Annotated in this window: 125 protein-coding genes, 2 tRNA genes, 8 pseudogenes and 1 CRISPR repeat array (1 of these 136 cut by a window edge); of the genes and pseudogenes, 81 read left to right on the plus strand and 54 right to left on the minus strand. The window is 62.5% G+C overall.

Going from position 1 to position 109,498, the window contains the following annotated elements:
- Positions 1-111 precede the first annotated feature (111 nt).
- On the plus strand, positions 112-669 hold the full coding sequence (locus tag DMP03_RS09595; RefSeq protein WP_225871856.1) for a sensor histidine kinase: 558 nt from the start codon (positions 112-114) through the stop codon (positions 667-669).
- 9 nt (positions 670-678) lie between these two features.
- On the opposite strand, the gene DMP03_RS09600 is transcribed toward DMP03_RS09595, so the two are convergent.
- Positions 679-2,364 carry a sensor histidine kinase gene (locus DMP03_RS09600; protein ID WP_152120473.1) on the minus strand — a complete coding sequence of 562 codons (1,686 nt, stop codon included), beginning with the start codon at positions 2,362-2,364 and terminating at the stop codon, positions 679-681.
- Positions 2,365-2,442: 78 nt separating this feature from the next.
- Between DMP03_RS09600 and DMP03_RS09605 the strand changes: the two genes are divergently transcribed.
- Positions 2,443-4,068: an FAD-binding domain-containing protein gene (locus DMP03_RS09605; RefSeq protein WP_152120474.1), complete on the plus strand. Its 1,626-nt coding sequence runs from the start codon at positions 2,443-2,445 to the stop codon at positions 4,066-4,068.
- A gap of 22 nt (positions 4,069-4,090) precedes the next feature.
- Here the strand turns inward: DMP03_RS09605 and DMP03_RS09610 are convergent, their stop codons facing one another.
- Complete coding sequence (locus DMP03_RS09610) at positions 4,091-6,784, minus strand: DEAD/DEAH box helicase (protein ID WP_152120475.1); 2,694 nt, start codon at positions 6,782-6,784, stop codon at positions 4,091-4,093.
- Positions 6,785-6,823: 39 nt separating this feature from the next.
- Positions 6,824-8,317, minus strand: coding sequence for a ribonuclease H-like domain-containing protein (locus tag DMP03_RS09615; RefSeq protein ID WP_152120476.1), 1,494 nt, complete (start codon positions 8,315-8,317; stop codon positions 6,824-6,826).
- A gap of 241 nt (positions 8,318-8,558) precedes the next feature.
- Between DMP03_RS09615 and DMP03_RS09620 the strand changes: the two genes are divergently transcribed.
- A complete protein-coding gene (locus DMP03_RS09620) occupies positions 8,559-9,044 on the plus strand; it encodes a hypothetical protein (protein WP_152120477.1) in 486 nt (161 codons plus the stop codon).
- Here DMP03_RS09620 and DMP03_RS14785 read toward each other — a convergent pair.
- The gene (locus DMP03_RS14785) at positions 9,018-9,146 is read right to left on the minus strand and encodes a hypothetical protein (RefSeq protein WP_263969983.1); all 129 of its coding nucleotides are present in this window, start codon (positions 9,144-9,146) and stop codon (positions 9,018-9,020) included. The two genes, DMP03_RS09620 and DMP03_RS14785, sit on opposite strands and share 27 nt — an antisense overlap.
- 103 nt (positions 9,147-9,249) lie before the next feature.
- Here DMP03_RS14785 and dinB point away from each other — a divergent pair, with 103 nt between their 5' ends.
- From dinB to DMP03_RS09635, 3 genes are read left to right on the plus strand one after another with little or no spacing between them, the layout of a single operon-like run.
- The gene (gene dinB, locus DMP03_RS09625; RefSeq protein WP_152120478.1) at positions 9,250-10,521 is read left to right on the plus strand and encodes a DNA polymerase IV; all 1,272 of its coding nucleotides are present in this window, start codon (positions 9,250-9,252) and stop codon (positions 10,519-10,521) included.
- A 37-nt stretch (positions 10,522-10,558) separates the two neighbouring features.
- On the plus strand, positions 10,559-10,828 hold the full coding sequence (locus DMP03_RS09630) for a hypothetical protein (protein ID WP_152120479.1): 270 nt from the start codon (positions 10,559-10,561) through the stop codon (positions 10,826-10,828).
- A gap of 52 nt (positions 10,829-10,880) precedes the next feature.
- Positions 10,881-12,827 carry an ATP-binding protein gene (locus DMP03_RS09635; protein WP_152120480.1) on the plus strand — a complete coding sequence of 649 codons (1,947 nt, stop codon included), beginning with the start codon at positions 10,881-10,883 and terminating at the stop codon, positions 12,825-12,827.
- Here the strand turns inward: DMP03_RS09635 and tpiA are convergent.
- The 6 genes from tpiA to DMP03_RS09665 are packed head-to-tail and all read right to left on the minus strand — an operon-like array spanning position 12,822 to position 17,651.
- A complete protein-coding gene (tpiA, locus tag DMP03_RS09640; protein ID WP_152120481.1) occupies positions 12,822-13,463 on the minus strand; it encodes a triose-phosphate isomerase in 642 nt (213 codons plus the stop codon). The genes DMP03_RS09635 and tpiA overlap by 6 nt on opposite strands.
- Positions 13,464-13,508: 45 nt before the next feature.
- The gene (locus tag DMP03_RS09645; protein ID WP_152120482.1) at positions 13,509-14,231 is read right to left on the minus strand and encodes an MBL fold metallo-hydrolase; all 723 of its coding nucleotides are present in this window, start codon (positions 14,229-14,231) and stop codon (positions 13,509-13,511) included.
- Positions 14,231-14,761, minus strand: a complete 531-nt coding sequence (locus tag DMP03_RS09650; RefSeq protein WP_152120483.1) for a multiprotein bridging factor aMBF1 — start codon at positions 14,759-14,761, stop codon at positions 14,231-14,233. The genes DMP03_RS09645 and DMP03_RS09650 overlap by 1 nt, the downstream gene beginning before the upstream one ends.
- A 55-nt stretch (positions 14,762-14,816) precedes the next feature.
- Positions 14,817-16,940: an AAA family ATPase gene (locus DMP03_RS09655; RefSeq protein ID WP_152120484.1), complete on the minus strand. Its 2,124-nt coding sequence runs from the start codon at positions 16,938-16,940 to the stop codon at positions 14,817-14,819.
- A gap of 37 nt (positions 16,941-16,977) precedes the next feature.
- Positions 16,978-17,223, minus strand: a complete 246-nt coding sequence (locus DMP03_RS09660; protein WP_152120485.1) for a DUF7508 domain-containing protein — start codon at positions 17,221-17,223, stop codon at positions 16,978-16,980.
- Positions 17,223-17,651 carry a DUF5796 family protein gene (locus DMP03_RS09665; protein WP_152120486.1) on the minus strand — a complete coding sequence of 143 codons (429 nt, stop codon included), beginning with the start codon at positions 17,649-17,651 and terminating at the stop codon, positions 17,223-17,225. The genes DMP03_RS09660 and DMP03_RS09665 overlap by 1 nt, the downstream gene beginning before the upstream one ends.
- A gap of 88 nt (positions 17,652-17,739) precedes the next feature.
- Here DMP03_RS09665 and DMP03_RS09670 point away from each other — a divergent pair, with 88 nt between their 5' ends.
- The 6 genes and pseudogenes from DMP03_RS09670 to DMP03_RS14935 form a co-directional block, all read left to right on the plus strand.
- Positions 17,740-18,585, plus strand: a complete 846-nt coding sequence (locus DMP03_RS09670) for a shikimate kinase (protein ID WP_152120487.1) — start codon at positions 17,740-17,742, stop codon at positions 18,583-18,585.
- Positions 18,543-18,863 (plus strand): chorismate mutase, encoded by a 321-nt coding sequence (locus DMP03_RS09675; RefSeq protein WP_152120488.1) that lies wholly within the window; start codon positions 18,543-18,545, stop codon positions 18,861-18,863. Before DMP03_RS09670 ends, DMP03_RS09675 begins: the two co-directional genes overlap by 43 nt.
- 178 nt (positions 18,864-19,041) lie before the next feature.
- Positions 19,042-19,362: a hypothetical protein gene (locus DMP03_RS09680; RefSeq protein ID WP_172967123.1), complete on the plus strand. Its 321-nt coding sequence runs from the start codon at positions 19,042-19,044 to the stop codon at positions 19,360-19,362.
- Entirely contained in the window at positions 19,363-19,902 is a 540-nt protein-coding gene (locus tag DMP03_RS09685; protein WP_152120489.1) for a hypothetical protein, read from the plus strand.
- 570 nt (positions 19,903-20,472) lie between these two features.
- The gene (locus DMP03_RS09690; RefSeq protein WP_152120490.1) at positions 20,473-20,871 is read left to right on the plus strand and encodes a type II toxin-antitoxin system VapC family toxin; all 399 of its coding nucleotides are present in this window, start codon (positions 20,473-20,475) and stop codon (positions 20,869-20,871) included.
- Positions 20,872-21,631: 760 nt separating this feature from the next.
- Positions 21,632-21,844: pseudogene (locus DMP03_RS14935) on the plus strand (histidine kinase); the annotation flags it as partial.
- Between the two features lie 120 nt (positions 21,845-21,964).
- Here DMP03_RS14935 and DMP03_RS09700 read toward each other — a convergent pair.
- The gene (locus DMP03_RS09700; protein ID WP_152120491.1) at positions 21,965-22,240 is read right to left on the minus strand and encodes a hypothetical protein; all 276 of its coding nucleotides are present in this window, start codon (positions 22,238-22,240) and stop codon (positions 21,965-21,967) included.
- A gap of 153 nt (positions 22,241-22,393) precedes the next feature.
- On the opposite strand from DMP03_RS09700, the gene DMP03_RS09705 reads away from it, so the two are divergent.
- The gene (locus DMP03_RS09705; RefSeq protein WP_152120492.1) at positions 22,394-23,992 is read left to right on the plus strand and encodes a BCCT family transporter; all 1,599 of its coding nucleotides are present in this window, start codon (positions 22,394-22,396) and stop codon (positions 23,990-23,992) included.
- Between the two features lie 3 nt (positions 23,993-23,995).
- On the opposite strand, the gene DMP03_RS09710 is transcribed toward DMP03_RS09705, so the two are convergent.
- From DMP03_RS09710 to pyrB, 5 genes are all read right to left on the minus strand, one after another.
- Positions 23,996-24,445, minus strand: coding sequence for an RNA-binding protein (locus DMP03_RS09710; RefSeq protein WP_152120493.1), 450 nt, complete (start codon positions 24,443-24,445; stop codon positions 23,996-23,998).
- A gap of 1 nt (position 24,446) precedes the next feature.
- Positions 24,447-24,653 (minus strand): DUF1918 domain-containing protein, encoded by a 207-nt coding sequence (locus DMP03_RS09715; protein ID WP_152120494.1) that lies wholly within the window; start codon positions 24,651-24,653, stop codon positions 24,447-24,449.
- Positions 24,654-24,699: 46 nt separating this feature from the next.
- Positions 24,700-25,566, minus strand: coding sequence for a hypothetical protein (locus DMP03_RS09720; protein ID WP_152120495.1), 867 nt, complete (start codon positions 25,564-25,566; stop codon positions 24,700-24,702).
- 162 nt (positions 25,567-25,728) lie between these two features.
- Complete coding sequence (gene pyrI, locus DMP03_RS09725) at positions 25,729-26,190, minus strand: aspartate carbamoyltransferase regulatory subunit (protein ID WP_152120496.1); 462 nt, start codon at positions 26,188-26,190, stop codon at positions 25,729-25,731.
- The gene (gene pyrB / locus DMP03_RS09730; protein WP_152120497.1) at positions 26,187-27,089 is read right to left on the minus strand and encodes an aspartate carbamoyltransferase; all 903 of its coding nucleotides are present in this window, start codon (positions 27,087-27,089) and stop codon (positions 26,187-26,189) included. Before pyrB ends, pyrI begins: the two co-directional genes overlap by 4 nt.
- Before the next feature lie 112 nt (positions 27,090-27,201).
- On the opposite strand from pyrB, the gene DMP03_RS09735 reads away from it, so the two are divergent.
- A complete protein-coding gene (locus DMP03_RS09735) occupies positions 27,202-27,801 on the plus strand; it encodes a MinD/ParA family ATP-binding protein (RefSeq protein WP_152120498.1) in 600 nt (199 codons plus the stop codon).
- On the opposite strand, the gene DMP03_RS09740 is transcribed toward DMP03_RS09735, so the two are convergent.
- Entirely contained in the window at positions 27,798-28,094 is a 297-nt protein-coding gene (locus DMP03_RS09740) for an HNH endonuclease (protein ID WP_225870782.1), read from the minus strand. The genes DMP03_RS09735 and DMP03_RS09740 overlap by 4 nt on opposite strands.
- Before the next feature lie 45 nt (positions 28,095-28,139).
- Positions 28,140-29,051, minus strand: a complete 912-nt coding sequence (locus DMP03_RS09745; RefSeq protein WP_152120499.1) for an FKBP-type peptidyl-prolyl cis-trans isomerase — start codon at positions 29,049-29,051, stop codon at positions 28,140-28,142.
- 84 nt (positions 29,052-29,135) lie between these two features.
- On the opposite strand from DMP03_RS09745, the gene cyaB reads away from it, so the two are divergent.
- The 5 genes from cyaB to DMP03_RS09770 all read left to right on the plus strand — a co-directional run bounded on the left by cyaB (position 29,136) and on the right by DMP03_RS09770 (position 32,816).
- Positions 29,136-29,687: a class IV adenylate cyclase gene (gene cyaB, locus DMP03_RS09750; protein ID WP_152120500.1), complete on the plus strand. Its 552-nt coding sequence runs from the start codon at positions 29,136-29,138 to the stop codon at positions 29,685-29,687.
- Positions 29,688-29,746: 59 nt separating this feature from the next.
- Positions 29,747-30,979 (plus strand): methionine adenosyltransferase, encoded by a 1,233-nt coding sequence (locus DMP03_RS09755; RefSeq protein ID WP_152120501.1) that lies wholly within the window; start codon positions 29,747-29,749, stop codon positions 30,977-30,979.
- Positions 30,980-31,173: 194 nt separating this feature from the next.
- Positions 31,174-31,626 (plus strand): DUF5804 family protein, encoded by a 453-nt coding sequence (locus DMP03_RS09760; protein WP_152120502.1) that lies wholly within the window; start codon positions 31,174-31,176, stop codon positions 31,624-31,626.
- Positions 31,627-31,660: 34 nt separating this feature from the next.
- Positions 31,661-32,134 (plus strand): hypothetical protein, encoded by a 474-nt coding sequence (locus tag DMP03_RS09765; protein WP_152120503.1) that lies wholly within the window; start codon positions 31,661-31,663, stop codon positions 32,132-32,134.
- Positions 32,127-32,816, plus strand: a complete 690-nt coding sequence (locus DMP03_RS09770; RefSeq protein WP_152120504.1) for a hypothetical protein — start codon at positions 32,127-32,129, stop codon at positions 32,814-32,816. The genes DMP03_RS09765 and DMP03_RS09770 overlap by 8 nt, the downstream gene beginning before the upstream one ends.
- Here DMP03_RS09770 and DMP03_RS09775 read toward each other — a convergent pair.
- The gene (locus tag DMP03_RS09775) at positions 32,813-33,790 is read right to left on the minus strand and encodes a PLP-dependent cysteine synthase family protein (protein WP_152120505.1); all 978 of its coding nucleotides are present in this window, start codon (positions 33,788-33,790) and stop codon (positions 32,813-32,815) included. The two genes, DMP03_RS09770 and DMP03_RS09775, sit on opposite strands and share 4 nt — an antisense overlap.
- An 87-nt stretch (positions 33,791-33,877) precedes the next feature.
- On the opposite strand from DMP03_RS09775, the gene DMP03_RS09780 reads away from it, so the two are divergent.
- Entirely contained in the window at positions 33,878-34,651 is a 774-nt protein-coding gene (locus DMP03_RS09780; protein ID WP_152120506.1) for an enoyl-CoA hydratase/isomerase family protein, read from the plus strand.
- On the opposite strand, the gene DMP03_RS09785 is transcribed toward DMP03_RS09780, so the two are convergent.
- Positions 34,648-35,787 (minus strand): acyl-CoA dehydrogenase family protein, encoded by a 1,140-nt coding sequence (locus DMP03_RS09785; RefSeq protein ID WP_152120507.1) that lies wholly within the window; start codon positions 35,785-35,787, stop codon positions 34,648-34,650. The genes DMP03_RS09780 and DMP03_RS09785 overlap by 4 nt on opposite strands.
- A 112-nt stretch (positions 35,788-35,899) precedes the next feature.
- On the opposite strand from DMP03_RS09785, the gene DMP03_RS09790 reads away from it, so the two are divergent.
- The gene (locus tag DMP03_RS09790; RefSeq protein ID WP_152120508.1) at positions 35,900-36,268 is read left to right on the plus strand and encodes a TlpA family protein disulfide reductase; all 369 of its coding nucleotides are present in this window, start codon (positions 35,900-35,902) and stop codon (positions 36,266-36,268) included.
- On the opposite strand, the gene DMP03_RS09795 is transcribed toward DMP03_RS09790, so the two are convergent.
- From DMP03_RS09795 to DMP03_RS09805, 3 genes are read right to left on the minus strand one after another with little or no spacing between them, the layout of a single operon-like run.
- Complete coding sequence (locus DMP03_RS09795) at positions 36,265-36,633, minus strand: Zn-ribbon domain-containing OB-fold protein (protein ID WP_152120509.1); 369 nt, start codon at positions 36,631-36,633, stop codon at positions 36,265-36,267. The two genes, DMP03_RS09790 and DMP03_RS09795, sit on opposite strands and share 4 nt — an antisense overlap.
- Positions 36,630-37,796, minus strand: coding sequence for a thiolase C-terminal domain-containing protein (locus DMP03_RS09800; RefSeq protein WP_152120510.1), 1,167 nt, complete (start codon positions 37,794-37,796; stop codon positions 36,630-36,632). The genes DMP03_RS09795 and DMP03_RS09800 overlap by 4 nt, the downstream gene beginning before the upstream one ends.
- Positions 37,797-37,843: 47 nt before the next feature.
- Positions 37,844-38,086 carry a hypothetical protein gene (locus tag DMP03_RS09805; protein WP_152120511.1) on the minus strand — a complete coding sequence of 81 codons (243 nt, stop codon included), beginning with the start codon at positions 38,084-38,086 and terminating at the stop codon, positions 37,844-37,846.
- Between the two features lie 141 nt (positions 38,087-38,227).
- Between DMP03_RS09805 and DMP03_RS09810 the strand changes: the two genes are divergently transcribed.
- Together DMP03_RS09810 and DMP03_RS09815 are read left to right on the plus strand one after the other, a co-directional pair.
- The gene (locus DMP03_RS09810) at positions 38,228-39,259 is read left to right on the plus strand and encodes a tyrosine--tRNA ligase (protein ID WP_152120512.1); all 1,032 of its coding nucleotides are present in this window, start codon (positions 38,228-38,230) and stop codon (positions 39,257-39,259) included.
- Between the two features lie 161 nt (positions 39,260-39,420).
- Positions 39,421-40,245: a transposase gene (locus tag DMP03_RS09815; RefSeq protein WP_152120513.1), complete on the plus strand. Its 825-nt coding sequence runs from the start codon at positions 39,421-39,423 to the stop codon at positions 40,243-40,245.
- Between the two features lie 20 nt (positions 40,246-40,265).
- Here the strand turns inward: DMP03_RS09815 and DMP03_RS14940 are convergent.
- The 3 genes and pseudogenes from DMP03_RS14940 to DMP03_RS09825 form a co-directional block, all read right to left on the minus strand.
- Positions 40,266-40,400, minus strand: a pseudogene (locus tag DMP03_RS14940) (RNA-guided endonuclease TnpB family protein); the annotation flags it as partial.
- Positions 40,401-40,439: 39 nt separating this feature from the next.
- Positions 40,440-42,377, minus strand: a complete 1,938-nt coding sequence (locus tag DMP03_RS09820) for a sensor histidine kinase (RefSeq protein ID WP_152120514.1) — start codon at positions 42,375-42,377, stop codon at positions 40,440-40,442.
- A 139-nt stretch (positions 42,378-42,516) separates the two neighbouring features.
- Entirely contained in the window at positions 42,517-43,335 is an 819-nt protein-coding gene (locus DMP03_RS09825) for an alpha/beta fold hydrolase (protein WP_152120515.1), read from the minus strand.
- Between the two features lie 91 nt (positions 43,336-43,426).
- Here DMP03_RS09825 and DMP03_RS09830 point away from each other — a divergent pair, with 91 nt between their 5' ends.
- From DMP03_RS09830 to rpsB, 15 genes are all read left to right on the plus strand, one after another.
- Positions 43,427-44,467, plus strand: coding sequence for an Mrp/NBP35 family ATP-binding protein (locus DMP03_RS09830; RefSeq protein WP_152120516.1), 1,041 nt, complete (start codon positions 43,427-43,429; stop codon positions 44,465-44,467).
- A complete protein-coding gene (locus DMP03_RS09835) occupies positions 44,464-44,673 on the plus strand; it encodes a hypothetical protein (RefSeq protein WP_152120517.1) in 210 nt (69 codons plus the stop codon). The genes DMP03_RS09830 and DMP03_RS09835 overlap by 4 nt, the downstream gene beginning before the upstream one ends.
- Positions 44,674-44,979: 306 nt before the next feature.
- A tRNA-Ser gene (locus DMP03_RS09840) sits at positions 44,980-45,062 on the plus strand.
- A gap of 25 nt (positions 45,063-45,087) precedes the next feature.
- Positions 45,088-45,609 (plus strand): 30S ribosomal protein S13, encoded by a 522-nt coding sequence (locus DMP03_RS09845; protein ID WP_152120518.1) that lies wholly within the window; start codon positions 45,088-45,090, stop codon positions 45,607-45,609.
- Positions 45,609-46,139: a 30S ribosomal protein S4 gene (locus tag DMP03_RS09850; RefSeq protein ID WP_152120519.1), complete on the plus strand. Its 531-nt coding sequence runs from the start codon at positions 45,609-45,611 to the stop codon at positions 46,137-46,139. The genes DMP03_RS09845 and DMP03_RS09850 overlap by 1 nt, the downstream gene beginning before the upstream one ends.
- Complete coding sequence (locus DMP03_RS09855) at positions 46,136-46,516, plus strand: 30S ribosomal protein S11 (RefSeq protein WP_075936079.1); 381 nt, start codon at positions 46,136-46,138, stop codon at positions 46,514-46,516. Before DMP03_RS09850 ends, DMP03_RS09855 begins: the two co-directional genes overlap by 4 nt.
- A gap of 1 nt (position 46,517) precedes the next feature.
- Positions 46,518-47,264 (plus strand): DNA-directed RNA polymerase subunit D, encoded by a 747-nt coding sequence (locus tag DMP03_RS09860; protein ID WP_152120520.1) that lies wholly within the window; start codon positions 46,518-46,520, stop codon positions 47,262-47,264.
- A gap of 101 nt (positions 47,265-47,365) precedes the next feature.
- Positions 47,366-47,450 (plus strand) — tRNA-Leu (locus tag DMP03_RS09865).
- 33 nt (positions 47,451-47,483) lie between these two features.
- Entirely contained in the window at positions 47,484-47,834 is a 351-nt protein-coding gene (locus tag DMP03_RS09870) for a 50S ribosomal protein L18e (RefSeq protein ID WP_075936081.1), read from the plus strand.
- Positions 47,831-48,268, plus strand: coding sequence for a 50S ribosomal protein L13 (locus DMP03_RS09875; protein WP_152120521.1), 438 nt, complete (start codon positions 47,831-47,833; stop codon positions 48,266-48,268). The genes DMP03_RS09870 and DMP03_RS09875 overlap by 4 nt, the downstream gene beginning before the upstream one ends.
- Positions 48,262-48,660 (plus strand): 30S ribosomal protein S9, encoded by a 399-nt coding sequence (locus DMP03_RS09880; RefSeq protein WP_152120522.1) that lies wholly within the window; start codon positions 48,262-48,264, stop codon positions 48,658-48,660. Before DMP03_RS09875 ends, DMP03_RS09880 begins: the two co-directional genes overlap by 7 nt.
- Positions 48,661-48,671: 11 nt before the next feature.
- On the plus strand, positions 48,672-48,866 hold the full coding sequence (locus tag DMP03_RS09885) for a DNA-directed RNA polymerase subunit N (protein ID WP_152120523.1): 195 nt from the start codon (positions 48,672-48,674) through the stop codon (positions 48,864-48,866).
- Positions 48,863-49,039: a DNA-directed RNA polymerase subunit K gene (locus DMP03_RS09890; protein WP_123123985.1), complete on the plus strand. Its 177-nt coding sequence runs from the start codon at positions 48,863-48,865 to the stop codon at positions 49,037-49,039. Before DMP03_RS09885 ends, DMP03_RS09890 begins: the two co-directional genes overlap by 4 nt.
- Complete coding sequence (gene eno / locus DMP03_RS09895; RefSeq protein WP_152120524.1) at positions 49,036-50,232, plus strand: phosphopyruvate hydratase; 1,197 nt, start codon at positions 49,036-49,038, stop codon at positions 50,230-50,232. Before DMP03_RS09890 ends, eno begins: the two co-directional genes overlap by 4 nt.
- A complete protein-coding gene (rpsB, locus tag DMP03_RS09900) occupies positions 50,229-50,984 on the plus strand; it encodes a 30S ribosomal protein S2 (RefSeq protein WP_075936087.1) in 756 nt (251 codons plus the stop codon). Before eno ends, rpsB begins: the two co-directional genes overlap by 4 nt.
- Positions 50,985-50,994: 10 nt before the next feature.
- On the opposite strand, the gene DMP03_RS09905 is transcribed toward rpsB, so the two are convergent.
- Complete coding sequence (locus tag DMP03_RS09905; RefSeq protein ID WP_152120525.1) at positions 50,995-51,501, minus strand: hypothetical protein; 507 nt, start codon at positions 51,499-51,501, stop codon at positions 50,995-50,997.
- An 85-nt stretch (positions 51,502-51,586) separates the two neighbouring features.
- Between DMP03_RS09905 and mvk the strand changes: the two genes are divergently transcribed.
- The 20 genes from mvk (at position 51,587) to DMP03_RS10005 (ending at position 69,236) form a co-directional block, all read left to right on the plus strand.
- Positions 51,587-52,570, plus strand: coding sequence for a mevalonate kinase (gene mvk / locus DMP03_RS09910; RefSeq protein ID WP_152120526.1), 984 nt, complete (start codon positions 51,587-51,589; stop codon positions 52,568-52,570).
- Positions 52,563-53,300, plus strand: a complete 738-nt coding sequence (locus DMP03_RS09915; protein ID WP_225870781.1) for an isopentenyl phosphate kinase — start codon at positions 52,563-52,565, stop codon at positions 53,298-53,300. Before mvk ends, DMP03_RS09915 begins: the two co-directional genes overlap by 8 nt.
- Positions 53,301-53,362: 62 nt before the next feature.
- Positions 53,363-54,154: a GIDE domain-containing protein gene (locus tag DMP03_RS09920; protein ID WP_152120528.1), complete on the plus strand. Its 792-nt coding sequence runs from the start codon at positions 53,363-53,365 to the stop codon at positions 54,152-54,154.
- Positions 54,155-54,373: 219 nt separating this feature from the next.
- Positions 54,374-55,726: a ribonuclease J gene (locus DMP03_RS09925; protein ID WP_152120529.1), complete on the plus strand. Its 1,353-nt coding sequence runs from the start codon at positions 54,374-54,376 to the stop codon at positions 55,724-55,726.
- A complete protein-coding gene (gene idsA3, locus DMP03_RS09930) occupies positions 55,723-56,760 on the plus strand; it encodes a geranylfarnesyl diphosphate synthase (protein WP_152120530.1) in 1,038 nt (345 codons plus the stop codon). The genes DMP03_RS09925 and idsA3 overlap by 4 nt, the downstream gene beginning before the upstream one ends.
- Before the next feature lie 45 nt (positions 56,761-56,805).
- On the plus strand, positions 56,806-58,515 hold the full coding sequence (locus DMP03_RS09935; RefSeq protein ID WP_152120531.1) for a glutamate--tRNA ligase: 1,710 nt from the start codon (positions 56,806-56,808) through the stop codon (positions 58,513-58,515).
- A gap of 63 nt (positions 58,516-58,578) precedes the next feature.
- Positions 58,579-59,757 (plus strand): thiolase domain-containing protein, encoded by a 1,179-nt coding sequence (locus DMP03_RS09940; protein WP_152120532.1) that lies wholly within the window; start codon positions 58,579-58,581, stop codon positions 59,755-59,757.
- On the plus strand, positions 59,754-61,151 hold the full coding sequence (locus DMP03_RS09945; RefSeq protein WP_152120533.1) for a zinc ribbon domain-containing protein: 1,398 nt from the start codon (positions 59,754-59,756) through the stop codon (positions 61,149-61,151). Before DMP03_RS09940 ends, DMP03_RS09945 begins: the two co-directional genes overlap by 4 nt.
- A gap of 38 nt (positions 61,152-61,189) precedes the next feature.
- A complete protein-coding gene (locus DMP03_RS09950; RefSeq protein WP_152120534.1) occupies positions 61,190-62,047 on the plus strand; it encodes a 3-hydroxyacyl-CoA dehydrogenase family protein in 858 nt (285 codons plus the stop codon).
- Positions 62,048-62,593 (plus strand): DUF2391 family protein, encoded by a 546-nt coding sequence (locus DMP03_RS09955; protein WP_152120535.1) that lies wholly within the window; start codon positions 62,048-62,050, stop codon positions 62,591-62,593.
- Positions 62,594-62,641: 48 nt separating this feature from the next.
- On the plus strand, positions 62,642-62,821 hold the full coding sequence (locus tag DMP03_RS09960) for an HVO_2753 family zinc finger protein (RefSeq protein WP_075936098.1): 180 nt from the start codon (positions 62,642-62,644) through the stop codon (positions 62,819-62,821).
- 2 nt (positions 62,822-62,823) lie between these two features.
- Positions 62,824-63,090, plus strand: coding sequence for an elongation factor 1-beta (locus DMP03_RS09965; protein ID WP_152120536.1), 267 nt, complete (start codon positions 62,824-62,826; stop codon positions 63,088-63,090).
- A 100-nt stretch (positions 63,091-63,190) separates the two neighbouring features.
- Entirely contained in the window at positions 63,191-63,481 is a 291-nt protein-coding gene (locus tag DMP03_RS09970) for a 50S ribosomal protein L21e (RefSeq protein ID WP_152120537.1), read from the plus strand.
- Positions 63,482-63,485: 4 nt separating this feature from the next.
- Positions 63,486-63,842 carry an RNA polymerase Rpb4 family protein gene (locus DMP03_RS09975; protein ID WP_075936101.1) on the plus strand — a complete coding sequence of 119 codons (357 nt, stop codon included), beginning with the start codon at positions 63,486-63,488 and terminating at the stop codon, positions 63,840-63,842.
- Between the two features lie 41 nt (positions 63,843-63,883).
- Positions 63,884-64,465, plus strand: coding sequence for a DUF655 domain-containing protein (locus DMP03_RS09980; protein WP_152120538.1), 582 nt, complete (start codon positions 63,884-63,886; stop codon positions 64,463-64,465).
- A gap of 45 nt (positions 64,466-64,510) precedes the next feature.
- Positions 64,511-65,347 (plus strand): 16S ribosomal RNA methyltransferase A, encoded by an 837-nt coding sequence (locus DMP03_RS09985; RefSeq protein WP_152120539.1) that lies wholly within the window; start codon positions 64,511-64,513, stop codon positions 65,345-65,347.
- On the plus strand, positions 65,347-66,534 hold the full coding sequence (locus DMP03_RS09990) for a mechanosensitive ion channel family protein (RefSeq protein WP_152120540.1): 1,188 nt from the start codon (positions 65,347-65,349) through the stop codon (positions 66,532-66,534). Before DMP03_RS09985 ends, DMP03_RS09990 begins: the two co-directional genes overlap by 1 nt.
- The gene (locus DMP03_RS09995) at positions 66,527-67,126 is read left to right on the plus strand and encodes a HemK2/MTQ2 family protein methyltransferase (RefSeq protein ID WP_152120541.1); all 600 of its coding nucleotides are present in this window, start codon (positions 66,527-66,529) and stop codon (positions 67,124-67,126) included. The genes DMP03_RS09990 and DMP03_RS09995 overlap by 8 nt, the downstream gene beginning before the upstream one ends.
- A 44-nt stretch (positions 67,127-67,170) precedes the next feature.
- On the plus strand, positions 67,171-68,166 hold the full coding sequence (locus DMP03_RS10000) for a 5-methyltetrahydropteroyltriglutamate--homocysteine methyltransferase (protein ID WP_152120542.1): 996 nt from the start codon (positions 67,171-67,173) through the stop codon (positions 68,164-68,166).
- Entirely contained in the window at positions 68,163-69,236 is a 1,074-nt protein-coding gene (locus DMP03_RS10005; RefSeq protein WP_152120543.1) for a methionine synthase, read from the plus strand. Before DMP03_RS10000 ends, DMP03_RS10005 begins: the two co-directional genes overlap by 4 nt.
- A gap of 3 nt (positions 69,237-69,239) precedes the next feature.
- Here DMP03_RS10005 and DMP03_RS10010 read toward each other — a convergent pair whose 3' ends face one another.
- Genes DMP03_RS10010 through DMP03_RS10020 form a run of 3 tightly spaced genes read right to left on the minus strand, consistent with a single transcriptional unit; the run spans position 69,240 to position 70,636 of the window.
- Complete coding sequence (locus tag DMP03_RS10010; RefSeq protein ID WP_152120544.1) at positions 69,240-69,803, minus strand: class I SAM-dependent methyltransferase; 564 nt, start codon at positions 69,801-69,803, stop codon at positions 69,240-69,242.
- A 39-nt stretch (positions 69,804-69,842) separates the two neighbouring features.
- Positions 69,843-70,391 carry a DsrE/DsrF/DrsH-like family protein gene (locus tag DMP03_RS10015; RefSeq protein ID WP_152120545.1) on the minus strand — a complete coding sequence of 183 codons (549 nt, stop codon included), beginning with the start codon at positions 70,389-70,391 and terminating at the stop codon, positions 69,843-69,845.
- On the minus strand, positions 70,388-70,636 hold the full coding sequence (locus DMP03_RS10020; RefSeq protein ID WP_152120546.1) for a sulfurtransferase TusA family protein: 249 nt from the start codon (positions 70,634-70,636) through the stop codon (positions 70,388-70,390). The genes DMP03_RS10015 and DMP03_RS10020 overlap by 4 nt, the downstream gene beginning before the upstream one ends.
- 232 nt (positions 70,637-70,868) lie before the next feature.
- Here DMP03_RS10020 and DMP03_RS10025 point away from each other — a divergent pair, with 232 nt between their 5' ends.
- The 5 genes from DMP03_RS10025 to DMP03_RS10045 are packed head-to-tail and all read left to right on the plus strand — an operon-like array spanning position 70,869 to position 74,108.
- Entirely contained in the window at positions 70,869-72,041 is a 1,173-nt protein-coding gene (locus DMP03_RS10025; protein ID WP_152120547.1) for an MBL fold metallo-hydrolase, read from the plus strand.
- Position 72,042: 1 nt separating this feature from the next.
- On the plus strand, positions 72,043-72,498 hold the full coding sequence (locus DMP03_RS10030) for a YeeE/YedE family protein (RefSeq protein WP_172967119.1): 456 nt from the start codon (positions 72,043-72,045) through the stop codon (positions 72,496-72,498).
- On the plus strand, positions 72,495-72,956 hold the full coding sequence (locus DMP03_RS10035; RefSeq protein WP_197739321.1) for a DUF6691 family protein: 462 nt from the start codon (positions 72,495-72,497) through the stop codon (positions 72,954-72,956). Before DMP03_RS10030 ends, DMP03_RS10035 begins: the two co-directional genes overlap by 4 nt.
- 46 nt (positions 72,957-73,002) lie before the next feature.
- Positions 73,003-73,419, plus strand: coding sequence for a helix-turn-helix domain-containing protein (locus tag DMP03_RS10040; protein WP_152120549.1), 417 nt, complete (start codon positions 73,003-73,005; stop codon positions 73,417-73,419).
- Positions 73,416-74,108, plus strand: a complete 693-nt coding sequence (locus DMP03_RS10045; protein WP_152120550.1) for a DUF2270 domain-containing protein — start codon at positions 73,416-73,418, stop codon at positions 74,106-74,108. The genes DMP03_RS10040 and DMP03_RS10045 overlap by 4 nt, the downstream gene beginning before the upstream one ends.
- Positions 74,109-74,319: 211 nt before the next feature.
- On the opposite strand, the gene trxA is transcribed toward DMP03_RS10045, so the two are convergent.
- From trxA to DMP03_RS10090, 8 genes are all read right to left on the minus strand, one after another.
- Complete coding sequence (gene trxA / locus DMP03_RS10055; protein ID WP_152120551.1) at positions 74,320-74,679, minus strand: thioredoxin; 360 nt, start codon at positions 74,677-74,679, stop codon at positions 74,320-74,322.
- Between the two features lie 145 nt (positions 74,680-74,824).
- Positions 74,825-75,229, minus strand: a complete 405-nt coding sequence (locus DMP03_RS10060) for a helix-turn-helix domain-containing protein (protein WP_152120552.1) — start codon at positions 75,227-75,229, stop codon at positions 74,825-74,827.
- A 106-nt stretch (positions 75,230-75,335) separates the two neighbouring features.
- A complete protein-coding gene (locus DMP03_RS10065; protein ID WP_152120553.1) occupies positions 75,336-76,367 on the minus strand; it encodes a sulfite exporter TauE/SafE family protein in 1,032 nt (343 codons plus the stop codon).
- Positions 76,364-76,516 carry a DUF7512 family protein gene (locus DMP03_RS14985; protein WP_182024751.1) on the minus strand — a complete coding sequence of 51 codons (153 nt, stop codon included), beginning with the start codon at positions 76,514-76,516 and terminating at the stop codon, positions 76,364-76,366. The genes DMP03_RS10065 and DMP03_RS14985 overlap by 4 nt, the downstream gene beginning before the upstream one ends.
- Before the next feature lie 745 nt (positions 76,517-77,261).
- On the minus strand, positions 77,262-78,437 hold the full coding sequence (locus tag DMP03_RS10075) for an inorganic phosphate transporter (RefSeq protein WP_152120555.1): 1,176 nt from the start codon (positions 78,435-78,437) through the stop codon (positions 77,262-77,264).
- A gap of 11 nt (positions 78,438-78,448) precedes the next feature.
- Positions 78,449-78,907, minus strand: coding sequence for a YeeE/YedE family protein (locus tag DMP03_RS10080; RefSeq protein ID WP_152120556.1), 459 nt, complete (start codon positions 78,905-78,907; stop codon positions 78,449-78,451).
- Positions 78,904-79,461, minus strand: a complete 558-nt coding sequence (locus tag DMP03_RS10085) for a YeeE/YedE family protein (RefSeq protein ID WP_152120557.1) — start codon at positions 79,459-79,461, stop codon at positions 78,904-78,906. The genes DMP03_RS10080 and DMP03_RS10085 overlap by 4 nt, the downstream gene beginning before the upstream one ends.
- 8 nt (positions 79,462-79,469) lie before the next feature.
- On the minus strand, positions 79,470-80,663 hold the full coding sequence (locus DMP03_RS10090) for an MBL fold metallo-hydrolase (RefSeq protein ID WP_152120558.1): 1,194 nt from the start codon (positions 80,661-80,663) through the stop codon (positions 79,470-79,472).
- Between the two features lie 250 nt (positions 80,664-80,913).
- Between DMP03_RS10090 and DMP03_RS10095 the strand changes: the two genes are divergently transcribed.
- The gene (locus tag DMP03_RS10095) at positions 80,914-81,159 is read left to right on the plus strand and encodes a sulfurtransferase TusA family protein (protein ID WP_152120559.1); all 246 of its coding nucleotides are present in this window, start codon (positions 80,914-80,916) and stop codon (positions 81,157-81,159) included.
- Between the two features lie 2 nt (positions 81,160-81,161).
- Positions 81,162-81,734, plus strand: a complete 573-nt coding sequence (locus tag DMP03_RS10100; RefSeq protein ID WP_152120560.1) for a DsrE/DsrF/DrsH-like family protein — start codon at positions 81,162-81,164, stop codon at positions 81,732-81,734.
- A gap of 369 nt (positions 81,735-82,103) precedes the next feature.
- On the opposite strand, the gene DMP03_RS10105 is transcribed toward DMP03_RS10100, so the two are convergent.
- From DMP03_RS10105 to DMP03_RS14945, 3 genes are all read right to left on the minus strand, one after another.
- Entirely contained in the window at positions 82,104-83,222 is a 1,119-nt protein-coding gene (locus DMP03_RS10105) for an aminotransferase class V-fold PLP-dependent enzyme (RefSeq protein ID WP_152120561.1), read from the minus strand.
- A gap of 14 nt (positions 83,223-83,236) precedes the next feature.
- The gene (locus DMP03_RS10110; RefSeq protein ID WP_152120562.1) at positions 83,237-83,575 is read right to left on the minus strand and encodes a thioredoxin family protein; all 339 of its coding nucleotides are present in this window, start codon (positions 83,573-83,575) and stop codon (positions 83,237-83,239) included.
- A 178-nt stretch (positions 83,576-83,753) separates the two neighbouring features.
- Complete coding sequence (locus DMP03_RS14945; protein ID WP_152120563.1) at positions 83,754-84,212, minus strand: helix-turn-helix domain-containing protein; 459 nt, start codon at positions 84,210-84,212, stop codon at positions 83,754-83,756.
- A 92-nt stretch (positions 84,213-84,304) separates the two neighbouring features.
- Between DMP03_RS14945 and DMP03_RS10120 the strand changes: the two genes are divergently transcribed.
- On the plus strand, positions 84,305-84,745 hold the full coding sequence (locus tag DMP03_RS10120; RefSeq protein WP_152120564.1) for a DUF302 domain-containing protein: 441 nt from the start codon (positions 84,305-84,307) through the stop codon (positions 84,743-84,745).
- A gap of 21 nt (positions 84,746-84,766) precedes the next feature.
- Here the strand turns inward: DMP03_RS10120 and DMP03_RS10125 are convergent, their stop codons facing one another.
- Together DMP03_RS10125 and DMP03_RS10130 are read right to left on the minus strand one after the other, a co-directional pair.
- Positions 84,767-85,327 (minus strand): class I SAM-dependent methyltransferase, encoded by a 561-nt coding sequence (locus DMP03_RS10125; RefSeq protein WP_152120565.1) that lies wholly within the window; start codon positions 85,325-85,327, stop codon positions 84,767-84,769.
- Positions 85,328-85,378: 51 nt separating this feature from the next.
- A pseudogene (locus tag DMP03_RS10130) lies at positions 85,379-85,753 on the minus strand (cbb3-type cytochrome c oxidase subunit I); the annotation flags it as partial.
- A gap of 272 nt (positions 85,754-86,025) precedes the next feature.
- On the opposite strand from DMP03_RS10130, the gene DMP03_RS10135 reads away from it, so the two are divergent.
- On the plus strand, positions 86,026-86,250 hold the full coding sequence (locus DMP03_RS10135; protein WP_152120566.1) for a YgaP family membrane protein: 225 nt from the start codon (positions 86,026-86,028) through the stop codon (positions 86,248-86,250).
- Positions 86,251-86,267: 17 nt separating this feature from the next.
- Here the strand turns inward: DMP03_RS10135 and DMP03_RS10140 are convergent.
- A pseudogene (locus tag DMP03_RS10140) lies at positions 86,268-86,483 on the minus strand (RNA-guided endonuclease TnpB family protein); the annotation flags it as partial.
- A gap of 956 nt (positions 86,484-87,439) precedes the next feature.
- On the opposite strand from DMP03_RS10140, the pseudogene DMP03_RS10150 reads away from it, so the two are divergent.
- Positions 87,440-89,221 (plus strand): annotated as a pseudogene (locus tag DMP03_RS10150) (helicase-related protein); the annotation flags it as partial.
- Between the two features lie 178 nt (positions 89,222-89,399).
- On the opposite strand, the gene DMP03_RS10155 reads toward DMP03_RS10150, so the two are convergent.
- Entirely contained in the window at positions 89,400-90,437 is a 1,038-nt protein-coding gene (locus DMP03_RS10155; protein ID WP_172967125.1) for an AI-2E family transporter, read from the minus strand.
- A gap of 420 nt (positions 90,438-90,857) precedes the next feature.
- A complete protein-coding gene (locus tag DMP03_RS10160) occupies positions 90,858-91,001 on the minus strand; it encodes a rubrerythrin-like domain-containing protein (RefSeq protein WP_152120567.1) in 144 nt (47 codons plus the stop codon).
- A 529-nt stretch (positions 91,002-91,530) separates the two neighbouring features.
- Here DMP03_RS10160 and DMP03_RS14950 point away from each other — a divergent pair.
- A complete protein-coding gene (locus DMP03_RS14950; protein ID WP_225871863.1) occupies positions 91,531-91,881 on the plus strand; it encodes an ion channel in 351 nt (116 codons plus the stop codon).
- 116 nt (positions 91,882-91,997) lie between these two features.
- Here DMP03_RS14950 and DMP03_RS10170 read toward each other — a convergent pair whose 3' ends face one another.
- On the minus strand, positions 91,998-93,380 hold the full coding sequence (locus DMP03_RS10170) for an ATP-binding protein (protein ID WP_152120568.1): 1,383 nt from the start codon (positions 93,378-93,380) through the stop codon (positions 91,998-92,000).
- A 220-nt stretch (positions 93,381-93,600) separates the two neighbouring features.
- Here DMP03_RS10170 and DMP03_RS10175 point away from each other — a divergent pair, with 220 nt between their 5' ends.
- On the plus strand, positions 93,601-93,888 hold the full coding sequence (locus tag DMP03_RS10175; protein ID WP_152120569.1) for an amphi-Trp domain-containing protein: 288 nt from the start codon (positions 93,601-93,603) through the stop codon (positions 93,886-93,888).
- Positions 93,889-94,207: 319 nt separating this feature from the next.
- On the plus strand, positions 94,208-95,077 hold the full coding sequence (locus DMP03_RS10180; RefSeq protein WP_152120570.1) for a universal stress protein: 870 nt from the start codon (positions 94,208-94,210) through the stop codon (positions 95,075-95,077).
- 107 nt (positions 95,078-95,184) lie between these two features.
- Here the strand turns inward: DMP03_RS10180 and DMP03_RS14615 are convergent, their stop codons facing one another.
- The 3 genes and pseudogenes from DMP03_RS14615 to DMP03_RS14330 all read right to left on the minus strand — a co-directional run bounded on the left by DMP03_RS14615 (position 95,185) and on the right by DMP03_RS14330 (position 97,581).
- The gene (locus DMP03_RS14615) at positions 95,185-95,427 is read right to left on the minus strand and encodes an SHOCT domain-containing protein (protein ID WP_225870788.1); all 243 of its coding nucleotides are present in this window, start codon (positions 95,425-95,427) and stop codon (positions 95,185-95,187) included.
- A gap of 1,427 nt (positions 95,428-96,854) precedes the next feature.
- A pseudogene (locus DMP03_RS10195) lies at positions 96,855-97,360 on the minus strand (cell division control protein Cdc6); the annotation flags it as partial.
- Entirely contained in the window at positions 97,360-97,581 is a 222-nt protein-coding gene (locus DMP03_RS14330) for a hypothetical protein (RefSeq protein ID WP_172967126.1), read from the minus strand. The pseudogene DMP03_RS10195 and the gene DMP03_RS14330, both read right to left, overlap by 1 nt.
- A 432-nt stretch (positions 97,582-98,013) precedes the next feature.
- Here DMP03_RS14330 and DMP03_RS10205 point away from each other — a divergent pair, with 432 nt between their 5' ends.
- The 5 genes and pseudogenes from DMP03_RS10205 (at position 98,014) to DMP03_RS10225 (ending at position 102,276) form a co-directional block, all read left to right on the plus strand.
- A complete protein-coding gene (locus tag DMP03_RS10205; protein WP_152120572.1) occupies positions 98,014-98,208 on the plus strand; it encodes a hypothetical protein in 195 nt (64 codons plus the stop codon).
- A complete protein-coding gene (locus tag DMP03_RS10210; protein ID WP_152120573.1) occupies positions 98,201-98,494 on the plus strand; it encodes a type II toxin-antitoxin system RelE/ParE family toxin in 294 nt (97 codons plus the stop codon). Before DMP03_RS10205 ends, DMP03_RS10210 begins: the two co-directional genes overlap by 8 nt.
- Before the next feature lie 247 nt (positions 98,495-98,741).
- Positions 98,742-99,226: direct repeats of the CRISPR family, unit length 30 nt; unit sequence GTTACAGACGAACCCTTGTGGGATTGAAGC.
- A 638-nt stretch (positions 99,227-99,864) separates the two neighbouring features.
- Positions 99,865-100,179: a DUF1330 domain-containing protein gene (locus DMP03_RS10215; RefSeq protein ID WP_152120574.1), complete on the plus strand. Its 315-nt coding sequence runs from the start codon at positions 99,865-99,867 to the stop codon at positions 100,177-100,179.
- Between the two features lie 124 nt (positions 100,180-100,303).
- Positions 100,304-100,888: pseudogene (locus tag DMP03_RS10220) on the plus strand (zinc ribbon domain-containing protein); the annotation flags it as partial.
- 128 nt (positions 100,889-101,016) lie between these two features.
- Entirely contained in the window at positions 101,017-102,276 is a 1,260-nt protein-coding gene (locus tag DMP03_RS10225) for an inorganic phosphate transporter (RefSeq protein WP_152120576.1), read from the plus strand.
- A 56-nt stretch (positions 102,277-102,332) separates the two neighbouring features.
- Here the strand turns inward: DMP03_RS10225 and DMP03_RS10230 are convergent, their stop codons facing one another.
- Positions 102,333-102,980 (minus strand): potassium channel family protein, encoded by a 648-nt coding sequence (locus DMP03_RS10230; protein WP_152120577.1) that lies wholly within the window; start codon positions 102,978-102,980, stop codon positions 102,333-102,335.
- A 1-nt stretch (position 102,981) separates the two neighbouring features.
- Complete coding sequence (locus DMP03_RS10235) at positions 102,982-104,466, minus strand: APC family permease (RefSeq protein WP_152120578.1); 1,485 nt, start codon at positions 104,464-104,466, stop codon at positions 102,982-102,984.
- Positions 104,467-104,758: 292 nt separating this feature from the next.
- Here DMP03_RS10235 and DMP03_RS10240 point away from each other — a divergent pair, with 292 nt between their 5' ends.
- The 5 genes and pseudogenes from DMP03_RS10240 to DMP03_RS10255 all read left to right on the plus strand — a co-directional run bounded on the left by DMP03_RS10240 (position 104,759) and on the right by DMP03_RS10255 (position 107,175).
- Positions 104,759-105,424, plus strand: coding sequence for a potassium channel family protein (locus DMP03_RS10240; RefSeq protein WP_152120579.1), 666 nt, complete (start codon positions 104,759-104,761; stop codon positions 105,422-105,424).
- A gap of 194 nt (positions 105,425-105,618) precedes the next feature.
- Positions 105,619-106,089, plus strand: a pseudogene (locus DMP03_RS10245) (IS5/IS1182 family transposase); the annotation flags it as partial.
- Between the two features lie 109 nt (positions 106,090-106,198).
- Complete coding sequence (locus DMP03_RS10250; protein ID WP_225871866.1) at positions 106,199-106,435, plus strand: metallophosphoesterase family protein; 237 nt, start codon at positions 106,199-106,201, stop codon at positions 106,433-106,435.
- A gap of 322 nt (positions 106,436-106,757) precedes the next feature.
- Positions 106,758-107,039, plus strand: coding sequence for a hypothetical protein (locus DMP03_RS14335; protein ID WP_172967120.1), 282 nt, complete (start codon positions 106,758-106,760; stop codon positions 107,037-107,039).
- A complete protein-coding gene (locus DMP03_RS10255) occupies positions 107,017-107,175 on the plus strand; it encodes a universal stress protein (RefSeq protein ID WP_235908644.1) in 159 nt (52 codons plus the stop codon). The genes DMP03_RS14335 and DMP03_RS10255 overlap by 23 nt, the downstream gene beginning before the upstream one ends.
- An 18-nt stretch (positions 107,176-107,193) precedes the next feature.
- On the opposite strand, the gene DMP03_RS10260 is transcribed toward DMP03_RS10255, so the two are convergent.
- Positions 107,194-108,261, minus strand: coding sequence for a CNNM domain-containing protein (locus DMP03_RS10260; RefSeq protein WP_152120581.1), 1,068 nt, complete (start codon positions 108,259-108,261; stop codon positions 107,194-107,196).
- A 456-nt stretch (positions 108,262-108,717) separates the two neighbouring features.
- Positions 108,718-109,498, minus strand: the 3' portion of a protein-coding gene (gene sufB / locus DMP03_RS10265; protein WP_152120582.1) for a Fe-S cluster assembly protein SufB. 650 nt of this gene lie beyond the right edge of the window; the window shows 781 of its 1,431 coding nt (coding positions 651-1,431); the start codon falls outside the window, past its right edge; its stop codon occupies positions 108,718-108,720.

The raw sequence follows: 109,498 nt of genomic DNA on the forward strand, positions 1-109,498 counted from the left end.
TGCGGGTACTTATATGAACGGGTTTGTAACCCATGCGAACGCGCTCCTCCCCTCCCTACTCGCTCCCTTTGGTCGCTCCTTGAGGAAGGGGACTCCGCGCTACCGCTTCAGTTGAACGTCGCCGTGGGCCGCGTCGAGTTGGCACGGGAGACCGGCGAGTTGGACCACCTCGATGCCGTCGAACGGGCACACGAGCGAATGAACGCGCTCATCGATGACCTGCTCACGCTCGCGAGAGAGGGCGACCGGGTGAGCGACGTCGAAGCCGTCGACATCCGTGATATCGCGAGGGGGTGTTGGGCCAACGTCTCCACCGTGGACGCGACCCTCAACGTGCGGACCGAACGGTCTATTTCCGCCGACAGGAGTCGGCTACAACAGCTGCTGGAGAATCTGATGCGGAACGCGCTCGACCACGCCGGCGACGACGTGACCGTCACCGTCGGCGACATCGACGGTGGATTCTACGTCGAGGACGACGGTCCCGGGGTACCCCCGGACATACGCGAGTCGGTGTTCGACGCCGGCTACTCGACGGACCCGAGCGGGACTGGCTTCGGGCTGAGCATCGTCGAGCAGATCGTCAGCGGTCACGGCTGGGACATCACCGTGACCGACGGGACCGACGGCGGCGCGCGGTTCGAGATAACCGGCGTTGAGTTCGCGTGAGCAGGTCACTCATATCCGGTCGGGGAGCGTAATCGTGACGACGTTGCCATCGTCGTAGCCGAAGTCGATATCGGCACCCATGGCGGTAACGCTCCACGTCACGATCCAGAGACCGATGCTGCTGCCGTGTTCCAGTTGCGTCTCGTCGCCGGCGCGGATGGGGGCGAGTTCGGCCTCGTTGATGCGCTCGTTCCGGTCTGTGACGACACACTCCGCACGGCCGTCCTGGGTCTGGGAGACGCTGACCGAGGCGTACGGCTCGTCGCCGTGGTCGAGCCCGTTCTCGACGAGATTCGAGAGCGCGACTGTGAGCAGTCCGGGGTCGGCGCGTATCTGCGTTCCCGCCCGCACGTCGAGGTCGATGGTCGCCTCGGGGAAGCCGTCGAAGAGTTCCTCCCGGAGGTCGGCGAGGAGGTCGGCGGCGTCGACCTCGACGACGCGGAGGTCACGCCGCTTGATTCGGTCGAAGTCCTGTGCCTTCTCGGCGATAGAGAGGAGACTCTCGCTGGAGTCGATGATGGCTTCGGCGGGGAGTTCCAGCCGCTCGTCGTCGATTTCATCGCGGAGGAGGTTCGCGTGGCCCTTGATGACGGTCATCTCGTTGCGCATGTTGTGCCGGAGCACGCGATTGAGCACCGTGAGCTGTTGTTTCTGCTGGCGTTCTTCGGTTACGTCGTAGAGGACGACCAACCCCCCGACGACGGTGTCGTGGGTGTCTGTCAGCTCGGTGTACGACACGGCGAAGATGCGGCTTTCTGTTCCTCCCACGGTGATCTCGCCTGCCTCGCGCATCACGTCGAGGGGAGTGCCAACGAGCGTCTCGACCGGGGTGGGAAGCTGGCCGTCGTCGGTGACGCCAAACAGCGTCTCGGCGCGGTCGTTGAGGTTGACGACCTGCTGTTCGGTGTCGACCGCGAACAGCGGGTCTTCGAGGTCATCGAGGGCGCTGCGCTCTGCGGCCCGCTGTGTGGTCGGGTTCGTCTCAAACATGTGGGTGCCGACGAAGGCGTAGGTGTCGAGCAGCGAGTGGGGAAGCAAGAGAGCGGGCATGAGGTTCAACTCGGGATACGGGCCGATACGGAGCACCCACGTGACGATACCGATAGCCGGGAAGACCGTGCTCAACGCGATGGCGGCCGCCTCTCGTCGATAGAGCGCGCCGTACGCGAGCGTCGTCTCGACCAGCAAGAGGACGCCGACGGCGGCCGCGGCGAAGGTGACGGCCACGGCGAGATACCCACACGGCTGGATGGTGTAGAGGGCACCCGACAGCCCGAACGGCGAGAGGAGTTCAAACCCCTGCCAGAGCAGGCCGTGATACGGGTGGGTGAGCGCGAGCCCCGTCATCACGGTCGGAACGAGGAGTATCAGCCCGAAGCCGTAGGTGTGGACGAATCGCTCGCGGCCAGTGTACTCGAGCGCGAATCCCATGAACAGCGGTCCCATCCACGCGAGACCGGTCCACGTGAGGGCCTCGAGGTACGCACGCGCCGTCGGCTGTGAGACGAGCATCGCGACGGCGTACGAGAGCGTGACGAGGACCTGCGCGGTGAGCGTGGCGATGAACCAGTTCGCCCCGGCGCTCCCCCGGTGACGGTCGAGATACCAGACGAGACCGACGGTCCCGACTCCCGCCGCGAGCGTGGCGAAGACGAACACAGCGGCGACGAGTCCGAACACGACTAGCCGAAACACCGTCGATTAGCCCAATAACTGTTGGCCTTCCCGGCCCCAGTGCTGGGGTGTTTTATCTCGGTAGTCCCTCGAGTCAGTATGGCCGACGGTGGCGACCCCCCGCTGGACACGATGCCACTCGCTCCGCTCGTTCCGTCCGTCCCGGACGAGGAGACGGGGGCCGTCGTCTGGCACCGCGACGAACTCCGGACCGCGGACCACCCCGTACTCACCGCCGCAGCCCGCAACGCCGACACGCTCTTGCCGCTGTTCGTCTTCGACCCGCAGTTCTACGGCGACAGCGGGCTCGCCTGTGACGACCGACTTCGCTTTCTCCACGAGTCGCTTGCCGACCTCGACGAGCAGTACCGACACGCCACCGCGGGCGGGATGGGTCTCTCCTTTGCCCACGGCGACCCCGTCGAGGTGTTGGCTCGGTTTCACAACGCCGGCTGGGACGTGTTCGCCGCGCGGGGGCCGACAGGCCGGTACGGCCGCGACCGCGACGAGCGCGCCCGCGAGGCCGCCAACGTGCTGTTCGTCTCCGGTGACGGGCTCGTTCGCGGGACCGAGGACACGCGCGACGGCTGGGCCGACCACGTCGAGTCGTGGTTCACCGACGAGACGCTGACATGGGACCCCGAGGGCGTCGAACTCGATCACGTCCCCGCGGAACTCACTCCCGAGGATATCGAGGACGCGTACGGAATCACCTCGGTGAAGACGCGCGTCCCGACCGGGGGACGGGAGGCAGGTGTCGAGACCCTGCGAGCGTTCACCGACCGCATCGACCGTTACCCGGAGAGCATCTCCGCCCCCCTCGCGGCGCGTGAGGGGACCAGCGGTCTCTCCCCGTATCTCCGCTTCGGCTGTCTCTCCGTGCGCGAGGTGTACCAACACGTCGCCACGAACGCGACGGCCGACCGCGCCCGCGAGCTGTTCACCTCCCGGCTCTACTGGAATCGCCACTACAAGCAGAAGCTCGAAGACTGGCCCGGCTGGCTGGACGAGGCCGCAAACCCCGTGCTCGCGGGGTTCAACGCCGACCGCTACGACCCCGAGTACGTCACCGCCTGGAAGGAGGGGAAGACGGGGTATCCGATGGTCGATGCGGCGATGCGGTGTCTCCGCGAGACGGGTTGGCTGAACTTCCGGATGCGCGCGATGTGCGTCTCCGTCTACTTCCACATCCTCCAGCAGCCGTGGAAGCCGGGCGCGGACTGGTATCACCACCACCTCATCGACTCGGACTCGGCCATCAACTACACGCAGTGGCAGTCTCAGTGTGGGCTCGTCGGGAAGCCGACGCTCCGATTTTACAATCCGCGCAAACAGGTGCGCGACCACGACCCCGACGGGGAGTGGATTCGCCGCTGGGTCCCCGAACTCGTCGACCTCCCCGACGACCACCTCCCCCGGCCGGAACGCACCCCTATCCACGTGCAGGAGTCGTGTGGCGTGAAGATCGGCGAGACGTACCCGTACCCGCTGGTCGAGTACGAGGCCGCCAAAGAGGAGTTCTGGCAGCGATACGACGCAATCAAACCCGAGGCCGCGGCCAGACTCGGCGACGAGGAGATTGCACGGCGCGTCTCGCTTTCCGGTGGCGTGCCGGGCGCGAAACGCATCGCCGACGAACACGGCGACGGAGCCGCCGGACGCGACCGAGACGGCGACACGCCCCGAGACAGCCCCAGACAGACCGACCTGACGCGCTTCGAGTAATCAGGTCCGCGAGGGACGAAGTTCACGAGTAGAAGATAGAGGGTCGCCGCTCGCCGCCGTACTCGTCGTCAGGTAGGTGCGCGTCGAGGGCGTCACCCTCGCCGAGCAGGTGGTCGAACACGTCGACAGCAGAGCCACGCAAAAGCGGTTTGTTGTCGTTGCCGCAGTTGCGGTCGAAGGTGCAGGCCGGACAGCCGTTCGGTCGCCCGCAGCCGCAGTCGCGCAGGGAGTCGCGGGCGCGTTCGGCCAACGCCTCGAACTGCTCGTATATCGCTCGCGAGAAGCCCAGTCCCCCCTCTACGCCGTCGTAGATGAACCACCCCGAAGACACGTCGCCGTCGAGCGCGCGCGTCCGCTGTTCGATGACGCGCTCGGTGGCCGCGATAGTGTCCGTGCGCGTCGCTTCGTCATCGCGCGCCATGTGGGTGTCGAGCACGAGCGTCGAAAGCCCCCCGAGGTCGTTCTTGTCGACGAGCAGTTCGAGCGGCGCGGTCTTTATCATCGCGTGCTCCGCTGCGTGCAACCCTGCGACGTAGCCCAACTGCGGCGGATGGTCGCCTTCCATCCCGGTCTCGACGCCGAACTCGCGGTACTTGTGGACGAGCGCCGTCTCGATTCGGTCGGGAACCTCCAGCCAGCAGAGCTGCGTCTGCATCTCGACGGGCCGGCGACCGGTCGGGATGTTCTGCGCGAGCGTCTCTCCGTTGCCGACATGCACCTCGTCGTAGCTCCCGTGTTCAACGATGACGGTCCCCGTGCCGTAGTGGAGGGTGTAGCCGTTCACCTCGCGGCTGCGCTCGCTGTCCGCGTCGACGACGTTCACCGTCGTCCGGGTCTGGGTGTAGTAGTCCACGTCGACGGGAGTGAGTTCGACGAACGGCTGCGGGTGGTCGTCCACGACGCGGGTCACCTCGAACTGCTGGCCGTCGTGGAGCCGAACGGCACCCTCGTGGTAGTCGCGGAACGCCCGCGACTTCGCCACCGGCTCGATATCGAGGTCGTCGGCGAGTCCCCACTCCCGTGGGTTCGCGTCGTCGGCGAGTCGGACGTGGTACTTGTCGTCGCCGGTCCCGTAGATGCTCACGTCGGCCTGCGGGCGCGGAGAGCCGACGTAGTGGACCGCCGCGTCGAGATACCCCTCCAGCTCGCCCGCGCGCCGCAGCATCTCGACGGCTCGCTCCAGCCGGTCGCGCTCGGCGAAGCTGTCTGCGTCGTCTTCGGTCAGGGCCAACTCCTCGGCCGCACACCGCAGATGCTGGACGAAGACGGCGTCGTTGTCGGTGTCGACGACCGCATCCTCCACGTCGGATTCGAGCAGGTAGTCTGGGTTCGCGACGACGTACTGGTCGAGGGTGCGGTGGTCTGCGACCATGACGGCGAGCGAGCGACTGGCCCCCCGCCCCGCGCGGCCGATGCGCTGCCAGAAGGACTGGCGTTGCCCCGGATACCCCAACAGCACGGTCGCGTCCAGCCCGCCGATGTCGATACCGAGTTCGAGCGCCGAAGTCGTCGCCAGCCCGGTGAGCGTCCCAGTTTTGAACTCCGTCTCGCGGGCGTGGCGCGTCCGCTTTCCCATCCCCGCGTTGTACGGTTCGACCCGCGGGCGCGCACCGTAGCTCGCGGTGTTCCCGTCGTAAAACTCGTTCACGCGCTCGACGGCGAGTTCGGTCAGCTTCCGACTCGGACAAAACAGCAGCGTCTGAATCTGGCTGCCCGTGAGGTGAGCGAAGACGCGGGGAGCCTCGATGGAGGCGGGAACGCGCTCTGGGGCCGGCTGGTCTCCCCCCTCGTCGTCGGCTCCCTCGGGGAGCGCGTCGGTGTCGGTGTGTGCGTCCGCGGGAGTGTCCTCGCGCGACTCGTCCGGTCCCTGCTTGTTCCGCGGCGGGGGATTCCAGAGCACGAGGTCGCGTGTCCCCCGCGGAGAGCCGTCCTCGTCGACGACGGTCACGTCCTCGCCGACGAGATACGCAGAGTGTTCGCCGGGGTTGCCGACCGTCGCAGACGTGAGGGTGTACTGCGGGTCTCCGCCCCAGTAGGCGACGACGCGGCGGAGTCGCCGGAGAATCCACGCCGCGTGCATCCCCTGCACGCCGGTATGGGTGTGTGATTCGTCGATGGCGATCAGATCGAGAGCGCTGAACAGCCGGCTCCACTTGTCGTGGTGGTTGAGATAGACGCTCATCGCCTGGAAGTTGGTCAGTATCACGTCGGCCTCGGCACGGATGGTCCGGCGGTCGGCTTTGGGCGTATCGCCGTCGTAGATGCGAACCCGGATATCGAGACCAAGCGTCTCGTACAGCTCCTCGAGGTTGCGCTTCTGGTCCTTGGTGAGCGCCTTCATCGGGTAGAGCGCGAGCGCGGTCGAGGCGTCGTTCCCCTCGCTCGCGCGGGTCCCGTCGGAGTTGAGCACGCCGGCGTCGAGCAGGTTCCGCGCAATCTGGAGACCGTACACTGCGGTCTTGCCGGACGACGTGGAAGTGGCGACGGTGACGTTGTCGCCGTCGGCGAGGGAATCGAGCGCGGCGGCCTGATGCGAGTAGGGGTCGTACGGGAGCGCGTGCGCGAGCCGCGGCCGGAGCACAGCCGCCGCCGAGACGTGGCTCCCCTCGCGGGCCGGGAGTTCACGAACCGTCACGCGCTCGCGGTCGGGGGTGAGACTCGCGCGCGGGAACGAGTCCACCAGCTCGCGGCCGGTCATGCGTGGCTCGTCGGTCATACGGGGACGACGTGCGAGCCGGCTATCAATCGTTCGCCGTCAGAAGTCACCGAGTCCCGCCTGAGTGCCCCCGGAGTCGGTGGCGGTGTCGGTCGTCGCGCGGCGGTCGGCGTCGCGAATCGCGGCGTAGACGTGCCACAGGGCGCGACAGTCGTCTTCGCAGTAGCGCTCGTGGCGACCCCAGTCGACGGTGGCGGGGTCGCCGGTACGCATGAACTGCTGGTAGGCGGCGGCGGTCTGTGCCCCCGACAGCCCGGTCTCGGCTCCCTCGAAGCCGAGGGCTGCAGCCACGTCGTCCAGCTTGTTCGTCCGGCCCGGCAGGAGCGCGTTTCCGTCGCGCACGGCCCATTTGTAGAGGTCGTAGGTCCACACGTCGGCCCACGCCTCGGCGTAGTGGGGGGCGTGCTTGTCGATGAACCGCTCCAACTCGGGGTAGTCGAACCGGTAGCCGTTCCACGTGAGGACGGTCCGGTCGGCGTGTGTCGCGAGGAACCACTCGAGAAACGCCTCGATGATCGTCCCCGGCTCGTCGGGGTCCTCTCGTTCCACGAACGACCGGTAGCTGTCGTCGTGCGGGTCGTAGACGCCGACTTGCCAGATGATCGTCGGTGACAGTCCGTCTGTCTCGATATCGAGACAGAGTGGCGGCCGGTCGTCGCGCGTGACGGGGAGCGTCTCGTTCGTCAAACGGAGGGGGTCGCCGGTCGCGAGCACCTCGGCGTGGGCGTGCATCCGCTCGGCGTTCGCCCTCGAGACCCCGGACACGTCCACGAGGTTTCGGACAGGCGTCTCGCGCACGTCGGTCCGGGAATCCACCCCGCGGTCGTGGAGGCGGGTCGCCGTCGCCGCGCCGATGCCGGCGAGCGCGCGGAGACCGAACTGCGAAGTTCGCATCGGCGTCGCGGCCACGGTCCCGGCAGAGACACATCGGAGCGTGGCGAACGTCGGCGTCTCGCCGTGGCCGGGCGGAGGACCGCAGCCGTACACCGGAACCGTCGTCCCGTCGAGCGTCCAGTCGTGGTGGTATCCCGCCGGAAGTTCGCCGGCGAGTACGGTAATCGGCGCATCCGTCGCGCGCTGGAGTCGCGTCAGTTCGTCGCTCGCAGTGAGGGTCGCCGAGAGGCTCGTCGCGTCCGTCTCAACGTCGAGTCCCGGGACGACGAGGTGCGTTCGCTCGCTGGCGGGCCGTCGCTCACCCGCCTCGAAGGCGGCCGCGAGGTCGTCGAGGACGGCGGAGGACTGTACCGTGAGTACGTCGAGTTCGGGCGCGGCGTCGGGGGCGACTGCAGCGAGTGCGTCGTCCACGCGGGCGTGCCGGACGACCGAGTCGCCGTCGCTTCCCAACTGCGGGTGGACGACGGGAACGGAGAGCGAATCGCGGACGGTCGCGTAGGCGCGCGGCTCGGGCGTCGGGTCGGAGAGCCAGACGCCGTCGGGGTCGCCGTAGGCGACGGCGTCGGCGAGCGCCGGCGCGGCGAGCTCACGCACCGCTCGTGCCGGCAGCGACAACAGCGTCAGGGGCTCCTCGCTCACGGGCGTCGCTACGCGAGTCGGGCGAAAAGAGCTTCCGGCGTGAACTCAGTAGCCGGCTCTCCGTGGACGGTCTCGCCGTCGGCGTTCCGTGAATCAGGTCCCGGACGTACAGCTCTCGGTCAACACCGAACCGGCGGTCGTAGCACCATTCGTTCAGTTCGTCGTACCACACCGCCGTCGCGCAGCGACCCCTCGGGGGTCGGCTCCCAAGCGTTTAGCAGGTGTCGCCCGAAGCCGGGGCGTGAGTCGACTCGTCGCGACAGTCACGTTCGGTCGGCGGCCGGCCATCGGATCCGGCATCGAGCCGGTCGCGGTCGCGCACGGCTACGCCGAGCCGATGGCGCGGTTCCTCGGCTACAACCTCACCGACGACGGGACCCTCGACCGCGTCCCGGGTGCGTACGCGCCCGTGCTCGGCGACCGACCCTCGGTCGTGACGGACCTGTTGCTCGCGCTCGCGCCAGAGCTGTCGAGCATCGCAGACCGCATCGGGACGCTCGACACCAAATCGCGCGTGAACTACGGCGTCGACTTCCGCGAGAAGGCGTTCGACTCCGCTGTCGGCTGGGGGTCGGACGGCTACGGCCGCCACTTCGAAGCGCGCTCGCAGTTGGAGTCACATCCCATCGACGGGGCCGTCGCGGTCGCCTGCTACGGCAGCGGCGAACTGTGTCGAGCAATCGAGGCGAACCTTGACCGACTAGACGTCGACGCGCTCCGCGGGTAACCTCACGTCGACGGCGGCGAGTTCGCGGTCGAGATACGCCGCCGTGAGGTCGAGAACTGCGGCGTCGTCATCGACGTGTAACACACCGATTCTGTCGGTCACACAAGAAGGACGGAACTGACAGATAAACCCGTGTCGCCTGTCTGTGCCAACGACCGCGCCGGCGTGCAGACGCTTAAGTTCGCGAGGCACCCAGACGGCGCTAATGGCGGGCGGAACGCTCCCGGTCCGTGACGGTCGCGAGCAGTCGCGCGACCGGGTTGTCTGTCACGTCGACATGGACTGTTTTTACGCGGCGTGTGAACGGCTTCGCGAACCGGCACTCGCCGGTGAACCCCTCGTCGTCGGGATGGGGTACGAGACCGGTGCGGATGTCGGGGCGGTCGCGACGGCCTCCTACGAGGCGCGGGCGTTCGGCGTCGAGAGCGCGATGCCGATCTCAGAGGCACTGGAGCGGTTGCCTCGCAAGCGAACCGCCGCCCGCGAGGACGACCTCGACGTGTCCGAAGCGGGCTTCTACCGCTCCGTCGACATGGCGTACTACGAATCCGTCAGCGAGGCCGTCGACGAGGTCGTAGAGCGCGCGGTCGCCGACGCCGACCCGGAAGGCGTCGTCCGGTCGGTCTCTATCGACGAGGCGTATCTCGACGTGTCGGCCGTCGGCTGGGAGCGCGCACGGGAGTTCGCCGCCGACCTCCGGGCAGACGTCGAAGCCGAGGTCGGCGTGACGGCCAGCGTCGGCGTCGCACCGAACATGTCGGCCGCGAAGGTGGCTTCCGACGCCGACAAACCCGACGGACTAGTGGTCGTCCCGCCCGACGAGGTTCGGGCGTTTCTCGCCGACAGACCGGTTGGTGAGCTACACGGCGTCGGGCCGGTGACGGCCGACCGGCTCGCCGAGATGGGCATCGAGACGGCCGCCGACCTCGCGAGCGCCGACCCCGATGACCTCGAATCGACGTTCGGCTCGCGGGGGCGACAGATACACCGCCACGCCCGCGGTATCGACCGCCGCGAGGTCGAACCCGTCGGGAAGCCCAAGTCCATCTCCTCGGAGAAGGCGCTGTCCGTCACGGACGACGGCACGACGAAACGTGAAGTCCTCAAGCGGCTGGCGGGTGAGGTGACGGAACGCGCCAGCGGGAAGGGGGCACTCTACAAGACCATCGGCGTGAAGGTGGTCCGCCCGCCCTTCGACGTGAACACCCGTGCGCGGTCGCTCTCCGGCCCTGTCGACGACCCCGGCCTCGTGGAAGAGATCGCCCTCGACCTGTTGGGTGAGTTCAGCGACGACCGGGTGCGGAAGCTCGGGGTGCGCGTCTCGAATCTGGACTTCGCCGAGACCGACCAAGCCTCCCTCGACAGTTGGGACTCGGGTAGCGGGCAGTCCGGCGAAACGGGGTCGAGTCGGGCCGGCCGGCGGACACGCGACCGTCGTGGACGCGGGCAAACTACGTTCGGCGACTTCGACGAGTGACCGGTGGCACTTTGTGACTCGTGGCGCGATGCTGAGTATGAACAAGCTCGCCTCAACCGGCGACGGCCGGTGGCAGTTGGCGCGCCACGCGCACATCGTCGTCTACGAGGCCGACGACGGCGGACAACTGCTCACCGTTTACGACTGCGGAGCGAGTCAGGCCCCGCCGCGTGCGAAGCTCGTCGGCCACCTCGCCGGCGTCGAGGCCGACCACGAGCGCACGCCACAGCCGACGGGTAGTATCGTCTCCTTGCGCGAGCCAGCCGAACTCCTCAGCGAGGAGGACGGCTACGTTGTTCGCGCCTGATATGCCGCGCGTCTGACGCGGCTTTATTCGAGTCGGAACGCACGTTCCGGTAATGAGTACGGAGACCATCACCGTCGGCGAGGTGAGCGCCGGCGACGCGGCGGGCCAGTCGGTCGAGCTGCCCATCGTCGATATCCTCACGGGCCGGGGGTTCATCACCGGCAAGTCCGGCTCCGGCAAGTCGAACTCCGCGTCCGTCATCGCGGAGAAGCTGCTCGACCGGGGCTACTCGCTGATGTGCGTCGACATCGACGGCGAGTACTACGGGCTGAAAGAGGAGTACGAGATTCTCCACGTCGGGGCCGACGACGAGTGTGACCTGCAGGTGTCGGTCGAACACGCCGAGAAGCTGGCCTCACTCGCGCTCGAACAGGGGGTTCCCATCATCCTCGACGTGTCCAGCTTCCTCGACGAGCGAGACGCCCGCGAACTGCTGAAAGAGGTCGCCAAACAGCTGTTCGCGAAGGAGAAAAAGCAGAAACAGCCGTTCTTGATGCTCATCGAGGAGATTCACGAGTACATCCCCGAGGGCGGCGGAATGGACGAGTGTGGCCGCATGCTCGTGAAGGTGGGAAAGCGCGGGCGGAAACACGGGCTCGGCGTGGTCGGCATCTCACAGCGACCCGCTGACGTGAAGAAGGACTTCATCACGCAGTGTGACTGGCTGCTCTGGCACCGGCTCACCTGGTCGAACGACACCAAGGTCGCAGGGAGAATTCTCGGGAGCGAGTACCGCGGGCACGTCGAGGAATTGGGCGACGGCGAGTGTTTCATGATGAGCGACTTCGAGGAGTCGCTCCGGCAGGTCCAGATGGAGCGCAAACAGACGTTCGACGCCGGCGCGACGCCCGGACTTGACGACTTCGAGCGCCCGGAGCTCAAGTCCGTCTCCGACGACCTGATGGGCGAACTCGAGACCATCTCGGAGAACGAACAACAGCGCGAATCCCGGGTTCAGGAACTCGAGCTCGAACTCAAGGACAAGAAGGAGCGCATCAAGCAACTGGAAGCGGAACTGGAGGAGGCGAAAGACCTCTCCGCGATGGCCGAACGGTTCTCGCGGGCGATGTTGGAACACGCCTCCGGGCGGGCGTTCCGGACCGACATCACCGGCCGGCAGTCGGAGTTGAACGAGCACGACGAATCCGGCGGCACGGTCGTCACGAGCGGCGACGAGACGAGCCGGGGGCGCGAAGCCGAAGCCGGGAGTCGGGCCGCAAGCGACGGCTTCGACCACCTCTGGTCGACTGACTCCGGTGCGAGCCGGATGGCCGAGAAGGCCGGCCACTCGGAGCGGAATGCGACCGGGGACGAGGCGGATGTGGCGGACCCGCCCACCGGCGGGCCGACCGGCCCTGAGGAAACCGATACCGGTGGCGTCGCCGACCCCACGGACGGAGCGAGCGACGACGACGGTGACACGCCGGCTCCGGATGACATCGACGCGCCGGGTGACGTAGAGCCGTCCTTTGCCGGCGACACGGAGCGGTTGGTCGTCGCGGACCTCCGTGAGACGGTCGAGTCGCTTGACCCCATCGCGCGGGAGATGTTGGCCGTCTACCGGACGGAGCCGAAGCTGTCACCCCTCGACGCCCACGTCCGGGCCGGCGGCGACGGCGACCGCACGGCCGCGTACCGGCGCAACGGCGAACTGCGGGCGGGCGACCTCGTGGAACACGCCGGCCGCGGCGGCTACCGGTCGCGGCTGCGCGCCGAGATTCAGACGCGCCACGACGGTCGCCTCGGCGACGAGGCGCTCGAGACTGCCGTCTCGCGAGTGACTGAGCTGTTACCCGCGGTCGGGGACGGTTCGACGGAGCAGTCGGCAGACGGAACCGACAGAGAGTCACGCGAGCCAGCGGAGTCGGACACAGAGCCGACAGCCACGGACGCCGAGATCATCACGGAGTCGCCGCTCGCGAACGCGGCGAAACCAGAGGTCGACGTAGCGGACGAGGAATCGGAGCCCCACGAACGGACCCAGACGGAGATTCTATAACCCGGCGACGAGCTTTTCGAGGGCGGCCCGGGGGTCGTCTGCCTTGGCGACCCCGGATGCGAGTAACACACCCCGAGCGCCGAGGCTGCGGGCGGCGAGTACGTCGTCTCCCGTCGAGATGCCGGCTCCACAGAACACGTTGACCGACGGGTCCACGTCGCCGGCGGCGGCGACCGCACCCTCGACGATTTCGGGGTCGGCCGAGGCGACCGAGACGCCGGTGCCGATGAGCTCCGGCGGCTCGACGGCGACGGCATCCGGGCCGAGGGCGGTGACGGCGGCGATCTGTTCGGGGTTGTTCGCACAGACGACAGTTTCGAGGCCGGCGTTGTGGGCGGTCTCGACGCTCGCGTCGATGTCAGCGAGTCGGAGTCGGCGCTCGGAGTGGTTCAGCAGGGTGCCGTCGGCGTACTGTGCGACGGCGTCGGCGAGCGTCGACCCGGTGTGGCTCCCGTGACCGTTCGGAGAGACGTGTTGCGCGAACGTCTCGACGCCGGTCTCGGCGACGGCGGCGAGGTCGACGGCCTGCGGTGCGACGGCGATGCGAGCGTCGGTGTCTGTGGCCACGTCGGCGGCGGCCTCCGCGATGGCGACGGAGTCACAGTCGTACGCCTTCAGATTGACGAGAATGAACATACTCCCAGAGCGAGGGGCCGCCGCAAATAGTTGTTCGTTCGCGGCTCAGACGCGCTCGCCGTCGGCAGGAATGGTGACGTTCTCGACACCCTCGGCGTCGAGATGCTCGCGCAGCTCCACACGCGTACAGAGGCAGTGGTTGATAGCCTCCATGTGGACGGCGACGACCTCGCCGTCGGTGACCTCGGCGACGGCGGCGACACCTTCACGCGACATCGTAATCGGGTTGCCCTCGACGAACTGCGCTTCACCGGTGTTGACCACGACGGTGTCCGGGTCGTGTTGGGTGATTACGTCGCCGACGGGACCGTACCAGACGGTGTCACCGGCGACGTAGGTGGTCTCCGTGCCGTCGAACAGGAAGCCGGTGACGGGCCCCATCTGTTCTGCGAGGTCGCCCGTCCCGTGGCGGGCTGGCGTGGCGGCGATAGTAATGTCATCGAACTCGACGAGTCCCGAGACCGGGCGTACGTCGTCGAAGCTCGCTTCGAGGTCGCCGCTGTCCTCGGGCTGGCAGAACACCGGGACGCCGTCGATGCGGTCGCGGGCCGTGTCGTCGACGTGGTCCTCGTGGAGGTGGGTGACGACGACGGCGTCGACGCCGTCGAGGTCGACCGACGGGAGGGGAGCAGTCGGGTTCCGGTCGTCGGTCGATGTATTCTGAATCGGCGGGCGCGCGGCTTCGGGGTCGAGCATCGGGTCGACCAGAAAGCGCGTTCCGTCGATGTCGAGTTCGAGCGTGGCGTGGCGGACGAGTCTAAGCTCCATCAGTCCTTCCGCTTGACAACGTCACCGAGCGTGTACGACCCGGAGGAGGAGCCGCCTTCGAACTCGTAGTCGTCGTCGCCGCCGTCACCCTCCGTGAGCGAGATACCGAGTTCGGGCTCCAACTTCTCTCGTATCTCGTCGGTCGGCATGATATCGGCTCGTTCGAGCTTCCGGATGACGCTCGCCTTCTCGTTGAGCTTGTTCGCGAGGTCCTCCTGTGAGAGATTGAGGGACTCCCGGGCGTTCCGGATGCGGTCGTCGTAGTCCGTCGCGATCTGGTCCATCGTGTCGAACATGTCGCGGCGACGGCTCTGGCTGCTGGAGCCGCCCGACCCCGTCGAACTCGACGACGAAGACGAGGAGGACGACGAAGACGAGGTGGAGTACTTGCTCGACGCCGACGAGGAGGTCTGCTGGCGCACCTCCGTGCCGAACTCGGTGCAGTCGCTGCACACGTCGAGTTCGGCGCCTTCTACCTTCACCGTCGTCGGATTTGCGACCTCACTGCCGCACATCTCACACTGTACCATACTGTCGGATTCGACAGCGGCGTCAATAAAGCACACGCCGTCGGCTTCCGGTCGGCTACTCGTCGGTCTCCACGCGGGTCAGCGCGTGCTCGAAGCCGTCGTCGGTCAACACCACCTCGTCGGTGTGTTCGTTCGCCTCCTCTGGGGTGCGGCCGTCGGCGACTGCCCGGATTGCGTACATCGACGCCTCGCGCACGAGCGAGGCGAGTTCTGCGCCCGAAAAGCCCTCCGTGCTCGTCGCCAGCGCCGCCAGGTCCACGTCGTCGGCCAGCGGCTTGTCGTCGGTGTGAACACCCAGGATTGCGCGCCGTGATTCCTCGTCGGGATTGGGGACCTCGATGTGCGTCTCCAGTCGGCCGGGCCGGAGGAGTGCCTCGTCCAGCGCGCCCTGTCGGTTCGTCGCCGCGAGTACTGCGAGCCGCGGGTTCGAGGCGGCGTTGTCCATCTCCGTGAGCAGTTGGGAGACGACGCGCTCTGTCACCTCCGAGTCGCCGCCCCCGCGCATCCCGGCGAGCGCGTCGATCTCATCGAGGAACACGATGGAGGGGGCAGCCTGTCGCGCCCGGTCGAACACCTCGCGGACGGCTTTCTCCGACTCGCCGACGTAGCGGTCGAGCAGCTCCGGGCCGGCCACCCGGAGGAAGTTGACGCCCGTCTCGCCGGCGAGTGCACGGGCGAGGAGCGTCTTGCCCGTGCCCGGTGGGCCGTACAACAGGACGCCGGATGCCGGCTCGGTGTCCGCCGCCTCGAACAGCGGAGCGTACTGGACGGGCCACTCGACGGCCTCCCGAAGTGTGGTCTTTGTCTCTTCGAGCCCGCCCACGTCGGCGAAGTCAACGGTCGGCGTCTCGGCGACGTATTCGCGCATCGCCGAGGGGTCGACGGACGCCATCGCGTCGTCGAAGTCGCCGCGCGTCACCCGCAGTTCGTCGCGGTTCTCGCGGTCGCGGAGGGCAGCCATCGCCGCCTCCTGCGTGAGCGTCTTCACGTCCGCGCCGACGAAGCCGTGGGTCCGGGCCGCGAGTCGGTCGAGGTTCACGTCGTCGGCGAGCGCCATGGCCCGCGTGTGCACGTCGAGAATCTCGCGGCGACCGGTCTCGTCGGGAGCGCCGATCTCGATCTCACGGTCGAATCGGCCGCCGCGTCTGAGCGCGGGGTCGATGGCGTCGACGCGGTTCGTCGCGCCGATGACGATGACCTGCCCGCGGGATTCGAGCCCGTCGAGGAGGGTGAGCAGTTGCGCGACCAGCCGATTCTCCATGTCGCTTTCCTCGTCTCGCTCCCCGCCGATGGCGTCGAGTTCGTCGATGAAGATGATGGCGGGCTGATTGTCGGCGGCCTCCTCGAACATCGTCCGGAGTCGTTCTTCGCTGTCGCCCTTGTACTTCGAGACAATCTCCGGGCCGTTGATGACGCGGAAGCTGGCGTTCACCTCATTGGCGACGGCGCGGGCGATGAGGGTCTTTCCCGTGCCCGGCGGGCCGTGCAGGAGCACGCCCCTCGGCGGGTCGACGCCGATCTCGCGGAACAGTTCCGGCTCCGAAAGCGGGAGTTCGACCATCTCCCGGACCAAATCGAGTTCCTCGTCTAGCCCGCCGATGTCCTCGTAGGCGACGCCGGAGGCGGTCGTCGTCGAGGCGTCCGTCGGCTCCTCGGTGACGGGGATGTCGGTATCGGTCGAGCCGGTCGGCGTCTCCGACTCCGACTCGTCGCCCTGTACCGACAGTGTCGTCGTCTCGGTCACCATCACGACGCCGTCGGGGTCGGTTGCGGTGACGCGCGCCTCGATGTCGGCGGCGTTGAGGTGAACCGTATCCCCCGCACGCAGCGGCCGGTCCAACAGCGACCGCTTCAGTAGCGATTCAGCGTTGCCCGGAACCGAACCGCGCACGTCGAGGGTGACACGGGTCGCGTCGCTGACAGTGACGCGGCGAACGGTCACTTCGTCGCCGACGGTGACCCCGGCGTTGGCGCGGGTGTCGGCGTCGATTCGCACTACGTCGTTTTCCGTGCCTGGCCACACCTTCGCGACGGCCTGTCGGTCACCCTCGATGACGACCGTATCCCCCGAGAGCACGCCGAGTCGCGACCGCGCTGGTTCGGGGAGTCGGGCGACGCCGCGGCCGGCTTCGCGCTTCTTGGCGGCGGCCACCGGGAGCCGTACCGTCTCGTCAGTCATACGTGTGAGAGGTCTGGCGCGAGTTTCAATCCCCCGGTCACGACGACAGGCGGTCGCGGTGTTCGCGGGCGAGTCGCTCGGCGTGGTCGCGGTGTTGTGCCGTCTCCCAGCGGACCTGCTCGTGGTCACCGTAGGTGAGTGTCTCTTTCAGCACGTCGCGAATCATCCCCGCCTCGACGGTCTCGATTTCGCCCCCGGTGCCGAACTCGATGACGCCGTAGCGGTCGGGTGCACTCGCGACAGTCGCGCGCGTCAGGTCCGACCACGCCTTGCGCAGGGGCATCACTCTGCACCGACGATTTCGTAGCTCTCCTCGCCGAGTTCGTCCTCGGCGAAGACGAAGACGCGCCCCCGTGCTGTCTCTGGGTCGGCGGTGATCTCGGTGCGGTAGCCGGCGTTCGTCGCCTCCACGCCGGGGAAGATGGATTCGGTCTCGTCGCGGTCGATGATGACCCGACCCACGCCCGTCGAGCGCAGGATGTCGTCGTCGGTGGCGCGGTCGTTCACGTACAGCATGACGCCCTCCTCCTCGGAGGGGTCGGTGACGAGGACGTGCACGTCTTTGCCCGGTGCGGTCGTGACGGTCTCTTCTGCCTTCGTCGGGACGCCGTGGTAGAAGACGCTCCGGCCGTCGGCGTACGTCACCTCGACGCCCTCCGGCTCCAGCGAGATGTCGATGAGTTCGGGGGCGATGTCGCTGCGGAAGCTCATACCCGACGTTCGGCAGGCCGGCGGAAAAACCGTCGTGTTCGTTGTTCCGACCGTCACGGCTTTACTCGTGCCCGGACTCTCAGGGACAATGCGAGCCACCGCACGGGCACCCGCAGCGGGGACGGTCCTCAACGCGCTCGCCACCGGGCACGGCAGCGCGTTCGCCATCGACGAGTACGTCCACGCGACGGTCGACCTCGACGACGCGGGCGAGGTAACCGGCGAGGTGGCCGATTTTCCCGACGCCGACACGACGCTCATCGAGGCGTGCGTCGAGATGGTCGCGCGCGAGCACGACCGCGACGTGGGCGGAACGGTCCGCACGCAGACGGCGATTCCGATGGCCGGCGGGCTGAAGTCCTCCTCGGCGGCGGCGAACGCGACGGTTCTTGCGACGCTCGACGCGCTCGGCGTGGAGATGAACAGAGAAGACGCCTGTCGACTGGGCGTGCAGGCGGCCCGGGAGGCCGGTGTCACCATCACGGGCGCGTTCGACGACGCCAGCGCGTCGATGCTCGGGGGCGTCACCGTGACGGACAACACGAGCGACGAACTGTTGGCACGCGAGGAGCCGGAGTGGCACGTCGTTGTGTTCACCCCCGATGAGCGGGCCTACTCCGCTGACGCCGACGTGGCGCGGTGTGAGCGCATCGCCGGCACCGCGCAGGTAGTCGAGGAGCTGGCGCTCGATTCTCGCTACGGCGAGGCGATGACGGTCAACGGCTTCGCCTACTGTGGCGCGCTGAACTTCGACACCGAGCCGATGCTCGATGCGCTGCCGGACGTGCGGGGCGTCTCGCTGTCGGGGACTGGACCGAGCTACGTCGCGGTCGGGACGCGCGAACAGATGGAGCAGACCCAGACGGCTTGGGCGGAATACGAGGGAACAACATGGCTGACGACAACACAACGGGCGGGAGCACAGCTGACATGAACGTCGAAGAGATGGAGTTAGACGAACTGCGCGAGGAAATCCGGAGTATCGACCACGAAATCGTCCAGCTCATCGCCCAACGCACCTACGTCGCGGAGTCGATTGCCGCGGTCAAGCGGGAACACGACATCCCGACGACAGACGAGACACAGGAGCAGGCGGTGATGGACCGTGCCGGCGAGAACGCAGAGCAGTTCGACGTGGATTCGAATCTCGTGAAGGCGGTGTTCCGGCTACTCATCGAGTTGAACAAGGTCGAGCAGCGAGAGAGCCGATAGCTCGAAATTCGATAATACAAGCCGTATTGAGTCTGTTTTGACCTCGAAATATTCTTCTGGTAGCTGCTCTTTCGATTCAGGCTGGGTGAAAAACACCATGTCCGGTTTCGGTGGCTCCGAAGGGTGTGGTAGTGAGGTGGGGGCAAGCGTCTTGCCCCTGCACTCACAATGTACACATATGAGTTCCGAGTCCAAGAAGAAACGCGTCCAGTTCCGTGCACCGAGGGGGCTGGTAGACCGGGCCGACGCGCTCGCAGCGGTGTTCGAGACGGATCGGACGGACATCCTCATCTCCGCGCTTCGGGACTACCTGCGGGACGCCGCGCACTCCGACGATGTGAAACAGGAGATCGCGGAGGCCTTCTACGACGACGAGATCACGTTCGAGGAACTGAAAGACCTCGTCGGGCACGAGGAGGCCGCCAACTTTCGACTGCTGAAAGAGCAACTGACCGATGAATTCGTGGACGAGGTCGCGGAAGAGCTGGCCGACTCGTAGATGGTTCTGATAGTCGCCGACACGTCGGCTCTCGTAAGCCTCGGGACGGTGGCGGGCACCTCACCGAATCCACTCGACCTTCTTCTCGATTCGCACACCGTGGTTGTCCCAGAGCAGGTCGTCGACGAACTCACCGAAACGGCGTCCTACGACGACGTATCCGGTGAGGCAGCACAGGCGGTTCTCGATCGTCGCTCTGCGTTCGAGACCCGTTCCATCGAACTGGACGAGACGTTCCCGCTGGATGACGGCGAGAACGCAGCGGTCACGCTAGCGAACGATATCGACGCCGTGCAACTGCTCTGTGACGAGTTCAATCGACTTGCGCTCGTCCACGCCTCGCTGGCCGAGACCCGCCTCGTCACGACGCCCATCCTCCTCACCGCCCTGGTTCGCAACGACGCGATCTTGCCGGACGCTGCCGACGAGTTCCTGGCTGAGATGAGTGACGCTCGCAGTTGGTCGTCGAACTCCTACGTCGAGCGGGCGCAGTCCACGCTTCGACAGCAAACCGATAACGAGCAACCCGAGCCGAAGTGATCGACTCGTCAGACACTCGCTAGCCGATCGGAACGACTCTCCGTAGAGCAAGGGCACCTCATTTAAATATGTCACCGATACAGGCCCTTTGTATCTTGAATTCTGTCGTATCGGACGTGTTATTAGACAATATGCAAGGGAATCGTATGGATTTTATCGAGTTGAACAAAGTGGGGCAGCGGGAGAGCCGGTGAGCGTGAAAATAGCTGTTTGAGGGCTCCTAGACGCGTATTAGCGAGTTGGTGAGTCGATTCGTGACGCTGCCTTGCGGATTTTGGACTCAATTAGCAGTCGGAAGATTCAATCACGTCTTTGACCCCTGAACTGGTGACGCACCCAGTGGGTCGCTCCCTACCGAACAAGCAATCACACCTCCCATACTGTCCGAAGGGATTTACATCAGTCAGTCCTATCCGGATTCATGTGAAGCTATGCGACTCCGCCGGACTGGGCAGACTCCGGTGACGAGGGTGACGGCGTGACGGCTAAACTCGGAGACGTACTCTTGGGACGGCTGGCGGACGTCGATATCGACTCCGTCGAAGCGGTTCGAGACGTGCGCGAGCGCTGATGAAAGTTCTGGTTGATACGAACGTCTTCGTCGCCAGTTTAACTGACGAACCCGCCAGAGGAGACGTTGCGACGGAGTTTCTGAATCAGGATCACGACTTCTGTACGTCCATCCTGAATCTCATGGAAATTCGGTCGGTGATGACGAAAAAGAAGCGAGTCGAACAGGGCAGAGTCGAGGACGTACTCTCCGACATCTACACCCGGGTCGATATTTACGCACCGGAAATCAGCGACCAGATTTCCGCGTACAGTCTGCAACAGGACACGCTGCTGTACACGCTCGATTGCGTCCTCCTCGCGCTGGCCGACGACCTCAACGCAACGCTCGCTACGTTCGACGGCGAGCTAAGATATGGTTGGTTCGGCAGTACTACAGGAACTGTATGTTATAGCTGAGCTCTCAGAAGCGACTCCAAGCTCTTCAATTCCACCAACCAACTCACTACGTTTCATCTGCGGTGTATAGATTTCCCATGTCTCTTCTCCTGAGGAGGTGTTCAAAAAAACAGAGATTGCGTTCGGAAATGCCTCTCGCACTGTGGATTCTGCGGGTTCATTAGGTATCTGTATCCAGTTCTGAACATCACAAACAGGGCCACCATTCCAAGACACATTCATAATCCCGCGAGTCTCGAGATCAGCTTCTTGGGCTGATTCTTCGATAGTATTCACATCTTCGGTTGAAATAAAAGCCGTATTCTGTGGACTTGCGGAAGCGACCAAAATCCGAGGAATGTCGGTTTTAAACGCATTTCGGATCTCTGTAGGAGAGCTTCCACCGGAAAAGTGAGTGATTGTTCCAAGCCAAGGATTTGCGGCGGCGACCGGATTCTCCGGTGTGCCTTCGCCACTACCTCCCGAATTGTTTGGTGATTCGCCGTTACTACCTGAGCTACTACACCCTGCTAATCCACTGACTACAGCTATCCCAGCATTAGCCAGTAGTCGTCGCCGCTTGAACATAGGGTGGAGTTGAGACGTAAATGTAAAAAATTCTGTTGTAGTATTTTCTACAGTATACATACCCTTCGTCTTGTACAGCGATCCGGTGGTCTGGAACAAATAGGAGCCTCTACGGTCAATACGCAGCTCTCATCGGCCGGCTGTTTCAGCGTAATTCAAGCTGGAGCCTCCGGCCTCAAGCAGCGACCGAAGCGTCAAGAACGCCATCGTTCGCTCAGATGACCCCGCACGAGTCGATATTGAGGTCGAAACAACAACTGATGATATCCCGCAGCCCCGAATCGCAGACAATGATCCCGGAATCCCAGAGCAAGAGCGTGACATATTGACCGAATCGAGCGAAACACAACTCGAGCACGGACTTGGTGTCGGACTCTGGTTCGTCAATTGGGCAGTAAGCCATCTACCTATATGACTTGTCCCACGGATTCTTACCGAGGGAACAAGTGGTAGACTGCAAACCCTAATATCCCAACTGCAGTCGGGATTCCTCCGCCTTCAGGCGGAGGAGAATATCAATCAGGTGCTACTCCAATTCTGATAGGTCTACTTCTTCCCAGTCGCCATCTCTGGTCGATTGCTGAATTTCGGGTTCAAAATCTTTTATTTCTTCCACAGTCATGGTAGTCGAAGTACCAGCATCATTCGGATCAAAGGTCTTGAACAACATACGGCCAGCTATCTGTTCTTCCAATTCAGACATGAGTACTTCAGACTTCGCTGCTACCTTAGCCACCACTTCTCCATCCACAGCGATACCAACAATCGGCTCATATTCAGAGGCTTCTTCTGGCTCTGACACACTGATAGATGAACGGAATATAATATTAGTCTTTTTCGCTATTTTACTGATTCATCGCCCTGCGACACAAAATGCCCGACTGCGTCGGTATGTCATCCGTTCTCGCACACAATATTTCCGAATCGCGACCGTTGTGTGCCGTATGCGACTGTTATGAGTCAGAAGAGCGACGAGGGACCCATCGCGCGGTTCCTCACGAAAATCGACCCCGTGCCATTCGTCGGTGGGTTGGTGGTGACACTCGCGTTCGTGGCACTCGCCGGTCTCCGGACGAGTCTCGTGCAGACGGGTATCAATCGGGCGTTTACCGTCGTCGGGCAGAATCTCGCGTGGCTGTATCTCGGGAGCGTCCTGCTGTTGGTCGCTATCGGCGCGTACCTGATGGTCAGTCCGTACGGGAACATCAAACTCGGGGACGGCGACCCAGAGTACGGACAGTTCTCGTATCTCGCGATGTTCTTCTCCGCCGGACTCTCCGCCGGCGTCGTTTTCTTCGGCCCGTCGGAGTCGATTACGCACTTCCAGACGGTGCCGCCGCTGTTCGCCGAGACGGCACCACAGACCGACGCGGCAATGATTCCGGCCCTCGCGTACAGCCTCTTCCACTACGGGCTGTCGGCGTGGGGCGCGTATCTCGCCGTCGGGATTCCCGTCGCGTACTACGTCTACAATCGGGGCGCACCGTTCCGCGTGTCGACGGCGCTGATTCCCATACTCGGACGTGAGAATCTGGACGGCGTCGTCGGGCGGACGGTCGACACGCTGGCGGTCATCGCTACGCTTGGGGGTATCGCGACCGGGCTCGGCTTCATCGCCACGCAGCTGCTCACCGGGGTGACGTACCTCACCGGCGTCGAGTTCGGCAGCGTCGAGACGCTCCTTGCCGTCGTCGGCATCACGACGGTGTTCACGATTTCGCTGCTGGCCGGCGTCGACCGCGGGATTCGCCGGCTATCGGATTTCAATCTCGCGTTGATGACGGGACTGTTGTCGGTGACGTTCCTCCTCGGTCCGACGCTCGAGATTCTCAACCTCGGGACGGCGGCGGTCGGGACCTACCTCTCGGAGTTCTTCGCGATGAGCCTCTTCACCGGGAACGGTGTCGAGGGCGGCGCGTCGTGGAGTTCCTACTGGACGGTGTTCTACTGGGCATGGTATCTCGCGTGGGCACCGTTCGTCGGGCTGTTTCTCGCGCGCATCTCCCGCGGCCGGACGATTCGACAGGTGTTGTTCACGGGCTTCGTGAGCATGTCCGCCGTCTCCATCGTCTGGTTCACCGTCATCGGCGGCACGTCGATGCTGCTCCAGCAGGCCGGCGCGGCCGACATCATCGGCGCGATTTCCGAGTACGGCAACGGAGTCGCCGGCTACGCGCTCTTCGGTGCGCTTCCTCTTGGTGCAGTTTGGAGCGTCGGCTTCTTCGTGCTCGTGGTGACGTTCTTCGCCACCTCGGCCGACTCGTCGACGCTGGCCGTGGCGATGTTGACCACCGGCGGCGAGGCGTCGCCGAGCCGCGTCAACCGACTCTTTTGGGGTCTCCTGCAGGGAATCATCGCCTCGATTCTCGTCGTCCTGGGCGGCGCGGACGCGCTCCGCTCGTCGGTCATCATCACGGGCGCACCGTTCGCGTTCGTCTGTGTGGCCGCCTTCGGCAGCTTCCTCTGGCGGCTCTCCTCGCGGTACGGCGCGGCGGTGTTCACCCAGGAAAAATCGGGGCCACAGCCGACCGAGCGGCCGGCCGACGACGACTGACGGTTAGTCGCCGCGCAGCGAGGCGAGCGTCTCGGCGACGTTCTCGACGGCGTGTTCCTTCTTCGCCGGATACGCCTCCACCTTCGCGCGAAGGGTAATCCCGTCGCCCTGTACGACGTCACCGCGGAACGCGGCCTGCTTGTCCAGCGTCAGGAAGAAGGTGCAGTCCTCGTCGACGCGGTGGTCGAGTTCCTCGATGACGGTGTCGATGTCGTCCAGTTCCGTGAGTTTCGACAGGACGTGGCGCATCTCGTCGGCCCGCTCCAGTCGGATGGAGACGACGAGAATGCGGTCGCCGTTGAACCCTTCCGTCTCGGCGTAGTCCAGTTCCAACGCCTCACCGTCGTCGCCGTCGGGGACGAACGTTCCGAGCGCGTCCGCGACGCGTTTCCTGTCTTCCGTGACGTAACAGAACGCCCGGAGGTCGACGTAGTGGAACGGGACCGACGCCACGTTACTCCTCGTCGTCCTCGTCGTACGTCTCCTCGGCGGCGGTCAGGGAGTCGGCCGCGATGCCGGCCTCCTGGCCGTCCTCGAAGGAGATGACGTACTGTTCGTCGCCGAACATCGTCTCGGAGACGCTCTGGACGATGCCGACCTCGCCGTCGTGTTCGCTGTGCTCGTCGTGCAGCACGACCTCGTCGTCCTCTTCGAAGCTCATACCTGCGATTCCAGCGAACGAGCAAAAAGCGCGTCGTTTCGTCGGATTACCACTCAACGCCCTCCTGCGTCTGCGCGTCCTGTCGCCGGAGCGCGGCCCGCGCGTTCGAGGCGTCGTAGCCGAACAACACGCCCTCGCTGTACGCCTCTGCCACCTCGACGGCGTGCAGGAGGTTGTCGATATCCACGTCGACCGCGTACAGCTCGACCGACATCGGCGTGTCGAGCCGGTCGCGAAAGCCCGAGGCGATGGTCTCGAGCCAGTAGGTGGTCCCGTAGTGAGTGTCGTACAGCGGGACCACGAACTCGTCGACGAGCGGTTCGAGCGCGTCCAAATCCAGCCCCGCCCGCTCGTAGAGGTGGTCGCCGTACGGGTCCGGATACAGCGTGAAGTACGTCCGACCGGGAATCCGGTCGGTCGCCGCCGCCACGAACTCGGTGATGACTTCCGCGCGCCACTCGTAGCGGTCCTCGACGGTCGTCTCCTCGGGCGGTGGTCCTTCCCCCGCCTCGTGGCGTGTCTCCACCCACTCCTCGAATCGGGCGTTACACCGGTCGCAGTAGCAGTACTCCTGTCGCGGGAACCCCACGTCGTCGAGTCGCACGTCGCCGTTCACCTCGGCACAATCCTCGATGATTTCGAGCAGACCCTCGCGGTACCCCCCGTGGGTGGGACAGACGTACGCCCAGTCGAAGAACTGGCGGTCGCGGGTCGCCTCCTGGCCCTCTGGGTTGACGGGCACGAGCTCGTCGTTCTCGCTCCCGGCCGCGTTGTCGCCGAAACAGGAAATCATGCTGACCGCGTCTTCGAGCGGCTCATTCGACCGCCCGGACACGTCTTTCACCTCGAAGAAGTTCCGCTCGAACTCCGGATACTCGATGTCTTCCGGATTCCGCGTGACGACCCCGTACATGCTCCGCGGTAGCCGACGCTCGGGGGTAAGTCGTTCGAAAGAAGGGGTTGTTGTTACCGACGCGCGACGAGCGCGACGATAGCGACCAGTGCGACGACGGCGACGAGTAGTTTCTTCGACATCAATCGAAATGTCGTAGTCTGAGATGAAATCTTTTCTGGTCTATGTGCTCTCGATGAGCGACGCCACGTCGTCGCGCACGATGGTGTCGCAGTAGCGACACCGAACGCCGTCATCGAGTACGTCGAACACCGAATCGACCGGCTCGTCACCGGTCGTGATACAGTTCACGTTCGGACACGAGAGGACGCCGACGACCTCCGTGGGCCGTGAGACGCGTGACTTCTCGGACACCTCGTAGCCGCGGATGATGTTGATACTCGCCTGCGGGGCGATGAGCGAGAGCACATCCACCTCGTCGGCGCTCAACTCCCGGTCTTCGACCTTGACGATGTCCTTCCGGCCGAGCCGGTCGGATGGGACGTTCATACCGATGGAGACCTCCTCGCCGCCGGAGCCGTCGATACCGAGGACGGCGAGCACGTGGAGCGCGGTCCCGCCGGGGATGTGGTCGATGACGGTGCCGTCTTGAATCTTGGAGACGCGGAGTTCGGTGTCTGTCATAGCATGGAATCGAGTAGCGCCATCCGGACTGGGACGCCGCTGTGGGCCTGTTCGAAGTAGCGGGCGTGGTCGGTGTCGTCGATATCCGGCGCGATTTCGTCGACGCGCGGCAGCGGGTGCATCACCGTCAGGTCGTCGCGCGCGTCGGCGAGCGTCTCGGCGTCGATGCGGTACTCGCCGGCGACGGCACGGTACTCGCTCTCGTCGGGGAAGCGCTCCCGCTGGATGCGTGTCACGTACAACACGTCTAACTCCTCGAGTACGGCGTCGAGGTCGGTGTGTTCTTTCACGACAGCGCCCGACTCGTGGAGGTCGAATCGGACGTTCCGGGGAAGCCGGAGGGACTCGGGGCTGATAAAGTGCATCCGCGCGTCGAAGTTCGTCAACGCGCCGGCCAGTGAATGAACCGTACGGCCGTACTTCAGGTCGCCCATCACGCCGACCGTCAGGTCATCGAGGCCAGCGTTTTCTCGGATGGTGTAGAGGTCGAGCAAGGTCTGGGAGGGGTGTTGGCCGGCACCGTCGCCGGCGTTGACGACGGGGACGTCGACGAACTCGGCGGCGAGTCGGGCGGCTCCCTCGCTCGGGTGCCGGAGGACGATGCCGTCGGCGTACCCCTCGACGACGCGCATCGTGTCGGCGAGCGATTCGCCTTTCTTGACCGACGACGACTCGACGGTCCCCATGTCGACGGTGTCGCCGCCGAGCCGTTTGATGGCGGTTTCGAAGCTCATTTTCGTTCGGGTACTCGGCTCGAAGAAACAGAGCGCCAACAGCGCATCGGGGTGCGCGTCGGCGAAGGCGGTCGGGTCGGCGTCGAACTCGGCGGCCCGGTCGAGCACCGATTCGATGTCCGCCCGCGAGAGCTGTTTCGCGCCGATGAGGTGGTCGTGGCGCACTATGTGTCTCCGCGACTGCGAGCACTACCAAGCTTTCGACCCGCGGCCCCTTCCGACCGCCCGGTGGCTGGGCGCGGTCGATGTTCTTCAGTGATGAGGGCCCACGCCCGGTGTGCTCGCAGTCGCTGGCGGAAAGGGCGGTGTCGGACGGACGACGACCACCCTGGGGCTTGCCGCTGCCGCCGCTCGGGTCGGCTACGCACCGGTCGTGGTCGACGCGAACCGCGACTGTCCGGACCTCGCGCGCCGGGCCACTGTCGACCCTGCTGGCGTCGAGACACTCGCCGCCGGTGGTCCACTCTCGGAGGCCGGCGAAACTACTGACGGCGTCGCTATCATCGGTGCGAGCTACGAGACTCCGGCGACCGACTACGAAGCCGCACTCCAACGGCTGGTCGAAAGCTCGCGCCCGGTGTTCATCGACTGTCCCGCGGGAGCCGGTCCCGACGCGACGCGACCCCTCTGGTTCGCCAGCCGAACCGTCCTCGCGACGACGGCAACCGAGCGGGCCGTTCGTGCAGCCGAAAAGACGAATGCGATAGCGCGTCGGCTCGACGCCCCACCGATTGCGACGGTCGTGACGCGAGCCGAGAAGCCGGGACCGGCGGTGAATCTCCGGCCCGCGCTGACGGCGACAGTTCCGACCGTCGACCGGCCGGCGTGGCGACGGGCCGGCCGGGCCTACGACCGGGTGTGGCGACAGCTCGTTTAGCGTCGCCGACGTACGTCGTTGCTCGTTCGCACGTCGATGCTCGTCTTGTTCGTGGTGCGAATCCAGTCGAGATACGACTGCATCCGGTCGGCCTCACGCAGCTTCTGTGCTGTGTGGTACTCCTCGATGAGTTCCTCGTTCGTGAACAGCGCGTGGAGCTGGTCGTGACACGGGGAACAAATCAGCGCGACCGGCGACTCCCTGCGGTGTTCGGGGACGAGGTGGTGTCGCTCCATCGGCAGCGCGTCGCCGTAGCGACCACACAGCGCACACGGCTCCGGCTCGTTGGACATGCCTGTACGGAGGCGGCGAGGAAAGTAAAATCGCGCGTCGAAGCGTTACTCTTCGATCTCTGCGGCGAGTTCGTCGGCGTCGATGTCGGCGTCTTCGAGCGCCTCCTCGATGTCAGCACCTTCTGCGCCGCCACCCATACCGCCCATGCCACCCATCATGCCACCCATGCCCATGCCGGAGCCGTCGATGACCTCCTCGATGATGATGCGGTCGATGCCGGTCTGGTCGATGACCTGCTGGCCGATCTGCTGTTTCTGGAACATCCACTGCTGGTTCATGGCCAGTTGCGGCGTGGACTCGATGTACAGCGTCGTCTTCTCGACCGTCTCGGTGACGGTTTCCGGCTCGCCGTCCTCGTCGTCCGGCTCTTCGACGGTCGTCTCCTCGACTTCCTCCTCTTCGAGCCGCATCTCGAGGTCCACGTCTAGGAACATGCTGAACAGGCCCTCTGCCTGTTCGAGCGTGTCCTCAACCTCTTCGAGAAGCTCGTACTCGTACTCGACGGACTCACCGGCCAGCGGGTGATTGAAGTCGACGCGTGCGCGGCCGCCGACGATCGTTTCGAGATACCCCTGATCGCCGTCGATTTGGACCTGCGCGCCCGGGCGCATGGAGTCTTCCGGAATCTTGTCCGCGGAGACGGTGCGGACCTCGCTCTCGTCGTACTCGCCGAAGGCGTTCTCGGCGCTGACGGTGACAGAGCCGGAGTCGCCTGCCTCCTTCCCCACGATGTCCTCCTCGACGGTCGGGAAGAGGTGCTGTTCGCCGAGCGCGATGACGCGCGGCTCGAACTCGCCTTGGTCGGCGACGCCCTCCTCCTCTGCGACTTCCTCGTCGGTCGTGTCGACGAGCTGGCCGCCCTCGGTGGTGCGAGCGGTGTAAGCGATGCGGACGAAGTCGCCGTCCTGCAGTCCGGTCGTCTCCGTCTCTTCGGTCTCGTCGGCTTCCTCACTCATACCACACGAAACTCACGTCGCACCCTTAACAATCACGTTTCGCCCGCCGGCGCGTTTTTGCGTCTCGCCCGCTCAAACCGCCTTATGTACGAGGTCGAACTCAAACTCCGTGCCGACCACGACCCCCTCCGCGAGCGACTCGACGCCCGCGCGACCCGCGACCGGTCCGTCACCCAAACCGACACCTACTACGACGCACCTCACCGCGACTTCGCCGAGACCGACGAGGCCGTCCGGGTCCGCGTCGAACGCGAAGCCGAGGAGTCAGTCGCCAAGCTCACCTACAAGGGACCGCTCCTCGATTCGGAGTCGAAGACGCGCGAGGAGCACGAGACCCTCGTCGCGGACGAGGATGCGACGCGAGGAATCCTCGACGGACTCGGCTTCGAGCCGGCCGCTACCGTCGAGAAGCACCGGGTCTTCTACACCCTCGACGGCTACACCGTCACCCTCGATTCCGTCACCGACCTCGGCGAGTTCGTCGAAATCGAGACGGAAGTCGAGACCGAAGCCGAGATTCCGGCCGCCCGCGACCGCGCTCGTGCCCTCCTCTCCGAGCTCGGAGCGGACCCGGACGAAGGTATCCAAACCTCGTATCTCGGGCTGTTGCTCTCGAAATCAGATACGTCACAGTAATTTTCCGTGCCTGCGGTGTTTCCGTAAGTTATAGAACCGCCCGCGAGGTATCGGAGGCAATGACAGACCGCAATATTCGCGTCGAGCCGGTCGCCGGCCGCGCGGTGGAAGACCAGGAGACGGAAATCGTCGAACGCAAGGGGCTCGGCCACCCGGACTCCATCTCCGACGGCATCGCAGAACACGTCTCACAGGCACTCGCTCGCGCGTATCTCGACCGCGTCGGCAAGGTGCTCCACTACAACACCGACGAGACGCAACTGGTCGCCGGCACCTCAGCGCCCGCCTACGGGGGCGGTGAAGTCCTCGAGCCAATCTACCTGCTCATCACCGGCCGCGCCACCAAGGAGTACGCCGAGTACGAGAACGGCCAGGTCGTCCGCCACCACACCATCCCGACCGAGACCATCGCGCTCCGTGCCGCCCGCGACTACTTCGCCGAGAACTTCCCGGAGATCGACTTCGGCACCGAGGTCATCGTCGACGTGAAACTCGGCGAAGGCTCGGGCGACCTCCAGGAGGTCTTCGGCGAGGAGGGCAAACAGATACCGAAGGCAAACGACACCTCATTCGGTGTTGGGCACGCCCCGCTGACGGAAACCGAACAGATTGTGCTCAACGCCGAGCGCGAACTCAACGGGAGCTTCGGCGAGCGCCACCCCGCCATCGGACAGGACGTGAAGGTGATGGGCAAACGCGAGGACGACGAAATCGACGTGACGCTGGCCGTCGCGATGATCGACAGCTTCGTCGACTCGCTGGAGGCGTACAAGGAGCACGTCGCCGCCGTCCGCGAGTTCGTCACCGACCTCGCCGGCGAGTACACCGACCGCGACGTGACCGTCCACGTCAACACCGCCGACGACTACGACCACAACTCCGTCTTCCTCACCACCACCGGCACCTCCGCCGAGCAGGGCGACGACGGCTCCGTCGGCCGCGGCAACCGCGCAAACGGTCTCATCACCCCGAACCGGTCGATGTCGATGGAGGCCACCTCCGGAAAGAACCCCGTCAACCACATCGGGAAGATCTACAATCTGCTCGCCACCCAGATTGCCGAGGCCGTCGTCGCTGAGGTCGACGGGCTGCGCGAGATTCGGATTCGGCTCCTCTCGCAGATCGGCAAGCCGATCGACGACCCGCACGTCGCCGACGCTTCGCTCGTCACGGAAGACGGCGTCGAGATTGCCGACGTGGAGGAGGAAGTCGAGGCGGTCGTCGACCGCGAACTCGCCGACGTGTCGAGTATCACTCAACGCGTCATCGACGGCGAACTCTCTACCTTCTGAACCCACCTTTTTGCTGTTCGGGCTTCCTCGCGCGCCTCCGGCGCGCTGCGGGGAGCCACTCACAGCAAAAATCTGGGTCAAAAAGCCGCAGCCGTGGCTCGCTTCGCTCGCCACGGGGAAACGCCTCACTTCGTTCGGCGTACACCTGGACAAGTGAACGAAACCGCTTTGCCGTCGCCTCCGTTGCTCGAAGTATGACCCGCGTGTGTCTCGTCGGCGACCCGGAGGTGAATCTCCGCTACGAACTCGTCTCCCGCGAGACCGCACGCAACGCGCTCGCGACCTACTCGCTCGCAGAACCGTACCAGAACACCGTCGCCGTCGAAACCGTCAGTCTCGGCGCGGCGGTCTCGCTGCTCAACGACCTGAACTGGTATCTCGTCCGGTTTGCCGACGCCGCGCTCGTGCTCGAACCCTCAGTCAGCGACGAGGAGTGGCTCTCGCGTGACCTCGCGCGACAGGTCCGCGACGACGAGATTCCCCCCGACGAGACCGACCGATATCTGAAGGTGTACGGTATCGAGGACGGCGAACTCGTCGAACCGATGTTCGTCGCCCGCACCGGCCACGAACTCCCCGACTACGACCTCCAAGACGTGGACGAGACTCTCCGCGTCCGGGTGACCGAATCCGAGTTCGGTGCGTAACACCTGAGTTGTAGACGGGAAAACACGACCAGATATGGTCTCCCTCCAGTCGTATCTCGACCGCGCGAGAGCCGGCCTCGATGGGGTCTGGTGGCTCGCTGTCGTCCCGTTCGCCGTCGCCCTCCTCTCGACGGAGAAATTCACCCAACTCGGCAACGCCGACTTCCACGTCGGCGTCTCCGTCTCGTTCCCGTTTCCCGTCACGGGCGGGTGGGCATTCCTGAGTCTCCCCGACACTACCACCGGGGTCGGAACGGACGGCGTCCAGACGGCCGTCACGCAGTTCGGAGCCGTCGCCCTCGGGTTCGCGCTCGTCTCGCTGCCGGCGACCGCCCTGTTCGTCAATTTCGGCCTTTCGGGTTCCGTCGGTGGGTTGGCCGTGCTCGCGCCGGTCGGTCTCGTCTTCGACACCGCCACGATGGCGTTTGTCCACGACGCGTTCGACCTGTCGTCTGCGGAACAACGCGAATCCTTTTCGGCCTCCGACGACTCCACGACCTATGAGTAGCTACGAGAGACAGTCGAGCAACAGCTTCCTCCTCGCGGCGCGCGAGTGGCAGGCAATCGGCGGCGCGACCGGGCTGATGATTCTGAACGTCATCCTGATGTACGCCGTCGCGTTCACCCCGCTTGCCGGCATCAATCGCATCGTCTTCGCGGTGCCGATCGTCGGTTCACTCGTCTACGGTGCCGTCATCACCGTCGGCGAACTGCTCGCCGAACGCGGCTTCAAGAACAACACGACCCCCCTCACACTGGTGGGGGTCGTCCTGCTAGAGGTCGGGTTCGGGCTGTTCGGCGGCGGAATACTCTCATTTCTCGCTCCCGACGTGCGACTCCTCGCGCTCGGTGTCGCGGGCGTCGTCACGGCTGTCATGACTGCCGGCATCGGCACCTACGTCTACGCCCGCTCGGACACTGACTTCGACCACTACGGCAAAATCGCGACGGGCGCGTTCCTCGTCGGCTTGGTCGCTATCCTCGCCGGGTCGTTCATCTCCATCGTGTTGCTGGTCGGCTTCGTTGCCATCTTCCTTGGGTTTCTCTTTCGGTTCGGCTACGAGATGTGGGAGATTCGAGAGAATCGCGGGCTGAACACGGCGATGCAGGCTATCGGTCTCTACGTCGCCGTCGCCGGTGTCTTCGTCCACATCCTCCAGCTCGTCGTCCGCGCGCTTGCTCGCCGCTAATCGAACATCCCGGTCGACATGTACCGTTCGCCGGAGTCCCAGTACACCGTGACGACGAGCGGCGCGTCGGCGGGCAGTTCACGCTCGGGAGCCTCCGGATTCCCGTCGAGGAGATTCGTCCGTGTGTCCGGTCCCGGCACGTCGGCGTCGGTCGCGAGCCGCTCGGCAACGCGCTTGGCGGCGAGGTTCGACGCCGCTGACGACTGGCCGACGAGCAGTCCCTCCTCGCGGGCGAGTCGGCGCGCCTCCTCCTCGGCGGCGTCAAGCGAGACCGTCTCCACGCCGTCCAGCAAGTCACGGTCCAGATTCGGCGAGACGAACCCCGGTCCCATCCCCTGGAAGGAGTCGCCGACTGGCTCGCGTCCGGAGAGAACTGCGCTGTCCTCGGGTTCGACCGCGACGATATCCATCTCCGGGTGCTCCTCGCGGAGTCGCCGCCCGATACCCGAGATTGTCCCACCCGTGCCGACCCCGGCAACGAGCGCGTCGATGTCTCTCCCCTCGACCTGCTCGAGAATCTCCTTGCCCGTCGTCTCGTAGTGCGCGCGCGGATTCGCCTCGTTCTCGAACTGCCGGAGCTGGACGGCGTCTTCCGTCTCCTCCAGTTCGTCGGCGTGGTCCTTCGCGTCGGAAATATCCCCCTCTACAAGGTCGAGGCGTGCGCCGTACGCCCGCATAATCTGCTGGCGCTCCGGCGATTTCGACCCCGGCATCACGATGATGGCGTTGTAGCCGCGCGCTGCGGCGACCATCGCGATACCGATGCCCGTGTTCCCCGAGGTGGGTTCGACGATGGTGTCGCCCGGTTCGATTTCGCCGGCTCGCTCAGCGGCCTCAATCATCGCGAGTGCGGGCCGGTCCTTCGCGCTCCCGCCCGGATTGCGCGACTCTACCTTCGCGGCGACGATGCTGCCAGGGGGTGACTCCACCTGCACGAGCGGGGAGCCGACCGTGCCGAGTACGCTCCGATTCATTGGCCGACGTTCGCCAGCGACGGATAAGGGGGCTACGGTCTCCCGGGTCGCCGCCCGTTATATAGTACCGTCAGCCGTACAATCGGTGTGGAGTACGACGAGATTCGCTACGAGACGGACGACGGTATCACAACCATCACCATCGACCGGCCGGAGGTGTACAACGCCTTCACCCGGACGACCGTGCTCGAACTCAACGACGCGGTTCGGCAGGCGGGGAACGACGAGGACACCTACGCCGTCGTCCTGACGGGGGCGGGCGACGGCTTCTGTGCCGGCGCGGACACGACCGAGATGCCCGACTGGGACGACCAGTCGCCCGAGGAGTACGGCGCGTATCTCTGGCTCATCCAGCAGTTGGTCGCGAAGCTCCGGGGCCTGTCGACGCCCTCTATCGCGGCCGTGAACGGGCCGGCCGTCGGGGCGGGCTGTGACTTCGCGCTCGCGTGTGACCTCCGGGTCGTCGGCGACGAGTCGCTCCTCCGCGAGGGGTTCGTCAACATCGGTCTCATTCCGGGGGACGGCGGGGCGTGGCTGTTACCCCGGCTCGTCGGCGAAGCGAAAGCCCGCGAGTATCTCCTCACCGGCCGCGATATCACCCCCGAGGCGGCCGTCGATATCGGCCTCGCCGTCGAATCCAGCCCCGACCCGCTCGACGCGGCGACCGGCCTCGCGCGCGAAATCGCCAACAAGCCGGCGACGGCCGTCCGTCGGACGAACGACCTCGTGGATCCGACCCGTTCCTTCGAGGAGTACTGTCAGCTCGCGAGCGAGTACCAGTGGGAGTGTGTCACCGACCCGGAACACGCCGAGGCGGTCACGGCGTTCAACGAGGGCCGCGAGCCTGACTTCGACCGCTAACGCTCAGAGACCTTCGGCACGCCGTCTCCTTTCAACGCCCTCGCGATGGTGTTCAGCTGCATCTCGTCGGTGCCGGCCGCGATGCGGCGACCCCGCGCCAGCCGGTAGAGATACTCCAGCGGGTGGCCCTGCTGGTAGGCGCGCGCGCCGACGATTTGGACCGCCTCGCTGATGACTTCCTCGGCGACCTGTGAGGCGTGGAGCTTCGCGACCGAGGTCTTGAGCCGCGAGGGTGCACTCTCGTGGCCATCTGCGCTCGCGGCCGTGTTGTAGACGACGCCGGCGGCCGTCTCCAACTCACGATACATCTCGGCGAGCTTCCACTCGATGCCCTGAAACTCGTCGAGCGACTGGCCGAACTGCTCGCGCTCGTCCGCGTACGCGAGCGCCCGCTCCAGTGCGGCCGCGGCCCACCCGATAGCGAGCGTCGAACTGCCGAGTCGCTCCCAGTTCAGCGACACCAACTGCTGTTTGAAGCCGTCCTCCCCTCGGGTGAGGACGTGGTCTGTCGGTATCTCCACGTCGTCGATGCTGAACTGCGTCTGGCTGTACCCAGCCATGTTCCGGTACTCCTCGACAACCTCGATGCCGGGGTCGTCAAGCGGGAGCACGACCGAGCCGAGACCCTCCGGGAACCCGACCCACGTGACGGCCACGTCCGAGAAGGGGACGCCGCCGACCCACATCTTCTCGCCGTTACAGACGAGCCGGCCGTCTTCCTCCTCGACGGTCGTCGTCATGTTCCCCACGTCGGAGCCGGCGTCGGGTTCGGAGATGGCGATGGAGATGTGGTCCTCGCCGGCGGTCACGCCCGGCAGGTACGCCTCCTTCACCGACTCGCTCCCGAACAGGTCGATGGCGCGGGGACCGACCATCGACTGGGTGTACACAAACCAGCCGGTGTCCGGGCAGGCGCGGCTCACTGCCTCGGTCAACACCACCGACGCGAGGTCGGACATCCCCTCGCCGCCGTACGCCTCGTCGATGGAGGGACAGTACAGCCCCTCGTCGGCGAGCAACCGGAGGTTCTCCCAGGGAATCTCCCCCTGCCACGTGTACGCGTCGGCTTCGAACGCCGTCGCGACCTCCTCGACGCGCTCGGCGTACGCCCGCAGTTCCGGCGATAATGCCTGCATGTCCCCAGATTGGAGTGCCAGACGGTTAATTCGTGGCGTCGGCTCTGTCCACGACGGCGGGTGTCTCCCCCGACACGACAACTGATAAATCGCCCCGGACCCTCCCTCCGGTATGCAACTCGAGACTATGCGGCCGAACCCGACGTGGGACGCGGCCTCGTATGAAAGCGCCGTCGAGACATTCGCGCAGTTGGACGACCCGACCATCCACGTCTGGGGCGGCGACTGGTGTAAGGACTGCCGGTCGCAGCTCCCGGACTTCGGTGCCGCGCTCGAGGCCGCCGGCATCCCCGACGAGCAGATTCACCATCACCCCGTCGAGAAGAACGACGACGGCTCGAAGTCGGGCGAGCTGGTGGAGGAGTACGGTATCGAGCTGATTCCGACGGTCGTCGTCGAACTCGACGGCGAGGAGCGCGCCCGCTTCGTCGAAGAGGAGAACGCCCCTATCGTCGTCTACCTCGCAGAACAGTTCGCCTAAGCCGACGCGAACAGCGGCGCGGGGTGGTCGTCGTCTTCGGTTATCACGCCCGACAGCACGACCTCGTCACCGATAGCGACGCGCTCGCTGTCCCCGTCGATGCGTACCATCACCTTCGCGTCGCCGAGTTCGACGACCGTGACCTGGTAGCCGCGCTCCTCGAACCCTTCGGGCGGCACCTGAATTGTCGTCTCCGAGTGGACGACTCCCTCGGTCGGAAGCGACACGCGGGTCAGTTCGCGGTTCCCGCAGTGGGGACACGCGCCCGTCGGCACGCCGTTCGTGTGGCCGCACTCCTCGCAGGCGAGTCCGAGCAGTTCGCCGTCGCGGACCGCCGCCGCCCACTCGTCGTACGTCAGGCTCATGCACGACCCTCCAGGACGCTGACGACGGTCGTGGCAGCGTCCCCGCCGAGGTTGTGCGCGACGCCGACGTTCGCGTCGGGGATCTGACGCTCCCCGACCGTACCGCGAATCTGCTCGGTCAACTCGACGATTTGGGCCGTCCCGGTCGCACCGATGGGGTGGCCCTTCGCCTTCAGCCCGCCGGACGGATTGATCGGTCGGTCGCCGTCCAGCGCGGTGCGGCCCTCGGTCGCGTAGGTCCCGCCCTCGCCGTCGGGGGCGAAGCCGATAGCCTCGCTGGCGAGAATCTCAGCGCCGGTGAAGCAGTCGTGTACCTCCGCGAAGTCGGCGTCGTCGGCCGCGATGTCGGCCTGCGCGTACGCCTCACTCGCGGCGTCGCGGGCGGCCTGTGTCGCGGACAGGTCAGCCTTGTCGGCAATCGGGACCACGTCTGTCGCGTGGCCGACGCCGGTCACGTCAACGGGCGCGTCGAAGGAGTCGGCGAGGTCGTCACTCACGACGACCACAGCGCTCGCGCCGTCGGAGAAGGGACAACAGTCCATCAGCCGGAACGGGTCGGCGACGACCGGTCCCTCGAGCACCTCGTCGACGGTCGTCTCCTTCCCGAAGTGCGCGCGCGGATTCAGCCGCCCGTTCGCGTGGTTCTTCACGGCGACCGCGGCGAGGTCCTCTTCGGTCGTCCCGTGCTCGTGCATGTGGCGTTTCGTCAGGAGGGCGAAGACGCTCGGGAACGTCAGTCCGGTCGGCTGCTCGTACTGGCGGTGGGAGGCGGACGCGAAGATGCGCGTCATCGCCGGGGTGTCCTTGCCCGTCTCAGGGGTACACCGCTCGACGCCGCCGACGAGGACGATATCGTGGACGCCGGCATCGACCGCCTGCACGGCGTTTTTGAACGCGTTGGCCGAGGTGGCACAGGCGTCCTCGAACCGCTGGACTTCGAGACCGGCCGCACCGATGTGGCTGGCGACGCGCGGGCCGAGATGCGTCTCGTTTTCGGCCTGCCCGCTCATCGCGTTCCCGAAGTAGAGCGCGTCGAGGTCGTCGGTCGTCACGCCCGCGTCGTCGAGCGCGCCGAAGGCTGCCTCGCCGAACAGTTCTTGTAGTGGTGTGTCGTGGACGCCGAACTTGGTCATGCCGGCCCCGACGACTGCTGCGCGAGTCATACCGCTGTTCGTGTGTGAGCGCTAATCAAGGGACCGCTTGTCGGCGGCTACTTCCGGAACTCCCGGTTTGGGGGGTCGCGCCGTTGTCTCCCGCCGGAGCCGGGAATCGCGAGCCAGATGAGCGGCGCGCCGACGACCACACCGGCGAGGGTGGCGACGACGACCGCAACCGGCGACGCTTCCGCCTGTACCGCGATGAGTCCCGCAGAGAGCGCGACAATCGCCGTCAGTCCCGCCTTCACGCGGAACGCGAAGGAGTCGCGCTCTTCGGAGCTGATGGGACCGACCATCAGTTCTGCCCCCGAACGCGTCCCCGCCGCTCCGTACGCATCTCCATACTCCCGGATGCAGTGGCACCGAGTTACCCCTTCCGGTTCGGGCGTCGCACGCGACAACAGACGTTTTATCCACTTCACCCCGAAACTGCGAGCATGAACGCCCGCGACCGCACGGACCTGATTACGCGGTACACCGAAGAGACCGTCACCGAAGAGGAGATCGAGACGCTGCTCGAGGAGCGCGAGGACCCCCACGCGTACATCGGCTACGCCCCGACCGGCGAGATGCACATCGGCCACTTCACGACGATGCGCAAGCTCGCAGACTTCGTCGCCGCCGGACTCGAGGTGACCGTCCTCGTCGCCGACCTCCACGCCCACCTCGACGACGAGAAGTCGCCCTTCGAGCTACTGGAGGCTCGGTCGACCTACTACGAGGAGGCCATCCGCGGGATGATCGAGGCGGCCGGCGGCGACCCGGACGACGTGGAGTTCGTCCGCGGCACCGACTACCAGCTTGAGGAGCCGTACACGCTCGAACTCTACCGGCTCATCGCCGACACCACTATCTCGCGGGCGAAACGGGCAGGCAGCGAGGTCGTCCGCCAGTCCGACAACCCCAAACTCGGCGGCTTGGTTTACACGCTGATGCAGAGTCTCGACGTGCTGGCGCTCGATGCCGACATCGCCTACGGCGGTATCGACCAGCGGGGTATCTACATGCTCTCCCGTGAGCTGTTCGACGACGACGAGAAGCCGGCCTGCGTGTTCGCACCGCTACTCTCGGGGTTGACCGGCGGGAAGATGTCCGCCTCCGACGCCACCTCGAAGGTGAATCTCACCGACTCCCCCGATCAGGTCGACGAGAAGATACAGGGAGCATACTGCCCGCAAGGCGAAGTCGAGGACAACGGCGTTCTCGAATACCTCGAATACCTCGTCTTCCCGGTGTTCGACGAGCGCGGTGAGGTCCTCACGGTCGAACGCCCCGAGGAGTACGGCGGTAACCTCGTCTACGAGACGTACGACGAACTGGAGACCGACTACGTCTCCGGCGAGCTCCATCCCGCCGATTTAAAACCCGGCGCGGCGGCGGCCATCTCGGAGGTGATCGACCCGGTTCGCGAGCGGCTCACGAGCCAGCCGGACCTGCTGGCGGACGCATACCCGGACACCTACGATTGACATCCTCCCCTCCCTGAAGAGCGAGGATCCCCACGTTGGGATATTGTGGTTTACGACGTGACCTGTTCTTGAGGCGCGAATGCGCTGCTCTATTGAAAATGGAAGACAGCAACGGGATCACGCCGTAATGAGTTTAGGAAAACGAGGTCGAGAAGACGGTAATGGGAGTCGCCTTGCTCGACCTCGTTGAGACAGCACTACGTGTAGCTAAACAAGCGTTGGGGAAGCGAGCGGGCAAGCCCGTCTCGGGCGGGCTTGCCCGCGAGACCCACATCGTCGCACACTGTATTCGGAAGGAAGAAGACCACAGCTACGCCGAACTCGTAGATCGGCTCAGTCTCATGCCGGACGTGTGTGAGCGTCTCGGGATCAGCTCGGATGCTCCACCTGATCCAACCACGTTCTACCACTCGTTTGATCGGTATGCGATGTATGTCTGGCGGGCGTTGCTGCGCGTTTCAGCGCAGCAACACCCGCAATCCGGCCACGTTGCCCTCGACAGCACGTTCTTCGAGCGATCTAACGCTTCCCAGTATTATTGTCAGCGGAAAGGACGGACAGTAAAGACGGTCAAGGCGACGACATTGACCGATACAGAGTCGCTGGCGGTGTTGGACGTTCACTGCTGTATCAAGCATGAGCACGATACGAAGGCTGGCCCGCGGGTCGTCCGCCGGAACGCGGACGACCTGCGGGCCGTCGCTGCCGATAACGGATTTCAAGATTGGCACACCGAATGCGAGATCGCAGCATTAGATGTGGACTACCTCATTCAGTACCGTGGATCGACCCCGAAGGCAGCAGCAAACAACGCGCTGATCCGGGCAAAAGGCTATACACAGCGGTGGATGTCGGAAACATCCTACTCAACGGTCAAGCGAACGCAGGACTCCGCCCTGCGTTCGCAATTCTGGTACCGACAGTTCCGTGAGATCATCCTCTCGTTCGCCCTCAACAACCTCAAGAAGCTCACCAAAACACTATGATCCCGCTCCCGTACCGCATTTTCAATAGAGCAGAATGCGCCAGTTTCCTTGTCAAACAAGAACGTCGATGGCTGTGCCAACCAGCCGTTACTCCTATTCACCGACAGATTCGGTGAACTCGGAGATACTTTTTGTCGAAGTATGGAATATCCAGATGTGACATCGAACGGTGGATTGCGTAGGAGTTGTCGGATTCATCCCCGCCCTGAAGGGCGGGGCTTTCTCCCCGGTTCTCCGTAATCGCGGCTACTCTCCGCCGTCGGCGCGTGGCAGTTCCAATTCGAACTCTGCCCCACCCAACTCGCTCTCGTTGACGCGCAGCTCCCCCCGTACGTACTGATTATCTCCTCACACAGGTAGAGTCCGAGCCCGGTTCCTTCGCTTTCCTCTCCCTTCTCTCCCTTCTCAAGCACGCGCGAGCGCATTCCTTCGGGGATGCCCGGCCCGTTGTCGGCGATGCGGACGACCACGCTGTCTGTCGTCGTCTCGGCGGTGACCCGGACGAGTGGCTCGTCGGCGTCGTTGTGCTCAACGGCGTTCGTCAACAGATTATGGAACAGCTCGGAGATGAGGTCGTCGGCCAACACCTCGGCGGGGGGGAAGACGCCGTCGATTTCGAAGACGGCTGCGGGGTGGGCGTCGCGGGCGTCTTCGACGGCGTCGGTCAGCTCTTCGTCGAGTGGCGTCGCGAACAGTTCGTGTTCGTTCCCCTCGATGACGGCCTTCATGAACGAGCGCATCGTGTTGATGAGGTCGGTCATCGAGTCGACGCGGTCGATAATCGTCTCGACCCGCTCGCGCTGGTCGTCGGTAACGCTCGACTCGAGGAACTGGCCTTGCATCCGGACGACGTTCATGCCGTTGAGGAAGTCGTGACGGAGAATGCGGTTGAGAAACTCCATGCGCTCACGCTCCTCCCGAATAGTCCGTTCGCGTTGGAGCCGTCGCAGGGTCTCGCGCAGATGCGTCGTCAACAGCTCGCCGGCCCGGATCTGGCTCTCGTCGAAGCTCTCCCCACGCTTGCTCGCCTGCAACAGCCCCTGTCCGCCAACTGGAATCGTCAGTATCTCCTCGTCACCTCGCCATGTCACCGACGACCCGCCGTCGCGCGCGACGAGCGGCTGCTTGTCGAGCGTGAGCTTATCGGCTGCAGTCTGGTCGAGCAACCCGTCTGTTCCGTGGGTTCGCACCGGCTCGCCGTGGATGTAGAGAACGGCGCGCTCGAAGTGGAGCGACTGTTCGGCGGCGCTCACCGCGAGGTCGAACGCCTCGTCCGTGTCGGGGGCGTTCGCCATCTCCGAGGCCGACTGGTGGAGCTGTTCGATACGGCTGCGAGCGACCCGCTCGCGGGCGAGCTGTTTCTGCTCGGTCACGTCCGTCAACACGAGAAACAGCTCTGCGGTGTTGTCGCCGGTCTCGTCGTACGGCGTCACCTGTGCGATGAAGTCGCGCTGTTCGCCGCGGTCGTCGAGGGTCACCTCGACTTCGAACGGTTCGCCCGCGGTGATGTATTCGATGAACGCGGTGCGTGACTCCATCCCGGCCGCCTGAATCACCTCCTCGAAGACGACCGTCGCGTCGTCGAAGTTATCATCGAAGACGGCGTTCGTCGAGAGCGAGACGACCCGCTCTGGCGAGACGCGGAGTGTTGCCACGTCGTCTGCAGTGTTCTCGAACAGTGCCGCCGTCCGGCTCTGTTCTCTGTCCGCACGCTGTTTCCCCTGCTCTCGGCGCACGTCGAAGATGCCGACGCCGAAGGCGACGACGCTCCCCAGCAGAATCGCGTCCAGCGCGATGACGATCGGCTTGTACTCTCCCTGGAGTCCGACCTGGATGCCGAGTATCCACGTGAACACGAAGCCGAAGCCGGCGGCGATCCCCCACGTCCAGACGATCATCCGGCGGACGTAGCGGAACTGCCAGTCTCGGGAGGCGACCCAGAAGCCGCCGGCGACCAGCAGGAGCGCGAGGAGCAGTCCGATCGAGTTCTCGATCATCGTGGAGTAGATTGGTTTGCCCCCGACGGTGATATCCTCGTACATATCGAGAACGGGGACGGTGATGAGCCCGGCACCCAGCGCACAGATCGAAAGCCCCGCGAGCACACGCTTGGGTCGGCCGGAGAGGTCCATGGTCGAACGTCACTGGAATCGGTCAAAAGCGTTGGTGGTGGGTGCTCTCCTGGACACAGACTGCGGCACGTCCCGGTCTTCGCGCTCTCTGGGGCTCCAACTGATTCTCGCGGTGAGCTAAACGCGTGAGCCGTGGCGCTTACGCCTCCTGGCTCCGGTTGAGAAACCGCGCCACCGGTTTGTCGACGCGTCGGCCGCCGTCTATCAACACGTCGTGTCCCCAGCCGTCGAGTCGTTCGTATCGACCCCCAAGCGCGTCTGCGGTGGTCGCGAACCGCCTCGCTGTGAAGAAGGGGTCGGCTGTTCCCCCGACGATGAGGCTCGGTACCGATAGCTCCCCCAGCCACGCCGTCGCGTCGAACCCGGTTGCGATTGCAAGTGAGCGTCGAAACGCCTCGGTCGGGTGGTCGGGGAGTCGTGTAAAAGCGCGAATTGCGGGTGCGGCGACCCGATTTCTCCAACCGTCGGTGACGGTGTTGAGACCGGCGCGATACACCTTCCGCCACTGCCCGCTGTGCGCCCACTCGCTCCACTTTTTCAGTGACTCTCGGCCGTGTCTGGAGAGCCGTGCCGCGGCCAGCGCCAGCGTGACCGACCGAACGCGGTCGTCTTGGCGTGCGAGCGCGAGCGTCAGAAACCCTCCCATCGAGACGCCGAGCACGTCGGCCGGGCCGATTTCGTCCAGTACGCTCCGGTAGCCGTCAGCCATCGCCGATGCCGTCGCGGCCTCGCTCTCGACCGGTCGCGAAACGTAATAGACCGTCCGCGGAGCGCCGGCGGCTACACACGCCGTCGCCTGCCGGTAGCAGTAGCCCGCCAGCACGCCGTCGAACCACAACTGGTCGCCGGCGGGAAACAGCGGGTCGTTCACGCCGGGGACGACGAGCAGTGGTGGCCCCGTTCCGTAGCGCACGTACGGATGTCCGGCGACCGTCCCGCGTCGAGGAAACAGACTCATCGTCTACCGTCTCGTGTGGCAGATGCAAAAGCTGTCTCTCCGGCGGGGGGCGTGACACAATTCTTATTCGCCGGTGACGGCTACCCGGGGTATGAACGAGGAGCGGGTCCGTGACATCCTGCGTGGAGTCGAGGACCCAGCGCTGGGCGACGATATCGTCTCGTTGGGACTTGTCAACAGCATTGAACTCGACGGCGACGCGGTGACCGTCGACCTCGCGCTCGGGGCACCCTACTCGCCCGTCGAGACCGATATCGCGAACGAGGTGCGGGAACTGCTCGAGACCGAAGGGCTCGACGTGGAACTTGCAGCCAACGTCGACCGCGGAATCGATCCCGACGAGGAGGTCCTTCCGGGCGTGGAGAACATCATCGCGGTCTCGTCCGGCAAGGGCGGTGTCGGAAAGTCGACGGTGGCCGTCAACCTCGCGGCCGGGCTCGCCGATATGGGCGCGAGCGTCGGGCTGTTCGACGCTGATGTGTACGGGCCGAACGTCCCACGGATGGTCGAGAGCGACGAGCGTCCCCAGGCAACGCCAGACGAGACCATCGTGCCGCCAGAGCGGTTCGGCATGAAGCTGATGAGCATGGCCTTCCTCGTCGGCGAGGAGGACCCCGTCATCTGGCGAGGGCCGATGATCCACAAGCTCATCACGCAACTCGTCGAGGACGTGGAGTGGGGGCGACTCGACTACATGATCGTCGACCTTCCGCCGGGGACGGGCGATACGCAGCTCACGCTGCTTCAGTCGGTCCCGATTTCGGGGTCAGTCATCGTGACGACGCCACAGGAGGTCGCACTCGACGACGCGCGCAAGGGCCTGCGTATGTTCGGCAAACACGACACTCCCGTGCTCGGCATCGTCGAGAACATGTCCGGGTTCAAATGTCCCGACTGCGGGAACGTCCACGACATCTTCGGCTCCGGCGGCGGTCAGCGATTCGCCGACGAGAACGAACTGCCGTTCCTCGGCGAACTTCCCCTCGATCCCGACGTACGCGAGGGTGGCGACACGGGACAGCCGGTCGTGCTGGACGACGACAGCGACACGGGCGAGGCGTTCCGCGAGTTCGTCCGCGAGACGGCCGATATGCAGGGAATTGTCCACCGCCAGCGCACCGCGAACCGATGAGCCACTCCGACGAGTACCGCGAACTCCTGCGTGAAGTCGCCGAGGACGTGCGTGGAGATAGCTCCGAGTCAGAGCAGCTCGCGGCCATCCTCTATCGCGTCTCGGACCTCTACGACGAGGAGGAAGACACCGACCCACAGGACGTGTACCGGAACGTGAAGACCATCTTCGAGATCAAAGACCGAGGGACGCTGGCACGCGATTGACTCGGGAGTGTCTGTCGTAGCGAACAGGCGACGCAACTGCGTTCCGAACCGGCGCGTCACACGGTTTTGCCGCCGCGGTTGCCCGCGCTCCCGCCGTGACCGGTCCGGGCGGCTCGTCAGGTCATATCGGCCGTGGTCCCGGCTTCGGATTTGAACCTTCACGCTCCGTGGCCTCTCGTGGCACACCGGCGTTCGGTTCGTGATGCTTAAGTAGGCAAGCCGAGTTCCTACAGACGCACTCGATGTAGGGGCGGATGCCCCGAGTCGGGCGGACTCGATCCGTCGGGCGAAGATACACGACCGCGTGTTGCGGTAGCCAAGTGGCCCAAGGCGCTGGGTTGCTAACTCAGTGGCGTAATGCCCCCGGGGTTCGAATCCCCGCCGCAACGCTCACCCACCCCGATAATCATAGATATGAGCGCGGAAGAACCAGACACAGACGCCGAGGAAGACGAGGACATTCAGTACTTCGTCCGCATCGGCCAGACCGACCTCGACGGGACGAAGACCGTCGAGCGGTCGCTGATGGAGTTGAACGGAATCGGCCAGCGAACGGCCCGCATTGTCGCAGCGAAGGCAGACGTCGACCGCGACTCGGTCTTCGGCTCCCTCGACGAGAGCGTCATCGAACGCGTCGTCGAGACCGTCGAGAATCTCGCCGACGAGATTCCAGAGTGGATGGTCAACCACCAGGACCACTACTTCACCGGCGAGTCCACCCACGAGTTCGGCAACGACCTCGAGATGACGCGTCGACGCGACATCAACCGCATGAAGATGATCGACTCCTATCGTGGCGTCCGACACAAGCGCGGTCAGAAGGTCCGCGGACAGCGCACCAAGTCCACCGGCCGTACCGAGGGAACCATTGGTGTGAACGTCGAGGCCATCAAGGAGCAGCAGGCTGAGGAAGCCGCCGAGGGGGATGAAGAGTAATGCCTCTTGGCTCAAACACGAAGTTCTACGAGACGCCGAATCACCCGTACCAGGGCGAGCGCATCGACGACGAGGCGCGCACCCTCGAAACCTACGGGCTGAAGAACAAAGAAGAGCTGTGGCGGGCACAGTCCGAGCTCCGTAGCTACCGACAGGAGGCGCGTGACCTGCTCGGGGACGCGCAGGGCGACGCCGAAGTCGCCGCCGAGGCGGGCGCGGAGTTCCTCGCTCGGCTCAAGCGCTACAGCATTCTCGACGAGAACGAGAGTCTCGACGACGTGCTGTCGCTCGATCTGACGGACGTACTCGAACGACGGCTCCAGACGCTCGTGTACCGCTCTGGACTGGCCAACACGCCGAATCAGGCGCGCCAGTTCATCAACCACGGCCACATCACGCTCGACGGCGCACGCGTTACCACGCCGTCGATGAAAATTGAAGCCGGCGCATCGGACAACCTCGAGTACGAGGAGCGGAGTCCGCTCGCAGACGACCTGCACCCCGAGCGTGCAGGAGGTGATCAAGAATGAGTGACGAGAAATGGGGCGTCGCACACGTGTACGCCTCGTTCAACAATACGATTATCACGGTAACGGACGTGACCGGCGCGGAGACCATCGTGAAGTCCTCCGGCGGAACGGTCGTGAAACAAAATCGTGACGAGGCGTCGCCGTACGCGGCCATGCAGATGGCCGAGGCGGTCGCCGACGACATCCAAGAGGCCGGCATCACCGGCCTGCACGTCCGCGTGCGCGGTCCGGGTGGGAACCTCAACAAGTCTCCCGGTCCCGGCGCGCAGGCGACGATTCGTGCGCTCGCACGCGCAGGACTCGAAATCGGTCGCATCGAGGACGTAACTCCGATTCCGCACGACGGAACGCGCGCACCGAAGAACGCAGGGTTCTGAGATGAGCGAGGAGTACGCCGTAGAGTTCATCGAGCGGGGCGACGACGAGGCGCGGTTCCTCGTGCGCAATCTCGAACCGGCGTTCGCCAACGGTATTCGCCGTGCGATGGTGGCGGACGTGCCGACGCTCTCGATCGACGAAGTGCGGGTCGTCGAGAACTCGTCGGTGATGTTCGACGAGCAGATCGCCCACCGACTCGGGATGGTCCCGCTGACCACGCCCCCGGGCGAGTTCGACGAGGACGATGTCGTCACGCTCGCCATCGACGTCGAGGGGCCGGACACGGCCTACTCGGGCGATCTCGTGTCGAGCGACGGGCTCGTCGAGCCCGCTACCGACGGCATCCCCATCATCGAACTGAAGGAGGACCAGCGGCTCGAAGTTGAAGCCGACGCCGTCCTCGATACCGGGAAGTCCCACGCCAAACACCAGGGCGGCGTGGCCGTCGGCTACCGACATCTCCAGCGCGTGGAGGTCGTCGGTGACCGCGGCGAGTTCGAGGACGAGGAGCCACAGGTCGTGCGCGGCGTCATCGAGGAGGATGGTGAACTCATCCCCGCCGAGGCGTTCGACAACGACCTCACGAACCGCTACGACGGCGAGGAAATCGAGGTCCACGACGTGCCGAACGCGTTCGTCTTCGAGGTGGAGACGGACGGGTCGATGAGCGTCGACGACCTCGTGACCGAGGCGGTCGGCACCCTCCGCGCTCGCGCGGACGAACTGGAATCCGCAGTCCAACTGTAAGATGACCACACACGCCCACACCCCGGTCGCGCCCGCTGGCTCTGTCAGCGACGGCGACACCGAAGGGGTTACGTACGGGCGTGTGGTACGGTCGTCTGCCTGCAGGGATAGCCAAGTCAGGCCAAAGGCGCAGCGTTCAGGGCGCTGTCGTGTAGACGTTCGCAGGTTCAAATCCTGCTCCCTGCATCCATTTTCCTACCAGATGGAGAGTGATACCGAATGAGTAAGACAAATCCGAGACTTGATAGTCTCATCGCCGACCTCAAATCGACCGCCCGCAACGGCGGTGGAGACGTGTGGGCAGACCTCGCCGAACGGCTCGAGAAGCCCCGGCGCACCCACGCGGAGGTCAACCTCGGTCGTATCGAGCGGTACGCCCGCGAGGACGAGACGGTACTCGTGCCGGGCAAGGTGCTCGGCTCCGGTGCGCTCCGCAAGGACGTTACCGTCGCCGCCGTCGACTTCTCCGGTTCCGCCGAGACGAAGATCGAGGCCGCTGGTGAGACCCAGACACTTGAGGAAGCGCTCGAGAACAACCCAGACGGCAACGACGTTCGGGTGATTCGATGAACACAGCAGAGTTCGATGCAGATCTCGTCGTCGACGCCCGCGACTGCATCGTCGGTCGCGTCGCGTCCAACGTCGCACAGCAGGCCCTTGACGGTGACCGCGTGGCTATCGTCAACGCCGAACGCGCCGTCATCACGGGCAACGAGGAGGCCACGATGGACGTGTACCGCAAGCGCGTGGAGGTCGGCTCCGACAGCGGTCCCTACTACCCGAAGCGCCCGGACCGCATCTTCAAGCGAGCCGTGCGCGGCATGCTCCCGTACAAGACGACGAACGGGCGCGAGGCGTTCGAGAACGTCCGCGTCTACGTCGGGAATCCGCACGACGAGGAGGGTGAGGTGCTCGAGGGCACGTCGCTCGACCGACTGTCGAACATCAAATTCACCTCGCTCGCCGAGGTGTCCGAGGAACTTGGTGCAAACGTCACATGGTAACGAACACATCCGGCAAGAAGAAGACCGCCGTCGCCCGGGCGACCGTCAGCGACGGCACTGGTAAGGTACGCATCAACAGCCAGCCGGTCGAGTTGATCGAACCGGAGCAGTCCCGGCTGAAGATGCTCGAACCGTTCCGCATCGCGGAGGCAGACCTCCGCGAGGAGATCGACATCGACGTCGAAATCAGCGGCGGTGGCTTCGCCGGGCAGGCAGACGCCGCCCGGACGGCCATCGCACGCGGGCTGGTCCAGCACAACAACGACGCCGAGCTCCGCGACGCGTACCTCTCGTTCGACCGGTCGCTCTTGGTCAACGACGTGCGACAGTCCGAATCGAAGAAGTGGGGCGGTCCCGGTGCGCGGGCTCGCTACCAGAAGTCCTACCGCTAGGTGATTCACACATGATGGTTCCAGTTCGGTGTTTCACGTGCGGAAAGGTCGTCGGTGAGCACTGGGAGGAGTTCAAAGAGCGCTCCCGCGAGGGCGACGAGGACCCCAAACAGGTGCTTGACGAGCTTGGCGTGGACCGCGCCTGTTGTCGACGCATGCTCGTCTCGCACAAGGACCTCGTCGACATCGTTGCCCCATACCAATGAAAACCGACAACCGATACGAGAAGGCCCGACTCCTCGGGGCACGCGCCCTGCAGGTAAGCTACGGTGCGCCCGTGCTCGTGGACACGAACCAGACCGAGCCGATCCTCATCGCGGCCGAGGAGTACGACGCCGGTGTGCTTCCGTTCACCGTACGGCGAGGTGACGAGACGTGACGCTCATCACCGAGGTGCGATTGCGAGAGATACTCGACTCGCGGGGAAATCCGACGGTCGAAGCCGAGGTCCGGACCGAGTCCGGCGGCTTCGGCCGCGCGGCGGCTCCCTCCGGAGCCTCGACCGGCGAGTACGAGGCCGTCGAACTCCCGCCCGAGGAGGCGATCGCGAACGCTCGCGAACGCGCCGTCCCGCGCATCGAGGGACAGGTGTACGCCGGCGACCAGCGGACGGTCGACCGGACGCTCCACGGCGCGGACGGTACGGACGACTTCTCCGGCATCGGAGCCAACGTCGCCGTCGCCGTCTCGATGGCCGCAGCGAAGGCGGGGGCCGACATGCTCGGCGCGCCGCTGTACCAGCACCTCGGTGGTGCGTTCCGTGGCGACGGCTTCCCGACGCCGCTTGGTAACGTCGTCGGTGGCGGTGAACACGCCGCCGACGCGACAGATATCCAGGAGTTCCTCGCCGCGCCCGTCGGCGCACCGAGCGTGACGGATGCGGTGTTCGCGAACGCGGCCGTCCACGGGGCGGTCGCCGACCTGCTCGCCGAGCGTGACATCCCCGCCGCGAAGGGGGACGAGGGAGCGTGGGCCCCGTCGGTCACCGACGAGGAGGCGTTCGCCATCGTCTCGGCCGCCATCGAGTCCGTGGAAGACGAGGTCGGCTTCGAGATTCGCATGGGACTTGACGTGGCCGCGAGCGAACTGTTCGACGGCGAGCAGTACGTCTACGCCGACACGACGCGCACGCCCGACGAGCAGATCGAGTACGTCGCCGAGTTGGCGAGCGACTACGATCTCGCGTACATCGAGGATCCGCTGGACGAGGACGACTACGAAGGCTTTGCCGAACTGACCGGCCGTGTGTCCGACGAGACGCTCGTCTGTGGCGATGACCTGTTCGTCACCAACACGGAGCGTCTCGCGACGGGGATCGAGACCGGTGCGGCCAACTCGATTCTCATCAAGCCAAATCAGATTGGCACGCTCTCTGACGCGTTCGACGCGATCGAACTCGCGAGAGAGAACGGTTACGACGCCGTCGTCTCCCACCGGAGCGGAGAGACGGAGGACACGACGATTGCACACCTCGCCGTCGCGACCGACGCCCCGTTCATCAAGACGGGCGCGGTCGGCGGCGAGCGAACCGCCAAGCTGAACGAACTAATCCGAATCGAGGCAAACGCATGAGCGACAACGACGAAGGTCTCGAAGCGGCCGAATCCGAGGTCGAGGAGGAGCCCACCGGCGAGACCGGTGCCGTTCCGTCCGAGGACCCGGAGCCGGTCGCCGAGACTGATGACACAGACGAATCGAGCGACGAGACACCGATGCTGGACGAGGACGTCATGCCGGACGACGAGGCGGACCTCCTCATCCCCGTCGAGGACTACCTGGCTGCCGGTGCCCACATCGGGACCCAGCAGAAGACCAAGTCGATGGAGCGGTTCATCCACCGGGTCCGCACGGACGGGCTGTACGTGCTCGACGTGTCCCAGACCGACAGCCGCATCCGAACCGCGGCGTCGTTCCTCTCGAACTACGAGCCGGAGCAGATTCTGGTCGCCTCTTCGCGCCAGTACGGTCGCTTCCCGGCCGAGAAGTTCGCCGAGGCCGTGGGCGCACGCGCCCGCACCGGTCGCTTCATCCCCGGCACCCTGACCAACCCCGACTACGACGGCTACATCGAGCCGGACGTCGTCGTGGTGACCGACCCAATCGGTGACGCCCAGGCAGTGAAGGAGGCCATCACCGTCGGTATCCCGGTCATCGCGATGTGCGACTCCAACAACACGACCTCGAACGTCGACCTCGTCGTCCCGACGAACAACAAGGGTCGAAAGGCGCTGTCTGTCGTCTACTGGCTGCTCGCCAACGAGACGCTCGACAAGCGCGGCGCGGAGCCGACGTACGCCCTCGAAGACTTCGAGACCGAACTGTAAGGCCGATTTTCTACTTTCTCGCGCCCGACAGCGGTAGCTCTCGCAGATACGCGTACAGCAGCTCGTCGGGGAGCGTCGCGTGCCACGCCGCTCCATCCGTCGGCGTCCCCGTCGCTCGCGCCGAGAAGACGGCAAACGGCTGTGGAACCGGCTCGCGGTCGGTCCAGTCGCTGAGATACCGGACGTGGATGTGGGACAAGCCGGTGAGTGAGACGTTCAGCCCGTACTCTCGGACGGCGGTCTCAGCACACTCGACGTACTCCTGTCCCGGACGGCAGGTGGCTGCCGGCTCGGCCCACCCCTCGTCGGTGTCGACGAGGAGGACGCGGCCGTCGGGGTCGCGGACCCACGCGCCCGCCCCACCCGGGCCGTCGAAGGCAGCCGCGCGTTCACGCAGGCGGTCGTACACGTCTGGCTCGACCTCGCGGTGTTCACCGACCACCTCGACGCTGCCGTACTCGGCGGCGAGTTCCGAGAGGGTGCGGTCGAGGTGCCGGCGGGCATCGAGGACGGACACGGTCGTCGTTGTCGCGGCGGCGGCTTAGTCCTGTTCCAGGCGCGCATCGAACACACTTAACCCGAGCGCGGAGTCACGACGAGACATGACAACATCGAGTGCTCCCGGCAAGGTGTATCTGTTCGGGGAGCACGCCGTCGTCTACGGGGAGCCGGCGGTGCCGTGTGCCGTCGGGCGGCGGGCACGGGTCACCGTCGAGGAGCGCGACGACGACCGCATCCGCGTCGAGGCCGAGGACCTCTCGCTGGACGGGTTCACGGTCACCTACGGCGACGACCCGGGCGACGCCGACGTGAACGTCCCCGGTGACCTCGTCGCGGCCGCGACGGGCTACGTCGACGGCGCGGTCGCACAGGCACGCGACGCCGCGGACGCCCCCGACGCCGGCTTCTCGGTCACCATCGAGTCGGACATCCCGCTCGGTGCGGGGCTCGGGTCGTCGGCCGCCGTCGCCGTCGCCGGTATCGACGCCGCGACGCGGGAACTCGGCGTGGAACTCACGCCGACCGAACTTGCGGACCGTGCCTACCAGGTGGAACACGAAGTGCAGGAGGGACAGGCCTCACGGGCCGACACGTTCTGCTCGGCGATGGGTGGGGTCGTCCGCGTCGAGGGCGACGACTGCAAGCGGCTACCGGACCCGCCGGACCTTCCGTTCGTCGTCGGCTACGACGGGGGTGCCGGCAACACCGGCGAACTCGTCGCCGGGGTGCGTGACCTCCGCGAGCGGTACGACTTCGCCGCCGACGCCGTCGAGTCCATCGGCGACCTCGTGCGCGAGGGCGAGCGCGCCCTCCGCGGGAACGACGTGACCAGACTCGGCGAACTGATGGACTTCAACCACGGGCTGCTCTCCGCGCTCGGCGTCTCCGCGCGGTCGCTGGACGCGATGGTGTGGGCCGCCCGTGGCGCGGGGGCGACTGGCGCGAAGCTGACGGGTGCCGGCGGCGGCGGCTGTGTCGTCGCCCTCGATGAGAGCGACGCCACACGGACTGCCCTCGAGTACACGACCGCCTGCGAGACGGCGTTCCGTGCCGAGCTCGACACGGAGGGCGTTCGCCGTGAGTAGCCCGACGATTCTCAAGCTCGGCGGGAGCGTCATCACCGACAAGGACGCTCCCGAGACGGTCGCAACGAATCGACTCGCCCGACTCGCGGCCGACATCGCCGGGGCCGACGGTCCGCTCGTCGTCGTCCACGGCGGCGGGAGCTTCGGCCACCACCACGCCAGCGAACACGGCGTCTCCCGGACGAACGGGAGCCGCGACGCGCAGGCGGCCCGCGATATCACGAACGCAATGCGTACGCTCAACGACGCCGTGGTCGCGGCGCTCGCCGACGCCGGCGTGGCGGCCGTCCCGGTCCACCCGTTCTCGATGGCCGCACGAGACGCCGACAGCGACCTCACGCTCCCAGCCGGGAGCGTCGAGACGATGCTCGGTTCGGGTTTCGTGCCCGTGCTTCACGGCGACGTGGTCGTCCACGCCGGCGAGGGCGTGACCATCCTTTCGGGCGATGAAATCGTCGTCTCGCTGGCCGAGTCGCTGGGGGCCGACCGCGTCGGACTCTGCTCTGCCGTGCCGGGCGTGCTCGACGACGACGAGAATGTGATTTCCACTATCGAGGCGTTCGACGACGTGGCTCATGTCCTCGGCGGGAGCGACTCGACGGACGTGACCGGCGGGATGGCGGCGAAGGTGCGGGAACTGCTCGCGCTCGACTCGCCGGCGTACATCTTCGACGCCGACGGCGTCGGGCCGTTCCTCGCTGGCGAGCGACCGGGGACGCGTATCGGGTAAGCGAGTGTCAAGATTCAACTGAGTGCCACGACCACTCCTGATATGCACGACGGTGACCCGCGGTGAATCCGCTCCTCCTGGCTCTTGGCGTACTCGGTGTCGGCATCGGCGGCTCCCTCTGTTACTCGGGCTGGAAGACGCGCGCGACGCGCAACCTCATCGCGTCGACCGAGACGACAGAGATTCTCCAGCTCACTCCCGGACCGGCCGAGGTTGTGGGGCAAAGCGAGGCGACCGACGACGGACTGTTTCCCGCCCCGTTCACCGACGACGAGGTCGTTGCGGCGTCGTGGGAAATCGAGGAGTGGGAGGAGTCGGGGAAACACTCCTCGTGGCGCAGTGAGGGGTCGGGGTCGTACGCGACGGAGTTTTATCTCGACGACGGAACGGACCGCGTGCTCGTCCGCCCGGAGGGTGCAGACCTGGAGTTCGACCCCGCCGGTCGGTGGGAGCAAGAAATCGGCGTCGACGAACCGTTGCCGGACCCGATACAGGCGTTTCTCGCGATGGATTCGACGCCCGGCGACCCGCAAGAGGCGCTCATCAAGGCGCTCGACTTCGGCCAGCAGGTCGGCGACAGACGCTACACTCAAAACACCATCGCCGCGGGCGACCAAGTGTACGTGCTCGGGACGGCGACCCGCGTCGGGGCACACTCGTTCGGGGCGAACGACTTCGAGATCGTCGCGAGCGCGGACGACGGCCACCGCGACGCCGAGCGATTCATCGTCTCGAACCGCTCTGAGTCCGACCTCATCGACGCACAGGCCTCGTCGGCGCGGTGGCGACTGATCGGCGGTCTCTTCGTGACGCTGCTCGGAGTCGGGTTGCTCGCGGCCGGCGTCGCCGCCTGATTACGGCCGACGACCCACGACACTTTTACGTCTGGCCACGGGAGTGACAGGTAACCGAGACGCGGTCGCCCCGGACCAAGCGGGCGACCGGCTTCGACAGCCGTGGACGGCTGGCTTTCGGGCCACCGTTCCGGTCGGCTGTCACCCGCGCGTGCCGTATCGGACGACAGTTGCGGGTACTCGCCGGTCGCACTCGTGGCGGCCCCTCGGACGTAACCTATGGAAATCGACATCGCAACAATCGGCGGCTACGAGGAAGTGGGCCGGCAGATGACTGCCGTCCGCGCTGGCGACGACATCGTCATCTTCGACATGGGACTGAACCTGTCGAAGGTCCTCATCCACGACAACGTAGAGACGGAACGAATGCACAGCCTCGACCTCATCGACATGGGGGCGATTCCCGACGACCGCGTGATGAGCGACCTCGAGGGGGACGTGCAGGCCATCGTGCCGACGCACGGCCACCTCGATCACATCGGGGCAATCTCGAAGCTCGCCCACCGGTACGACGCCCCCATCGTCGCCTCCCCGTACACCATCGAACTGGTGAAACAGCAGATCGAGGGCGAACAGAAGTTCGGCGTCGACAACGACCTCCAGAAGATGGAGGCGGGCGAAATGCTCGAAATCGGTGACTCCGGCAACGTCCAACTGGAGTTCGTCAACGTCACTCACTCCATCATCGACGCCATCAACCCGGTCGTCCACACCCCCGAGGGCGCTATCGTCTACGGGCTGGACAAGCGGATGGACCACACCCCGGTTATCGGCGATCCGATCGATATGGACCGCTTCCGCGAAATCGGTCGCGAGGGCAACGGCGTGCTCGCGTACATCGAGGACTGTACCAACGCCGGTCGCAAGGGCCGCACGCCCTCGGAGTCGACCGCCCGCGGTCACCTGAAAGATGTGATGGGGTCCATCGAGGACTACGACGGCGGTATCGTCGCCACCACGTTCTCCTCACACATCGCGCGCGTCTCCTCGCTCGTCGAGTTCGCGAAGGACATGGGCCGACAGCCGGTCCTGCTCGGGCGCTCGATGGAGAAGTACTCCGGGACGGCAGAGCGGCTCGGCTTCGTCGACTTCCCCGACGACGTGGGGATGTACGGCCACCGCAAGTCCGTCGACCGGACGTTCAAACGAATCATGAACGAGGGGAAAGAGAACTTCCTCCCAATCGTGACGGGCCACCAGGGCGAGCCGCGTGCAATGCTCACCCGGATGGGTCGCGGCGAGACGCCGTACCAGCTCGACGAGGGGGACAAGGTGCTGTTTTCGGCACGCGTCATCCCGGAGCCGACCAACGAGGGGCAGCGCTACCAGTCCGAGAAGCTGCTCGGCATGCAGGGTGCCCGCATCTACGATGACATCCACGTCTCGGGCCACCTCCGCGAGGAGGGCCACTACCAGATGCTCGACGCGCTCGAACCGCAGAACGTCATCCCGGCCCACCAAGACATGAAGGGCTTCGCGCCGTACGTGGACCTCGCGGCGAAGAAGGGGTACACGCTCGGGCGTGACCTCCACGTGACGCGCAACGGCAACATCATCAACCTGGTCGAATGAGCTGCAAAGAGCGCGTCCGCGCGGCTGTCGAAGCCCGTCGCGAGGAGGTGAACGACGCGATTGACGAACAGCTACCGCTGGCGCGACCCGAGCGGCTGTACGAGGCCTCCCGGTATCTTCTCACCGCCGGTGGGAAGCGCCTGCGACCGACACTGCTGTTGCTCGTCGCGGAGGCGCTCACCGACACCGACCCACAGACGCAGCCGTACCGGTCGTTCCCGGACCTCACCGACGAGCCGGTCGACCTGATGAGCGGTGCCGTCTCCATCGAGGTCATCCAGTCGTTCACGCTCATCCACGACGACATCATGGACGACGACGACCTCCGTCGCGGGGTCCCGTCGGTCCACCGCGAGTACGACGTTGGCACGGCCATCCTCGCCGGGGACACGCTCTACTCGAAGGCGTTCGAGTACATGCTGGAGACCGGCGCGCCGGCCGACCGACAGGTTCGGGCGCTCGACGAACTCGCCACCACCTGCACGGAAATCTGTGAGGGGCAGGCGTTCGACGTAGAGTTCGAGGGTCGCGGCGACGTGACCACCGACGAGTACATGGAGATGGTTGAGCTGAAGACCGCCGTTCTGTACGCTGCTGCGGCCGCGATTCCGGCCATCCTGTTGGGTGCGGACGACGAGACCGTCGACGCGCTTCACCAGTACGGCATCGACATCGGACGGGCGTTCCAGATTCACGACGACGTGCTCGACTTGACGACGCCGTCGGAGAAGTTGGGTAAACAGCGCGGTTCCGACCTCGTCGAGGGCAAACGGACCGCCATCACGCTCCACGCCCGCGAGCAGGGCGTCGATATCGAGAGTCTGGTCGACACCGACGACCCCGAAGCCGTCACCGAAGCGACCATCGACGAGGCCGTCGCGGAACTCGAATCCGCCGGCTCGATTCAGTTCGCCAGCGACCTCGCCGAGGAACACGTCGAGAACGGGAAACAGCGACTCCAGCGGCTCCCCGACAACGAGGCGCGGTCGCTGCTCGAGGATATCGCGGACTTCCTCATTACCCGAGAGTACTGACGGCGAACCCACGCCCTTTTCGCGCCCGCGGGTCAGGTACCGATAATGGACGAGGACCTCCGCGAGCGAGTCGAACGCGAGGCCGAGCGGGCCGCGCTGTTCAACGCGCTCAAACACGGTAGCGACGCACAGGTCGGGGCCATCATGGGTCCGCTGATGGGTGAGAACCCGGACTTCCGCGAGCACGGCGACCGGATTCCGGGCGTCATCGCGCCGGTCATCGAACGCGTGAACGGGCTGGACGAGTCGGCAAAGCGCGACCGCCTCGAGGAACTCGACCCTGAGGCGGTCGAAGAACTCGACGCCGAGGAGGAAGAAGACGAACACGACCTTCCGGACCTCTCGAACACCGACGACGGCGTGAAGATGCGCGCCGCGCCGAACCCGAACGGACCGTGGCACATCGGTCACGCACGGATGCCCGCCGTCATCGGTACCTACGCCGAGCGCTACGACGGTGAGTTCATCGTCCGCTTTGACGACACCGACCCGGAGACGAAGCGCCCGGACCTCGATGCCTACGACGCCATCCTCGAGGATATCGAGTATCTCGGTTTCGAGCCGAGCGAGGTGTACCGCGCCAGCGACCGCCTCGATATCTACTACGAGCACGCCCGCGAGCTCATCGACGCCGGCGGTGCATACACCTGTACCTGCCCGCAGGGTGACTTTTCCGAGCTGAAGAACAGCGGCGAGGCCTGTCCGCACCGCGAGAAAGACGCCGAGACGGTCCACGAGGAGTTCGACGCGATGGTCGACGGCGAGTACGATTCGGGCGACGTCGTCTTGCGCGTGCGCACCGATATCGACCACAAGAATCCCGCACTGCGCGACTTCGTCGCCTTCCGGATGATAGATACGCCACACCCGCGTGAGGAAGCAGCCGACTACCGGTGTTGGCCCATGCTCGATTTCCAGTCGGGAATCGACGACCACCTGACGGGCGTCACGCACATCATCCGGGGTATCGACCTGCAGGACTCGGCGAAGAAACAGCGATTCGTCTACGACTACTTCGGCTGGGAGTACCCCGAGGTGGTCCACTGGGGCCACGTCCAGGTGGACGCCTACGACGTGAAACTCTCCACCTCGACGCTGAAAGAGAAGATCGGGGCCGGTGAGTACGACGGCTGGGACGACCCCCGGGTGCCGACAATCAAGTCGCTGCGTCGGCGAGGGATTCGCGGGCAGGCCATCGTCGACGCGATGGTGGAACTCGGCACCTCCACCTCCGACGTGGACCTCCCGATATCGAACATCTACGCGCACAACCGCGAACTGGTGGACGACGAGACGGACCGCGCCTTCGCCGTCCGCGAGGGCGTCCGCTTCGAGGTCGCCGGCGGTCCCGGCTCCGCGCACCCGCCAGTCCACCCCGACCACGAGGACAGAGGCGAGCGCGACATCCCGGTCGGGGATTCGGTCATGCTCGAACCCGACGACGTGCCCGAAGTCGGGGAACGCGTCTGGCTCAAGGGCTTCGGACCGTTCGGGCGCGAGGGCGACACGCTGGTGTACACCGACGAGTCCATCGATATCGTGCGCGAGAAGGACGTGCCCGTCGTCCACTGGGTGCCGACCGACGGCTCCGTCTCGGTTCGGATGCGGACGATGGACGGTGACGTGGCCTGCTTCGCGGAGCCAGGCATCGAATCGTACGACGAAGGCGACCTCCTCCAGTTCGAGCGCATCGGCTTCGTCCGCATCGACGAACAGACCGACCGCGAGACGGTCGTCTACTTCACCCACGAGTAACGCCTCAGTAGTCGATTATTTTACCTCGGGCGTAGTGGCTACCCGTATGCGAGTGAGCCACCCGTGACCGACGCGTATCTCGTCGGCGCAGGACAGTCGGACTACGGCAGCTTCCCGGACGAATCGTACCGGTCGTTGTTCGCGACGGCCTACGAGAGCACCCTCGATTCCGTTCCCGAGGGCATCGACCCCGACCGCATCGACGAGGCGTTCGTCGGCACGCTTGGCGTCGGCGGCCGGCAGCTCGGTCTCTCGGGACCGGCAGTCACCGAACACGTCGGTCTCCATGGCGTCCCGACCACGCGCGTCGAGAACGCGTGTGCCGCCTCGGGGTACGCCGTCCGACAGGCCGTCCAGGCCGTCAAGTCGGGGATGGCAGACGTGGTGTTGGCCGGCGGCGTTGAAATCATGACCGACGCCTCCGGCGACGCCGTGCGCTACTGGCTCGGGGTCTCCGGCGAAACCGAGTGGGAGCGGCTCTCCGGGACGACCTTCTCGGGCGTGTACGCGCAGATGGCTTCCGCCCACATGCGCGAGCACGGCACGACGAAAGAACAGCTCTCACACGTCGCCGTCAAGAACCACGCCAACGGCGCGAAGAACCCACACGCACAGCTCGGCTTCGAGTGCACGCTGGAGGACGCGATGAACGCCCCGACCGTCGCGGACCCGCTCACGCTCTATCACTGCTGTCCGACGACCGACGGCGCGGCGACGGCGCTCATCGTCAGCGAGGACGTGGTCGACGAGTTCACCGGCGACCCGATCCGCGTCGCCGGCGTCGGTGCCTCCTCCGACCGCGTCGGCCTGTTCCAGCGCGACACCTACTCCGGGGTGCCGGCCTCGAAGCGGGCCGCGGACGAGGCCTACGAGATGGCCGACCGCTCCGTAGACGACCTCGATTTCGCCGAGGTGCACGACTGCTTCGCCATCGCTGAGCTGATGGCCTACGAGGACATCGGGCTCTGTGAGCGCGGCGAGGCCGGCGAGTACATCGAGTCGGGCGCAACCAAGATGGACGGTGAGATGCCGGTCAACACCTCGGGTGGACTCAAGTCGAAGGGCCACCCCATCGGCGCGACCGGTGCCGGACAGGTGGTCGAGGCGTACAAACAGCTCTCCGGGCAGGCGGGCGACCGCCAACTCGACGACCCCGCGGTCGGACTCACCCACAACGTCGGCGGTTCGGGCGGTGCGGCCGTCGTCCACGTCTTCGAGCGGGAACAGGAGGTGGAACAATGAGCTACGGTCTCACCGCCGTCGGCGCGTACGCGCCCGCCTACCGCATTGCAGCCGAGGAGTTCGAGGACGCATGGGACTCCTTCCACGCGCCCGGCGTCGAGACGACCGCCGTCCCCGACGCCGACGAGGACGCGCTGACGATGGGCTGGGAGGCCGCGACCCGCGCGCTCGACGCCGGTGGCTCCGACTCCGAATCGGTCGACTGGCTCGCGTTCGCGAGCACGACCCCACCGCTCGAAGAGGAGGATTTGACCGCACGCCTCGGCTCTCTGCTCGGCGTGTCGACTGACGCCACGCGGCGTGTCTTCACCGGCAGCACGCGTGCCGGCACGCAGGCGCTCGATTCGGCGCTCACCGCCCAACCGGACTGCGGACTCGTCGTCGTATCCGACTGTCCACAGGGCGAACCGCACGACGCCCGCGAGCACGCCGCCGGTGCCGGCGCCGCTGCGTTCCTCGTCGGCCCGGACGCGCCCGTCGTGGTCGCCGATTCGGCGACTCACACCGAGGCGTACCCCGGGACGCGGTTCCGCGAGCGCGGCAGCGACGCCGTCGATAGCATCGACGCCGGCACGTACGACCGGAACGCCTTCGCGCGTCCGCTCGATGCGGCCGTTGACGGCGTCGAGACCGGCGACCTCGACGCGGCGGCCGTCCAGATGCCAGACGGCAAACAGCCCTACCGCGCGGCCGGCGCGATGGGCGTCGACACCGAAACGATTCACGCCGCGGAGACGGTCTCCACGCTCGGTGATACGGGCGCGGCCTCAGTCCCACTCGGCGTGGCGACGGCCTTCGACGAGGGAGCGGCGCGCGTCCTCGCGGCCTCGTGGGGGTCGGGTGCAGGAGCCGACGCGCTCGTCTTCGAGCGCGACGGCGACCTCCCGACCGCCATCTCGCTCGACGCGGGCGAGTCGGTCAGCTACGCCGCCTACCTCCGACTGCGCGGCGAGATTACGGCAGAAGAGCCGGACGGCGGCGGCGCGTACGTCTCCGTGCCGACGTGGCACCGCTCGCTCCCGCAGCGACACCGCCTCGTCGCCGGCCGGTGTCCCGACTGTGGAACTTACACCTTCCCACCGGAAGGTGCCTGTCGCGGCTGTGGTACGCTCGTCGAGTTCGAGGCGGTCGCGCTGGCCGGGACGGGAACCGTTGAGGCGAAGACCGAAATCGGCTCCGGCGGTGCACCGCCGGAGTTCGAGGCGCTCCAATCCAAGTCCGGAGCCTTCGGCGTCGCCATCGTCGCGTTCGACACGCCCGACGACGAGACGGCGAGCAGCCCGGCGATGGTCGTCGGCGACGCGGCCGTGGGCGACGAGGTCGAAACCGTTCAGCGAAAAATCTACGCGCAGGAGGGCGTCACCCGCTACGGGTTCAAGATCCAGACGACGTAGGCGGAACGACTTTTCACCCCTCGCCGTGACGGGCCGGTATGCACGTCGCTGTACTCGGTGCCGGAACGATGGGCCGTGACATCGCACACGTCTGTGCCGTCGCCGGCCACGAGGTAACACTGCGAGATGTGGACGAGTCCGTGCTCGGAGAGGCACGCGACCACGTCGCGAGCAACCTTGACGGGAGTGTCGAGCGCGAGAAGCTCACGAAGGTCGAACGTGACGCTGCGCTCGACCGGCTCACGACAACGACCGACCTCGATGCGCTCGCCGGCGCGGAGTTGGCCGTCGAGGCCGTCCCCGAGGACATCGACCTGAAACACGCCGTCCTCTCTGAGGTCGACCCGGTGCTCGACGACGACGCGCTCGTCGGGACGAACACCTCTTCGCTGTCCGTGACGAGCGTGATGGACTGTCTCGACGACCCGAGTCGCGGAGTCGGACTCCACTTTTTCAATCCCGCGTACATCATGGGGCTGGTCGAGGTCGTCCTCGGTGAGCGGACGAGCGAGGGGGCCCGTGAGCAGGCGGAGTCGTTCGTCGCCGACGTCGGCAAGGAGGCCGTCACCGTCACCGACACGCCGGGGTTCGCCTCCTCGCGGCTGGGCGTCGCGCTCGGCTGTGAGGCGATGCGGATGGTCGAATCCGGCGTCGCGGACCCCGCCGACATCGACGCCGCGATGGAGTTGGGGTACCGGCATCCGATGGGACCGCTCGAACTCACTGACGTGGTCGGTCTCGACGTTCGGCTCGACATTTTGGAGTATCTCCGCGAGGAGTTGGGCGAACGGTTCAAGCCGCCGCAGGTGCTCAAACGGAAGGTCCGTGCCGGAAAGCTCGGGAAGAAACGCGGGGAAGGGTTCTACGTCTGGGAGGACGGCGAACCGGTTAAGTAGATGAGCGACTCGGATTCCGACCACGCCGACATCATCGACGAGCTGGAAGAGCTTCACGACAGAGTCGACGCGGAGACCCGCGAACACGTCGACGAGCTGATGGAGCAAGTGACGGAACTCCAGTCTCGCGGTCGAGGGAACGTCATCGTGGGCTTCGACCGGACCGACCTCTCCGAGGCGGCCATCGGTTCGCTCGTGTTCGGAATTCCGATGTTCGTGGAGGGGGGAACCAACGAGGTCGGGGGCTATCTCGCAACCAGACCGCTTCAGCTCCTTGCGACGATTGCCGTCGCCGTCGCCATCGTCTACGGTATCGTCTACGTCGCCGACTTTCAGGACGTGCGAGTCCACCGGCCCTTCCTCGGCATCGTGCCGCGACGGATGGTCGGTATCTGTGGCGTGACATTCCTCGTCGCGCCGCTGGGGCTGACGGGATGGGGGCGAATCGAGTGGGAGACACCGCTGCTCGCGGTCGCGACGACGACCGTCGCGTTCGTCCCGATGTCCATCGGCGCGACACTGGGTGACATCCTGCCCGGCTCATAATCGGCCCTTTTGACAAAGGTTAAACCGCGCGCACACCGACGCGTGAGTATGAGCGAAACCGAGCAGAAGCGCGCACGCAAGTGCGTCTCCTGTGGAATCAACATCTCCGGCACAGCGGCCGCCCGGTTCGACTGCCCGGACTGCGGCTGTGAGATTTTCCGCTGTGCGACGTGTCGCAAACAGAGCAACCTGTACGAGTGCCCGGACTGCGGGTTCACGGGGCCGTAACGATGGGACAGGTCGCTGTCAAGATGAAGGTCATGCCGCAAAACCCCGACGTTGACCTCGATGCGCTCCAGGACCGACTCGAGCAGTCGCTCCCGGAGGGTGCAAAGATCAACGGCTTCCAGCGCGAAGACGTCGCCTTTGGTCTCGTCGCGCTCTTGCCGACCGTCATCGTTCCCGACGACGCCGGCGGCAGCGGTGCCGTCGAGGAGGCGTTCTCGACCGTCGAGGGCGTCGAGTCGCTCGAAGTCGAGTCGCAGGGTCGACTGTAGGTTCGTTCGCTGCGGTTTTCGGTCACTTCGCCCGTGAGCGGCGCGGCCGGGCCGGAACGCACGTTTTATAACGCTGACCGAGTTACCGTGGGGTACGACAATGCCAAGTTCCAACGGACCCCTCCACGGTACGCGGAACAAACTCAAGAACAAGCCTCGAGACCGCGGCACCTCCCCGCCACAGCGCTCGGTCGAGGAGTACGAGACCGGCGAGAAGGTCCATCTCAAGATCGACCCGTCGGTCCACAAGGGCCGCTTCCACCCGCGCTTCGACGGTCAGACCGGCGAAATCGAGGGGTCGCAGGGCCGCGCGTACAAGGTGCTCATCACCGACGGCGGCAAGGAGAAGACGCTCATCTCGAACCCGGCACATCTCCGCCGGCAGGAGTAACCCGATGACCATCTTCAAGGAGATCGTCGACGAGGAGTATCTCACCACCAGCGAGGTGAAGGAGGAACTCGAAGTCATCGAGGAGGAGCGGTCCGGCGAGGACAGTCCCGAGATGCCCTACGAGCTGGCGCGTGCAATCGAACACGCCAACCGGTTCGGTGATCTCTCGGCGGAGGATTCGCGTGCGCTCGTCGCAGACCTACTGGAGTTGGAGAAGGTGTCTGAAGCGACCGCCTACAAAATCGCCGACCTCCTTCCCGAGGACCGTGCGGAACTGCGGTCCATCTACGCACAGGAGCGCTACTCGCTGTCCGGCGACGAACTCGACGACGTGCTCAACGTCGTCTCGCAGTACGCCTGAGGCCGGCGGATTTTAAATACACTGTTGCCATACAAATCACTATGAGTAACGCCGACAGCAAACCGTCCGGCGACCGCATCGACGTGATTACGCTGGACGTGCTTCCGAACGGTCTCCCTTCGGACAATCGCCCGCGATCACAGGCGACGCCGATCGCGTACGGACTCGACACCGACGCGTTCCGGCTGTACGAGCTGACGCTGACGGACGAGGCCCACGTGCTCGTCGGTAACACACTCACGCTCGCGCCGGCCGCCGAACAGAGCGAGGACGTGAAGCGCAGCCGGCGGATCGAGTACGCCGACCTCTCGGGGACTGCCCAGTCGGAACTGGAGTACGCCATCGAGGACCTCATCGACGAAGAGGAACGCCGGTTCGTCGACTACTACAACGAGGCACAGCCCATCACGATTCGGCTCCACCAGCTGAACCTGTTCCCGGGAATCGGGAAGAAGCTCCGCAACGACATCCTCGACGAGCGAAAGCGCGAGCCGTTTGAGTCGTTCGAGGAGGTGTCCGACCGTGTCTCCGGGCTTCACGACCCAAAACAGACCATCATCGACCGCATCCTCGAAGAGCTTCGCGAGGACGACCTGAAGTACCGCATCTTCGCCGCCGAGTGAGGCGACTCGTGAAGGCTTTTCTCCGCCGCCTGCAAACCACGGGTAGTGACCGACCCTGAGTATCGTGACCCGGACGCTCTCATCCGCCGGGCAAAGCGGGGCGACCCGGAGTTCGACCAGCACTTCCTCGTCGACGACCGGGTGCTCGACCGGATTCCAACGCATCTCCCCGCCGACGCCGACACCAGTCACCTCCTCGAAATCGGTGGCGGTACGGGCGCGTTGACCGACCGCCTGCTCGTCGCCGGCGAACGCGTCACCGTCGTGGAGCGTGACCCCGACCTCGCGGATTTTCTCCGGCGAGAGTTCGCCGACGCCGTCGACGAGGGCCGGCTGACCGTCGTCGAGGGGGACGCCCTCGACGTGTCGCTGCCCGACTTCTCGGCCTGCGTCTCCAATCTCCCCTACGGCGTCTCCTCCGAAATCGCCTTCCGACTGCTCCCCGAGAAGCGACCGCTCGTCTTGATGTTTCAGTACGAGTTCGCCGCGCGGATGGCCGCCGACGCGGGGACCGACGAGTACGGCCGGCTCTCCGTCACTGCGGGCCACTACGCCGACGTGGAGCTGGTCGAGACCGTCCCGAAGGAGGCGTTCGACCCACAGCCTCGCGTCGAGAGCGCGCTCGTCCGGTGTACGCCACGCGACCCCGAGTACGAGGTGCCGGACGACGAGTTCTTCCTGGATTTCGTGACGGCCTGTTTTACGCAGCGCCGGAAGACGATGCGCAACGCCGTCCGAAACACGACCCACATCTCCGGGCTGGCAGACGGTGATGCCGTCGTCGCTGCCGCCGAGGAGTCGCTGCTCTCGAAGCGAGCCGGCAACGTGACCCCGGCCGAGTTCGCCGAACTCGCCGCAGTCGCGTGGGAGGTCGGTCGGTGATGGCGGGTCAGTCGACGGCAACTCCGACGCCGAGGACGCCGCCAGAGCCGTCGGCGTTCGCGCTCAACCTCGCAGATATGCTCGCGCCCACGCGTCCGATGCAGTATCTCGTCAGCGCCCTCGCGCTCGTCGGTTTCCTGCTGGGAACGTATCTCGTCTATCGGGCCGGCCCGCTGTTGAAGCGCCGGCTCACCGACGACGGTGCCGAGGGGCTACAGGTGGCCGTTGCGACGCTGTTAAGCATCTGTTCTGCCGGCGTGCTCGTCGTGGTCTGGCGGCGGACGCCGGCGGTCAGGCTCGCGCTCGATAGCATCAGTCCCTCGCCGGTCGCCGGGGTTCGACTGTTCATCGTCCTCGTCGCGTTGAGCATCACCTACACTGCGACGCGGGTCGCGAAGCGATTTGTCCGGGTCGGCGAGAGCCGCAACGCCATCACGTCACACCAACGGGAAGTGCTCCACCATCTCGTCCAGATTCTCCTGTTCATCCCGGCGTTCCTGTTTTCGCTCACGCTGTACGGGATTCCGGCACAGAACCTGCTCTTGTCGGCGAGCGCGCTCGGTGTGGTGCTCGGGCTGGCGGCCCGCCAGACACTCGGGGCTGTACTCGCCGGCTTCGTCCTCCTCTTCGCGCGTCCCTTCAAGATGGGAGATTGGGTCGAAATCGACGACAACGAGGGTCTCGTCACCGACATCTCCATCGTCAACACGCGGCTCCAGACGTTCGACGACGAGATGGTGATGATTCCAAACGACCAGATTACCGACTCGGCGATTACGAACCGGTCGCGCAACGAACGACTCCGCGTCCAGGCGGACGTGGGGGTCGACTACGACACCGACGTACCCGAGGCCTGCCGGATCGCGACCGAGGCGATGGACGGTATCGAGATGTTGATGGACGGTCCCGAACCGGAGGTCGTCGTCAAGGAGTTTGGCGACAGCGCCGTCACCCTGAACCTCCGATTTTGGATTTCCGACCCGACGATACAGAAGAAGTGGGCGGCCCAAAACGCCGTGATGGAGGCCGTCAAACAGGCCTTCGAGGCACACGACGTCGCGATTCCGTTCCCACAGCGCGTGCTCTCGGAGCGTGAACAGACCGACGGGCTTGACGTGCGCGCTGTCGACACGGACGCGTCGGCGGACGGAGACGCCCCCGACGAGACAGGTGACGCCGGTGAGTGACCTCGCCGACCAGCGCGGGATGGAGACGGCGGTGTACCAGCCCGCGGAGGACTCGAAATTGCTCGCGGACGTGGCCGTCGAGTCCGTCGACGGCTCCGACCGCGTGCTCGATGTGGGAACGGGGTCGGGTTACGTCGCCGGGCGAATTGCCAGCGCAACCGCGGCGAGTGTCGTTGCGAGCGACGTGAATCCCCACGCCTGCCGCCAGGCGCGCGACAACGCCCGCGAGGAGACTATCCCGCTTGACGTGGTTCGGGGCGACTGCACGCGTCCGTTCGACGCCGAGACCTTCGACGCCGTGACATTCAATCCGCCGTATCTCCCGCGCGACGAGGCGGCCGAACGCGACGACTGGATGGAACGCGCCCTGACGGGGGGTGAGACCGGCCGTGAGGTCATCGAGTCGTTCCTCGACGACGTGGCCCGCGTGCTCACCTCGGACGGCGTGGTCTTTCTCCTCGTCTCGACGCTGACCGACATCGAGGCGGTAGCGGGCTATGCGGCCGACCGCAGCCTCGCCGCCGAGACGGCCCGCGAGGAGTCGTTCCCGTTCGAGCGACTCGCCGTGTTGAGAATTACTGAAGAGCATTAGAACGCTTCGGAAATATTAAGCCTCGGTATGTCTACGTGTTCGTAATGACGGAACTAGTCGCGACGACGCCGGGGCTGTTTCCCCTCCCCGACTGGGCGAAAGACCGGCTTTCGGACCTGAAGGGCCACCAGAAGTCCGACCTCATCGCCGGCGACGAGACGGGCGAGTTGGCCGAGACCTACGACGACGTGCGAACGGAACTCGTCGAGACACAGATCGATGCCGGGCTCGACCGCGTCACCGAGGGCCAGGGCCGGTGGGACGACATGCTCGCCCACCCGCTGACGGTCCACGACAGCGTGGAGACCCGCGGTATCGTCCGCTACTACGACAACAACAACTTCTACCGCGAGCCGGTGGTCGCCGGCGACCTCACGCCCGGCGGCGACGTGGCACAGGAACTGGAGGCGGCCGCCACGCAGACCGACGACCTACAGGCCGTGCTCCCGGGACCGTACACGCTCGCCGAACTCGCGACGAACGAACACTACGCCGACCGGTCGGCGTTTCTGAACGCGGTCGCGGAGTTCCTCGCCGGTGAGGTGGCAGAGTTTCCGGCCCACGAGACGCTGTTCTTACTCGAACCCTCACTCGTGGAAGACGCGCCCGAGGACGGTTTCGACGCGCTCGCGAGCGAGGCAATCGACGCCGTGGCCGAGGCGACTGACGCCGAAGTCGTCGTCCACCCCTTCTACGGTGCCCTCGACGAGAAGGTGTACGCCCACCTGATGGACGCCGACGTTGACGCCATCGGCTTCGACCTCGTCGCGAACCACGAACAGAACGTCTACAACGTCCAGGAGTACGGGACGAAAGACTCGGTCGCGCTCGGCGTCGTCGACGGTCAGAACACGCTCGTCGAGGACCCCGAGACCGTGCGCGAGCGGTTCGAGTGGTTCGATTCCCAGATTCCGGCCCAAGAGTTCGATACCGTCTACCTGACGAGCAACACCGAACTGTTCTATCTGCCAGTCAACAAGGCCGAAGCGAAGGCGGAGACGCTTGCAAACGCCGCAGACCTCGAAGAGGTGACACAATGAGCGACAACCGAGCGCAGTTTAGACCGCCGAACCACCCGACGGATAGCTTCCTCCTCACCACGGTCGTCGGCTCGTACCCGAAGCCGAAGTGGCTGAACCGTGCCGAGGAGCTGACTGACGACGAGGAGTACGACTTCGACGAGACCCACCTCGGCGAGGCCCACGACGACGCCTGCCGGCTCATCACCAACGAGCACGAGCGCGCCGGTCTCGACGCCGTCGTCGACGGCGAGATGCGCCGCAACGAGATGGTCGAGTTCTTCGCCCACCGCATCGATGGATACGAGTTCAACGGCCCGGTCAAGGTGTGGGGACACAACTACTTCGACAAGCCGTCGGTCGCAGAGGAGGTCGAGTACGACGAGCCGTGGCTGGTCGACGAGTTCGAGTTCACGACTGGGGTCACCGACCGCCCGGTAAAGGTCCCAATCACCGGCCCGTACACGCTCGCGAACTGGGCGTTCAACGAGGCCTACGAGAGCGAGGAGGAGCTCGCGTACGACCTCGCCGACCTCGTGAACGAGGAGATCGAGCGGCTCGTCGACGCCGGCGCACGCTACATCCAGATCGACGAGCCGGCGCTCGCGACCACGCCCGACGACCACGCCATCGTCGGCGAGTGTCTCGAACACATCGTCGCTGGTATCCCGGACGACGTTCGCATCGGGCTTCACGTCTGTTACGGTGACTACTCGCGCATCTACCCCGAGATGCTGGAGTACCCCGTCGACGAGTACGACCTCGAACTCGCGAACGGCAACTACGAGCAGCTAGACGTGTTCACCGCCGACGAGTTCACGAAAGACCTCGCGCTCGGCGTCGTGGACGCCCACGTCGCCGAGGTGGAGTCCGTCGCCGAAATCAAGGAGAACATCAAGAGGGGCTTCGAGGTCGTCCCGCCACAGCGGCTCACCGTCAGCCCCGACTGCGGGCTGAAGCTCCTCCCCCGTGAGGTCGCTTATGCGAAGATGGAGAACATGGTCCAGGCTGCCCGCGAAGTCGAGGCCGAACTTGACGCCGGCAAAATCGACGTCGGCTACGCCGGTACGCAGGCCCCCGCAGACGACTGACGCTTACTCGTCCCGAACTGCGGCGACGAACAGTGTCTCCGGCCGGTCTGTGGCCAACTCCATCTCGAAGCCGGCCCCGGCGAGCGCACGTGTGACGGTATCGAGGTCGTATCGCTCGGTCAGCGGCGGCCCCGCCTCGCCCTCCCCGCCGGCGGACCAGTCGGCGACAACGAGCCGTCCCCCCGGACGAATCGTCCGCGCGAGTTCGGCGAGCGCGTCGTCACTCGCGAACTCGTGGTAGGTCATCGTCGAGACGGCGGCATCGAGCGCGTCGTCTGCGAACGGAAGCGTCGCCACGTCCGATTCGACCAGCTCAACGTTGTCGGGCAGCGACTTCTCCCGGTAGTAGTCGTGCATCGCCGGCTGGATGTCGACCCCGTAGACGTGACCGGCGCGGGCCGCCACGTCGTCGGTGTAGAAGCCGGTGCCGCTGCCGAGGTCGGCGACCGTCTCGGTCCCGTCGAGCGCGAGCGCCCAGAGCAGCTCTTCGCGGGAGACGTACCGGTAGCGACGGCCGGCGTCTTCGAGGGTGGCGGCTCTTTCGGCGTCGAACGTGTGGTGGCCCATATCACACCCCTCCACTCGCGGACGGAAGTAGCCCGCGGTTCATACGAGCAGCTGTACGTCGGCGTCGGCCATGCGTGACAGCGCCGTCGCCGCGCCCACGCCCACGGTGACGCCATCGTGGAAGCGCTCCTCGTCGTGGCCCATCAGGTCGATGGTCATCTGACACGCCTGGAGTTCGACGCCCATCTCGAGTGAGGTGTCGAGCAGCTCCTCGACGGTCGCCACGTCGTTGTCGGCGATCTTCCGCTCCATCATCGCCGTGGCGAGCCGGTCCATCCCGGGGAGGGCGGCGACGGCGTTCGGCATCGGCATGCTCGGATTGCCCACCGCGCTCAACTGGAGGTCACTGGAGTGGTCCTCGTGGAGGATATCCAATCCCCAGAAGGTGTGGAAGACGGTCACGTCCCAGTCGAAGGCCGCGGCCGTCGAGGCGAGAATCAGTGGTGGATACGCCATGTCGAGAGTGCCCTGCGTGGCGACGATGACCATCGACCGCTCGCCTTCGGTCCCCTCGTCGGCTTCCAGTTCCTCGATGCGGGCCTCCAGTTGTGCGATTCGCTCGCTCGCCTCGCTCGACGTGGTGCTCATTCGACGCGCACCCGGTGGACGTACACCGTCTCGCCGTCGTCTTCGGTCTCTGTCTGGTCGACGAGCGTGACGCCGGGCGTGCCCGCGGCCCAGCCGTCGATGTCGCTCACGCTCCCCGAATCGGTCGCGAGTACTTCGAGTACCTCCCCGGCGTCGAGGTCATCGATAGACTGTTTCGTCTTGACGACCGGCATCGGGCAGGCTTCGCCTTTCACGTCGACTGTCTCCGTCGGAGTGTCCGTCATGGTTTGCAATCGAACTGCAATCAGGTACGGTGCGACAAGAGCCTTTCGTCCACCGTGCAATCTACCTTGCTCGTGAGAGTATTGGTGACTCGATTTGTATCCAGTGTGTGACGGCATTTGCGCCGAAATGTCTTTTTGGCTCCTATATCAGGTACGCGGTGGCCAACGTTCAGTTGCAAGACGAGTGCAATACTAACGCAATCCTTTTGACGGCGAATCCACGAATGGGAGTATGAGCAAACCGATGTTTCCGGAGACGGACGCGGAAATCGACCCGACGACGCCGGCCGAGTTGAAGACTCGTCTCGACGCCGGTGAGTCCGTGACTCTCCTCGATACGCGGGCGGAATCAGAGTATGAAACGTGGCACATCGACGGGCCGACCGTGCGGACGGTGAACGTCCCGTACTTCGAGTTCCTCGACGGCTTCGAGGCCGACCTCGTGGCTGACGTGTCGACCGACGAGCCGGTGGTCGTCGTCTGTGCGAAGGGGAAATCCAGCGAGTTCGTCGCGGAGCTACTCGCCGACGCGGGGTATGACACCTCGCACCTCGAAGACGGGATGCGCGGCTGGGCGCGGCTCTACGAGCACACCGACCTCGAACTGCCGTCGGGGTCGCTCGTGCGCCAGTACCGCCGGCCCTCTTCGGGCTGTCTCGCGTACATGGTCGTGAGCGACGGCGAGGCCGCCGTCGTCGACCCGCTGCGCGCGTTCACCGACCGCTACGTCGCGGACGCACGCGACCTCGGCGTGAACATCGAGTACGTGCTCGACACGCACATCCACGCCGACCACGTGAGCGGGCTGCGTGACCTCGCCGACGCGACCGGAGCCGAGATGATTCTCCCCGCTGCTGCTGTGGCCCGTGGCGTCGTTGATGGCGATGAGATGCGTCCAGTCGAGGGTGGCGACTCACTCGCGGTGGGGACGGCGACCATCGCCGTGCGTCCGACGCCGGGCCACACCTCCGGGATGACGACCTACCGCGTCGACGACCACCTCGCGCTCACCGGCGACACCCTGTTTCTCGACAGCGTCGCCCGTCCCGACCTCGAAGACGGCGACGACGGTGCCCGAGCCGCGGCCGAGCAGCTGTACGACACCCTCCACGACCGCCTGCTCACGCTTCCCAACGACACGCTGATCGGCCCGGCCCACTTCGGCGATGCCGAGACCGCCCGCGATGACGGTGCTCACCTCGCCACGCTCGGCAGTGTGGTCGACCGGCTTCCGCTGCTCAGCGTGGATAAAGAGGTCTTCGTCGACCGCGTGCTCGCGAACATGCCGCCACGCCCCGCGAACTACGAGGAGATCATCGCGGCCAACCTCGGACAGACGACCCCAAGCGCCGCAGACGCGTTCACGATGGAACTCGGCCCGAACAACTGCGCGGCGGGTGAGTGAGATGCTGTTTCCGAACGGCTGGCTCCCGTATCTGGTCGGCGGCGTCCTCATCGGTCTCGGGACGGCGATTATCTACCTGACGACGGCCATCCCAGCCGGCGCGAGCACGTTCCTCGAATCCACGCTCTCGTACGCCTCCGACCGACCGCGATTTCAAAAGTATCGCGGCTCCCGGGACTGGCGTGTCGTCTTCTCCGTCGCCATCGTGCTCGGCGCGGCCGCCTACGCCTTCACCTTCGGTGACGGGCCGTGGACGACGGACGTGCAGCCGTGGCGACTCGCCGCTGGTGGGCTTCTCGTCGGCGTCGGCACCCGGCTCGGGAAGGGGTGTACCTCGGGACACGGGGTCTGCGGTATCGGTTCCGGGTCGCGCACCTCGCTCGTCGGCGTCGCCACGTTCGTCGCCGTCGCAATCGGGACCGCACAACTGGTAGCAGCACTGGGGGTGTCGCCGTGAGCGACCACGACCAGCACCCGCTGTTTCTGCCGGCGGTGTTCGTCGGCGGGCTCGTTTTCGGTGTCGGGCTTGCCGTCAGCAGGATGGCCCGCCCGGAGGTCGTGCTCGATTTCCTCCAGTTCGAGGACTTCGGGCTCCTGCTCGTTATGGGCGGTGCGGCGACCGTGACGGCCGCGACCGTGACACTCGCGGTCAAATCCGGAGGAACGGCCCCGCTCACCGGTCGTCCTTACGGCCGTCGGCTGAAGGAGTTCGATTCGAACGTCCTGCTCGGCGGCGGTGTCTTCGGGATCGGCTGGGGACTGTCGGGTATCTGTCCTGGCGCGGCCTACGCGAGCCTCGGCGTCGGCAATCTCCCGATTCTGTGGGCCATCGCCGGGATGTTCGCCGGCGCGTACCTGCAGGGGTGGCTCCGCGACGCCGTGCGGGCAGCGGACGCGACGGAGGTGGGTGCATGACGCCGCACACAAGCGTTTTCGCCGTCGCTCTCGGAGGGGTCAGATAATGCCGGACTCGATGGCCGCGATGCTGGAACAGGACCTAGAGTGTGAGTCGCTGCTCGACTGCTTCCACGGGCTGAACGACTTGGACCGGCGCGTCTTCCGGCTGCTCGTCGAGTCCGACGACCCGCTCACGGTCGATGAACTCGCGGAAGAGATCGACCGCGAGCGGACGACCGCCTACCGGTCGCTCCAGCGGCTGCTCGATGCCGGTATCGTCGAGAAGAACCGAGAGAGCTTCGAGTCGGGCAGCTACTACGACGTGTTCTCGCCCGTCGCTCCGGACGAGATTGCAGACGACATGCAGCGGCTGCTCAACGACTGGTACGCTACGGTGGGACAGCTCATCGCCGAGTTCCGCGACAAGTACGAGACGCAGGCGACCGAGCCGACGGAGCCGACGCCCCCGGATCCAGAATGAGCGACCCGACCGACCCAACCGACTCACCCGACCCCGGTGTCGGTCGCGGTCTGCTCGAGGAAGAGATGGGTCCCTCGGGCGCGATGGCCCACCTCTATCGCGGCGAAGTCCACCGCATGAAGCTGTGGCGTGAACGGCTCGACCGAACGACGAACTGGACCGTTCTGCTGTTGGCCGCGATTCTGACGTGGGCGTTCACCAACGAGTCGAACCCGCACTACGTGCTGCTCATCGGAAACCTCGCCGTCGGGCTGTTTCTGGTCATCGAGGCCCGCCGGTACCGCGCGTACGACATGTGGCGCTCGCGAGTCCGAACGCTCCAGCGAAACGTCTGGGCGCTCGGCTTGGACCCGATGCGGGAGCCGACCGACGGCTGGCGGGAGCGACTCGCTGAAGACTACCATCAGCCGACGCTGAAGATATCGGCCGAAGAGGCCATCGCTCACCGTCTCCGTCGGGTTTATCTCCCGCTGTTCGCCATCCTCAACGGCGCGTGGGTCGTTCGCGTGACCGCATTCAGCTCACTGCCGTGGCCGGAAAGCGCGGCTATCGGTATGGTGTCTGGTGCCGTCGTCACCGTGGCTGTCGCCGCTGCGTTCGCCTGTGGACTCGCCGTTGCGCTCCGACCGCGGACATGGCGCGCACGCGACGAGCTCCGGCGAGAGAATCTCCGCAGTCCCCACGAGTGAGCCGACGCTAGCTGGCGAAAAATCACACATCAAGACAAAAACACGAGCACAATATGAGTGATGTCGAGAGCTTCATTCGATTCTGTGAGAGCGAGTTCGGGACGGCGGTCATGGACCGCGAAACTGGCGCATTCGCGCCTCAAGAACAGGTCACGTCGTGAACCACAATATCCCAACGTGGGAATCCTCGCCCTTCAGGACGGGGAGGATGTCAATCGGTGTAGGTTTCGATAAGTGTTCGGAGTTGGTCTTCGCCTTGGAGACCGACAATTTCCTCGACCTGCTCACCGTCGGCAAACAGGACAAGGGTGGGAACCCCTCGAACGCCGTAAGCAGCAGCGAGCTGCTGGTTTGCATCGACATCAACTTTCGCGACGGTAGCACCCGTGTCGGCGGCTAACTTCTTGACAATCGGCTCGAGCATCTGACACGGCCCACACCAGTCAGCGTAGAAGTCAGTAAGGACTACTTCATGTTCCGCGATAACCTCGTCAAGTTCGGACTTGCCACTAATGTGGAGTGGTTCATTCGCGGCCGATGCGCCTGTCTCTGCACTTGTTTCTGTCGCCATCACTGGTTAGTATGCACTGGTCTAAATTAAGACTTGTGTGTAGAGTACACAATACTACCCACATTCAACCGAGTCAGTCAGATTCCTCGGGTATCTCTGAATCGAGAGTGAGATGCAAGAGCCCGCGCGCCTTGAAAGACAGCGATTAGCTCTCGGCGGCAGGGACTGCCGTTTCAGACTGCTCATACTTCGTTTCAAACTCCTGGATAAGCTGTCCCATCTTCGCGTACCAGTCGTTGAGCAGTCGTTGCATGTCGTCTGCGATCTCTGACGGGTCCGTCGGCGAGTAGACGTGATAGTATCCGCCTTGGTCGTAGTTGATCTGGTCCTTCTGAATGAAGCCCGTTTGCAACAGCCGCTGAACTGCGCGATAGGCGGTCGAACGCTCCCGTTCGACAGCGTCTGCGATTTCATCAACGGTTAGTGCTTCGCCGGATCCGACGAGTGCCCGGAAGCAGTCTTTATCAAGCTCTTTCAGTCCGTGGAAACACTCGAGGAGTCCTTCACACTCCATGTCTCGACGGAGTTGTTCAGACATTGAATCTGGCATTGGTATCACCGCACAGTACGTCTTACACGAATAAAAGACTTGTGCGCAGACTGCACACATTCGCGCACAAAGCCTCAGTGAAAAATAGCTGCCGCGAGGTTTATCATTAGTCTGCCGCGGTAGGCGTCGGGGCTTCTTCTGAACGAAGCGCCTGAATCGAACTGACAACGACGGCTCCGGCGACTAGTGTGGCAGCACCAAGGATCATAACCAGCGAGACGGTCTGCAGGACTGGTATATCCATGACGTTCCCAATCTTTCGGACGGCAACGGCGAGTGCTCCCAAGAGCAACATCACTCCAAAGTAAACCTTGATCTCGTCTTCGTTGACAAGGCTCGTTGCTCCTGCACCAAGCCGCGCACCTAGCGCACTCCCTGCGAGTAGCGGCACAACAATCGAGAGATTAACTGCTCCGTCCATTGCATAGAGGAAGCTCCCGATACCGCCTGAGAAAACAATCTCGAACAGGTCTGTACCGACTGCAATTGGGACGGGAACCCCGATGAGGTAAAAGAGGGCTGGCATCCGGATGAAGCCACCTCCGACACCGAGGAATCCGGAAAGGAGTCCGGTTACGAATGCAACACCGAGAATCATCCATAAAGAAACGGTAATGTCGCCCCGAAGATTCATCATCGGGGGGACTCGATAGGACTGAATTTTCTTTGCGATATCTGGAATATCCTCTGCGTCGGCTTCAGCGTCGGCATCGTGACTGATGCCACCACTACCATCCCCCTTGGTCGCCTGATAGGTGATGAAGGCACCAATCCCGCCCAATAACCCGACGTAGATGATGCTCACAACAGTATCAGCGAGGCCCATCCCTTGGAGGAAATGGAGACCGATTTTGCCTACTTCAATACCGGCAGTGGTTCCAGCAATCATGAGCACGCCGAGCTTGTAGTCCACCTGCCCGAGATCTCGGTGTTTGAGTGTTGCAATGACAGACGTTGCAAACACGAATGCAAGTCCGGATGCAACGGCGACATCGGTCTTATACCCCATCACCATCAGCGCAGGAGTCACTAAGAATGAGCCGCCCATGCCGAAGAAGCCGAATAACAGCCCAATGAGGACGCCAAAGCCTACAAACAGGCCAAGCAGCCATGCCGGGCTTCCGAGTAATTCAATCATTCTTGACGACTCACGGCATTGATGATAGCCTTGCCAAAGACGCGCTCGAGTAGGCCATAGCCCAGATACAGGACGATTGCCTCTATCAATACAGCTCCGACGACGAGCATAGCGCCGTCAATGCCACTGGCATTTTCAAGTCCGAACATTCGCCACCACCGTTCGTAGTATTGTGTAGTTCATGGTTTGCTACTCATCTCTGCCTAACCGATTGCATGATATAACAGTTTTGGAAGATATACACAATACTATCGGGTGTGGGAAGCAGTAAGTTATATCAAACTCACAGTCACTCTCTTAGGCAAAGTATCCCCCAAGGGTTCTGATACTGCCTCTGTGGAATCACTGGTAAAATCCAGAGGATGGTAACGGTGAATATCTAATTAACTGAGGATAATGAATTGTCCTATCAATGATATATTGCTGGATTATCGAAGTCAAAGCCTGCGTACATCATTCGTTGTGTGTCCCGTCTCGATGGGAGAGATACATTTTCCATACGCAATTCCGTGCGTTTGGTTATGGCAGTTCATAACAATCAACAAGCCAGCATCGATGGCGTGGAACTTCCTGATGTGGTGCCTCTTGAGCTGTCGAATCTAACACGGCAGAGTTGGGAGCTAGGGAAGCGTACCGTCGAAGCTGAGACGACAACGACCCTCAGTAAATGGGAGTCTCAGCATGGTCAGTGGCAACTGTCAATCTCCGAGGTTACAACGGAAACTGCGATTCTGTCTCTCCGGACTCCTGCGGGTCGAGAGCGATTTTATGCAGCAATTCAATCAGAGGTCCAGTCTGCTCTCGACACTCTCAACACAAGTCCTTCTTGGAGCAAAATTAGATGAATTGATTCGGGTCGTGAAACACAGGGTTGCGTTTGAGCACGCGATGAGTTCACAGCAGGACCATTCCAGCGAGATATGCGAGGGTGAATGACAGAGCGAACGACCCTGCCCACGCACCTACTGTCATGAGGATTTTTCGTGCATCTATAGCTGCTCGACCCCCAACCGCTGCGCCACTGCCGATAATGGCACTGACGACGATCTCGTTGAACGATACCGGGACACCCAACAAGACTGCAAGTTGGGCGATGAGGAACGACGGCACCAGTGCAGATATCGACCGACGGGGCCCAAGCGACGAGTAATCTTGTGCAAGCGATTTAATCATCCGAGGTGCCCCCGTCCATGAGCCGATAAGCATCCCGAGCCCCCCGCCGACAAGGACGACAGACGTCGACACCATTCCAATCTCATCAAGCAACGGTAACAGCGGCCCAACAGCAAGCCCGACCTGACTGCCACCGGCAGAGAATGCGACGAGGGCTCCAAGACTCAGTAAGACATGTCGCAGGCCACTGGATTTGTCGTGACGGATATCTAACCAGGTAAGACTCGCAATCACGAGTGAGACAATCGCTGTGATTCCAGCGACTGACCCAAGCCCCTCCATCGCTAATCTCCGCTGTATAACCCCGCTAATCGTCCCCGGTGTAGCTCCGACACCAAGGAAGCTGAACTGAATATTCACGAGCACAGCTCCAACGAGAGCGACGAGGATCGGGATGCTATAGCGTTCTGGAACCGTTTCGCGGGGAAGTAAACTTGCAATAACGAATGCGACTCCTCCGCCGACAAGTGGTGTAAGAGCCCAGACGGCAGCAATTTGTTGATACTTTACCCACACGGGGGTACCCCCAAGGGCTAGTCCGACACCAATCACTGCGCCCGTCACAGTGAATGCTGTCGCAATCGGGTATCCAGTCAGGATTCCGATAGCCATCAGTCCAGCTCCCAACACCAGTACAAGAATCACACCAGCTATGGGGAGACTGACTCCACCGATGAGACCACTGCCAACTGCCTCTGAGATACTCCCCCCTTGAATAACGGCTCCGGCAAAGCCGAAGATTCCAACAAGAAACGCCGCCCGCATCGTTGAGATTGCATTCGCGCCAACGGCAGGTGCAAACGGGGTTGCACCGCTTGATCCAGCACCGATGACCCAAGCCATGAACAGGCTAGCGAGTGCTGCAGCAACGAAGAGGGAAATAAGAGCGAAATCCATTAGATCGGGAATTAATCCGCGTTAACTGCGGTGGAGTCCCGTTCTGCACGGCTACTCCGCCAGTAGCCTTGGGCATACGCGCCGAGGAACATCCCTGCTAGTGCCCAGAGGATGGTGATGTTTCCAACACCGAGACTAGCATAGGCGGCACCGGGACAGATTCCTGAGAGTCCCCACCCGACGCCGAAGATTGCACCACCAATGAGCACGTTACGGTCAAACGGCTTCAAGCGCCGCTCGTAGCGGTTTCCGGTGAGTGGTGCGGTTTCTCGGATGCGCGGCAGCAGGGCGAACGCGATGCCGGAGACGATTGCCGCTCCGAACATCACGAATGGGAGTCCCAGGTCCTCGAACAGGAGGAAGTTCACCACGACCTCTGGTCGTGCCATATGGCTGAACCCGAGTCCGAATCCGAACACTAAGCCGCCAACAAAAATCAGCGGCTTGAACAGCGGATGTCGGTTACTCATGGGCTCACCCCTAGGGCTGCAACGACCTGTGCAGTACCAATAGCTACCGTCAGGAACGTCAATACACCCACTAACGATGTCTTCGATGCCGATCCAACCCCGCAGACGCCGTGACCTGACGTACATCCCTTCCCAACGCGGGTACCGATACCCACGAGGATGCCGCCAAGGAAGAGGCGCCACGGCTGGATATCAGTCGTCCAGAGTGTGACGCCAGCGACCTCGTACAGCTGGCCGGTCGTTCCGGGTTCATACAGCGGGCTTGTGATGAGACCGGACTGGAACGTCGCGGCAAACGCGAGCGCTCCAAGGATGATGCCTGCAGTGAAGAGTACTCGCCAGTCTCTTGAGGCGACATACTGTTGGAACCGCGATTGATCGGATACATACGATAACGTCGACTCTAAGAATGTACTCGCTCCGGCTGGAATTCCCGTTCCAACATAGATGAGAACGGTCCCAAGTCCAACGAGAAGGCCGCCGACGGCGTAGCGACTAATCCCATTTGGGAAGAAGTCGGCGGCTGCTTGGAGCAGTACTGGATCAGGGACCATTGGCGTCGTTAGTCACCCGCGAGGGAGTCCTGGCTGGCTGCGCAGTTGTTCGGCCCGAGCTCAAGAGTGAATGCCTCCTCGTCGTCGACAGCATTCTGGTCGAGATTTGTCGCGATGATGTCCTCGTAGTTGGCCGGCCGCGGCGGCATGTCCGAGAGGATGAGGTTGACGAATTCGTCTTCGTCCATCGTGAGCGCATCCATCTCCCCGACGAGTTCGCCGATGGGCGCGGTGTACGTGCCGTCGTCGGCCGGCTCGGCGGCGTCGCTGAAATGTGCGCCACCGATGAGCGTGTCGTCGGGCAGTGACAGCACGCGCTCCTGCAGCGACTCGTAGAGCATTCGTGCGGCGTCAGGCGCCCCGTCGTCACCCTCTTCCAGGTCAGGGCGGGCGACGCTCTCGATGAACAGCCCGTCGCCCGTCGCGAGCAAGCTCTCATCTAGGAGGTACGACGTCATCCCAGTCGTGTGGCCAGGTGTGGCGACCGTCTCGATGGCCGCGTCGCCAATCTGGAACGTGTCGCCGTCCACGGCCTGCGTCAGTTCGTTCGCGTACGTGACGCCGCGGTCGACGGCAGCCTCGGGGATGACGCCCTCGACGCCCTCGTCGTCAATGTCGCGCACACCCGAGATGTGGTCAGCGTGGACGTGCGTGTCGAACGCATACTTGAGGTCGATATTGAGCTCATCAGCGTCATCAAGGTAGCGATCGGTGAAGGCGCGCAACGGGTCGATGATGGCAGCTTCATCGTCATCGTATAGGAGATATCCGAGACATCCCGAAGATGGGCGCTGGTACTGGATGAGGGTCCCTTCCCCATCGTATCGTTCGACCTCGACGGCCTCGTAGATACTGGCCCAGCCATTCATGCCGTCTTCGAGATGATCGACATCGTATCCGAGTTCTACGAGCGTGCCCGCGACGTATTCGCTGGCACCACCCTTGGCACAAAGCACCGTCAGCTCGCGGTCATCCGGTATCTGGTCGAGCACCTCGGTGTCGATGTCGTCCTCGAGGAACTCGAAGTAGGGGATGTTGATTGACGTGACGTTGTCGCCGCTAATCCGCCACTCATCGTAATCCGATTGCATACGCGCGTCGAGGAGCGTGATGTCCTCGCCGGCGTCGATGCGGTCTTTGAGCGATTCTGGGTCGACTGATTCGACCTCGACATCCGGAGTCGGGAAGTCGTCTGCGTTCATCTTGTGCGGTCATTTCTATCGGTGGGATACAGAAAAGCGTTTGCATAGCAATTCAACTATTAAACAATACTACACTTGCTCAACCCACTGCTCAAATTCATAAAGTGGCTTTAGATGGTTGTATGAGGCGTATAGACTACTTATTCCGTTAGCACAGAAGTCCATGTAGTGCACAATAATCGATATGCTTTTACTCCCAAAGCCAATATTGTGTGGTAGCTCCAATACAGACTAACGGAGCAGATAACCAATGAGTGTAGAATTCGACATTGCGGAGACGCTTGATGTGAAAGGTGAATCGTGCCCGATGCCAGTAGTGAAGACCAAATCAACGATTGATGGTCTCACTCAGGGAGAGGTACTTGAGGTCCTGGCGACGGATTCGGGGAGTATGAGCGATATTGACGGCTGGGCGGATGGTACCGATGGCGTCGAGCTCATCGAACAGCAAGAAGGAGACAGCGTGTACAAACACTACGTGCGCAAGACCGAGTAATAATGAGTACGGACACCCCTGACGCGCCGACTGGCGACGTGCCATCGCGTGCGGAGCTGGCCGCACGTGTTGACGAACTCGAGACCGCTCTCGCTGACGCTACCGATGAGGAAGGGCAAAAGAAGATGAGCATCATCGCCACGAAGGGAACGCTCGATATGGCGTATCCCCCGCTCATTCTCGCCAGCACTGCGGCCGCCTTCGGGTACGAGGTGACGGTTTTCCACACCTTCTGGGGGCTAGATATCCTCCATGAAGAGCGTTCGAAGAACCTCAAGCTCAGCTCTGTCGGGAATCCCAACATGCCTGTTCCGAACGCGGTTGCCGCGCTGCCGGGGATGGACCGGGTCACCACCAAAATGATGGAGCGGAAGATCGACGACAATGACACCGCAACCATTGAGGAACTCATCGAGACGAGCCTCGATATGGGTGTGGAGTTCCAAGCCTGCCAGATGACCATCGACCTCATGGACTACGATGAGGAGAACTTCTATGATGGTGTGACCACCGGAGTTGGTGCAGCAACCGCACTCCAAGATATGGCCGATGCAGATATCCAGCTGCTCGTCTAAGCAGTAGATCTCTGATTTCTCCCATCGTTGGCGTTCTGGAGCCGTACCGTCTATGCTGTCGGTTTCACAAATCAAGAGCTGGATGCATTGCTTACCGATCTGGCTCAGTCACCAATCGGCCACTGGTGTCGGCAGGGTCGTATCTTCAGAATTTGTAGGTCTCGAAGCGCACTCAGGGGGGAGTATGGTCCAAGTGCCATCTCGGTGCGGTGTCACAACCTTCCTCTGACGTTACCCGAACTGCGTCTGCACCTGTTCGCTCACATTTACCGGAGTTAACCATTTTGCCAGTGTGTCTATCCTATATGAAAGTGTATACCTGTGTTCAAGAAAGAGCGAGAATATCTCAACGCGGGTACACGGACATCCTCAGTCCCACTCCGTCTCCAGTTCGTGTATCAAATCCGCAATCTCGGTAGACGTATTCACCGCATGGACTGATGCACGGATTGCGTTCGGTGAGGGTAACGACCGAACAACAATACCCCTCGAACTGAGCCGATTTACTGTCCGTTCTGGGGCCTCAACTTCGATTGTCACAAGTCCAGACTCTGGGTCGGTCGGGCTGTGGAGCTGTTCGTCAGGCACTCCATCAACCAACTGCTTGGACAGCAGCTGAATCCGGTCTGCAATGCGGTGGACGCCGACCTCATCAATTACATCAATTGCTTCGGCCAGCGCAACATGTGAAGCCGGATTGGCTGACCCGACTTCGAACCGACGAGCGCCCGGAGAGAATTCATACGGGTCTGAACTTGGTGTTTCAACGCCCCGGTAACCGATACTTGAGGGTTTCAGTTTTTCTGCAGCTTGGTGGTCGACATACAGTACCCCACCACCCCACAGCCCTAGGAGCCATTTGTGACCGGCAGCTGCGACTGCATCAGCCCCCCATTCGTTGACATCCATCGGAAGCTGCCCTGGCACTTGTACAGCATCAACGAGGACGAATGTGCCAGCATCATGGGCAATCTCGACGAGTTCTGTGACCGGTAATTGAGTCCCATGAGTCCAGGTGACTGCACTAAAACAGACTAACTTTGCATTACTGACTGCATCGGTGAACGTATCGGCATCAAGCCGTCCGTGGTCGGTTTCGATTACTTCGACATCGACACCCTGTTGAGCTAACCGCTGCCATGGAAGGGTCACCGCTGGGTGTTCAAGATCAGTCCGGACGACCGTGTCTCCCGGCTCCCAGTCGATCGCGTTTGCGATTGCGTTGATTCCAGCAGAGGTACTCTCGGTCAGCGCAACCTCACTCTGTTGGGCACCGATGAACGCGGCAGTTCGCTCGCGCACTTGATCATACGTCTCAAACGCAATCTCGTATGGATCTCTCCGACTGTTCGTGTCGTATTCGTGCGTTTGTATGAACTCATTGGCTGCATCGACAACATACTGTGGACTCGGCCCATGTGCGCCGAAGTTCAGGTACGTATCTTTCTGCAGCGCAGGAATATCCGCACGGAGTTCTTCTGGGTCCATGGTTGGGAGTCTGCTTATGCAGTATACTGTTTAATCAGGTCCGTGAGCGACTCCTTGCGTTGGCTACCACGAAGTCGCTTCACCGGGTTCCCTGAGACGAACAGGACGAACGTGGGTGTACTTTGGGCACCAAACTCAATCGCGGTCTCGAGATTCGTTTCGATATCCACTTTCACGACTGCCGCATCAGTTTCGCGTGATAGGTCCGCAAGGACTGGCTCCATCTGTGTACACGACCCGCACCATTCGGTGTAGAACTCGACGAGGGCGACATCTTCCTCACCGACAATAGTGGTTAACTCACCGCTTTCAAGTGAGCGAACAGTACTTGCTCCGGTTGACTGTGCTTCCATCAGTAGCACATACGCACCGCTCAGTTAATAGTCTTGTGTATATTATACAATACAGTGAACCATGAAGGAGCTCGCCCGGACAAAGGAGACGTAGAACTGCCACCAGTTTGCCTGGGGCCCCTATCGTCCCATACCAGTCTGAATAGTCAATTACAGAACAGCGACAAGCGTGAGAAGGCTAATCTTGAGGAATCGAATCTTCGTCAGTCGGGTATTCACATCGGTGAAGTAGTTGTCTTGTGACGGAATACCAGTCGTTCAACAGCGTCTGCATATCCTGTGCAATCTCGGCTGGCTCTCGGAGTTCGTACTCATAATGATAGCCGTTGTTGTCTTTCACCCTCTGTTGAACCACGATATCTCGCTCTACGAGCCGCGACAGAGATCTGTGTGCCGTTGACCGGTTACATCCAAGTTGGGTCGATATATCCTCGGTGGTGTTCGGTTCTGATGCTTGGTGTATTAATTGAAATACGGCTTTGTCTCGGTCGTTGAGGCCGTAGATACAATCTAGTAACTCGGGAGTGTGTAATTCGGTGCTTAGTCCTTCACTGACTGATGTGATGGTCATTAACGGATATATTGGGCCAACGGCAATGAAGGTTATTCTGTAAAATCGCAATACTGTGGCAGTCATGATCTCCAATATATTTTGAAACGGCCGATATACGTCTTAGAGGCGAATTCTCTCGAAAGAGATTTGTATTGTACATCCACTATACTACATAGATGTCAGTTCCGATTAACCCCGAAAACATTGATCCAGAAGATATCGGCGAGGCCCGTGCTACACTCAACATGAGCCATGAAGACGCGATTGAGCACGTCCGTCGTGTATTTACAGATACCGGGTTCGGTGTCCCGGTCGAATTTTCACCCTCTGAGATGCTCAACGAGAAGATCGACGCGGGCCGCGATCCGTACTACGTACTTGGTGCCTGTAATCCATCAGTTGCCGACCGCGCGCTCGAAGCCACTGATAACAAACTCGGAGCGCTCATGGCTTGTAACGTCGTCATATGGGAAGAAGACCCGGGTACACAGATCGTATACCACACCTCGATTATGCGTATTGCCCGGCTAATTGGGATGGCGCCGGATAATGAAGAGATGGCAGATATCATCGCCGACACGGGTGAGCTCGTCGACGAAGCATTCGAAAATCTGTAACACGGGAGAACCGCTGTCGTCTCAGTCTGGTGAGGCTATCACAAGAAATGTATCTGAACGCATCGCCTGGAAAGAAACGTCGAATCCCGCGGCGTTGAGTTTCGTAGTTGTCTCGTCGATATTATATCGCTCATCAACTGGTGGTCCGGCATTTCCTGGTCCGTCAGCTGCCCAGTCGAATATAACCAGCTTTCCGTCCAATACGAGCACACGTCTTAGCTCTTCCAGAGCGGCTTCACTCGCAAACTCATGGTACGTCATCGTTGACAACGCCGCATTCAGCTCATCAGTCTCGAATGGCAACTCCTCAATCCCAGAGCGGACGAGGTCAACATTCTCGGGGACTCCCTTCTCTCGATAGAATTCATGCATCTCCTCCTGGATATCGACGGCATAGACATGGCCAGACACTGGCGCAATCACATCGGTGAAGAACCCAGTCCCACTTCCTAGATCCGCGACTGTCGTCTCTGATGACGGCTCAAGCGCCCACAACAGTTCCTCTTCTGAAATACGTCGATACCGTTTCGATGCATCCTCAAGCTCCGCTGCTCCATCTGCATCAAATGTATGATGTCCCACGTGCACAATAATGGGCGTGTCGTGATATACTTGACGAGCCAGCCTTCACCACGTAATACCGCCAATAACCAGATTTGCTACGAATCCGATTGAGAACAACATCGGTGCAGTCAGCCTAATCTTTCCATTCCACATCGTTGCAATCCAATTGAATAGCTTGACGGCTGTTGGTATCGCAATCGCGAGGGTAATCGCCATGAAACTCGCCCGAATGCGGGGGTCAACGCCGGAGGAGAACATGTGGTGGGCCCACACGCCGAAGGAGAGTACACCGATTGCCAGTGTCGAATAAATAACGAATTTATATCCGAAGAGCTCTCTCCCCGGGAACTTCGGAATAATCCATGAGACAAGCCCCATCGCTGGGAGAATAAGGATGTACACCTCGGGGTGTCCCCAAAACCAGAACAGGTACGCCACCACCACAACAAGGGCGACTCCCATCAGTACTGTCCCAGCCAATTGTTCGCCTGCCATGGATTTCGTTCATACAGGGGTAGGGATATTCCCACGGTTGGTGTAGAACAAGTCTACATCTTTCTGTGAATCTAGCCGTTGTAATCGTGCGGTATTTGAACAACAGTACCTAGAGGGAAAGTCGCTTAGTGGCCTTTTGTGTGTTCTGTACGTCTTGAATATTGTTGAAAGTTTGCAAACCAACAGAACAATTTAAGATGCCAGACCTCGTGGCATAGTGTATGGAAACAAACGTCGGCTCAGTAGATCAGAGCGTACGTACTGCCCTCGGAGCATTTGCAGGTGGTCTCTCTTTAGCTGTCCTCGCTGGACAGGTAGGACTCCCGATGATTGCTGCTCCAGTGCTTGGCGTTGTCGCACTCGTCGCACTGTTTACAGCAGCGACCAAGTCCTGTGGTGTTTACTCAGTACTTGGTGTCAGCACTTGTCCGAGAGACGCACGATAGACCGTCAGTGAACTACCCTACTCACTCACCGCTGACGCGGTTCGCTCCTTGAGGGTAGGGCTTCCTGATTCCACGACGCGCTTTGCAGACACGGAGGTGTCCACAGGGAGTGCAGTCCCCACAGGCGTTGATTCGGAATGTCCCACCCCTACATCGTTGAGGCCGCGAGAACGGATGTTCCACACCGCGTTTGCGTCCCTGTCCGCCTCAAACCCGCAGCCATGCCTCGAATGAGTATTAGATATATGGAATGAACATACCAGTAGTGAGGTTTGCAGGCACAACGTCTATTTCTGTTCGTGGGTCCACTTGGCTTAGATGAGTCTGTACAAGAGACTGAAGCAGGGGATTCAAAACATAGGGGCACAGTCACCTCATCAGCGGATGTCACGGGCGCTCATCAAGACGCTCCTATATCGGACACTCATGGTGGTCATCACTATCTCTGTCGCGTTCTTCTTTACTGGAATACCGGTGATGCCCTCAGTATCGGCCTTGTTTCAAACGTCATCAAGACAGGGACCTACATGGGTACGAGCGGCTGTGGGATAGAGTCTCGTGGGGGGTAGCGACTACTGATCGATAGGCAAGTCTACTGAGCAGTTGGTCCAGAATCTATGATAGACACAGGGTTCTCCCGAGGTCAAGAGTCAATCTACTACCTGAACGTCCAGCTGTTGGGCTATTGTGATCGCGGTGGACTCCGTTCGACCGTACTCGTGGATGTATCCCCTGAGCGCCTCAACCAGCAAGCTGAGCCAGAACGTCGTCGTGAACGCAGTATACCCGAAATCGCTACCCAAATCGGTGCCACTATTGGCAGCCAGAGCAACTCCGACAGCGGCCCGGCGGACCCGACAGCCAACTGTTGAAGCGGCAATACGACCACCACGTCGAGTAGGGCGCTCGCGGGGTACATCAAGACCATCGCCGTGAGCCCGGCTGGAACGCCGCGCCACACGCGAAGTCGCGGGACTCGCCAGACGACGAATCCAGCGAGGAATCCCTCAGGAACCGTCCCGGCCATTCCGATCACCTGCCCGAGCAGCGGTCCATCGTACGCCTCGTACCCCGAGGGTATAATCGTCGAGATACCGACGAGTTGTGTCACTGTAATAAACGCAGTCTTGGTGAGTACTGCGACAGTTGCCATCGCATAGTCGGCGCCCGCATCCCGTCGGTGTGGGTACGGAAGGTGAGCAGCGTCGGCGCGATTCACGCGACGCTCCGTCGACGGCTGGACGACCTCCTCGACGAAGAGGCGGAAACTGAGGGCCTCTCCGACGAAGCATGAGCCTACCTCGATGGCGAGGATCTAGATGAGGACGACAAGCAACACGCGGAAGACGAGATCGCTGGCCTGACCGTCACCAGTACCGACGAACAGCTCCAAGAGGAGATCGATACGCTCCGCGACCTCGTCTCGCTGGCGGAGGATTTGCCGGTCGACTCCAAGGCTCAAAAGGTCAGGCGCTTCATCTCCCAACTACTTGAGGAGCAACCGGACGAGAAGCTCCTGTTGTTCACGGAGTACCGAGACACACTCGACTACCTCCTCGAGTACGTACAGGATGAGCCGTGGACCGACGAGATTCTCGTGATTCACGGCGACGTGGACAAGGATGAACGGACGCGGATCGAAGACGAGTTCAATCGTGGTCAATCGCGACTCCTGTTCGCGACCGATGCAGCGAGTGAGGGGATCGACCTCCAGCACAGCTGCCACACCATGGCCAACTACGAACTCCCGTGGAATCCGAACCGGCTCGAACAGCGGATCGGACGCATCCATCGCTACGGACAGGAGGAGGAGGTCAAGCTCTGGAACTTCCTCTTCGACGACACCCGCGAGAGCGAGATATTCGAGATGCTTCAAACCAAGGTCGAGGAGATCCGTTCCCAGCTCGGAAACACGGCGGACGTGCTCGGCATCCTCGACGACATCGACGTGGACTCACTCATCATGGAGTCCATCGAGAACGACGAACCGCCGAGTGCGACCAAAGAGGAACTCGAGGAGATGATCGAGGAGCGTCAGCGAACGCTTGAGGAGTGGTACGAGCGGAGCCTCGTCGATACGAGTACGTTCGACGCGGAGAGCCGCCGGCAGATTCAGGAGGTCGTCGACGAGTCAGAGGACGTCTACGGAAGCGAGGGCGACATTCGCGGGTTCTTCGAACGAGCAGTCGAAGCCTTCGGAGGCGAATTCGAGAACCGCGGCACCAACCTCTATCAAGCCGAGTTGCCTGATGGGATCAATTCGCCCGGCCAAGACGCGACGTTCGGCCCGTTCACGTTTGATCGCGACTTCGCGATGGATCACGAGGACATCACCTACCTCGCTCCCGATACGGACGTTTTGCAACGACTTATGGCACGCGTGTTGGAGGACGAGCGTGGAGAGGTCGGACTCAAACTGCTTCCGTTCGTCGACACGCCGGGGATCACCTACAACTATCGCGTGGCGTTCGAGGACGGCACTGGCGATGTGATTCGAGAGGAGACCATCCCCGTCTTCGTGGATGCTGCGCAGGAGGACGCTCAGCAGGCGCTTGGTGAGCGTGTCGTCGAGGGCGACTCCGTAGCAGCAAAGCCCGACATCGACGACCTTCGGACGGTTCTCGACGCTCAATCCGGCTTACGGGCGGCTGCCGATCGGTATGTGAGCGTGCGAGTTAACGAGATCAAGAACCATCTTCAGGAGAAGCGTTACGAGGAGACCGCTCGGGAGCTGGAGAATCTCGAGGAATACGCACAGGCTGAACGAGAACGGATTGAGTCCTTCATCGAGGAGTACGAGCGCAAAGCCGACGCCGGCTCGGATATGGACATCGCGATCCGGGGCCAACAGGAGCGTCTCGAACAGCTTGAGCATAGAATCGAAACGCGTCGCGAAGAACTCCGGCGTCGAGAGCAGATCATCTCCCTTGCGCCCGAGGTCGAGAACTACTCCCTCACGCTACCCCTCTAGTCTGTTGTGGATTTCGGGATGCAGGCAGTAAACGTATCTCTGAATCCCATGTCGGCATAGGAGTAACGGCTGGTTGGCACAGCCAGTAGCCGTCTTTCGAGGCCGCTACAAAGCATAAATATCCCAACCCAGCGGTGCGGTGCCGTGGGAATCTTCGCCCTTCAGGGCGGAGAGGATGTCAAGTGGTCAACTCTCCAGTATGCTCCCGCGCAAAGCAATCAAACACGAGCTTTGCACCGCCGATAACAACGGGGCCGATAAACAGACCGACAGCCCCGAATACGGCGATTCCACCGAAGATACCAACAACAACCACAGTGGAATTGAGTGCGCCGCTCCGACCGATCAGCGCTGGCCGGAGGTACGTATCTGAGACAGTGACGAGTAGACCATACGCCACTATCGCCGCGCTGGCGACCGGCCGCCCAACTCCGAGGAGATACACTGCGGCCGGAAGCCAGACTCCGAACGCTCCGACAAGCGGGAGCAGTGTCAGTACGAACGTGGCGACAGTGAGAAAAATCACGAGCGGGAGGCCAGCGAGTGCTAGTCCGATGCCGAGCAGTCCCGCCTGAATAGCTGCTACAAGAACATTTCCCACGACCGAGGCCCACATAAGTTCATCCAGTCCTTCGCGGAGTTCTTGTAAAATCTCCTCGTTGATCGGTATGACCCACTGGACCCACTCTATCAGATCTTCCCCATCGCGCAACAAGGCGAAGAGAACGAACAATGTGATACTCAGTCCGATAAGCAACCCTGGCACACCGCCGACAAACCCGATCGCCTCTGAGGTGATCTCTTGAATCCCCGCCGCGATCCGTTCCTGATTCGACTCATACGCACCAACGAGATTGAGAGAGTACCTCGAACCTTCGAGTAATTCTTCAATCGATGCGATATCAAGTTGTCCGCTCCTGATTGCGCTCACAACACTGAGTGACTGTTGGACGGCAACCGTGAGGAGGTAGAGAAGTGGAATAAGTATAACAAGAAGCGTAGCCACGACGACTGCGAACGCCGCAACTGTAGGTCTAGCGTACCGCTCGGCCTGTTGCTGGAGGGGAAACAGAACATATGCCAGAACTCCACCGAGTAAGACGAACTGGAGATACGGCAGAAAAATCATAAGCGCGAGGACACCGCTCAATAGCGTGAGTACCGTCAGTCCGGGTTGCCTGCGGACCCACGCAGGCGGGTCGGGTCGGCCTCCCATATCCAGAGATTCAGCAGCCTCTTATATAATTCCACAGGCGTGGTGGTGAGACTTCAGAAACACGAGGGTCGGGGATGATGGTTCTAATTTTGCAGAGCAATCGAACGCCCGAACCAGCGGTACATCTCGCCAGAGGCCTCTTGAGGTGAGTAGACTCCGCGGGCGATTATCCCTTCTTCGCCCAGCGTTCCGATGTTCAGAACGTGTGCGGGCGGCACTCGATGACGGCGTGTTCCATCCGACGCTGCTTGACGAGGAGACGGCTGGCTGTTCTCACTGTGAATTTGCACACGTGTGTGATGTTCGGCATCATCACCGACAGGCGCGGCTCGAGGGGCTTGGCGATGCACCGGCGTACGGGCCGGCAAAAAAAACTCCCCGTGAACCTCCTTGGAGTCAAGCCTTGAGGCTTCCCGTGGGTTAGTCGTGAGCGACAGTTGTGTTTCGCATTGGCCCACCACAGTCAGGGCACTCATCTTCAGGTTCCGGGCTTTCAACACCAGCTCCACACTCTTGACACACATACAACGTCGACTCGGCGGGGTCAGGATCAGATTCTACCATTATCAATTATTATATATGGAGACATATAAGCTACGGGGTCAAAATCGCGAGGCTTTTTGCTCGACTCTTACCCATTCTTTGCCACGCTGGACGGATGCCGACACAGTGGCTGCCCACCAACTCGCCCACAGGAACTTCCTTTGCCATCTTGCAACCACACACCGAGCCTGTCATACAATAGTTCTCAACACGTATGATTCATACTTTTTAGTTTGAATAAAATCGTTGAATAGCGAGACAACGGTCTTAATCGTAAATTTCGGGCTGTATAATCATCAGGTAGAGGGCGTGAGACGTATTCTATGACACGCTGGTGAATAAAGCTAAACCTGTGTGTCAGACGCTTGAGGAACTGGCGAGCACCGCAGCCCGGACTCGGTTACAATCACGATGTTTTGTCCGGAGACAGGATATTCAGACAAACGCGTATAAAATAGCGCTATTCGAAGGACTGCCACGCGACGACGAAAACACACAATCGCCACTTCTATCGAAACTCGCCTCACTTGAGATTCGAACGATCGCTGGGATGCGGTATGCTCGTGCGAAAACAGCCCGACTGACACTCCTCTATGGAGAGAGCCCGTGGCGGATTATCGCGCTGAGTCTTGGATTTATCCTTGCCGTTGCACTCATTTACCCGCTGAACGAGTGGTTGCGACCGGCTGATGGCGTGCCAATCACGTATACTCAGATCGCCCAAGACCCGTCTCTCTTCCTCGAATCACTCTATTTCAGCACACTCACATTCACGACGCTGGGGATGGGGGGGTACGAACCGCTCGGATGGGGACAAGTAATTGCGACGCTCAATACCACCTTCGGAGCGATCTTGGTTGCGCTACTTGTCTTCGTCTTCGGTCGCCGCGCTGCGAGGTGATACTCTGTTGCGAGCGTGAGCGTCATCTGCGCTGGTACGCTTGTCTCACGGTGAGTCCTGGCGGATGAATGAGACTTCAACAGAGCCAGAACGTTTCTTGTTGGTGAATGGCGCGCTCAGCCGTGTTGTGTGATGTCGCGTAGGTCGAACACGTGTACGTCATCGCGTTCGGAGACCGCTTCTTGTACGGATTGTGTAACGCCGCTACGCGTGAACAATGCGTATTCCATATTGGTGTCGCCAGTATCTGGAGTCCAGCGGATTTCCGCAGAATGGTCTTCGAGTGAGGTGAGCGCACTGTAGTCAAGGGGTGCGTTCGTGAACTTACATTCCCCCGCGACCATGGTTCTATCTGTGGTAAATCCGACGACGTCAACCTCATGCTCTTTGTACCACCAGCGGCCGATATCGAGGAACGTCTCCTCGGGAAACAGATTCGGCAGCACATCCTGACAGAGCTTCTCGAATTCTTGGCTCACGAAGTCAGGGAGTTCTGGTTCGATAACCGCCTCGTAGGCGTCTTCACCCAAACGTTCGTATCGGTCTTCGTTGCCGTAGACGAAGCGGAACCAGAAGCGAAACAGGGGATCAAGGATTCGATAGCGTCCGCGGCGTGATTCCGCTTTCTCTTCGGTTAGTGGAACCTCACGCTCGATGAGCCGGAGGCGTTCTAACTTCTGGGTGTACGTCGAAATCTGCTTTCCATCAATCCCCACTGCTTGCGCAATCTCGTTCGATGTCGTCTTCCCTGCAGCGATCGTGGTAAGGATCGCAAAGTACCGATTCGGGTCTGTGAGTTCAGTTCGGAGGACGTACTCTGGTTCATTGTGGAGATACCCCTTCTGAGAGAGTACTTCCTCAGTGAGAACAGCTCCGAGATCCTGATCAAGATTGACACCGTCAAGATAGTACGGGACACCGCCGAAAATGCCCCACGTGAAAATCTGCTCTTCAGGCGAGTAGTCGTCCGGAAGGAACGCCTGTGCGGCTGCGAAATCGAGTGGTCGGAGGTCAAGTTTCTCGGTAAATCGCCCGTACAACGGGCTGTTTCCAAGCAGAGTCGCTTCTTCCATCATGCTAATCGAGGATCCAACCAGAATGAGCGTACCCGAGGTGTTCTGGAAGCGTCGGTCCCACAGCCGCTGAATAACCGACGGGAGGCTTTCCTCAGCATCGATGAGGTAGGGGAATTCGTCAAGGACCACAATCCCATCGTGGTCGCCGAGATACCCCAAGAGGGACTCCCAGTTCTGTTTAATATCCGTAATCCCAGGAAACGTGTCGGCCGCAACATTGACGAACTCGTCAAGTTGTATCTGTGAAGTGGTCTCCGTGGCTTGGTAGACGACGGCGTCGTCCCGGTCGGAAAGCGAGTGCTGGACGAGCTGTGTCTTCCCGAGTCGTCGCCGACCGAAAATAACGGCCATCTCGGCGTCGTTGGATTCGTAACATCCACGCAGCCGTGAGAGTTCTTGCTCCCGATCCACGAAGCGTTCCATGTCTCTACTCTTTCCCCTTGGAGAATAATACTTCCGAATAGCCTATTTCAAAATAGGCTAACTCAGGATTGGCTATTTGCCAATTCCTTCTCCTGATATACCCGGATGGGTTGAGAAACAGCCGGCTCTGTTGAAACCCTTAGAACATGACCGGTATGGGGCTGTCTGCGTTCAGTACAGCGAGCGCATTTATCAGTGCAGGCTGTGTACGTTCTCGTGTATGCCTGAAGAAGTCCTGTTCAAATCAGAGAGCAACCAGAGTCGAGAAGAGATCGCATCGTACTTCCGGAAAGTCGCGGACAACCTCGAAAGCGGAGACCCCATCAACCTGAAAGCAGGGTCCGAGTCTGTAACACTGAATCCCCCTGTCCGACCGACCTTCGAGGTCAAAGCTGAACGCGAAGGTCCGGCTGGCAACATGACTGAACGCAGTATCGAGTTCGAACTCGAATGGGACGAGAACGACGGTGGGGAGGGCAGCAACAGTGGTCAGTTAGAAATCGAGTAGTCACCCCGCAGAGATCTACATGCGAGTCATTACGCGAATTTCGCGCACGCTGCAACACGATATCGACACCGTCATCGATGGATAGGGCAAGAGTCGATCGTTGATATCCTCCCCGCCCTGAAGAGCGAGGCTCTCTCCTCGCACCTCCGACAATTCGTCTACAGCTACGACCCAGGTCCATCATCTGCGACCCCGCTTGAACTCACAGTAGTACGATACTCGCCGCTCTGTCGCCGAACGCAGGTGTCGTCTGTAGCCCACCGGAGTACATATGGTGGCAACGGCTTTGTGACTGTTCGCCGTACTAATCGGTAGTGACATGTACGATTCGATTCTGCTCCCCGTTGACGGCAGCGAACACGCAACCAAAATCGTCCATCACGCGGCCAAGCTCGCGCAGCGGACTGGGGCGACGATTCAGGTGCTGTTCGTCGCCGATACGACTCAGGACAGCGTTACTGTTGTCGACGGAACCGTCGTTGACGCACTGGAACAGGACGGACAGACGATTGTCGCGGACGTCGCGGAGACGCTCGAGAGCTTAGGTGTTGAGCATGGTACCGATGTCGTTCAGGGTAACCCAGCGCCGACAATCGCCGACTACGCCGAGCGATACGACTACGACCTGATCGTCTTGCCCACCCACGGACGGACCGGCATCTCACGCTATCTCCTCGGGAGTGTCACGGAGAAAGTGGTACGCTTGTCCGACGTCCCCGTTCTGACCGCTCGTATGCAATCCGATGAGCAGTTGACGTTCCCATACGAGACTATTCTTATCCCGACCGATGGGAGTCCAGCTTCGACCGCTGCCGTCAGGCATGGCTTGGCGCTCGCGGCGACGCTTGACGCCACTGTCCACGTCCTTTCTGTCGTGGATGATACGTCGCTGGGTCCTGGCGTTCGCTCTGCATTCTCTGCGGACGAGCTTGAACGCCAGGCAACTGAGGCTGTTGAACGCGTGGTCACGGAAGCTGATGATTACGATCTGGCGCACGTCCAAACGGACGTTGAACATGGGCCACCTGCGGAGGTAATCAGCGAGTATGTTGAAACGAGTGATATCAACGCCGTCGTGATGGGGTCTAGTGGCCGCCGTGGCGTCGATCGAATTCTCCTTGGGAGTGTCGCTGAAAAGACGGTCCGATCAGCACCTGTTCCGGTCATCACCGCCCACGAGCAGTCATAAAATGTCTCAGCTGAGAAGGCTGTCTAGATACACTATCTAAAAAATCTTGGTGGTAAGTTTAGCTGGAATCACTTGACCCCGGTGAGTTCACCCTCTCACGGTGGCAATCAGTTGGAGAAGTCCTCATCAGTAGCATCTAATCGCTCACGGCGACGCCTATACTCCTCCTCGTCAATTTCGTCCCTGGCATAGCGGTTCTGGAGCGTTTTTCTGGCTGAGTCGTCGGTAGTCGATTGAGGAGATTTTTGCTTCCCAAGCCAGTAGAGCCCGCCACCGAGAACGCCCAGCATTCCGAGTACGCCACCAACAGCTTGTAGCCCTCCAACTCCACCTCCGTTGCGGCCACTCATCATTCCAGAACCACCTCGTCCCATCATTCCACCACCAGTATCCCCGCTTCCATCGCTGCTTGAGCCGTAGGCGACTGTACCCTGGTCAACAATCGCCTCACTCGATGGGACCTCTCCATCCGGGATTGAACCCTCCTCTGCCGGTCCGCCAGGACTGCCAACCACGGTCCGTCCGACCATCCCAATCGACTTGTGCGGGATGCAGTAGTAATCATACGTCCCTGGCGTTTCGAACGTATATTCGAAAACTCGTGATTGTGAGTCCCATGATGATGGCCCACGCTGCCGTCCAGAGGAACCCGACACCGATGCGGAGGGATTCGAGAACGCCGTCAAGTAACGCTACCTGCATACGTGTATGATCGGAGGGATCATCTATTGCGGTTGTGTTTAGAATATGGTCTCTTTGAGGACGACAATTCTGTGGAATCGTAATTCTTTGATCATACACTATTTGCTAGAGTGAAAAATAACCCCCGCAAACCCCCTCAGGAGCCGTAATATCCGACTTCGAATTCGCAAGGAGAATCGGATTAAATCATGCTGACGTATCGTAGGCTAATGGAATCAGTACAGATCAGAGATATTCCAACGATGAGGAATACCACTACTCGTAAGAATAATATTCACCAGCCTGCTCGTCTACTCGGTCTGATCGCTGGAACATCCACTTTCTGATTCACCAATGGGTGTCGATTTGCTGATCCACGATGCGCTCGTTCTCATAGTCGACGAACGGAACCGGCTGTATAAGCGCGGAACGGTACTCGTTACCGACGGCTGTATCGAAGATGTACGAACCTCACGTGGGGGAGATTCCGAGATAGATGCGTCCACCATTATCGACGGGAACGGGAAACTAGTGATGCCGGGGTTGGTCAACGCACACACGCACCTGGAAATGACACCACTCATCGGTGCGTTTAGCGAGCTCAACCTGACAGAGATGCTTGGGAGTGGGACGGCCTTGTTCAACAGACTAGGGAACGGCGACTTCACGGGGATTCCCACGGCACCGCACCGCTGGGTTGGGATGTTTACGCTTTGTAGTCGCCCCAAAAGACAACTACTGGCTGTGCCAACCAGCCGGTACTCCTATCCCGGCATGGGATTCAGAGATACTTCTTGGCCGCAACCCTCGGTCTGACGGCAGAAAGGGGTGCTTTCTGTGTGGAACCGGGGGAATCCCGATACTGTCCGATTAGCAGGGCGGGCAGGCCGCCTCGGTTGACTGGTAGTACCGTGACTGCTTGCTTAAAACATCTGTTCAGCACGTCGGACGTGGTTTGTGGGAGAGGTGTCGGATTCATCCCCGCGCTAAACCACGGGGCTTTCTCCTCGTACTTCGGTAAAATTGACTACTCTTCCGTCGATGCCACACCTCGTGTGCGAAATGAATTCATCACCGGCGTCAAGGACTCTTCGAGTTAGTTACCCTCGAAGAAATCCCCTATCTGCGCATTAACGACAGACCGGATCAAATCCTCGTCGTGTTCCACTTTTTCGAGCCGATATCGGCTTGAAGCGTCTCAGCGACTACTTCTGGATCGCCAACGAAGGTGTACTCCTTGTGGACACCACTTCCGTAGCCGCGCTTCCGTTTCTCCGACGTCACGAAGTTGTAGGTCTCTGCCTCACTCATATACCGTAAGTAGGAGTCCCGAGACTTTTCGTCGGCATCGAGCAGGTCAGAGAGGTACTGATATACGCGGTATGCAACCGTGCTAGGAACAGCGTTCAGGTTTCGCTTGGAGTGGACAGGGATGATTGCAGTAGCGTACAGCGAGAGCTTCTTTTGCGTCGAGAGCCCTTGCATCTGCGTTAATGTCCGGTCTCGTTCGGCCTCTTTCTGGGCGTCACGAACGTGCTCTTCACGGATCGTGTCTTCGCCGGCTCGGTCCGCTATCTCACCGGCTTTCCTGAACAGATCAATCAGAAATAGGCCTGGATTGGGAGCGGTTCGAGGAGAATCTGGATGATGTGGAATTGGAGGCCGGTGAGCGTGGTGAGTTTCCGTTCACGCTTATGTAGATCCAAGGGAAGCCGCTTCCGAAGAATAGCCGTGTCCGGTACTCGGAGTTCAATACACAGTTCACGTTCAAAGGGATAGAGGGGCAGGAGCCTCAGGAACTGCAGGGCTTCGTAGATGAACACGGGTCTGTGGCGACTCCGGAAGTGATGGAGGTGTACGAAGTGCAGCGGAAGGAGACTGTTCAGCGTCTCCAGGCCCTGGATAGTGTTTCGTCATTCGAGGTCGGCGGCGAACAGTTCTGGACTTTCTGACGTTCTGAAGCAAATTATCTGATGGCTGCTTGGTGGATTTGGAATTGTAGACGTTGGCGATGACAGCCCGGAGTCTTCTTGTTCGACCGCGAGAGCGGACGGTTCCCACCGAGAGAACAGGTAGATTGCAAACGTTAATATCCCAATTCAGCGGTGTGATGCCGTGGGATTCCTCCGCCTTCAGGCGGAGGCGGATGTCAAGATGAGTTTCGGCTGATTGTTTCGTTCTGCTGGTATGATTCAATAGCCGAGTAGTCCATCAGTAACTGTTAAGACTGTCAGTCCTGTACGTCCACACAGACCATGTCTGCTGACAAACGTCTCCCAGTGACTGAAGAGACCCGGAAGGAACTCCACGAGCTGAAGGAGCCTGGCCAGACCTACGACGAGCTTCTCCAGGAGCTGGCTCAGCAGCGCCGGCGGCAGGATCTGGAGCAGCGCTTCCAGGAGTTGGAGGACGCGGACAACGACGAGTTGACGCCGCTCTCGGATGTCTGAGTACGACGTCCTGCTCGGTGACGACCCCCGCGAATTCCTCGATGTCGCCGACGAGAAGACCGAGCGGGTCTGCACGGAGAAACTCGGGTACCTAGCGGAAAGTCCGTACCCGGGCCGTGGTCGTGGGGACAAAGAAAAGCTCCCCATCGATGGCCGGCGCGACCGGTACCGGCTGCACGTCTCTCGGACCTACACGGCTATCTACACCGTCTTGGAGGACGAGAACGAGGTGCGCGTGCTGGAGATTGTCTCCATCGATCAGGCGCACAAGCGGTACGGATTTTAGATAACAGGTAGTCGACTCTGTTGAAATCCTATTGATCAGACACTATCTGCGGTGAAATTGACCAGTACAATGTCGGGGAGACAACCACGGCCTATGTCGTGCAAGGCTCGCCCTCGAAATCATATCTTAAGATAAAGTAGCCCTCTACTACTTATATTCGGCATCTTAGGCCTATTCCTGATCGGAAGACCAGTCTTGTGGGATTGAAGCGGAACGGTTCGACCATTCTGGGTGATTCTCGCCGATTGTTACAGACGAACCCTTGTGGGATTGAAGCCGATATTCTCGAAGAGGGGCCGCCTGGGAGCGGTGAGTTACAGGCGAACCCTTGTGGGATTGAAGCCCGTGCTCGCGTGCCCACTTGACGACCGGCCGGGTTACAGACGAACCCTTGTGGGATTGAAGCCGTAAGCCGATGACGGCCGCCGAGCGACGTGTCGCGTTACAGACGAACCCTTGTGGGATTGAAGCACCCCCTCGCCGGTGAACATCCGAACGGCGTCGCGGTGCGGGTTACAGACGAACCCTTGTGGGATTGAAGCAGAAATGGATATTACACACCTAACCCGTGGCCCAGTTACAGACGAACCCTTGTGGGATTGAAGCGCTGCGTCGGTCAGCGTCATGTAGCTGTGAACTGTTACAGACGAACCCTTGTGGGATTGAAGCGCTGTCGTTGTGACAGTCGCGGCTCTCGCGGCTGTTACAGACGAACCCTTGTGGGGTTGAAACAGGATCGACTTGGCAGACAACCAGATACGTACCGACAAAATCGCTCCCGCGCGTCCCACCGACGGCCGGGAGTAATCCACCAAATCGCCAAACAGCGTTCAGACACCCTCGATGCCACCCATTGACCGTAGCTGATTTTCACTCAGCGCCTCGTGGAACTGGCTAACGACGACACAAGCCTCCGTCGCTTCTGCCCCCCTCTCCCTCTCTCAGCCCCCGCTCGATCATGACATGGCTCCAAGACGGAGCAGTGCCTGCGAGAAACGAACCAGCCACAGCGGTGAGGAGGAAGCCAAGGTTGAGAACCCTGGCATAAATCAACAACACCCATGCCGTTTGGCTCTGGCTCAGTAAGGCACTGACACTCCCGTCGATTGCCACGGCATCGGCGTCGAAGTCGGTCGCAAGTCGGGCAAACAACGTCCAATCACTCGGCCCCACCCGGCTGAGACAGGCGATCATCAATGCCACCGCTGTGGCCAGCGTCGCCAAAGCGACGGCATAGCCGGCACCGATAGCCGGTCAGTGTCGCACACGGACTGAAGGACCGCGCGGTGATCGGATCCGTCACGACGGACTGGGTCGCTGGGCCACAGGGTTGCGGACCTTTATTCTCTATTGGACCGCAGTGTTGGACGATGACTGAAGAGACCGACACCGTCTACATCGCTGCACAGATACAGGTCGAGGACTGGGAGACCTACCAAGAGGAATACATACCGAAGACGTTCGAGCGCATCACCGCCAACGGGGGCGAGGTCCTAGTCGCCACCGAGGAGGCCGAAGCGCTCGAGGGCGAGTGGGACGGCAACTGGACCGTCCTCATCGAGTTCCCAAACGAGACGGCGGCTCACGAGTTCATGCAGGACGAGGAGTATGTCGAGGTGATGAGCGCGCGCCACGAGGCCAGCGCGTGGAGCGACATCGCGATGCTCCCGAAGTTCTCGGGTTGATACTGCCAAACGTTCACTAACGGAAGTCACGAACTCATATCTATGACAACAATTGAAATTGACGATACAATTTACGATGCACTGCGACTGCCCGAACAGGAGCGGTCGCAGCGGCTCACTCAGGAACTCGCTCAAGCAGGACAAGCACTACTTCACCCGAGCAGAGTACGACACCGAAGGGAAAAACGGTCCGTCAGAGACGTCGATGTGGGCACGTCGGAAACCTTCAGAGCGCGAGACGCACTTCTATCACACGCTGACAGATGCCATCATCACAGAGTGTGTCGAACGCGGTGTTGGGACGCTCGCAGTGAGCTGGCCCGAAGATGTGCGTGAGTCCGATTGGGGCAAGACTGGCAACAAGAAACGCCATACGTGGGCGTTCGACCGCATCTCCCAGTACCTCGAATACAACGGCGAGACGCGCGGTGTCGAGGTGCTGAAGGAGAACGAGTGGAATACATCAGAGACCTGCTCACGGTGTGGTGACGACACGAGGTCGAACCGTGTCGAACGTGGGCTGTACGTCTGCTTGTCGTGCGAGTTGGTAGCCAACGCGGATTGTAATGGGGCGGAGAATATGCGGCAAAAGATAACTCCGAGTCCGCACGGCGCAGATAGGAGTACCGGCTGTGTGGCACAGCCATCGACACACCTGTTCGACTGCGAGAGTGGGACGTTCACCACGAGAGAACAGGCCGTGTCGTAGACAGGCAAATATCCCACCTGCGGGACGGGAAGCCTCGCCGTTTACGGCGAGGAGGATGTCACCAGTCGTAGCCAACAGTTTCGCAGCGAAACGGCACTATTTTTCGCGTGCGAACTAATCACACGCACGTGACAGAATTGCTAATTCTCGTGGGTTTGCTGGTGGCGGTATTCGTCGGGTACAATGTCGGTGGGTCATCAACCGGTGTTGCCTTCGGTCCGGCAGTCGGCAGCCGGGCCGTCAGAAAAGTCACCGCCGGAGCCCTGTTTACCGTGTTCGCATTCCTCGGAGCGTGGACGATTGGGCGGAAGGTCATCACGACGATGAGTACCGGAATCGTCGATGCAGCAGCCTTTACGCCCGCAGCGAGCGTTGGCGTTCTCTTTTTTACCGGGCTCGCACTCCTGATCTCGAACCTCTACGGTGTCCCGGCGTCAACCTCGATGACAGCCGTCGCAGCAATCGTCGGACTCGGATTGGCAACGGGGACGCTCAACACTTCCCTGATGCTTACCATCCTGTCGGCATGGATCGTTGCCCCACTGGTCGCCGTCTTCACAGGTGCGTTGATCGGCAGATATCTGTATCCGCACCTCGACGCCAAATTCGAATTTGGTCGCCTTACGAACCCGTTGATCGCAATCGATACTCAGGAGAGGCTCCCATGGCTATCGGTCAACGATACCGTCTCGCCTCGGGATCTGATTGGGTCAGCACTTGTGGTGGTAATTGCCTGCTATATGGCGTTCAGTGCCGGAGCCTCGAACGCGGCGAACGCAGTCGCCCCGCTTGTCGGTAACGGTTCCCTCGATCCCAACCCGGCGATTCTCCTCGCAGTCGGGGCCATCAGCGTGGGCGGCTTTACGATTGCCCGACGGACGCTGGCGACCGTTGGCAACGATATTACTAAGATGCCGATTCTGGCAGCGCTTATTATTTCGACCGTGGGGGCGACGATTATCACCATCCTCTCGTGGCTCGGAATTCCGGCCAGTCTCGCCGTGAGTACAACCAGTTGTATCATTGGGCTCGGGTGGGGCCGTGCAAGCCGAGCGCGGACGCTCGCAGAAATAGTCACACGGTCCCCGGCTGATGCATCCGCTCCACAGTTTACGACTGGTGCACTCAAAGTTCACCCAGTTGAAGGAAAAAAGGAGGTCGCTGCGGGCCCGACTGTGGGCGAACTCGCTGAAGGCGAGACTCCACACCCGGACAGGCAGCACGCATCCAGGGATGGTGTGTCTAGTGCCGGCGAGAGAGATCCAAAAGAATTGTCCGCCGAAGGGCTGTTTCACCGCGCAGCGGCAGCTCGCGTCGTGACACTCTGGGTGATTACGCCGATACTGTCGCTCGTGGGGTCTTATGCTTTGTTTTCACTCCTCGGCTAAGAGAACACCTTCTCCACCTACGGAACGGGAAGCCCCGCCGTTCACGGCGGAGGATGTCACCCGTGCATCAATTGGAGCACCTCGTCAACGACGTCCGGTTCGACAGCCACCACGTATTGGCTTCCCGGTGTCAACGTCGTCTCCGGCTTCAAAATCTGGCTGCCGTCCTCACCCGAAATAACCAACGTTCCCGCCGGGAAGGACACCTCGGCGAGCGTCCTCCCGGCCGCTGGTGCACCCTTAGGAACGCGGATCTCAAGGATCTCGATGTTTCCGGTGACAGCTGCCAAGGTCTGAACTTCCCTCCCTGTGGTCTGGTTTGCTACGACCCGTGCGCCTGCTTCTTCGGGGTAGACGACGGCATCCACGAACCGATCGTATGCCCCGTCAGTCTCCCGATCGACACGAGCGACCGTTCGGATGCCATCCGCGAGCTGCGTGGCGAGCAGACAGACCGCGAGGTTCAATCCCGTCAATTCCGTCAGCGCGGCAATGGTATCTACATACTTGATACCGGCTTGTTCGAGAATATCCGGATCGGACGCGTCAGCTTGGATCACGGTTGCGATCCACGCATCGGCGATCTCCGTAATCCGGTCCTTGTCCTCTTCGATGATCGTCACGTTTTCGTCTCGGGCAGCGAGCAGTTCGGCCGCCTGAAAGCCGATACGACCGCCACCGGCGATGATGATGTCTCGTGTCATGTTAGTCCTCTTCCGCTCCGCCCGCGGCAGGCTGATCGGTAGTCGACTCGGTCCCTTCCCCGGTAGTGGCTCGTGCCCTGTACTTGTTGAGCAACACGTACATCACCACGCCAGCAGCTAACCACCCGGCACTGAGCAGCAGCGCGAGCATATCCGTCTGGATGAGGAACCCGATCAGCACGACAGCGAGTATTCCGTTCAGGGCGATCGCTAATATCGGTGGGATCGGGTAGTAGGGAATCTTGTAGGGACGGTTCATGTTCGGTCGCTCCCGGCGGAGTCTGATCACTGCAACGTTGACGATGATGAACGACAGCAGGAAGAACAGGCTCGACATGTTGCCAGCGCTCTGGGTCGGAAGGACGACCGACCCGAGCATGACGACCGCGCTCAGCAGCACTGCGACGAACGGCGTCCCGAACCGGTGGTGGATCTGACCGATCGACTGGAGCAACTGCCCCTCTCGGCCCATCGAGAAGGCGACCCGCGAGGAGGCGATCACCACCGCGTTCAACGCGGTGATCGTTGAGAAGACGGCCCCGAAGACGATGAGCGCGCCACCGTTCTGGATGACGGGTAGCCCCGTCGGCATGAACGAGGTCGCCGCCGCCGCGATACCGGCCTCGCCGGCAGCGGCCAGTTCCTCGGCACCCAGCGTGCCGATCGCAACCGTCACGACCAACAGATACACGACGACGGTCGCGGCTAAGCTGGCGAAGATCGCTTTGGGAATGTTCTCGCGGGGGTTTTCGACCTCTTCGGTGACAGTCGTGATGAGGTCGTATCCCTCGAACGCGATGAACGTCAGGCCCATCGCGGGGAGGATGCTGAACGCTCCGGATCCCTCGGGAAATAGCGGGTCGAAGTTTTGGAACGTGAAACTGGTTTCGCCGCCGCCGCCGGCCGAGAGGAACCCGAACGCGACGAACGCTACGAGGATCGAGACCTTGATAATCGTGAACACCGTTTCGGCGCTTCCGCTCGCGGCGGTCGACGCCGCGTTCAACGCCACGAGCCCGGCGACTGCAACGAACGCGAGGACGAACTTCGCCGGCACACCGACTCCGAGCAGCGGAAGGATCACCGCGCCGACCTGGTCCGGTGGTGCTACTACACCATACACGTGGAGCAGTTCGAGGAAGTTCGGTGCGAACCCGAGCGCGTACAGCGCGCCGGCGATCATATACGCGAACCAGAGCATCCAGCCCATGATGAACGAGCCGAAGTCGTCGAAGATCTCCCGTACGAACGCGTAGCCACCACCGCTTTTCGGGATCGCGGACGCCAGTTCCGCGTATGAGAGCCCGGTGAACGCGGTCACGACCCCGTTCAGCATGAAGACGAGCAGCGCGGCCGGTCCGGAGATATCGGCCGCAAGGCCCGTCAATACGAAGATCCCTGCGCCGATCATCGCGCCCATCCCGATCATCGTCGCATCCAGCAGCCCCAACTCGGCTTCCGGCTCCCGCTGATCGTGGCCGCTCATGTCTTCTCTGTCTGATATGTTTGGATAAGAACGGTCATGCCGTGGCTTTGTCAAGTATCACAACTGTTTCTATATTAATCTGGTTCTGGTGGATCGATTGATACTGTTTCTGAGCATCGAACAGTATTCGTGCCCCAGTAGTGTGGAACCAGCAAAGAGACGACTCTGGTAACGGGTCAGATCGCGGAGCGGATCACCGCTGCACCAGAGCGTGGCGGTCACCTCGGGAATTGCCACCGAGCCGGTCCGAACGAGCGTAACTTACAACTAGTTGTGTACGAAACCCAGACAAGTGAGCGCTGACCTACGAGTCGTGATCGTCGGAGGTCAACACGTCGGCTATCACGCTGCGCGACACCTGTCCGAGCGCGGCCACGACGTCGTCATCGTCGAAAAGGACCGCGACCGGGTGGAGTTCCTGAGTGACCAATACGACGCGACCGTCATCCAAGGGGACGGTGGCCGCCAGTCGATCTTGCGGCAGACCGGTCTTGAGCGGAGTGACGTCATCGCAGCACTAACCGGGTACGGCGCGATGACGAACATCGGAATCTGTACGATGGCGGCGGATCTCGAACCCGATATCGGGACCGTCGCGCGGATCGATCACGGCGATAGAGACGAGTATACCGGACTCGTGGACCGCGTGGTCTATCCGGAGGAGTTGGCCGCGCACGCAGCGACCAACGAAATCATGCACGTCGCCGGCAGCGGCGTCCAGACGATAGAACAGCTCACGGGAGACCTCACGCTGCTTGAACTCACCGTGACGGCAGACGCTCCGGTTGCCGAGCGTGAACTCCGCGACGTCAGCTTCCCACGAGGGGCCGTCGTCGTCGGCGGACGTGATAGCAATCAACTTCCGGGCCCGGAGATGGTGCTGGAACCCGGATTCCGATACTTGGTTGCCGTCAGGACGAGCGTCAGCGATGAGGTGGTCCGGCTGTTCAGGGGGTGACTCCGAGCTGTCCGTGTAGTTTCGCCCGGAGATGATCGCTCTTCATTCATTTGCATCTCCGGAACAACCACCGCTACTGCGTTCGGTCGGTACACGACAGGTGACATCCTCCCCGTCGTAAACGACGGGGCTTCCACACGGTGGCTCTGTTGAAATTCACAGAGATTTACATGTTCGCCGCATAATTCCACGAGATGAAACCCCTTCCGAAGTCGCAAATTCTCCGGTTTACTGAGAAGGCGATCAATCTGGCACGCCGAGCGGTCTCTCGATACTCTTCAGAGTTCTCCAAACACCGCTACACACTTCCGCAGCACGTTGTTCTGCTCTGTCTCAAAGTGCGGAAGAACACGACCTATCGTGGTCTACTTGACCAACTGATCGAGATGCCACACATTCGTCGCGTCCTCGGATTAGCTGAACTTCCCGCACCATCAACGCTCTGTAAGGCGTTCAACCGGCTTGATATGGCTGTGTGGCGTATTATATTGACTCTCTCAGCGACGCTACTTCCGACGAGCGGAGTTGTTGGAGTTGATGCGTCAGGGTTCGACCGCAGTCACGCTTCGAAACACTACACAAAGCGGGCAGAACTGACGATTCAGCAGCTCAAAGTGACGCTGCTGGTCGATACGAAAGTGAACGCAATCCTCGATCAGCGTGTCATAGAATACGTCTCACGCCCTCTACCTGATGATTATACAGCCCGAAATTTGCGATTAAGACCGTTGTCTCGCTATTCAACGATTTTTATTCGTTACCGACCTCCTCGCACTGGGCCATACGCACGTGCGGGGTGCCGAATCCGTCGACGGGAGCCTCGTCGTCAACTCTGGAAGTGTCGGACAGCCCCGCGACGGGGACCCCGGAGCTGCCTACGCGGTCGTCGACATGGACGACCTGTCAGCCGATCTTCGGCGGGTCGAGTACGACATCGACGCCGTTCGAGAGCGTGTCCGTGCAGCCGGATTACCCGACGAGACCTGGGAGCGTCTTGAGGATGGGCGGTAGGTGACGACAGGGACGCGGCGCTCGGGTTCACGGGTAAGCGACTAGCCGGGGACGTTCAGGCATGTGCGGCCGTACCCCACCGCCGTTGACGAGGGGCGTCTCACGAACCGCTTCGGTGCACCCGACAACGGCGCCGAGATCACGGAGCGGTCTGACTGTCGCCCGCCCAAGCTCGAGCGATGGGGGCGGGAGCATGACCGCGTGTTCCGGAAGCGGTTCCGGAAGTGTTCTAGGTGCTCCCCATCCTGCGGTTTCTGAAGTTTCGGAAGTGGTCGGAACTCGCCAGACGGCACTCATCCCCCGGACGGTCGGAGAAGCGGACATGGCGTCGAAAGCCAATGCCGACGGAGGAATTGTTGTCTACCGAACCGTCCAGCGGTCGCCGGGCCTGATGGGGCGGACGGTCGGCCCGTTGTTCTCGACGATGGCGGAAGCGAAGGCCGTCGCAGAGGATTTTGCGGCAAACGGATTGAACGCGGAGCCGACGACGTGGGTCGACGCCGACGACGGTCGTGGGACCGTGGAAATGGTGCCGGCGTCGACACGTTACTTCCCATCTCGGAAGCGGACCGCCTGGGCGCGTGATCGGCTCCTATATCGATGACCACGGGATCGGCCTGGTCGTGATGGGTACTCATGGGCGTACCGGGACCGAACGCTACCTCCTCGGGAGCGTTACGGAAGCAGTCCTCCGGAAGGTCACAGTCCCTGTCTGCTGTGTCCCGATGAGTGAGCTGTAGTGCTGTTCGGGGAGTCGCTTACCGCGTTTCCAGTTCGAGATCGAGGGGGTCTACGATCTCCCCCATCACTGCTTCTAACGCGTCCGTCGCGGTAATCAGGCCCACCACCTCGGTGCCGTCCGCTTCGACGACGAGTGCGAGCTCCTGGTTCTCCTCCTGAAACTGGTCGACGGCGTCGCTGATAGAGGTCCCACCAGTGATCGTCATCGGTGCAGCGGCAACGTTCTCGAACGTAATCTCTCCGTCCTGAAGAGCGTCGAGACGATCGACAACCGCAGGAACGTAGACGATTCCTCGGAAGTCGCTCGGCGCGTCACCGATCAGTGGGAACCGAGTGTGAGGGCTACTCCCGATACGGTCGAGGTTCTCATCGACAGAGGCGGTAGAACTGAGGAAGACAACGTCGTCGACCACAGTCATCACCTCGTTCACGGGCTGTTCACCGGCTTTGAGGGCGTTAATTACCTCGGTTTTGCGCTCCTCAGTGAGACCCCCTCGTTCGAGCAACGACCCGAGCCGGTGGCGAAGGTCAGCCCGTGATTCAACCCGGTCAGATTCGGTCTCGAGCCAAGCACCGGTCATTTCCACGCCGAACAACCGCAGCGTCCATTTGGCGACGTAATCCCCGAGGACGATGACGGGAAAGAGCAGCTTCGCAAACCAGTACAACGGCGTCGCGCCGTAGCGAGCCACGAACTTGGTTCTCTCGACGCCAAGGTACGTCGGTGTCTGTTCGCCGTGGGTCAGATGCAGCAGGTTAATGATGACGAACGAGATGATCCCGGCGGCGCCGATTGAGGCGAGCAACGTGTTCTCGAAGAACGGTTCGAAAATAGACGCGAGTGCCGGTTCCGCCACGATTCCGACGGCGATACTCGTCGCGGATATGCCCACCTGACAGCTCGTGAGATAGATTTCCAGGTCCTGTGTCATCTCCCAGGCACGTTCGAGCGCTGGGACGTCGAACTCGGACTTGGGGTACTGGCGCACGCGTGTGAGCGCGAACTCAATGGCGACGAAAAACCCGTTCGCGAGAATAAGCAAAACACCGCTCAGTAGGCGGAGCGTTAGTTCGAGACCATTCATTTCGTAGGGCTATTCCCCGTGGTATCAAGAATGTCGTCATCTCGCTCACCGGTACGAGCTGAGCCTCGTCACCCGGTCTACTTGTCGGCAAACTCCCCAACGAGGTCGTCTTCGTCCTCGTCGAAATTATACAGTTCTACTGCGTCGCGGGGGCTGAGGGGTTACAGCCCGTCGTCGTTTTGTCGTGCCATTGGTCTGAGCACGGGCGGGTTCGCGGGCCAAGCGCGACGCGCTGCCGTCGGCCTCAGACGGTGGAAGCGGAGCGCAGGGGGCGGAGGCTGCGGAGCCCCCGAGCACCGAACCGCGAAACCGACCGGAGCGTTGGCCGTAACCGCGTTCTCGTGCTCGAAGCGAACGAGAGTATGCGAGACGAACGGAGTGAGTCTCGCAGCGATTCGAATTCGCGCCATTGAGATATCCTCTCGTGCGTTGTGTAGCGATCAGCCGACCTAGTCACTACCCGAGCGATCCCTCCATCTCGAGTTCGATGAGCCGGTTCATTTCGACCGCGTACTCGATGGGCAGTTCCTCCGTGAGCGGCTCGATGAAGCCAGCGACAATCATCTGCTTTGCGTCGTCGTCGTCCAGTCCGCGCGACTGGAGGTAGAAGACATCCTCGTCGCCGATCTTCCCGACCGTCGCTTCGTGGGCGACGTCGACCTTGCTCTCCTGAATCTCCATGTAGGGCATCGTGTCCGACGTACTCTCGTTGTCGAACATCAGCGCGTCACACTCCACCGACGTGGAGGAGTTCTCGGCGCCGTCTGCGATGTGGACGAGCCCGCGGTAGTTCGTCCGGCCGCCGTCCTTCGAGATGGACTTGGACTCGATAGTCGACTTCGTGTCAGGCGCGTTGTGGTACACCTTCGCGCCGGTGTCGATGTTCTGTCCTTCGCCAGCCATGGCGATGGTGATGTGGTTGTCCGTCGCGCCCGGTCCCTTGAGAATCGTCGACGGGTACAGCATCGTCGCCTTCGACCCCATCGATCCGGACACCCACTCCATGGTGGCGTCTTTCTCCGCGATGGCGCGTTTGGTGTTCAGGTTGTAGGTGTTCTTCGACCAGTTCTGGACCGTCGAGTACTGAACGTGCGCGTTCTCCTTGACGAACACCTCGACGCCGCCGCTGTGGAGATTGAACGCCGAGTACTTCGGCGCGGAACAGCCCTCGATGTAGTGCACTTCGGAGTTCTCCTCGGCGACGATGAGCGTGTGTTCGAACTGGCCCATCCCCTCG

The organism is Halosegnis rubeus, assembly GCF_009184545.1.
Lineage (GTDB): Archaea > Halobacteriota > Halobacteria > Halobacteriales > Haloarculaceae > Halosegnis > Halosegnis rubeus.

Bases quoted from the DNA above. Each gene is read 5' to 3' on its own strand.
- DMP03_RS10175 (WP_152120569.1), top strand. From the start codon at position 93,601: ATGCCTGAAGAAGTCCTGTTCAAATCAGAGAGCAACCAGAGTCGAGAA.
- DMP03_RS10205 (WP_152120572.1), top strand. From the start codon at position 98,014: ATGTCTGCTGACAAACGTCTCCCAGTGACTGAAGAGACCCGGAAGGAA.
- DMP03_RS09955 (WP_152120535.1), top strand. From the start codon at position 62,048: ATGAGCGACTCGGATTCCGACCACGCCGACATCATCGACGAGCTGGAA.
- DMP03_RS09805 (WP_152120511.1), bottom strand. From the start codon at position 38,086: ATGGTCGGTCCCATCAGCTCCGAAGAGCGCGACTCCTTCGCGTTCCGC.
- DMP03_RS10135 (WP_152120566.1), top strand. From the start codon at position 86,026: ATGGAAACAAACGTCGGCTCAGTAGATCAGAGCGTACGTACTGCCCTC.
- DMP03_RS10080 (WP_152120556.1), bottom strand. From the start codon at position 78,907: ATGAGTAACCGACATCCGCTGTTCAAGCCGCTGATTTTTGTTGGCGGC.
- DMP03_RS10000 (WP_152120542.1), top strand. From the start codon at position 67,171: ATGACGGAACTAGTCGCGACGACGCCGGGGCTGTTTCCCCTCCCCGAC.
- DMP03_RS09825 (WP_152120515.1), bottom strand. From the start codon at position 43,335: ATGAGTCTGTTTCCTCGACGCGGGACGGTCGCCGGACATCCGTACGTG.
- DMP03_RS09860 (WP_152120520.1), top strand. From the start codon at position 46,518: ATGAGCGAGGAGTACGCCGTAGAGTTCATCGAGCGGGGCGACGACGAG.
- DMP03_RS09925 (WP_152120529.1), top strand. From the start codon at position 54,374: ATGGAAATCGACATCGCAACAATCGGCGGCTACGAGGAAGTGGGCCGG.
- DMP03_RS09975 (WP_075936101.1), top strand. From the start codon at position 63,486: ATGACCATCTTCAAGGAGATCGTCGACGAGGAGTATCTCACCACCAGC.
- DMP03_RS10235 (WP_152120578.1), bottom strand. From the start codon at position 104,466: ATGAGCGGCCACGATCAGCGGGAGCCGGAAGCCGAGTTGGGGCTGCTG.
- DMP03_RS09660 (WP_152120485.1), bottom strand. From the start codon at position 17,223: ATGCCCCTGCGCAAGGCGTGGTCGGACCTGACGCGCGCGACTGTCGCG.
- DMP03_RS09670 (WP_152120487.1), top strand. From the start codon at position 17,740: ATGCGAGCCACCGCACGGGCACCCGCAGCGGGGACGGTCCTCAACGCG.
- DMP03_RS14945 (WP_152120563.1), bottom strand. From the start codon at position 84,212: ATGACTGCCACAGTATTGCGATTTTACAGAATAACCTTCATTGCCGTT.
- DMP03_RS09610 (WP_152120475.1), bottom strand. From the start codon at position 6,784: ATGACCGACGAGCCACGCATGACCGGCCGCGAGCTGGTGGACTCGTTC.
- DMP03_RS10095 (WP_152120559.1), top strand. From the start codon at position 80,914: ATGAGTGTAGAATTCGACATTGCGGAGACGCTTGATGTGAAAGGTGAA.
- DMP03_RS09775 (WP_152120505.1), bottom strand. From the start codon at position 33,790: ATGAATCGGAGCGTACTCGGCACGGTCGGCTCCCCGCTCGTGCAGGTG.
- DMP03_RS09790 (WP_152120508.1), top strand. From the start codon at position 35,900: ATGCAACTCGAGACTATGCGGCCGAACCCGACGTGGGACGCGGCCTCG.
- DMP03_RS09745 (WP_152120499.1), bottom strand. From the start codon at position 29,051: ATGAGTGAGGAAGCCGACGAGACCGAAGAGACGGAGACGACCGGACTG.
- DMP03_RS10045 (WP_152120550.1), top strand. From the start codon at position 73,416: ATGAGCGACCCGACCGACCCAACCGACTCACCCGACCCCGGTGTCGGT.
- idsA3 (WP_152120530.1), top strand. From the start codon at position 55,723: ATGAGCTGCAAAGAGCGCGTCCGCGCGGCTGTCGAAGCCCGTCGCGAG.
- cyaB (WP_152120500.1), top strand. From the start codon at position 29,136: ATGTACGAGGTCGAACTCAAACTCCGTGCCGACCACGACCCCCTCCGC.
- DMP03_RS09605 (WP_152120474.1), top strand. From the start codon at position 2,443: ATGGCCGACGGTGGCGACCCCCCGCTGGACACGATGCCACTCGCTCCG.
- DMP03_RS10090 (WP_152120558.1), bottom strand. From the start codon at position 80,663: ATGAACGCAGACGACTTCCCGACTCCGGATGTCGAGGTCGAATCAGTC.
- DMP03_RS09685 (WP_152120489.1), top strand. From the start codon at position 19,363: ATGGTTCTGATAGTCGCCGACACGTCGGCTCTCGTAAGCCTCGGGACG.
- DMP03_RS10065 (WP_152120553.1), bottom strand. From the start codon at position 76,367: ATGATTGAATTACTCGGAAGCCCGGCATGGCTGCTTGGCCTGTTTGTA.
- DMP03_RS09635 (WP_152120480.1), top strand. From the start codon at position 10,881: ATGAGTACGGAGACCATCACCGTCGGCGAGGTGAGCGCCGGCGACGCG.
- DMP03_RS09965 (WP_152120536.1), top strand. From the start codon at position 62,824: ATGGGACAGGTCGCTGTCAAGATGAAGGTCATGCCGCAAAACCCCGAC.
- DMP03_RS09880 (WP_152120522.1), top strand. From the start codon at position 48,262: ATGGTAACGAACACATCCGGCAAGAAGAAGACCGCCGTCGCCCGGGCG.
- DMP03_RS10155 (WP_172967125.1), bottom strand. From the start codon at position 90,437: ATGGGAGGCCGACCCGACCCGCCTGCGTGGGTCCGCAGGCAACCCGGA.
- DMP03_RS10180 (WP_152120570.1), top strand. From the start codon at position 94,208: ATGTACGATTCGATTCTGCTCCCCGTTGACGGCAGCGAACACGCAACC.
- DMP03_RS09990 (WP_152120540.1), top strand. From the start codon at position 65,347: ATGGCGGGTCAGTCGACGGCAACTCCGACGCCGAGGACGCCGCCAGAG.
- DMP03_RS10075 (WP_152120555.1), bottom strand. From the start codon at position 78,437: ATGGATTTCGCTCTTATTTCCCTCTTCGTTGCTGCAGCACTCGCTAGC.
- DMP03_RS09705 (WP_152120492.1), top strand. From the start codon at position 22,394: ATGAGTCAGAAGAGCGACGAGGGACCCATCGCGCGGTTCCTCACGAAA.
- DMP03_RS09765 (WP_152120503.1), top strand. From the start codon at position 31,661: ATGGTCTCCCTCCAGTCGTATCTCGACCGCGCGAGAGCCGGCCTCGAT.
- DMP03_RS09845 (WP_152120518.1), top strand. From the start codon at position 45,088: ATGAGCGCGGAAGAACCAGACACAGACGCCGAGGAAGACGAGGACATT.
- DMP03_RS09850 (WP_152120519.1), top strand. From the start codon at position 45,609: ATGCCTCTTGGCTCAAACACGAAGTTCTACGAGACGCCGAATCACCCG.
- DMP03_RS09810 (WP_152120512.1), top strand. From the start codon at position 38,228: ATGAACGCCCGCGACCGCACGGACCTGATTACGCGGTACACCGAAGAG.
- DMP03_RS09720 (WP_152120495.1), bottom strand. From the start codon at position 25,566: ATGTACGGGGTCGTCACGCGGAATCCGGAAGACATCGAGTATCCGGAG.
- DMP03_RS09785 (WP_152120507.1), bottom strand. From the start codon at position 35,787: ATGCAGGCATTATCGCCGGAACTGCGGGCGTACGCCGAGCGCGTCGAG.
- DMP03_RS10015 (WP_152120545.1), bottom strand. From the start codon at position 70,391: ATGAGCACCACGTCGAGCGAGGCGAGCGAGCGAATCGCACAACTGGAG.
- DMP03_RS09835 (WP_152120517.1), top strand. From the start codon at position 44,464: ATGAGCCACTCCGACGAGTACCGCGAACTCCTGCGTGAAGTCGCCGAG.
- DMP03_RS10085 (WP_152120557.1), bottom strand. From the start codon at position 79,461: ATGGTCCCTGATCCAGTACTGCTCCAAGCAGCCGCCGACTTCTTCCCA.
- DMP03_RS09740 (WP_225870782.1), bottom strand. From the start codon at position 28,094: ATGTCCAACGAGCCGGAGCCGTGTGCGCTGTGTGGTCGCTACGGCGAC.
- DMP03_RS09655 (WP_152120484.1), bottom strand. From the start codon at position 16,940: ATGACTGACGAGACGGTACGGCTCCCGGTGGCCGCCGCCAAGAAGCGC.
- DMP03_RS09950 (WP_152120534.1), top strand. From the start codon at position 61,190: ATGCACGTCGCTGTACTCGGTGCCGGAACGATGGGCCGTGACATCGCA.
- dinB (WP_152120478.1), top strand. From the start codon at position 9,250: ATGGCGGGCGGAACGCTCCCGGTCCGTGACGGTCGCGAGCAGTCGCGC.
- DMP03_RS09795 (WP_152120509.1), bottom strand. From the start codon at position 36,633: ATGAGCCTGACGTACGACGAGTGGGCGGCGGCGGTCCGCGACGGCGAA.
- DMP03_RS10060 (WP_152120552.1), bottom strand. From the start codon at position 75,229: ATGCCAGATTCAATGTCTGAACAACTCCGTCGAGACATGGAGTGTGAA.
- DMP03_RS10005 (WP_152120543.1), top strand. From the start codon at position 68,163: ATGAGCGACAACCGAGCGCAGTTTAGACCGCCGAACCACCCGACGGAT.
- DMP03_RS10170 (WP_152120568.1), bottom strand. From the start codon at position 93,380: ATGGAACGCTTCGTGGATCGGGAGCAAGAACTCTCACGGCTGCGTGGA.
- DMP03_RS14615 (WP_225870788.1), bottom strand. From the start codon at position 95,427: ATGAGTGGCCGCAACGGAGGTGGAGTTGGAGGGCTACAAGCTGTTGGT.
- DMP03_RS09645 (WP_152120482.1), bottom strand. From the start codon at position 14,231: ATGGAGCTTAGACTCGTCCGCCACGCCACGCTCGAACTCGACATCGAC.
- tpiA (WP_152120481.1), bottom strand. From the start codon at position 13,463: ATGTTCATTCTCGTCAATCTGAAGGCGTACGACTGTGACTCCGTCGCC.
- DMP03_RS09755 (WP_152120501.1), top strand. From the start codon at position 29,747: ATGACAGACCGCAATATTCGCGTCGAGCCGGTCGCCGGCCGCGCGGTG.
- DMP03_RS09715 (WP_152120494.1), bottom strand. From the start codon at position 24,653: ATGAGCTTCGAAGAGGACGACGAGGTCGTGCTGCACGACGAGCACAGC.
- DMP03_RS14950 (WP_225871863.1), top strand. From the start codon at position 91,531: ATGCGGTATGCTCGTGCGAAAACAGCCCGACTGACACTCCTCTATGGA.
- rpsB (WP_075936087.1), top strand. From the start codon at position 50,229: ATGAGCGACAACGACGAAGGTCTCGAAGCGGCCGAATCCGAGGTCGAG.
- DMP03_RS10230 (WP_152120577.1), bottom strand. From the start codon at position 102,980: ATGACACGAGACATCATCATCGCCGGTGGCGGTCGTATCGGCTTTCAG.
- DMP03_RS10110 (WP_152120562.1), bottom strand. From the start codon at position 83,575: ATGGAAGCACAGTCAACCGGAGCAAGTACTGTTCGCTCACTTGAAAGC.
- DMP03_RS09945 (WP_152120533.1), top strand. From the start codon at position 59,754: ATGAGCTACGGTCTCACCGCCGTCGGCGCGTACGCGCCCGCCTACCGC.
- DMP03_RS09690 (WP_152120490.1), top strand. From the start codon at position 20,473: ATGAAAGTTCTGGTTGATACGAACGTCTTCGTCGCCAGTTTAACTGAC.
- DMP03_RS09760 (WP_152120502.1), top strand. From the start codon at position 31,174: ATGACCCGCGTGTGTCTCGTCGGCGACCCGGAGGTGAATCTCCGCTAC.
- DMP03_RS09935 (WP_152120531.1), top strand. From the start codon at position 56,806: ATGGACGAGGACCTCCGCGAGCGAGTCGAACGCGAGGCCGAGCGGGCC.
- pyrI (WP_152120496.1), bottom strand. From the start codon at position 26,190: ATGACAGACACCGAACTCCGCGTCTCCAAGATTCAAGACGGCACCGTC.
- DMP03_RS14985 (WP_182024751.1), bottom strand. From the start codon at position 76,516: ATGTTCGGACTTGAAAATGCCAGTGGCATTGACGGCGCTATGCTCGTC.
- DMP03_RS09830 (WP_152120516.1), top strand. From the start codon at position 43,427: ATGAACGAGGAGCGGGTCCGTGACATCCTGCGTGGAGTCGAGGACCCA.
- DMP03_RS09870 (WP_075936081.1), top strand. From the start codon at position 47,484: ATGAGTAAGACAAATCCGAGACTTGATAGTCTCATCGCCGACCTCAAA.
- DMP03_RS09680 (WP_172967123.1), top strand. From the start codon at position 19,042: ATGAGTTCCGAGTCCAAGAAGAAACGCGTCCAGTTCCGTGCACCGAGG.
- DMP03_RS09885 (WP_152120523.1), top strand. From the start codon at position 48,672: ATGATGGTTCCAGTTCGGTGTTTCACGTGCGGAAAGGTCGTCGGTGAG.
- DMP03_RS10160 (WP_152120567.1), bottom strand. From the start codon at position 91,001: ATGGTAGAATCTGATCCTGACCCCGCCGAGTCGACGTTGTATGTGTGT.
- DMP03_RS10105 (WP_152120561.1), bottom strand. From the start codon at position 83,222: ATGGACCCAGAAGAACTCCGTGCGGATATTCCTGCGCTGCAGAAAGAT.
- DMP03_RS09960 (WP_075936098.1), top strand. From the start codon at position 62,642: ATGAGCGAAACCGAGCAGAAGCGCGCACGCAAGTGCGTCTCCTGTGGA.
- DMP03_RS09800 (WP_152120510.1), bottom strand. From the start codon at position 37,796: ATGACTCGCGCAGCAGTCGTCGGGGCCGGCATGACCAAGTTCGGCGTC.
- DMP03_RS09650 (WP_152120483.1), bottom strand. From the start codon at position 14,761: ATGGTACAGTGTGAGATGTGCGGCAGTGAGGTCGCAAATCCGACGACG.
- trxA (WP_152120551.1), bottom strand. From the start codon at position 74,679: ATGGCGACAGAAACAAGTGCAGAGACAGGCGCATCGGCCGCGAATGAA.
- DMP03_RS10120 (WP_152120564.1), top strand. From the start codon at position 84,305: ATGTCAGTTCCGATTAACCCCGAAAACATTGATCCAGAAGATATCGGC.
- DMP03_RS10260 (WP_152120581.1), bottom strand. From the start codon at position 108,261: ATGAATGGTCTCGAACTAACGCTCCGCCTACTGAGCGGTGTTTTGCTT.
- DMP03_RS09630 (WP_152120479.1), top strand. From the start codon at position 10,559: ATGAACAAGCTCGCCTCAACCGGCGACGGCCGGTGGCAGTTGGCGCGC.
- DMP03_RS09815 (WP_152120513.1), top strand. From the start codon at position 39,421: ATGGGAGTCGCCTTGCTCGACCTCGTTGAGACAGCACTACGTGTAGCT.
- DMP03_RS09980 (WP_152120538.1), top strand. From the start codon at position 63,884: ATGAGTAACGCCGACAGCAAACCGTCCGGCGACCGCATCGACGTGATT.
- DMP03_RS10010 (WP_152120544.1), bottom strand. From the start codon at position 69,803: ATGGGCCACCACACGTTCGACGCCGAAAGAGCCGCCACCCTCGAAGAC.
- mvk (WP_152120526.1), top strand. From the start codon at position 51,587: ATGACAACATCGAGTGCTCCCGGCAAGGTGTATCTGTTCGGGGAGCAC.
- DMP03_RS10040 (WP_152120549.1), top strand. From the start codon at position 73,003: ATGCCGGACTCGATGGCCGCGATGCTGGAACAGGACCTAGAGTGTGAG.
- DMP03_RS10030 (WP_172967119.1), top strand. From the start codon at position 72,043: ATGCTGTTTCCGAACGGCTGGCTCCCGTATCTGGTCGGCGGCGTCCTC.
- DMP03_RS10215 (WP_152120574.1), top strand. From the start codon at position 99,865: ATGACTGAAGAGACCGACACCGTCTACATCGCTGCACAGATACAGGTC.
- DMP03_RS10100 (WP_152120560.1), top strand. From the start codon at position 81,162: ATGAGTACGGACACCCCTGACGCGCCGACTGGCGACGTGCCATCGCGT.
- DMP03_RS09875 (WP_152120521.1), top strand. From the start codon at position 47,831: ATGAACACAGCAGAGTTCGATGCAGATCTCGTCGTCGACGCCCGCGAC.
- DMP03_RS09855 (WP_075936079.1), top strand. From the start codon at position 46,136: ATGAGTGACGAGAAATGGGGCGTCGCACACGTGTACGCCTCGTTCAAC.
- DMP03_RS09970 (WP_152120537.1), top strand. From the start codon at position 63,191: ATGCCAAGTTCCAACGGACCCCTCCACGGTACGCGGAACAAACTCAAG.
- DMP03_RS14335 (WP_172967120.1), top strand. From the start codon at position 106,758: ATGGCGTCGAAAGCCAATGCCGACGGAGGAATTGTTGTCTACCGAACC.
- DMP03_RS10020 (WP_152120546.1), bottom strand. From the start codon at position 70,636: ATGACGGACACTCCGACGGAGACAGTCGACGTGAAAGGCGAAGCCTGC.
- DMP03_RS10025 (WP_152120547.1), top strand. From the start codon at position 70,869: ATGAGCAAACCGATGTTTCCGGAGACGGACGCGGAAATCGACCCGACG.
- DMP03_RS09770 (WP_152120504.1), top strand. From the start codon at position 32,127: ATGAGTAGCTACGAGAGACAGTCGAGCAACAGCTTCCTCCTCGCGGCG.
- DMP03_RS10210 (WP_152120573.1), top strand. From the start codon at position 98,201: ATGTCTGAGTACGACGTCCTGCTCGGTGACGACCCCCGCGAATTCCTC.
- DMP03_RS09665 (WP_152120486.1), bottom strand. From the start codon at position 17,651: ATGAGCTTCCGCAGCGACATCGCCCCCGAACTCATCGACATCTCGCTG.
- DMP03_RS09820 (WP_152120514.1), bottom strand. From the start codon at position 42,377: ATGGACCTCTCCGGCCGACCCAAGCGTGTGCTCGCGGGGCTTTCGATC.
- DMP03_RS09890 (WP_123123985.1), top strand. From the start codon at position 48,863: ATGAAAACCGACAACCGATACGAGAAGGCCCGACTCCTCGGGGCACGC.
- DMP03_RS09675 (WP_152120488.1), top strand. From the start codon at position 18,543: ATGGCTGACGACAACACAACGGGCGGGAGCACAGCTGACATGAACGTC.